Annotated in this window: 102 protein-coding genes and 1 tRNA gene (1 of these 103 only partly in view); 72 read left to right on the top strand and 31 right to left on the bottom strand. The window is 70.0% G+C overall.

Features of this window, described 5'->3' with window-relative positions; translation table 11 throughout:
• Positions 1-89 carry the 5' end (the start) of an ABC transporter permease gene (locus tag CCK91_RS10555; protein WP_086473979.1) on the bottom strand. Its footprint begins 871 nt before the window's first position, so only the first 89 of its 960 coding nucleotides appear in the window; its start codon is at positions 87-89; its stop codon lies beyond the left edge, outside the window.
• Positions 86-1,594 (bottom strand): ABC transporter substrate-binding protein, encoded by a 1,509-nt coding sequence (locus CCK91_RS10550; RefSeq protein WP_086473978.1) that lies wholly within the window; start codon positions 1,592-1,594, stop codon positions 86-88. The genes CCK91_RS10555 and CCK91_RS10550 overlap by 4 nt, the downstream gene beginning before the upstream one ends.
• A 273-nt stretch (positions 1,595-1,867) precedes the next feature.
• Here CCK91_RS10550 and CCK91_RS10545 point away from each other — a divergent pair, with 273 nt between their 5' ends.
• Positions 1,868-2,323 (top strand): SIP domain-containing protein, encoded by a 456-nt coding sequence (locus CCK91_RS10545; protein ID WP_159453431.1) that lies wholly within the window; start codon positions 1,868-1,870, stop codon positions 2,321-2,323.
• Positions 2,324-2,378: 55 nt separating this feature from the next.
• On the opposite strand, the gene CCK91_RS10540 is transcribed toward CCK91_RS10545, so the two are convergent.
• The 5 genes from CCK91_RS10540 to CCK91_RS10520 form a co-directional block, all read right to left on the bottom strand.
• A complete protein-coding gene (locus CCK91_RS10540; protein ID WP_064295281.1) occupies positions 2,379-2,789 on the bottom strand; it encodes a hypothetical protein in 411 nt (136 codons plus the stop codon).
• On the bottom strand, positions 2,786-4,201 hold the full coding sequence (locus CCK91_RS10535) for a dihydrolipoyl dehydrogenase family protein (RefSeq protein ID WP_086473976.1): 1,416 nt from the start codon (positions 4,199-4,201) through the stop codon (positions 2,786-2,788). The genes CCK91_RS10540 and CCK91_RS10535 overlap by 4 nt, the downstream gene beginning before the upstream one ends.
• Entirely contained in the window at positions 4,198-5,058 is an 861-nt protein-coding gene (locus tag CCK91_RS10530; RefSeq protein WP_086473975.1) for an arginase family protein, read from the bottom strand. Before CCK91_RS10530 ends, CCK91_RS10535 begins: the two co-directional genes overlap by 4 nt.
• A gap of 79 nt (positions 5,059-5,137) precedes the next feature.
• Complete coding sequence (locus CCK91_RS10525; protein WP_085513287.1) at positions 5,138-5,911, bottom strand: PspA/IM30 family protein; 774 nt, start codon at positions 5,909-5,911, stop codon at positions 5,138-5,140.
• Between the two features lie 75 nt (positions 5,912-5,986).
• The gene (locus tag CCK91_RS10520) at positions 5,987-8,059 is read right to left on the bottom strand and encodes a TPM domain-containing protein (protein WP_086473974.1); all 2,073 of its coding nucleotides are present in this window, start codon (positions 8,057-8,059) and stop codon (positions 5,987-5,989) included.
• A 277-nt stretch (positions 8,060-8,336) separates the two neighbouring features.
• On the opposite strand from CCK91_RS10520, the gene CCK91_RS10515 reads away from it, so the two are divergent.
• Together CCK91_RS10515 and CCK91_RS10510 are read left to right on the top strand one after the other, a co-directional pair.
• The gene (locus CCK91_RS10515) at positions 8,337-9,083 is read left to right on the top strand and encodes a gamma-glutamyl-gamma-aminobutyrate hydrolase family protein (protein WP_086473973.1); all 747 of its coding nucleotides are present in this window, start codon (positions 8,337-8,339) and stop codon (positions 9,081-9,083) included.
• Between the two features lie 183 nt (positions 9,084-9,266).
• Positions 9,267-10,097, top strand: a complete 831-nt coding sequence (locus CCK91_RS10510; protein ID WP_071262446.1) for a DUF3097 domain-containing protein — start codon at positions 9,267-9,269, stop codon at positions 10,095-10,097.
• Between the two features lie 230 nt (positions 10,098-10,327).
• Here CCK91_RS10510 and CCK91_RS10505 read toward each other — a convergent pair whose 3' ends face one another.
• Complete coding sequence (locus CCK91_RS10505) at positions 10,328-11,671, bottom strand: aminotransferase class III-fold pyridoxal phosphate-dependent enzyme (RefSeq protein ID WP_369821890.1); 1,344 nt, start codon at positions 11,669-11,671, stop codon at positions 10,328-10,330.
• Between the two features lie 159 nt (positions 11,672-11,830).
• On the opposite strand from CCK91_RS10505, the gene CCK91_RS10500 reads away from it, so the two are divergent.
• Entirely contained in the window at positions 11,831-15,835 is a 4,005-nt protein-coding gene (locus tag CCK91_RS10500; RefSeq protein ID WP_086473971.1) for a Pls/PosA family non-ribosomal peptide synthetase, read from the top strand.
• On the top strand, positions 15,835-17,169 hold the full coding sequence (locus CCK91_RS10495; protein ID WP_086473970.1) for a M1 family metallopeptidase: 1,335 nt from the start codon (positions 15,835-15,837) through the stop codon (positions 17,167-17,169). The genes CCK91_RS10500 and CCK91_RS10495 overlap by 1 nt, the downstream gene beginning before the upstream one ends.
• Before the next feature lie 6 nt (positions 17,170-17,175).
• Here CCK91_RS10495 and CCK91_RS10490 read toward each other — a convergent pair whose 3' ends face one another.
• Positions 17,176-17,844, bottom strand: coding sequence for a 4'-phosphopantetheinyl transferase family protein (locus CCK91_RS10490; RefSeq protein WP_086473969.1), 669 nt, complete (start codon positions 17,842-17,844; stop codon positions 17,176-17,178).
• 55 nt (positions 17,845-17,899) lie between these two features.
• Positions 17,900-17,974: transfer RNA gene (locus CCK91_RS10485), tRNA-Arg, on the bottom strand.
• Between the two features lie 90 nt (positions 17,975-18,064).
• Between CCK91_RS10485 and CCK91_RS10480 the strand changes: the two genes are divergently transcribed.
• The 8 genes from CCK91_RS10480 to prfA all read left to right on the top strand — a co-directional run bounded on the left by CCK91_RS10480 (position 18,065) and on the right by prfA (position 29,224).
• Positions 18,065-18,898: a transglutaminase-like domain-containing protein gene (locus tag CCK91_RS10480; protein WP_086473968.1), complete on the top strand. Its 834-nt coding sequence runs from the start codon at positions 18,065-18,067 to the stop codon at positions 18,896-18,898.
• A gap of 61 nt (positions 18,899-18,959) precedes the next feature.
• Positions 18,960-20,630: an arginine--tRNA ligase gene (locus CCK91_RS10475; RefSeq protein ID WP_064295369.1), complete on the top strand. Its 1,671-nt coding sequence runs from the start codon at positions 18,960-18,962 to the stop codon at positions 20,628-20,630.
• Between the two features lie 117 nt (positions 20,631-20,747).
• On the top strand, positions 20,748-21,515 hold the full coding sequence (locus tag CCK91_RS10470) for an LmeA family phospholipid-binding protein (protein WP_086473967.1): 768 nt from the start codon (positions 20,748-20,750) through the stop codon (positions 21,513-21,515).
• 323 nt (positions 21,516-21,838) lie between these two features.
• Entirely contained in the window at positions 21,839-23,245 is a 1,407-nt protein-coding gene (gene lysA / locus CCK91_RS10465) for a diaminopimelate decarboxylase (protein WP_086473966.1), read from the top strand.
• Positions 23,242-24,561, top strand: coding sequence for a homoserine dehydrogenase (locus CCK91_RS10460; protein WP_079002763.1), 1,320 nt, complete (start codon positions 23,242-23,244; stop codon positions 24,559-24,561). Before lysA ends, CCK91_RS10460 begins: the two co-directional genes overlap by 4 nt.
• Before the next feature lie 65 nt (positions 24,562-24,626).
• Positions 24,627-25,583, top strand: a complete 957-nt coding sequence (gene thrB / locus CCK91_RS10455; protein WP_071262436.1) for a homoserine kinase — start codon at positions 24,627-24,629, stop codon at positions 25,581-25,583.
• Positions 25,584-25,815: 232 nt separating this feature from the next.
• Positions 25,816-28,035, top strand: a complete 2,220-nt coding sequence (gene rho / locus CCK91_RS10450; protein ID WP_086473965.1) for a transcription termination factor Rho — start codon at positions 25,816-25,818, stop codon at positions 28,033-28,035.
• 109 nt (positions 28,036-28,144) lie between these two features.
• Positions 28,145-29,224 (top strand): peptide chain release factor 1, encoded by a 1,080-nt coding sequence (gene prfA, locus CCK91_RS10445; RefSeq protein ID WP_071262434.1) that lies wholly within the window; start codon positions 28,145-28,147, stop codon positions 29,222-29,224.
• Positions 29,225-29,289: 65 nt separating this feature from the next.
• Here prfA and CCK91_RS10440 read toward each other — a convergent pair whose 3' ends face one another.
• From CCK91_RS10440 to cysK, 3 genes are all read right to left on the bottom strand, one after another.
• Positions 29,290-30,846 carry an ABC-F family ATP-binding cassette domain-containing protein gene (locus CCK91_RS10440; RefSeq protein ID WP_086473964.1) on the bottom strand — a complete coding sequence of 519 codons (1,557 nt, stop codon included), beginning with the start codon at positions 30,844-30,846 and terminating at the stop codon, positions 29,290-29,292.
• An 88-nt stretch (positions 30,847-30,934) separates the two neighbouring features.
• On the bottom strand, positions 30,935-31,501 hold the full coding sequence (gene epsC, locus CCK91_RS10435; protein ID WP_079707200.1) for a serine O-acetyltransferase EpsC: 567 nt from the start codon (positions 31,499-31,501) through the stop codon (positions 30,935-30,937).
• Positions 31,502-31,510: 9 nt separating this feature from the next.
• Positions 31,511-32,449 carry a cysteine synthase A gene (gene cysK / locus CCK91_RS10430; RefSeq protein ID WP_079707199.1) on the bottom strand — a complete coding sequence of 313 codons (939 nt, stop codon included), beginning with the start codon at positions 32,447-32,449 and terminating at the stop codon, positions 31,511-31,513.
• Between the two features lie 163 nt (positions 32,450-32,612).
• On the opposite strand from cysK, the gene prmC reads away from it, so the two are divergent.
• Entirely contained in the window at positions 32,613-33,518 is a 906-nt protein-coding gene (gene prmC, locus CCK91_RS10425; protein ID WP_242664509.1) for a peptide chain release factor N(5)-glutamine methyltransferase, read from the top strand.
• A 180-nt stretch (positions 33,519-33,698) separates the two neighbouring features.
• On the opposite strand, the gene CCK91_RS10420 is transcribed toward prmC, so the two are convergent.
• Positions 33,699-34,337 (bottom strand): HAD-IA family hydrolase, encoded by a 639-nt coding sequence (locus CCK91_RS10420; RefSeq protein WP_240044036.1) that lies wholly within the window; start codon positions 34,335-34,337, stop codon positions 33,699-33,701.
• A 125-nt stretch (positions 34,338-34,462) separates the two neighbouring features.
• Here CCK91_RS10420 and CCK91_RS10415 point away from each other — a divergent pair, with 125 nt between their 5' ends.
• The 16 genes from CCK91_RS10415 (at position 34,463) to CCK91_RS10340 (ending at position 49,436) form a co-directional block, all read left to right on the top strand.
• Entirely contained in the window at positions 34,463-35,260 is a 798-nt protein-coding gene (locus tag CCK91_RS10415; RefSeq protein ID WP_086473961.1) for a glycosyltransferase family 2 protein, read from the top strand.
• A complete protein-coding gene (locus tag CCK91_RS10410; RefSeq protein ID WP_133059976.1) occupies positions 35,257-36,228 on the top strand; it encodes an NAD-dependent epimerase/dehydratase family protein in 972 nt (323 codons plus the stop codon). Before CCK91_RS10415 ends, CCK91_RS10410 begins: the two co-directional genes overlap by 4 nt.
• 12 nt (positions 36,229-36,240) lie before the next feature.
• Positions 36,241-38,061, top strand: a complete 1,821-nt coding sequence (locus tag CCK91_RS10405) for a polysaccharide biosynthesis protein (RefSeq protein ID WP_086473959.1) — start codon at positions 36,241-36,243, stop codon at positions 38,059-38,061.
• Positions 38,058-39,044, top strand: coding sequence for an MraY family glycosyltransferase (locus CCK91_RS10400; protein WP_086473958.1), 987 nt, complete (start codon positions 38,058-38,060; stop codon positions 39,042-39,044). Before CCK91_RS10405 ends, CCK91_RS10400 begins: the two co-directional genes overlap by 4 nt.
• A gap of 73 nt (positions 39,045-39,117) precedes the next feature.
• Positions 39,118-39,786, top strand: a complete 669-nt coding sequence (locus CCK91_RS10395; protein WP_085513240.1) for an L-threonylcarbamoyladenylate synthase — start codon at positions 39,118-39,120, stop codon at positions 39,784-39,786.
• Entirely contained in the window at positions 39,783-41,048 is a 1,266-nt protein-coding gene (locus CCK91_RS10390; RefSeq protein WP_086473957.1) for an MraY family glycosyltransferase, read from the top strand. The genes CCK91_RS10395 and CCK91_RS10390 overlap by 4 nt, the downstream gene beginning before the upstream one ends.
• A complete protein-coding gene (locus tag CCK91_RS10385; protein ID WP_086473956.1) occupies positions 41,045-41,530 on the top strand; it encodes a hypothetical protein in 486 nt (161 codons plus the stop codon). The genes CCK91_RS10390 and CCK91_RS10385 overlap by 4 nt, the downstream gene beginning before the upstream one ends.
• A 274-nt stretch (positions 41,531-41,804) precedes the next feature.
• A complete protein-coding gene (atpB, locus tag CCK91_RS10380) occupies positions 41,805-42,584 on the top strand; it encodes a F0F1 ATP synthase subunit A (RefSeq protein WP_175117868.1) in 780 nt (259 codons plus the stop codon).
• A 46-nt stretch (positions 42,585-42,630) separates the two neighbouring features.
• Positions 42,631-42,864 carry an ATP synthase F0 subunit C gene (atpE, locus tag CCK91_RS10375; RefSeq protein WP_064295310.1) on the top strand — a complete coding sequence of 78 codons (234 nt, stop codon included), beginning with the start codon at positions 42,631-42,633 and terminating at the stop codon, positions 42,862-42,864.
• A gap of 30 nt (positions 42,865-42,894) precedes the next feature.
• Positions 42,895-43,446 (top strand): F0F1 ATP synthase subunit B, encoded by a 552-nt coding sequence (locus CCK91_RS10370; RefSeq protein ID WP_064295311.1) that lies wholly within the window; start codon positions 42,895-42,897, stop codon positions 43,444-43,446.
• Complete coding sequence (locus tag CCK91_RS10365) at positions 43,446-44,243, top strand: F0F1 ATP synthase subunit delta (RefSeq protein WP_071262369.1); 798 nt, start codon at positions 43,446-43,448, stop codon at positions 44,241-44,243. The genes CCK91_RS10370 and CCK91_RS10365 overlap by 1 nt, the downstream gene beginning before the upstream one ends.
• A 109-nt stretch (positions 44,244-44,352) precedes the next feature.
• Positions 44,353-45,981, top strand: coding sequence for a F0F1 ATP synthase subunit alpha (gene atpA / locus CCK91_RS10360; protein ID WP_086473955.1), 1,629 nt, complete (start codon positions 44,353-44,355; stop codon positions 45,979-45,981).
• Positions 45,982-45,984: 3 nt separating this feature from the next.
• Positions 45,985-46,878, top strand: coding sequence for a F0F1 ATP synthase subunit gamma (locus tag CCK91_RS10355; protein WP_086473954.1), 894 nt, complete (start codon positions 45,985-45,987; stop codon positions 46,876-46,878).
• A gap of 47 nt (positions 46,879-46,925) precedes the next feature.
• A complete protein-coding gene (gene atpD, locus CCK91_RS10350) occupies positions 46,926-48,392 on the top strand; it encodes a F0F1 ATP synthase subunit beta (RefSeq protein WP_079707188.1) in 1,467 nt (488 codons plus the stop codon).
• 2 nt (positions 48,393-48,394) lie between these two features.
• Positions 48,395-48,670 (top strand): F0F1 ATP synthase subunit epsilon, encoded by a 276-nt coding sequence (locus CCK91_RS10345; protein ID WP_064295316.1) that lies wholly within the window; start codon positions 48,395-48,397, stop codon positions 48,668-48,670.
• Positions 48,671-48,674: 4 nt separating this feature from the next.
• The gene (locus CCK91_RS10340) at positions 48,675-49,436 is read left to right on the top strand and encodes a YaaA family protein (protein WP_086473953.1); all 762 of its coding nucleotides are present in this window, start codon (positions 48,675-48,677) and stop codon (positions 49,434-49,436) included.
• A gap of 10 nt (positions 49,437-49,446) precedes the next feature.
• Here the strand turns inward: CCK91_RS10340 and CCK91_RS10335 are convergent, their stop codons facing one another.
• Complete coding sequence (locus CCK91_RS10335) at positions 49,447-50,034, bottom strand: DNA-3-methyladenine glycosylase I (RefSeq protein WP_086473952.1); 588 nt, start codon at positions 50,032-50,034, stop codon at positions 49,447-49,449.
• Entirely contained in the window at positions 50,031-50,579 is a 549-nt protein-coding gene (locus tag CCK91_RS10330; protein ID WP_242664508.1) for a methylated-DNA--[protein]-cysteine S-methyltransferase, read from the bottom strand. Before CCK91_RS10330 ends, CCK91_RS10335 begins: the two co-directional genes overlap by 4 nt.
• Positions 50,580-50,687: 108 nt before the next feature.
• Between CCK91_RS10330 and CCK91_RS10325 the strand changes: the two genes are divergently transcribed.
• Complete coding sequence (locus tag CCK91_RS10325) at positions 50,688-51,656, top strand: aldo/keto reductase (RefSeq protein WP_086473951.1); 969 nt, start codon at positions 50,688-50,690, stop codon at positions 51,654-51,656.
• Positions 51,657-51,665: 9 nt separating this feature from the next.
• On the opposite strand, the gene CCK91_RS10320 is transcribed toward CCK91_RS10325, so the two are convergent.
• Positions 51,666-53,432, bottom strand: coding sequence for a BCCT family transporter (locus tag CCK91_RS10320; protein WP_369821889.1), 1,767 nt, complete (start codon positions 53,430-53,432; stop codon positions 51,666-51,668).
• A 262-nt stretch (positions 53,433-53,694) separates the two neighbouring features.
• On the opposite strand from CCK91_RS10320, the gene CCK91_RS10315 reads away from it, so the two are divergent.
• Together CCK91_RS10315 and CCK91_RS10310 are read left to right on the top strand one after the other, a co-directional pair.
• Entirely contained in the window at positions 53,695-54,756 is a 1,062-nt protein-coding gene (locus CCK91_RS10315; RefSeq protein ID WP_207568211.1) for a glycoside hydrolase family 6 protein, read from the top strand.
• Positions 54,757-54,811: 55 nt separating this feature from the next.
• Positions 54,812-55,765, top strand: coding sequence for a response regulator transcription factor (locus CCK91_RS10310; RefSeq protein WP_369821888.1), 954 nt, complete (start codon positions 54,812-54,814; stop codon positions 55,763-55,765).
• 64 nt (positions 55,766-55,829) lie between these two features.
• Here the strand turns inward: CCK91_RS10310 and CCK91_RS10305 are convergent, their stop codons facing one another.
• Both CCK91_RS10305 and CCK91_RS10300 read right to left on the bottom strand, forming a co-directional pair.
• On the bottom strand, positions 55,830-56,207 hold the full coding sequence (locus tag CCK91_RS10305; protein ID WP_086473949.1) for a hypothetical protein: 378 nt from the start codon (positions 56,205-56,207) through the stop codon (positions 55,830-55,832).
• Positions 56,204-57,700: a glycosyltransferase gene (locus tag CCK91_RS10300; RefSeq protein WP_086473948.1), complete on the bottom strand. Its 1,497-nt coding sequence runs from the start codon at positions 57,698-57,700 to the stop codon at positions 56,204-56,206. The genes CCK91_RS10305 and CCK91_RS10300 overlap by 4 nt, the downstream gene beginning before the upstream one ends.
• Before the next feature lie 199 nt (positions 57,701-57,899).
• Between CCK91_RS10300 and CCK91_RS10295 the strand changes: the two genes are divergently transcribed.
• Positions 57,900-58,538 (top strand): hypothetical protein, encoded by a 639-nt coding sequence (locus CCK91_RS10295; RefSeq protein ID WP_242664507.1) that lies wholly within the window; start codon positions 57,900-57,902, stop codon positions 58,536-58,538.
• Positions 58,539-58,557: 19 nt separating this feature from the next.
• Here CCK91_RS10295 and CCK91_RS10290 read toward each other — a convergent pair whose 3' ends face one another.
• The 3 genes from CCK91_RS10290 to CCK91_RS10280 form a co-directional block, all read right to left on the bottom strand.
• Positions 58,558-59,730, bottom strand: coding sequence for a diguanylate cyclase domain-containing protein (locus tag CCK91_RS10290; RefSeq protein WP_086473947.1), 1,173 nt, complete (start codon positions 59,728-59,730; stop codon positions 58,558-58,560).
• Positions 59,727-61,463 (bottom strand): sensor histidine kinase, encoded by a 1,737-nt coding sequence (locus CCK91_RS10285; RefSeq protein ID WP_086473946.1) that lies wholly within the window; start codon positions 61,461-61,463, stop codon positions 59,727-59,729. Before CCK91_RS10285 ends, CCK91_RS10290 begins: the two co-directional genes overlap by 4 nt.
• Positions 61,464-61,537: 74 nt before the next feature.
• Entirely contained in the window at positions 61,538-62,020 is a 483-nt protein-coding gene (locus tag CCK91_RS10280; RefSeq protein ID WP_064295326.1) for an Lrp/AsnC family transcriptional regulator, read from the bottom strand.
• Between the two features lie 193 nt (positions 62,021-62,213).
• On the opposite strand from CCK91_RS10280, the gene CCK91_RS10275 reads away from it, so the two are divergent.
• Positions 62,214-63,020, top strand: coding sequence for a PP2C family protein-serine/threonine phosphatase (locus tag CCK91_RS10275; protein WP_242664506.1), 807 nt, complete (start codon positions 62,214-62,216; stop codon positions 63,018-63,020).
• A 91-nt stretch (positions 63,021-63,111) separates the two neighbouring features.
• Positions 63,112-66,162: an FtsK/SpoIIIE domain-containing protein gene (locus CCK91_RS10270; RefSeq protein ID WP_086473945.1), complete on the top strand. Its 3,051-nt coding sequence runs from the start codon at positions 63,112-63,114 to the stop codon at positions 66,160-66,162.
• Between the two features lie 31 nt (positions 66,163-66,193).
• Here CCK91_RS10270 and CCK91_RS10265 read toward each other — a convergent pair whose 3' ends face one another.
• Positions 66,194-67,198 (bottom strand): asparaginase, encoded by a 1,005-nt coding sequence (locus tag CCK91_RS10265; RefSeq protein WP_086473944.1) that lies wholly within the window; start codon positions 67,196-67,198, stop codon positions 66,194-66,196.
• Complete coding sequence (gene gabT, locus CCK91_RS10260) at positions 67,195-68,568, bottom strand: 4-aminobutyrate--2-oxoglutarate transaminase (RefSeq protein ID WP_086473943.1); 1,374 nt, start codon at positions 68,566-68,568, stop codon at positions 67,195-67,197. The genes CCK91_RS10265 and gabT overlap by 4 nt, the downstream gene beginning before the upstream one ends.
• Positions 68,569-68,650: 82 nt before the next feature.
• Between gabT and CCK91_RS10255 the strand changes: the two genes are divergently transcribed.
• Positions 68,651-69,133 carry an OsmC family protein gene (locus CCK91_RS10255; protein ID WP_086473942.1) on the top strand — a complete coding sequence of 161 codons (483 nt, stop codon included), beginning with the start codon at positions 68,651-68,653 and terminating at the stop codon, positions 69,131-69,133.
• Positions 69,134-69,154: 21 nt separating this feature from the next.
• On the opposite strand, the gene CCK91_RS10250 is transcribed toward CCK91_RS10255, so the two are convergent.
• The gene (locus tag CCK91_RS10250) at positions 69,155-69,898 is read right to left on the bottom strand and encodes a lysophospholipid acyltransferase family protein (protein ID WP_086474298.1); all 744 of its coding nucleotides are present in this window, start codon (positions 69,896-69,898) and stop codon (positions 69,155-69,157) included.
• Between the two features lie 215 nt (positions 69,899-70,113).
• Between CCK91_RS10250 and CCK91_RS10245 the strand changes: the two genes are divergently transcribed.
• From CCK91_RS10245 to ispG, 7 genes are all read left to right on the top strand, one after another.
• Positions 70,114-71,112 carry an FKBP-type peptidyl-prolyl cis-trans isomerase gene (locus CCK91_RS10245; protein ID WP_086473941.1) on the top strand — a complete coding sequence of 333 codons (999 nt, stop codon included), beginning with the start codon at positions 70,114-70,116 and terminating at the stop codon, positions 71,110-71,112.
• A 35-nt stretch (positions 71,113-71,147) separates the two neighbouring features.
• Positions 71,148-72,227 carry a 1-deoxy-D-xylulose-5-phosphate reductoisomerase gene (locus CCK91_RS10240; RefSeq protein ID WP_086473940.1) on the top strand — a complete coding sequence of 360 codons (1,080 nt, stop codon included), beginning with the start codon at positions 71,148-71,150 and terminating at the stop codon, positions 72,225-72,227.
• Positions 72,228-72,312: 85 nt separating this feature from the next.
• On the top strand, positions 72,313-73,647 hold the full coding sequence (locus CCK91_RS10235) for a M50 family metallopeptidase (protein WP_079707172.1): 1,335 nt from the start codon (positions 72,313-72,315) through the stop codon (positions 73,645-73,647).
• Positions 73,648-73,767: 120 nt separating this feature from the next.
• On the top strand, positions 73,768-74,976 hold the full coding sequence (locus CCK91_RS10230) for a sensor histidine kinase (RefSeq protein WP_086473939.1): 1,209 nt from the start codon (positions 73,768-73,770) through the stop codon (positions 74,974-74,976).
• Positions 74,973-75,632, top strand: coding sequence for a response regulator (locus CCK91_RS10225; RefSeq protein ID WP_086473938.1), 660 nt, complete (start codon positions 74,973-74,975; stop codon positions 75,630-75,632). Before CCK91_RS10230 ends, CCK91_RS10225 begins: the two co-directional genes overlap by 4 nt.
• A 134-nt stretch (positions 75,633-75,766) precedes the next feature.
• Positions 75,767-76,105, top strand: a complete 339-nt coding sequence (locus tag CCK91_RS10220) for an SHOCT domain-containing protein (RefSeq protein WP_086473937.1) — start codon at positions 75,767-75,769, stop codon at positions 76,103-76,105.
• Positions 76,106-76,181: 76 nt separating this feature from the next.
• Positions 76,182-77,342: a flavodoxin-dependent (E)-4-hydroxy-3-methylbut-2-enyl-diphosphate synthase gene (gene ispG, locus CCK91_RS10215; RefSeq protein WP_086473936.1), complete on the top strand. Its 1,161-nt coding sequence runs from the start codon at positions 76,182-76,184 to the stop codon at positions 77,340-77,342.
• Between the two features lie 45 nt (positions 77,343-77,387).
• Here the strand turns inward: ispG and CCK91_RS10210 are convergent, their stop codons facing one another.
• From CCK91_RS10210 to CCK91_RS10200, 3 genes are read right to left on the bottom strand one after another with little or no spacing between them, the layout of a single operon-like run.
• Positions 77,388-78,734, bottom strand: a complete 1,347-nt coding sequence (locus CCK91_RS10210) for a DUF6716 putative glycosyltransferase (RefSeq protein WP_133059975.1) — start codon at positions 78,732-78,734, stop codon at positions 77,388-77,390.
• Positions 78,727-79,656, bottom strand: coding sequence for an N-acetylneuraminate synthase family protein (locus CCK91_RS10205; protein ID WP_086473934.1), 930 nt, complete (start codon positions 79,654-79,656; stop codon positions 78,727-78,729). The genes CCK91_RS10210 and CCK91_RS10205 overlap by 8 nt, the downstream gene beginning before the upstream one ends.
• Positions 79,653-80,921, bottom strand: a complete 1,269-nt coding sequence (locus CCK91_RS10200; protein WP_086473933.1) for an acylneuraminate cytidylyltransferase — start codon at positions 80,919-80,921, stop codon at positions 79,653-79,655. Before CCK91_RS10200 ends, CCK91_RS10205 begins: the two co-directional genes overlap by 4 nt.
• 198 nt (positions 80,922-81,119) lie before the next feature.
• Between CCK91_RS10200 and CCK91_RS10195 the strand changes: the two genes are divergently transcribed.
• The 7 genes from CCK91_RS10195 to CCK91_RS10165 are packed head-to-tail and all read left to right on the top strand — an operon-like array spanning position 81,120 to position 88,386.
• Positions 81,120-82,121, top strand: coding sequence for an AAA family ATPase (locus CCK91_RS10195; protein WP_086473932.1), 1,002 nt, complete (start codon positions 81,120-81,122; stop codon positions 82,119-82,121).
• Positions 82,122-82,125: 4 nt separating this feature from the next.
• Positions 82,126-83,016, top strand: a complete 891-nt coding sequence (locus CCK91_RS10190; protein WP_229939091.1) for a DUF58 domain-containing protein — start codon at positions 82,126-82,128, stop codon at positions 83,014-83,016.
• Complete coding sequence (locus tag CCK91_RS10185) at positions 83,003-83,470, top strand: hypothetical protein (RefSeq protein WP_079002737.1); 468 nt, start codon at positions 83,003-83,005, stop codon at positions 83,468-83,470. The genes CCK91_RS10190 and CCK91_RS10185 overlap by 14 nt, the downstream gene beginning before the upstream one ends.
• Positions 83,461-84,459, top strand: a complete 999-nt coding sequence (locus tag CCK91_RS10180) for a vWA domain-containing protein (RefSeq protein WP_086473931.1) — start codon at positions 83,461-83,463, stop codon at positions 84,457-84,459. Before CCK91_RS10185 ends, CCK91_RS10180 begins: the two co-directional genes overlap by 10 nt.
• Entirely contained in the window at positions 84,456-85,496 is a 1,041-nt protein-coding gene (locus CCK91_RS10175; RefSeq protein WP_086473930.1) for a VWA domain-containing protein, read from the top strand. Before CCK91_RS10180 ends, CCK91_RS10175 begins: the two co-directional genes overlap by 4 nt.
• Positions 85,493-86,587 carry a hypothetical protein gene (locus tag CCK91_RS19810; protein ID WP_207568210.1) on the top strand — a complete coding sequence of 365 codons (1,095 nt, stop codon included), beginning with the start codon at positions 85,493-85,495 and terminating at the stop codon, positions 86,585-86,587. The genes CCK91_RS10175 and CCK91_RS19810 overlap by 4 nt, the downstream gene beginning before the upstream one ends.
• 41 nt (positions 86,588-86,628) lie before the next feature.
• Entirely contained in the window at positions 86,629-88,386 is a 1,758-nt protein-coding gene (locus tag CCK91_RS10165) for a proline--tRNA ligase (RefSeq protein WP_086473929.1), read from the top strand.
• A 47-nt stretch (positions 88,387-88,433) separates the two neighbouring features.
• Here the strand turns inward: CCK91_RS10165 and CCK91_RS10160 are convergent, their stop codons facing one another.
• Both CCK91_RS10160 and CCK91_RS10155 read right to left on the bottom strand, forming a co-directional pair.
• Positions 88,434-89,114 (bottom strand): response regulator transcription factor, encoded by a 681-nt coding sequence (locus CCK91_RS10160; protein ID WP_064295346.1) that lies wholly within the window; start codon positions 89,112-89,114, stop codon positions 88,434-88,436.
• A complete protein-coding gene (locus CCK91_RS10155) occupies positions 89,111-90,820 on the bottom strand; it encodes a sensor histidine kinase (protein WP_086473928.1) in 1,710 nt (569 codons plus the stop codon). Before CCK91_RS10155 ends, CCK91_RS10160 begins: the two co-directional genes overlap by 4 nt.
• 207 nt (positions 90,821-91,027) lie before the next feature.
• On the opposite strand from CCK91_RS10155, the gene nusA reads away from it, so the two are divergent.
• The 4 genes from nusA (at position 91,028) to rbfA (ending at position 95,916) form a co-directional block, all read left to right on the top strand.
• The gene (gene nusA / locus CCK91_RS10150) at positions 91,028-92,029 is read left to right on the top strand and encodes a transcription termination factor NusA (RefSeq protein WP_079707160.1); all 1,002 of its coding nucleotides are present in this window, start codon (positions 91,028-91,030) and stop codon (positions 92,027-92,029) included.
• Between the two features lie 5 nt (positions 92,030-92,034).
• Entirely contained in the window at positions 92,035-92,304 is a 270-nt protein-coding gene (locus CCK91_RS10145) for a YlxR family protein (protein WP_086473927.1), read from the top strand.
• 287 nt (positions 92,305-92,591) lie between these two features.
• Positions 92,592-95,360: a translation initiation factor IF-2 gene (gene infB, locus CCK91_RS10140; RefSeq protein WP_086473926.1), complete on the top strand. Its 2,769-nt coding sequence runs from the start codon at positions 92,592-92,594 to the stop codon at positions 95,358-95,360.
• A gap of 118 nt (positions 95,361-95,478) precedes the next feature.
• Positions 95,479-95,916, top strand: coding sequence for a 30S ribosome-binding factor RbfA (gene rbfA / locus CCK91_RS10135; RefSeq protein WP_079707157.1), 438 nt, complete (start codon positions 95,479-95,481; stop codon positions 95,914-95,916).
• Positions 95,917-96,014: 98 nt separating this feature from the next.
• Here the strand turns inward: rbfA and CCK91_RS10130 are convergent, their stop codons facing one another.
• Complete coding sequence (locus tag CCK91_RS10130; RefSeq protein WP_242664503.1) at positions 96,015-96,899, bottom strand: A/G-specific adenine glycosylase; 885 nt, start codon at positions 96,897-96,899, stop codon at positions 96,015-96,017.
• Positions 96,900-96,937: 38 nt separating this feature from the next.
• On the opposite strand from CCK91_RS10130, the gene CCK91_RS10125 reads away from it, so the two are divergent.
• From CCK91_RS10125 to exaC, 17 genes are all read left to right on the top strand, one after another.
• Positions 96,938-97,612: a uridine kinase gene (locus CCK91_RS10125; RefSeq protein ID WP_086473925.1), complete on the top strand. Its 675-nt coding sequence runs from the start codon at positions 96,938-96,940 to the stop codon at positions 97,610-97,612.
• 65 nt (positions 97,613-97,677) lie between these two features.
• The gene (truB, locus tag CCK91_RS10120; protein WP_086473924.1) at positions 97,678-98,613 is read left to right on the top strand and encodes a tRNA pseudouridine(55) synthase TruB; all 936 of its coding nucleotides are present in this window, start codon (positions 97,678-97,680) and stop codon (positions 98,611-98,613) included.
• Positions 98,610-98,978, top strand: a complete 369-nt coding sequence (locus tag CCK91_RS10115; RefSeq protein WP_086473923.1) for a hypothetical protein — start codon at positions 98,610-98,612, stop codon at positions 98,976-98,978. Before truB ends, CCK91_RS10115 begins: the two co-directional genes overlap by 4 nt.
• Before the next feature lie 102 nt (positions 98,979-99,080).
• Positions 99,081-99,500, top strand: coding sequence for a hypothetical protein (locus CCK91_RS10110; RefSeq protein WP_086473922.1), 420 nt, complete (start codon positions 99,081-99,083; stop codon positions 99,498-99,500).
• Complete coding sequence (locus tag CCK91_RS10105; RefSeq protein ID WP_086473921.1) at positions 99,497-100,429, top strand: bifunctional riboflavin kinase/FAD synthetase; 933 nt, start codon at positions 99,497-99,499, stop codon at positions 100,427-100,429. Before CCK91_RS10110 ends, CCK91_RS10105 begins: the two co-directional genes overlap by 4 nt.
• Before the next feature lie 101 nt (positions 100,430-100,530).
• Positions 100,531-101,238 (top strand): hypothetical protein, encoded by a 708-nt coding sequence (locus tag CCK91_RS10100; protein ID WP_133059974.1) that lies wholly within the window; start codon positions 100,531-100,533, stop codon positions 101,236-101,238.
• Positions 101,235-102,470 carry an MFS transporter gene (locus CCK91_RS10095; protein WP_086473919.1) on the top strand — a complete coding sequence of 412 codons (1,236 nt, stop codon included), beginning with the start codon at positions 101,235-101,237 and terminating at the stop codon, positions 102,468-102,470. The genes CCK91_RS10100 and CCK91_RS10095 overlap by 4 nt, the downstream gene beginning before the upstream one ends.
• 146 nt (positions 102,471-102,616) lie before the next feature.
• Positions 102,617-103,618, top strand: coding sequence for a sugar-binding transcriptional regulator (locus CCK91_RS10090; protein WP_086473918.1), 1,002 nt, complete (start codon positions 102,617-102,619; stop codon positions 103,616-103,618).
• Positions 103,615-104,637 (top strand): deoxyribose-phosphate aldolase, encoded by a 1,023-nt coding sequence (gene deoC / locus CCK91_RS10085; protein ID WP_071262338.1) that lies wholly within the window; start codon positions 103,615-103,617, stop codon positions 104,635-104,637. The genes CCK91_RS10090 and deoC overlap by 4 nt, the downstream gene beginning before the upstream one ends.
• 6 nt (positions 104,638-104,643) lie before the next feature.
• Positions 104,644-106,140 (top strand): aldehyde dehydrogenase family protein, encoded by a 1,497-nt coding sequence (locus CCK91_RS10080; RefSeq protein ID WP_086473917.1) that lies wholly within the window; start codon positions 104,644-104,646, stop codon positions 106,138-106,140.
• Positions 106,137-106,997 (top strand): aldehyde dehydrogenase family protein, encoded by an 861-nt coding sequence (locus CCK91_RS10075; RefSeq protein ID WP_086473916.1) that lies wholly within the window; start codon positions 106,137-106,139, stop codon positions 106,995-106,997. Before CCK91_RS10080 ends, CCK91_RS10075 begins: the two co-directional genes overlap by 4 nt.
• Positions 106,998-107,087: 90 nt before the next feature.
• The gene (locus tag CCK91_RS10070) at positions 107,088-108,686 is read left to right on the top strand and encodes an SDR family oxidoreductase (protein ID WP_086473915.1); all 1,599 of its coding nucleotides are present in this window, start codon (positions 107,088-107,090) and stop codon (positions 108,684-108,686) included.
• A gap of 9 nt (positions 108,687-108,695) precedes the next feature.
• Positions 108,696-109,694 (top strand): malate dehydrogenase, encoded by a 999-nt coding sequence (locus tag CCK91_RS10065; RefSeq protein ID WP_086473914.1) that lies wholly within the window; start codon positions 108,696-108,698, stop codon positions 109,692-109,694.
• A gap of 82 nt (positions 109,695-109,776) precedes the next feature.
• The gene (locus CCK91_RS10060; RefSeq protein WP_086473913.1) at positions 109,777-110,001 is read left to right on the top strand and encodes a heavy-metal-associated domain-containing protein; all 225 of its coding nucleotides are present in this window, start codon (positions 109,777-109,779) and stop codon (positions 109,999-110,001) included.
• Complete coding sequence (locus CCK91_RS10055) at positions 110,001-112,295, top strand: heavy metal translocating P-type ATPase (protein ID WP_086473912.1); 2,295 nt, start codon at positions 110,001-110,003, stop codon at positions 112,293-112,295. Before CCK91_RS10060 ends, CCK91_RS10055 begins: the two co-directional genes overlap by 1 nt.
• Positions 112,296-112,370: 75 nt before the next feature.
• Positions 112,371-113,651 carry a GAF domain-containing protein gene (locus CCK91_RS10050; protein WP_165767018.1) on the top strand — a complete coding sequence of 427 codons (1,281 nt, stop codon included), beginning with the start codon at positions 112,371-112,373 and terminating at the stop codon, positions 113,649-113,651.
• 114 nt (positions 113,652-113,765) lie between these two features.
• Entirely contained in the window at positions 113,766-115,289 is a 1,524-nt protein-coding gene (exaC, locus tag CCK91_RS10045) for an acetaldehyde dehydrogenase ExaC (RefSeq protein WP_085513099.1), read from the top strand.
• Positions 115,290-115,343 lie beyond the last annotated feature (54 nt).

The raw sequence follows: 115,343 nt of genomic DNA, 5'->3' as shown, positions 1-115,343 counted from the left end.
AGCACCCTGATGGTGAAGAAGATCAGGGCGCTCGCGGCGAGGAGCCCGACGAGGAGGAGTACCAGCCTCGTCAGGATGAACCGGGTCACCCGGTCACGGCGACCTTCGCCAGGTTGATGCGCGAGTTGACCGAGTCCACGGGGAAGCCGGTCACGCCGTCGCGCACCACCGTGAGGGTGATCGCGGTGTAGAGCCAGTCGGCGGCGTTGTCCTTCGACACGAGGTACGCCGCCTCCTTGAGCTTCTGGGCTGCGACGGCCGGATCGGTCGCCGCTACGGATTCAGCATAGAGCGACTGGACCTGCGCGTTGTCGTAGCCGAAGTAGTAGTTCGGGTTCGCCCAGTTCTGGAAGTCGCGTGCCTCGACGTGGTTCACGTAGCTGAGGTCGTAGTCCTTGTTGGTGTAGACGTCGTTGAGCCAGGTCGGGAACTCGACGCTCTTGACCGTGAGGGTGACGCCGATGGCCTTGAACTCGGACACCAGGACGTTGGCCACGGAGGTGCCGTAGAAGCTCGGGATCGTGAGTGTCAGGGACAGGTTCTCCTGGCCGGCCTGGGCGAGGAGCGCCTTCGCCTGCTCGGGGTCGTACTTCACGAGCTCGCTGAGGTTCTCGTAGCCCGGGTCGAGCTCGGGGATCGGTCCGTACTGCTCGACCGCGGCGCCGCCGACGGCCTCGACGATCGCGGCGTGGTCGATGGCGGAGCGGAGCGCCTGCCGGACGAGGGGGTCGTTCAGGGGAGCGCGCTGGTTGTTGAACGCGAGGGTGTACTTGTCGGTCGTCTTGCCCTCGGTGATGCTGAAGCCATCGGCGCGGGTGATCTGGTCCTTGAGGTTCGCGTCGAGCGCCGTCTGCACGTCGAGTTCGCCGGCGAGGGTGGCGTTGACGGCGGAGGAGGCGTCGGGGATGTAGCTGAAGACGACCTCCTTGACCTTCGGGGCGTCGCCCCAGTACTTCGCGTTCCGGTCGAAGGTGATGCTGTCGCCCTGTTTCCAGGTCTTCAGGGTGAACGGCCCGGTGCCGTTGGCGGTCGTCGACAGGTCGTTGGTGGCGCCCGACTCCAGCACGAGTCCTGCGCGTCCGGTCAGGGTCCACAACAGGTTGGAGTCGGGCGAGGTGAGCTGCAACTGCACGGTCGAGTCGTCGACGGCCGTGATCGAGGCGACCTTCTGGAGCGCCACGTTGTCGACGAAGGTCGGGTCCTGCTGCACCTGGGTGATGGAGTCGACGACGTCGGCCGCGGTCAGGGCGGCGCCGTCGTGGAAGGTCACGCCGTCGCGGAGGACGAAGGTGTAGGTGAGGCCGTCGGCGCTGATGTCGTGGCTCTTCGCGAGCGTGTCGACGATCTGGTTGTCCTCGGTGCGGGATACGAGGCCCTGATAGACGTTGTCGATGAGGATCTGATCGAGCGCGGCGCCCGAGGTGGTGCGGATGTTGAGGTCGGAGGGCTCCAGGACGAGACCGACCCGCAGGGTCGCGTCGGCGTCGGGCGTCGGCGTCGCGGCCGGGCCTGCGCAGCCGGTGAGGACGAGGGCGGCGCCGGTGACCGCGATCGCGGCGGTGAGGAGCTGACGACGCAGCTGACGATGACGCATGGAGGTCCTTTCGGGGATGCTGGAGTGGCCGGCATCTGGAGACGCACAACCGGTTCCGGGCAGCGGGCATTCCCGCCTGGGCCGCGTGAATACTGGACCGCGTCCGGAAAGCCGCATCGCTGGGGCTCCAGCGAGCGTACCCAGTCGACGTGTGTGGTGCCAGCCACGGTGTCAGGGGGCGTCACAGAGTGATCGGATCGTGATGTGCTCCGCCGCCTTGGAAGACCCTGCGCAGGGGATCGAAGTGAGCTTAGGCTCGCCTATACTGATCGCGTGAGCTATTTCGAGGATCCGGCGGAGTTCGCCGTCGCGGACGCACGCCACGTGCTGCTCGCGGGCGACGAGTCGTCGGTCGGCGAGCTGGCTGAGGTCCTCGCGCTGCTCCCCATCTGCGCCCGCGGTCAGGTGTTCGTCGAGGTCGACGACGCCGCGTCGATCACCACCCTCGACTCGCCGGGACGCGTCGTCGTGACGTGGCTCGTCCGCGCAGCGCGTTCGGGGGAACCCGGAACGGGCAGCCGGTGCGCACGCGGTCAGGCCGTCGCGCGAGCGACCCGGGCCTGGGCGAGCGAGATGCTCGACGTCGACGGACACGATGCGGCCGACTACCACGTGTGGATCGGCGGCGAGACGGAGCACCTCACGGGTCTCCGGAACGACCTCAGGATGACCCTGGCGAGCATCGGCGCACGTCAGCGCTCGAGCTCGGTCGAGCGCGCATCACACTGACACGACCTCGCACCGGGCCGCACCGCACGGCACCGCACGGACGCCGCGACGCTCGTCAGCGGCGCTTCGGCAGGTAGCCTCCCGCTTCGAGACCGGCTTCGATCTCGAACCGGTTCCGGAGCGGATCACGACCGGCGATCGCATACATGAGCGGGAAGAGCATGCCGTAGCGCTGCCACTGCCGCTTGTGCACCGCCTCGTGTTCGAGCACTCGGGTCGACACGTTGCGGTCGGTGAGGTACACCCCGCCGACGCATGAGCCACCTCGGCCGAACGTCCACGACGGCATCCCTCGGAAGACGATCATCCCGCCCCGCCGCTCGACCGGACCGGTGCTCCAGAGTGCGCCCCAGACGAGACCGGTGAGCGTGGCGTACCAGTACCCGATCCGGCTCAGGGGTGAGTCGAGCCACGGACCGCCGGAACGACGGCTCCGCGGCTCATCGACGTCGCCGGGACGGGTCACGCACCGCTCCGGTAGGTCTCGAGGAGTCGCAGCCAGATCTCGCTCATCGTCGGGTAGGACGGCACCGCGTGCCAGAGGCGGTGCAGCGGCACCTCGCCCACGACGGCGATCGTCGCGGCGTGGACGAGTTCGGCGACGTCCTGACCCACGAAGGTCATCCCGATGATCACGCCGCGCTCCTCGTCGACGACCATCCTCGCCTGCCCGGTGTAGCCGTCGGCGTGGAGGCTCGAGCCCGCGATGCCACCGAGGTCGTAGTCGACCACCCGGTGGTCGATCCCCGCCGCCTCGGCCTGCGCGGCCGTGAGTCCGACGGCTGCGACCTCGGGCTCGGAGAAGACGACCTGCGGCACGGCACGGTGGTCGGCGGTCGCCGCGTGGTCGCTCCACGGGCTAGTGTCGACGTCCTCGCCGTTCGCCCGTGCCGCGATGACCGCACCCGCGGCACGTGCCTGGTACTTGCCCTGGTGCGTCAGGAGTGCCCGGTGGTTGACGTCGCCGACGGCGTACAGCCAGTCGCTGCCGTGAGCGAGGAGCTGATCGTCGACCTCGATCCAAGCACCGGGTTCCAGGCCGACGGTCTCGAGCCCGAGGTCGTCCGTCCGTGGCGTCCGGCCGGTGGCCACGACGAGTTCCGCCGTCGTCACCGCGTCCCGATCGTCGAACTCGAGCGTGACGGCACCGTCGGCGGCCCGGGAGACGGCGGTGGGGGAGGCGTGCACGATCGTCACGCCGAGCTCACGCAGGGAGGACTCGACGAGTTCGCCGGCGAACGGTTCGGTGTTGCCGAGCAGGCCACTGCGGGCGACGAGCGTGACATCGACCCCGAGTGAGCGGTAGGCCGTCGCGAGCTCGACGGCGACGACGCCGCCACCGAGGAAGGCGACGGACGCCGGCAGGGTCTGGACGCTCGTGGCCTCGCGGCTCGTCCATGGCTCCACAGACGTGAGCCCCGCGATGTCGGGCAGGAGCGCGGCGGATCCGGTGCAGACCGCGACGGCGTGCGTCGCCGTGAGCACGGTCGTCGAGCCGTCGGCGGCCGTCACGGTGACCTCGCGCTCGCCGGTCAGCCGACCGTGCCCACGCACCAGCTCGATGCCGGCGCCCTCGAGCCACTCGACCTGGCCGTCGTCCGACCAGTCACTCGTGAACGAGTCCCGTCGCGCGAGGACCTTGAGCGGGTCGAGCGCGGTGTCCTCGGGGATGGCTCCACCCATGCGCTTGGCGGCACGCAGGGCGGCGCCCGAGCGGATGAGGGCCTTGGACGGCATGCAGGCCCAGTAGGAACACTCACCGCCGACCAGTTCGCTCTCGACGATGACGACGCTCAGACCGCTCTGGTGGGCGTAGTCGGCGACGTTCTCGCCGACGGGTCCGGCTCCGATGACGACGAGATCGACGGTACGGCTCATGGGGTGACTCCTGTCGGGTTGGTGCTGTCGGGTTTCGGTTCGCGACTGATCGCGCCGATGATGCGGAGGATGGTGCCGAGGTCGTCGGCTGCGGCGTCGGGGGAACCGGGGGAGAAGCCCGTGACCCCGGCCCCGGCGAAGCCGAACCGGGCGCGGAGGGCGGTGATGCAGTCGAGCAGGGTGCCGAGTTCGAGACCGAAGGGGACGGCCGAGCTGACGCCTGCGATGACGGCGGGGTCGAGGACGTCGACGTCCACGTGCAGGTAGACGCGGTCGGCGCCTGTCGCCTCGACGGCCGCGATCACCTCGGCGGCGCTCGTCATCACCGAGGAGACCATGGGGATGCCGCGCTCCTCGATGTGGGCGAGTTCACCGTCGTCGAGGTCGCGCACCCCCACGAGGACGAGCCGGGCGGGATCGAGTGGGGCCTCGGGCAGCAGCATCGCGGCGCCTTCGCCGGTCAGTGCCCGGGCGACCATGCCGCTGAACGACCCGGACGGCGAGCTGAGCGGGGTGTTGAGGTCGCCGTGGGCGTCGAACCAGACGACGGCGATGCCGGGGTCGCGTCGGAGGGCCTCACCGACCGACGCGAGTTCGACGCCGCAGTCCCCACCGATGGTGATGACGGGCTCGTCGATCCCGACGAGCGCCTGACGTTGGAGTTCCGCGGTCGTCACGAGGGAACTGGCGCGCCGGATGTCGGTGTCGAGTGCCTCGCCGGCCTCGGTCGGCACGTGGACGAGTGTCGTGGCCGCCATCGGCAGGTCGCCACGGATCGCCTCGGCTCCATCGATCAACTGCATGGCCCTGGACGAGCCGGAGCCCTGCCACTGGGGGACGACGACGAACTTCGTCATGCGGTGCCTTCCTGGAGATGGTGCGAGGGGGCGAGGGTGACGGGCCCTCGGGAGGTCCCGAGGGTCCGTCGGATCGGCACTACTGGCCGGCGTTCGGCGTGTACTCGGGGCCGGAGGACTCGATCGCGGGTGACGTGGAACCGCCGCCCTTCAGCGCGGCGAGGCGGGCCTCGACCTCGGTCAGCTCGCCGAGGTCCTCGAGGTCGTTGAACTGCGCGTCGAGACTCGATGCGGCGAGCTCCTGCTGGCCGAGCACCTTCGCCTCCTCGCGACGGATCTTGTCCTCGTAGCGGCTGAGGTCGCTCGTCGGATCCATGATGTCGATGCTGCCGACCGCGTCCGCGACCTTGCGCTGGGCCTCGGCGGTCTTGGCCCGGGCGACGAGCTCGCTGCGCTTCGTCTTCAGCTGCTCGAGCTTCGTCTTCATGCCGTTGAGGCCGTTCTTCAGCTGCTCGACGACCTTCGTCTGCGACGCCAGCTGCGGCTCGGCCTGCTTGGCCTCGTTCTCGGCGCCGATCTGGCGCTGGAGCGCGATCTTCGCGAGGTTGTCGAACTTGTCGGCGTCCGCGGCGTTGCCAGCCTGGCGGTATTCGTCGGCCTTGCGACTCGCGGCCAGCGCCTTGGTGCCCCACTCGGAGGCCGCCTCCACGTCCTGCTGGTGGTCCTGCTCGAGGAGCCGGAGGTTGCCGATCGTCTCGGCGATCGCGCTCTCGGCGTCGGCGATCGAGTTCGTGTAGTCCCGGACCATCTGGTCGAGCATCTTCTGCGGGTCCTCGGCGGAGTCGAGCAGCGCGTTGATGTTGGCCTTGGTCAGCTGGGCGATGCGTCCGAAGATGGACTGCTTCTCTGCCATGGTGTGGTTCCTCTCTCGTGTCCTGCTGGGTCGTGTCGGTCGGTGTCTCGTGAGGATGTGGGCCGGTGTCGCGGGTCAGAAGCGGCCGCCGCCGCGTCGGGAACGGGTGCCGCCGCCGCCGAAGCTGCCGGCGCTGCGTGAGCGACCGGAGCCGCCGCCGAACATGCCGCCGCTCGATCCTCCGCCGCCGAACATGCCGCCACCGGAACGAGACCCGCCGCCGCCGAGGACGGAGTTGATCAGGATGCCGCCGAGGACGGCACCGAGCATCCCGTTGCCACCCTGCTGACCCTGGCCGCCACCGAACATGCCGTCGAGTCCGCCCGCCGACCGGCTCTGGAACTGCCCGAGGTCGGCCTGGGCGAGCTGCACCGCCTGACTCGCGAGCGAGTTCGCACGCTGGGCGAGGGAGAGCGCCTGCGTCGGGTCGGTGGCAGCGAGGCCCTGGGCCTGCACGAGGGTGCGGCCGGCCTCGGCGAGGCGCGTCCGGGCCTCCGGGCCGACGGCTCCGCGCCGCGAGACGATGAAGTCCTCTGCAGCCGACACCTGCGCGCCCGCCGTCTGCAGGGTCTGCCCGAGGGCGGCTGCGGCGCGTTGTCGCTGCTCCGCCGCGGTGCGCACCCCTTGGAGCGCGCCGTCGATCTGCGTGTTCGCCGCGTCCAAGCGGGCGAGGAGGGCGATCGGGTTGTTCGGTGCGCCGAGCGCGCCGCGCACCTGGGAGACCGTCGCGGTGGTGCTCGCGACCGCCGCGGCGAGGGTGCCGGTCGGGTCCGGTTGGCCGCCAGCCGCGGCGACGTCTCCGTCCAACTCGGCCAGACGGGCGGCGAGGTGCTGCTCGGCGGTCGTCAGGTCGGCCTGCAGCCGCTTCACGGCCCCGGTGAGCTGAGTGGCCTGGTCGAGCGCTTCCTCAGCGGCTCGGATGCCGACGGCAGCCTCGCCCGAGTCTCCGGCGGTGAGCCGTGCAGCTGCGTCGGAGATCGCCGCGGTGGCGAAGGCGAGTCGCTCGGTCGCTTGCGCCGGGTTGTCGATCACGGTGATGAGCGCGTCGGGGCTGTAGCGCGTCTGCAGGGCGTGCACCGCGTCTTGCGCGGCCGCCACCGTCGGTCCGGCCGCAGCCGCCCTGGCTCGCAGCTCCTCGACCGCGGCGGGTGCGTTCTTCTCGAGCGCGCGGAGCTCGTCGAATGAGGCGGCCTGTTCGTCGAGCACGTGGTTCGCGTGCTCGCAGAGCCGGATGATCTGGAGGTTCCAGTCGCGTTGTTGCTGCTCCGTGTCCGGCTCGGCGTCGTCGAGCCGCTGCTTGAGTGCGAAGGCCTGCGAGAGGTCGTCCTTCGCTCCGGCGAGCGCGGCGGTGAACGCCGCCGTGGCCGGTTCGCCGTAGGAGGCGGTCGCGAAGCCGAGCTCCTCCTCGCTCGTCCGGACGGCGTCGTCGGTCTGGACGAGCGCACTGCCGGCGAGTCGTTCGAGCTCGGGGATCGGGGCGGTGGTCAGCGGGTCGACCGGGGCCCCCTGCCGGCCCACGGTCACCGCGCCGTCGCCGTTCGCAGCGCGGCGTCGACGGAGGAAGACGACCAGGAGGACGACGGCCACGACGGCCACGACCACGATCAGCAGGATGGTCAGCCACCCGGCCGAGCCCCCTGAGCCGCCACCGGTGCCTCCGATCGACCCGCCGCCGACGGCGGCACCCAGGCCTTCGGCGGCAGCGACGCCCGCCCCGGCCCAGTTCTCGTCACGCAGCTGCGGCAGGACGCGCTGCTGCTCGATCTCGGTCAGCTGATCGCCGCTCACCGGTCCGCTGGAGTCGCCGGAGAGGTAGTAGGCGCGGTCCTCGGTCGCCACGGCCAGCAGGTACTGGTTCGGTCCGAGGTTGTTGTCCTTCGCGGTCTGGTTCGCCCAGGACTCGGCGTCACCCGGGTCGGTGAAGGTCGGCACGTAGACCACCCAGAGGTCGACGCCGTGATCCGCGGCCAGATCGTCGACGGCCGTCGTGACCTCGGTGACCTCGCCGCTGCTGAGGACGCCCGCGCTGTCGGAGACGCGGCCGGCCCCGAGCTGCACCGGGCTCTCCGCCCAGGCGGCGGTGGCTCCTGCTCCGAGGAGCACGGCCACGCAGAACGCCCAGATCGATACCGCCCAGCGAACCCGCATCGGCCACCTCGTCACTCGTTCGGACCTTGGAGCCCCACCCCGCGGCTCGGTTCCGAGTCTAGGTCCGGGCCCTCGACATCTCTACAGCGGGCTCTCAGCGACTGCACCGAACCGGAGCTGTGCTATACGACGGTGGCGGGGCTTCGCCGACACCGACCGTGACGCTGTCACCGACCGTGACGCACTCTGTTACCGACCGTGACGTGGCCGCTCGCGCGAGGGCATCCGCCCGGCGAGACTGGTGGAGTCACGTCACGGAACCCCTGGAAGGAGCATCATGCAAGGACACGTCTCACCCATGCTGGCGCTCGTCGAGGTCACCCGGTTCCGTGAGGACGACCAGGCGTACCACGAGTACGTGCAGATCCTCGTCGGACGGACCATCGCCGCCGCCGAACGGGCCGGCTGGCGCGTGACCCGGTTGGCCGCGCACGACCTCGGCACCGATGCGCTCCTCGCCTCGACCGACGGGGCCTCCGCCGTCGTCATCATGGGCGGAGCCGACATCGATCCCGCCCAGTACGGCGGCACCACCGGCTACCGTGCCGAAGGCCAGCACTTCCCCGGGGCCGACCGCGCCCAGCTCGCGGTCGCCCGCCGCGCCGCCGAGCGGGGCACACCGCTGCTCGGGATCTGCCGCGGTCACCAGATCATCAACGTCGCCCTCGGTGGGACGCTCGTGCAGGACCTCGGTGAGCACAGCGCCCACCGTAACGAGGGTGTCCCGGTCGATGAGAGCATGACCCCGCACGAGGTCGAGCTCGACCCCTCGAGTGCCCTCGCGTTCCGACTCGGCGCCCGTCACCTCCAGGTGCAGAGCGCCCACCACCAGTCGGTCGGTGAACTCGGCGAAGGCCTCCGCGCCGTCGCCTGGGCCTCCGACGGCACCGTCGAGGCGATCGAGCACCGCACCCTGCCGATCACCGGCGTGCAGTGGCACCCGGAGGACCCGGGCACCGTGGACGACCAGCTCGGGCTCCTGCTCGGCGGTCTCGCCCGTGAGGCCGAGCGCGCCGCAGCCTAGTCGGGGCGTGTCTCCGCACCGGGCGGCCTCCCCTGCCTGGAGACCCTCCCGCTGCAGCGACCACCGCTCGACCTGTCCCCGACTCAGGACGGCGTCGGCGTGTCGAGCCCGGATTGCGGCGTGTCGGCCGCGCCACGCCGAGGCCGTCCTGAGAAAGGTCGGAGGGTTGGTTAGCGTTGACGGGTGTTCGAAGACAGGTACGGTCAGGACGTCCTCGCGGGGGACTGGCGGAAGAAGAACCGCGTGGTGGCCCGCGAAGTCGAGGCGGTGACCGACCTCGTGGTCGAGGAACTGGGCGGCTTCTGCGGCGCGATCACGCGCGTCGAGGCGAAGACGGTCGAGCTCGAGGACTACCGCGGCAAGCGGCGCGTGTTCCCCATGGGGGCTGGGTTCCTCCTCGAGGGTGAGCCCGTCGTCCTCGTCGTGCCGAAGCGCGCACCGACCGGGCGGGCGCGCACCGCCTCCGGCTCCTTCGCGGTGGAGACGACCGCTCGGGTGGCTCGCGCGAGCCGGATCTTCGTCGAGGGCCGCCACGACGCGGAACTCGTCGAGCGGGTCTGGGGCGACGACCTCCGCGTGGAGGGCGTCGTCGTCGAATACCTCGCGGGCGTCGACCACCTCGACGCCGCGCTCGCCGAGTTCCGGCCGGGCCCCGACCGTCGTGTCGGCGTCCTCGTCGACCATCTGGTCCCCGGCTCGAAGGAGCAGCGCATCGCCGACGCCGTCATGGCCGGACCGAACGGCCGGAACGTCCTCATCGTCGGGCACCCGTACGTCGACGTCTGGCAGGCCGTGAAGCCCGCCAGGGTCGGCTTGCGCGAGTGGCCGACCATCCCTCGATCCATCGAGTGGAAGAAGGGCATCTGCCAGGCGTTCGGCTGGCCGCACGACTCGCAGGCCGACATCGCCCGTGCCTGGAAGCGCATCCTCGGTCAGGTCCGGACCTTCAACGACCTCGAGCCGGAGCTCCTCGGTCGCGTCGAGCAGCTCATCGACTTCGTCACCGTCGACTGAGCCGTTCTTCGGTTGCGCCAGCGCGGTGCGCTGACGTCACCGCGGGGCACAGCCGCGAGCGCGCCCCTCTGGAGACCCGCGCTCACGCGCGCGGGCCGCGCCCGCGCCGATTCGGGCGGGTTCGCGTGAGCGCACCGCGTTGGCGGAAGGCCCCAGCGCGCAGAGACCCGCGCTCGCGTCAGCGCACCGCGCTGGCCGAAGGGTTCCGTGCGCAGAGACCCGCGCTCGCGTCAGCGCACCGCGCTGGCGACCTGACCCAGGGCCTCCTCGAGGACGGACACCGCGTCGCGGAGGAGCTCGTCGGACATGACCGCGCTCGGGAGGAGTCGCAGCACCGAGTCCCAGGAGCCGGCGTCGAGCACGAGCACGCCCTGGGCGATCGCCGCGTCGATGACGGTCTGCAGTGCCGTGGGGTGCGGCTGCTTCGTGCCGGGGACGACCAACTCGACGCCGGCCATCGCACCGATGATCCGGACCTCGCCGACGATGTCGAAGCGCTCGGCCCAGTCACCCATGAGCGATCGCAGGGTCGCCTCCACCCGACGGGCCTCGCCCAGCAGGTCCTCCCGCTCGATGACCTCGAACGTCGCGAGCGCGGCCGCCGTGGACACCGGGTTGCCGCCGAAGGTGCCGCCGATCCCACCGGGCTGGACGGCGTCCATGATCTCGGCACGCCCGGTCACGGCCGACAGCGGGAAGCCCCCGGCGATGCCCTTGGCGCTCGTGATGAGATCGGGCACGACACCGTGGTGCTCGATCGAGTACCAGGCACCCGTGCGTCCGATGCCGGCCTGGATCTCGTCGGCGACGAACACGATCCCGTTCTCGGTGCACCACTCGCTGATTCGGGCGAAGTAGCCGGGCGCGGGGATGACGATGCCGCCGTCGCCGAGGACCGGTTCGGCGAAGAACGCGGCGACCTCGCTGGCTCCGATGTGCCGCTCGATGTAGTCGATCGTCACCTCGGCCGCCTCCGGTCCGTCGAGTCCGTCGCGGAAGGGGTAGGAGAGCGGGACGCTGTAGATCTCACCCGGGAACGGGCCGAACCCGAGGCGCTCGGGCGACGGCCGGTAGGTCATCGCCATCGTCAGGTTCGTGCGTCCGTGGAAGGCGTGGTCGAGGGCGACGATCGCGCGACGGCCGGTGTACTTCTTCGCGATCTTCACCGCGTTCTCGACGGCCTCGGCACCGGAGTTCAGGAGGATCGAGCGCTTCTCGAAATCGCCCGGTGTGATCTCGGACAGCTTCTCCGCGACCCGCAGGTAGTTCTCGTACGGCGTCACCGTGAAGAGCGTGTGTGTGAGCTTCGTCGCCTGCTCGGCCGCTGCTGCGGCGACATCGGGGTTGGCGTGCCCGATGGTCGTCACGCCGATGCCCGTTCCGAGGTCGATGATGTGGTTGCCGTCGACGTCCACGAGGATGCCGCCGGAGCCGTGGTCCATCCACACCGGCGCGAGGTTGCCGGCACCGCGCGACACCGCCCGGCGGCGCCGTTCCGTGAGGGCGAGCGATCGGGGGCCGGGGATGGCGGTCACGAGCTGGCGTTCCTGGGGCACGGAGTAGTCGATGGTCATGCAGGCCATGGTAGGCGCGCGTCCTCCGAGGATGCCGGGGGCCGACGGAGCGTCGCCGACGGTTCCACGACATCTGGCGGTTGACTGGTGTTCACCAACCGTCCATGCGCGCTGCCTACCGTTGGCGGCGCTGAACAGCCGGACGACAGGGGATCGCGTATGGACGCCGACACCAGCACCGCCCTCCTCATCGAGCGGCAGCCCGCGCTGCTCGGCGGCGTGCGCGCACCGGCCGAACGCACCCTTCTCGAGGTCCTCCGTGACGTCGCCGCGTCGCACCCCGAGGCCTCGGCGATCGAGGATGCGGAGGGGGCGCTCAGCTACCGCGAGCTCGTCCTCAGTGCCGAGCGGGTCGCGGCCGGGCTGTTCGCCGCCGGGGTCCGCCGCGGTGACCGGGTCGGTGTCCGGATCGCCTCGGGCACCCGCGACCTCTACCTCGGGATCCTCGGGATCCTGTTCACCGGAGCGGCCTACGTCCCCGTCGACGCCGACGACCCGGAGGAGCGGGCACGACTCGTGTTCGGCGAGGCGGCCGTCGTCGGCGTCCTGGTCGACGGCGGTGTCTTCGAGCGCGCGCGCCGCGGAACGGAGGACCCGGCCGATGACGGTGCAGACCCCGAGCGGGTGCAGCTCGCGACGGGCGCGGCGCCCCACCCGGGCACCCGGGCGATCCCGGTCCTCGAACCACCGCGACTCGACGACGACTCCTGGATCATCTTCACCTCCGGCTCGACGGGCACGCCCAAGGGCGTCGCCGTCTCGCACCGCTCCGCCGCCGCGTTCGTCGACGCCGAGGCGAGGATCTTCCTCCAGGCGGAACCCCTCGGCCCCGGTGATCGTGTGCTGGCCGGCCTGTCCGTCGCCTTCGACGCGTCCTGCGAGGAGATGTGGCTCGCCTGGGGACACGGCGCGTGCCTGGTCCCGGCGCCGCGCTCGCTCGTCCGCAGCGGCATGGACCTCGGCCCCTGGCTCACCGCGAAGGGCATCACCGTGGTCTCGACGGTGCCCACGCTGGCGGCGATGTGGCCCGCCGAATCCCTCGAGAACATCCGCATGCTCATCTTCGGCGGCGAGGCCTGCCCGCCGGAGCTCGCCGCCCGGCTGGCCGTGGACGGCCGCGAGGTCTGGAACACCTACGGACCCACCGAGGCCACCGTCGTCGCCTGCGCCGCGCTGTTGACCGGCGAGCAGCCCGTGCGCATCGGACTGCCGCTCGACGGCTGGGACCTCGCCGTGGTCGACGCCGAGGGCGTCCCGGTCGAGGAGGGCGGCGTCGGCGAGCTCATCATCGGCGGCGTCGGACTCGCCCGGTATCTCGACCCCACCAAGGACGCCGAACGGTATGCGCCCATGCCGAGCATCGGGTGGTCGCGGGCGTATCGGAGCGGCGACCTCGTCCGCTACGAGGCCGCAGGACTCGTGTTCCAGGGGCGCGCGGACGACCAGGTGAAGATCGGCGGTCGGCGCGTGGAACTCGGGGAGATCGAGGCCGCCTTGCAGGCGCTGCCGGGCGTCTCGGGTGCGGCAGCAGCCGTCCAGCGCACCGCCGCCGGGAACGCCGTCCTCGTGGGGTACCTCGCGGTGCCCGACCGCGACGGGTTCTCCGTCGAGCGGGCGCTCGGCACCCTCCGTGAGCAGCTCCCGGCACCGCTCGTCCCGCTCCTCGCGGTCGTCGGAGAGCTGCCCACCCGCACCTCCGGCAAGGTCGACCGGGCCGCGCTGCCGTGGCCGCTCGACGCCGCCGACGGGGAGGACGCCTCGACCCTGTCGGGCACCGCCGCGTGGCTCGCCGAGCAGTGGACCGCCGTCCTCGGTGTCCGGGTCACGGCCGAGAGTGACAACTTCTTCAGCCTCGGCGGCGGGAGCCTGGCGGCCGCGCAGCTCGTCTCGCTCATCCGCACCCGAGACGCCGAGTTCACGGTCGCTGACATCTACGGCCACCCCCGACTCGGCGCGATGGCCGCCGAACTCGACGGCCGACGCCCCGAGCGCCGCAGCCGGGCGGCCGTCGCGGACCCCGTGCTCCCGACGCCGCTCGCGACCCAGTGGGCGCAGACCCTCCTGGGTGTCCCGCTCCTCATCCTCGTCGGACTCCGGTGGCTCGTGTACCTGCTCGCCGGCAGCCGGGTCCTCGGTCTCGTCGCGGACGTCCCGTACCTCCCCATGGTCTCCTGGTGGTGGATCGCCCTCGGGTTCCTCGTGGTCATCACCCCGATCGGACGCATGGCGATCTCCGTGATCGCGGCGAAGCTCCTCCTCGTCGGCGTCCGCCCGGGCGACTACCCGCGTGGTGGCTCGGTCCATGTGCGACTCTGGCTCGCCGAACGCGTCGCCGACACGGTCGGCGCGGTGAGTCTCGCCGGAGCCCCCTGGATCTCGAGCTACGCCAGGGCGCTCGGCGCGAAGATCGGTGCCGACGCAGACCTCCACAGCGTGCCGCCGGTCACCGGGTTCCTCACCGTCGGGGCGCGTGCGTCGATCGAGCCCGAGGTCGACCTCCGCGGCTACTGGGTCGACGGCGACACGCTCCGGCTCGGCCACGTCCACATCGGCGCGGAGAGCACGGTCGGCGCTCGCAGCACCCTGCTCGCCGGCACCCGGATCGGGAAGCGCGCGGAGATCGCTCCAGGATCGTCCGTCTTCGGCCGCGTCCCCTCCGGACACCTGTGGTCGGGGTCGCCTGCCGTCCGCGTCGGCAAGGCGAAACCGGTCTGGCCGACCGAACGACCCCCGCGGCGTCGACGCTGGCTGCTCGCGTACGGCGCGGGATCGGCACTGCTGTCGGTGCTGCCGTTCCTCGCCTTCGTGCTGGCGGCGGCGGTCGTGGCGGCCGGTGCCTCGGGTGCGACCAGCCTGCTCGAGTTCTCCTGGCGCGCGCTCCTCTGGGTGCCCGTCGCCACCCTCGTATGGTTCGTCGTCCTGGCGATCAGCACGATCGGCCTGGTCCGGCTGCTCGGACTCGGTCTCAGCGAGGGCTACTTCCCGGTGCGCAGTCGGGTCGGTTGGCAGGTCTGGGCCACGGAACGGCTCCTGGACGCCGCGCGCACCCTCCTCTTCCCGCTCTACGCGAGCCTCTTCACGCCCGTCTGGCTCCGCCTGCTCGGGGCGAAGGTCGGGCGCAACGTGGAGGCGTCGACGGTCCTCCTCCTCCCGCGGATGACGACCGTCGGCGACGGCGCCTTCCTCGCGGACGACACGATGGTGGCCTCCTACGAGCTCGGCGGCGGGTGGATGCGGATCGCCGGCGCGTCCGTCGGCAAGCGCGCCTTCCTCGGCAACTCGGGCATGGCGGGCCCCGGCATGCACGTTCCGAAGAACGGGCTCGTCGCCGTGCTGTCGGCCGCGCCGCGGAAGGCCAAGTCCGGCTCGTCCTGGCTCGGGAGCCCGCCGATGCGACTCCGGCGGCAGGTGTCCGACGCCGATCTCGACCGCACCTACGACCCGCCGCTCCGGCTCCGGATCGCCCGTGCGCTGTGGGAGCTCTGCCGCATCGTCCCCGTCATGGTCACGTCCGGCATCGCGCTCCTGGTGCTCCTCACGCTCGCCTGGTTCGCCGACACCTGGGGTCTCGGCGTCGCGATCGCCGTCAGCGGTGCCGTGCTCCTGGCCGCCGGCGCGGTCGCGGCGGGGATCACGACCGTCGCCAAGTGGGTCATCGTCGGCCCGATCCGCACGGGGGAGCACCCGCTCTGGTCCTCGTTCATCTGGCGCAACGAGGTGTCCGACACCTTCGTCGAGATGGTCGCGGCGCCCTGGTTCGCGGCACCCGCCACCGGCACCCCCGCCCTCACCTGGTGGTTGCGCTCGCTCGGTGCCCGGATCGGTCGTGGGGTCTGGTGCGAGAGCTATTGGCTGCCGGAGGCCGACCTCGTCCGACTCGGCGACGGCGCGACGGTCAACCGGGGCTGCGTTGTGCAAACGCACCTGTTCCATGATCGAATCATGAGTATGGATCAGGTCGAACTCGCATCGGGCGCCACGCTCGGGCCGCACAGCGTCATCCTCCCCGGAGCGCGGATCGACGACGACGCGACGGTCGGACCGGCCTCGCTCGTCATGCGCGGAGAACGCGTCCCGGCGGGCACCCGGTGGAGCGGCAACCCGATCGGCCCGTGGCGCGAGGTGACGACGGCGGAGTACCGGGAGCCCCAGGTCGCGTCCTGATGGGGGAGGCTCTCGCCCGTCTGCGGAGCGCAGGCGACTCCTACACGCCCTCCAGCGGGAATCGTGGCTACCGCGTCGTCCGGTATGAGCTGGAGCTCGACTACGACGTCGACCGCAACGCCCTGTCCGGGACGGCTCGACTCACCGCCGTCGCGACGGAGGAGCTCACGCGGTTCTCGCTCGACCTCGCGGCGTTGCGCGTCACCCGTGTCCAGGTCGACGGGGTCGAGGCGAAGCGGACGCACGGCTCGGGCAAGCTCACACTGACGCCCCGGAACACCATCGCAGACGGCGCCGAGTTCTCCGTGCTCGTCCGGTACTCGGGTGCGCCCCGTCCCGTGCGCAGCCCCTGGGGCGAGATCGGCTGGGAGGAACTCGAGGACGGCGTCATCGTGGCGTCCCAGCCGTGCGGCGCTTCCAGTTGGTTCCCCTGCAACGACCACCCCTCGGACAAGTCCTCCTATCGGATCAGTGTCACGGCGTCGTCGGCGTACACGGTCGTCGCCCCCGGGGAATTGGTGTCGCGGGTCGCGCGCGCGAGCCGGACCACGTGGGTCTACGAGCAGCCTGAACCGATGGCCGCCTACCTCGCGACGGTGCAGATCGGCCGCTACCAGCGGCTCGCCGTCAGCGCTCGGGTCGCGACGACCACGGTGCCGGTCGTCGCGCACCTGCCGCGCGACCTCACCGCGCGGTTCCGACACGACTTCGCCGACCAGGTCGACATGCTGGCGTGCTTCGAGCGCGCCTTCGGCCCCTACCCCTTCGGCAGCTACGGCGTCGTCGTCACCGACGACGTGCTGGAGATCCCCCTCGAGGCGCAGGGGATGAGCGTGTTCGGCCGCAACCACGTCGACGGCGTCAGTGGTTCGGAGCGGTTGATCGCGCACGAGCTCGCCCACCAGTGGTTCGGGAACAGCCTGACGATCGCCGCCTGGCGCGACATCTGGTTGCACGAGGGCTTCGCCTGCTACGCCGAGTGGCTGTGGTCGGAGGAATCGGGGGCCGAGACCGCCGACGCCTGTGCCCGGGCACACTACGCGGCGCTCCGACGGGCGCCGCAGGACCTCGTCGTCGGCGACCCGGGCCCCGCGGACATGTTCGACGACCAGGTCTACAAGCGGGGCGCGATCGCCCTGCACGCCGTGCGCCGACTGCTCGGCGACGAGGCGTTCTTCGACCTCCTGCGTGACTGGGTGGCGTCCTTCCGGCACTCGAGCGTGTCGACGGACGACTTCATCCGGACGGCCGATCGACATGCACCGGCACCGGTCGAGCCGCTCCTCGACGCGTGGCTCTTCCAGGAGGCGCTCCCGCCGTTCCCCGTGGGCTGAACCGGGTCAGGGGAGGAGGAGGGCCGTCGTGACGACGAATCCCGGCGCGGGCTCCGGGTGGTCGATGACGAAGCGGTGGCCCGCGGTCTCGGTGACGTGTGGTGCGGCATCCTGCCCGAGGTCGATCGTCGCGGGATCGGTCGTGAGGCCTGTACCGAGAGCCTTCGTCACGGCCTCCTTCGCCGTCCAGCGCTCGGCGAGCGCCCGGAGGCGTCGTCGGTCCGGCAGTCGCTGCCACCGCTCCCGTTCCGCGGGGGTGAGGGCGACGTCCTCGACGCCGGCGAACCGGGCCGCGTCGAGCCGTTCGACGTCGACACCGACGGGGTGCTCGATCGACACCGCCACAGCGGAGGCGTCGGCGGTGTGGGAGAGGCTCACGTGGATGGTCCGGCCACCCGTGCGCACCCGTGGTCGTCCGTGCGCCAGCCCGCAGTCGGGGCAGACCGCCGTGACCTCGATCCGCTCGGGGTCGGTGCCGATCGTCTCCGCGACGGTGCGCACGAGCAGTGCGCGACCGAACAGGAACCGGCGGGCCGCCGATTCTGGCGAGGCGTCGAGGCGTTGACGGGCTGGTGCGTCCAGCCGGGCCGCCGTGCCGACGAGGTCGAGCTCAGCGGCACTGGCCCAGCGCAGGAAGCGGACCGTCGGCTGCGGGAGGCGATCGGCTCGGTGCATGGCCCCCGCGTCCCGGAGTCGGAGCGATGCGAAGTAGGACCTCGCGAGATGGTGATGGTGCCCTCGACTGGATTCGAACCAGCGACTTCTTCCTCCGGAGGGAAGCGCTCTTCCGCTGAGCTACGAAGGCGGAACGTCTCCAAGCTACCAGAGTCGGGACCCACGCCGGTACCGGAGGCGTGCGGGATCCGCGTCGTTCATCACATGGAACAATGAGGGCATGCAGCGCACCCTGACCGCGTCGCTCGATCTGCGGGTGCACGATCGAGCCGACCTCATCTTCTCCATCGCTGCAGCCGGCGGCACCCCGCTGGCGAGCGAGCGACTGCAGGTGCACTCCTCGGACGGCCCGTGCGCCGTCACCGAGATCGTGGGTCCGGACGACACGCGACTCCACCGCGTCATCGCCGAGCCAGGCCGGTTGCAGGTCGACTACGAGGCGGTGGTGGTCGGGCAGGCCGTGCCGCGTCCCGTGGACGCCTTGGAGACCGTGACCTATCTCCGTCCCAGCCGGTACTGCGAGTCGGACGCGCTGTTCTCGCTCGCGCGTTCCGAGCTCGGCTACCTGCTCGAGCACCGTCGCCTGCACGAGGACGGCACGGTGTCCGGCGGTCTGCAGGTGCTGCCATGGGTGGCCGCCTGGGTCGGACGACACCTCTCCTACGTCTCCGGCTCCACGACCGTGTCGGACAGTGCGGTGTCGACCCTGGCCGCGGGCCGTGGCGTGTGCCGGGACTTCGCGCACCTGACCATCGCGATGCTGCGGGCGCTCGACATCCCGGCCCGGTACGCTGCGGTCTACGCCCCGGGTCTCGTCCCCATGGACTTCCACGCGGTGGCCGAGGGCTTCGTCGACGGCGCCTGGCACGTGGTCGACGCGACGGGCCTGGCACCGCGCCAGTCGCTCGTCCGCATCGCCACCGGACGCGACGCCGCGGACGTGGCCTGGTTGAGCAACCACCACGGCAACGTGACCGTCGAGGACATGCGGATCGACGCCCTGATCGACGTCCTGCCCGCCGACGACCCTGCGCAGGCGGTCGTGCTCGCCTGACGGTCGCCCCCGAGGACCCACCGTGTCGCCGGCGCGACGCGCCCGGGTAGAATCGCTCCTCGTGACTCCTGAAGACCTCGCCTCCGCCCTGCACGCCATCGTCGTTCCGATCGTCGAACGACGACGCGAGGCGGCGGGTATCACCGACGAGGTCGCGGTGTCGGTGGACGACGTGGTGCTGGAGCGCCCGAAGAACCGCGATCACGGTGACTGGGCGTGCAACATCGCGATGAAGCTCGCGAAGCGGGTGGGCGCGAACCCACGCGAGCTCGCGCAGGAGTTCGCCGACGCGCTCGTGCAGGTCGACGGCGTCGCCTCGGTCGAGGTCGCCGGACCCGGGTTCATCAACGTGCGCCTCGACGCCGCTGCCGCGGGTGCGCTCGCGAAGGTGATCGTCGACGCCGGCGACGCGTTCGGTCGCAACGACAGCCTCGCCGGTCAGACCATCAACATCGAGTTCGTCTCGGCCAACCCGACCGGCCCGCTCCACATCGGCCACACGCGCTGGGCCGCGCTCGGCGACTCCCTGGCTCGCGTCCTCAGCGCGTCCGGCGCGACGCTCGTCAGCGAGTACTACATCAACGACGCCGGCAACCAGATGGACACCTTCGCGGACTCGATCCTCGCCGCGGCCAAGGGGGAGCCGACGCCTGAGGGCGGCTATCCCGGGGCGTACATCGGCGACCTCGCGAAGACCGTGCTGGCCGAGATCCCCGACCTCCTCGAGCGTCCGGACGCCCGCGAGGTTGCGCGGGAGCGCGCCTACGCCCTGCAGCTCGGCGAGATCCGTGCGTCGCTCGAGCGCTTCAACGTCCATTTCGACGTCTGGTTCAGCGAGCGCACGCTGCACGCGACGGGCGAGGACGGCACGAGCCTCATCGACCAGGCCGTGGACCGGCTGCGCGAGCAGGGGCACGTGTTCGACGAGGAGGGCGCCGTCTGGGTGCGCACGACGGACTTCGGCGACGACAAGAACCGCGTCATCCGTCGCTCCAACGGCGTCTACACCTACTTCGCCGCCGACGCGGCGTACTACCTGAACAAGGGCGACCGCGGCTTCCAGCACAAGATCTACCTGCTCGGCGCCGACCACCACGGGTACGTCCACCGGCTGAAGGCCCTCGCGGGCGCGGCCGGAGACGACCCGGACCGCGACATCGAGGTGCTCATCGGGCAGCTCGTGAGCGTGAACGGCGCCCGACTCTCCAAGCGGGCCGGCAACATCATCGAGCTGGACGACCTGCAGGCCTGGATCGGGACCGACGCCCTGCGGTACTCGCTCGGTCGCTACCCGGCCGATTCGCCGTTGGCCCTCGACCCGGAGCAGCTCCGCAGCCGGACGAACGACAACCCCGTCTTCTACGTCCAGTACGCACACGCCCGCACGAACTCGGTGGCGCGGAACGCCGCATCCGCCGGGGTCGACCGTAGCGCCTTCGCACCGGAGCTGCTCGTCCACGAGACGGAGTCGGCGCTCCTCGGCGTCCTCCAGGAGTTCCCGCGGATCGTCGCGCAGGCCGCACAGCTGCGCGAGCCGCACCGTGTGGCCCGACACCTGGAGGAGACCGCGAGCCTGTACCACAAGTGGTACGACAGCTGCCGGGTCGTCCCGATGGGGGAGGAGCCGGTCACCGACCTGCACCGCACGCGCCTCTGGCTGAACGACGCGACCGGCACCGTCATCCGCAACGGGCTGGCGCTCCTCGGCGTCTCCGCGCCGGAGCGCATGTAGCTTCCCCGCAGCAGGAGATCCGCGCGAGCGCAGGACGGTTCCTCGGGAACGGTCCTGCGCTCGCGCCGTCCTCCCGCCGGCGCGTCCACGGAGACGGTGGTTCGCTACCCTCGGAACATGAGTGAGCAGCAACCGTCGGGCAAGCGCAGGCGTCCGTGGCTTCCGATCGTCATCGTCGTCGGGGTGCTCGTCGTCCTGGTCGGCGCCTTCCTGATCGCCGACACGATCGTGCGCGGCGTCGCCGAGGAGCGCGTCGCGACGCAGATCGAGCAGAGCCTGCCCGACAACGTCGACGCGGACGTAGCCGTGTCGATCGGCGGTGCCTCGGTCATCGCCCAGTACCTCACCGGAACGTTCGAGCACGTCGACCTGCGTGCACCGGACGCGAGCGTCGACGGCATCCCGCTGGACCTCCGCGTCAGTGCCGACCGGGTCCCCCTCGACCCGGAGCAGACCATCGGTCGGGTGGTGGCGACCATCAGGATCGATGCTGCCGGAGCGGCGGACCTCGCAAAGACGGCCGGGCTCCCGGGAACGCTCACCCTCGGCGACGACGAGATCGGGTACGCGGGTGAGGCGACCGTCCTCGGGTTCACGATCCCGTACGACTTCTCCGTGGCGCCGACCACCACGGCCGACCGCGTGAACCTCATGCCGACGTCCGTGAACGTCGACACCGGCCTCCTCGGTGTGATCGACCTTCGGGCGCTCGTGACCGGGTTCCTGCAGGGCGACCCGCCGAGCATCTGCGTCGCCCAGTACCTGCCGGAGGGGGTCGACCTCGACGGACTCGCGGTGACGCCGGAGGCGGCGACCGCCACCCTGACGTCGACGACGCTCCGCCTCGACGAGGCGTCGCTGCAGACGCTCGGCAGCTGCGACTGACGCTCCTCCCTCCACCCGGCGGCGGAGGGGCGCGGGCCACCCGACGTCACGATGCTGCACGGGCACGCGCGTCTCGCTAGACTTTCCACACACCCACTGCTCCGACCGGGCGGTGAGGTGTGCCGTCGGGCCCTCGGGCCCGTGTTCCACCTCAGTCGTTCCAACCGAGCGACGATGGATGCGGACGACCGGGATCACCAACCACCGGGCCGTACGCATCCACCTTCTTCGGTGCTCTACAAATCGGTGCTTCAGGGGCCAAACCGGGTCCGCTCGCCCAACGAGAACCTCCTTTTCCGCTCAACAGGACTCAGGACACCCCCGTGGCCAGAAACCCCCTCGCCCCCGACTGGCTCGCCGAGCCCGTCGATCCGAACGCGCTCGATCCGGCCGTGTGGCCGGCCTCGGCCGCCCGCGACGCCGACGGCCGCCTGCAGCTCGGCGGCGTCGACGTCCGCACGCTCCAGGAGCGCTTCGGCACGCCGCTCTACGTCGTCGACGAGGACGATGCGCGTGCCCGCGCCCGCACGCTGAGGGAGGCATTCGAGCGCGAGGCGGCCGCCCGCGGCACGAGTGTCGCCGTCTACTACGCGGGGAAGGCGTTCCTCTCGGTCGAGGTCGCGCGGTGGATGACGGCGGAGGGCCTCCGCATCGACATCTGCAGCGGCGGAGAGCTCGCCGTCGCACTCGCCGCCGGAACCGATCCGGCCCAGCTGGGCTTCCACGGCAACAACAAGTCGGTCGCGGAGATCGAGCGAGCCGTGGGCGTCGGGATCGGTGCCATCGTGCTCGACAGCCTCACCGAGATCGACCGCGTCGCCGCAGCGGCCGAGCGCGCCGGCCGGGTCCAGTCGGTGCGCCTGCGCGTGAACAGCGGCGTCCACGCCCACACGCACGAGTACCTCGCGACCGCCCACGAGGACCAGAAGTTCGGCCTGCCGCTCGAGGACGCCGCCGACGCCGTCGCGCGCATCCGGTCGCACGCCTCGCTCGACTTCCTCGGACTCCACTGTCACATCGGCTCGCAGATCTTCGGGTCCGACGGGTTCGCCGAATCCGCCGCCCGCCTGCTCGCCGTGCACGCGCGCCTGCTCGAGGGCGGCCCCGTGCCCGAGCTCAACCTCGGTGGCGGCTTCGGCATCGCCTACACCAGCGCCGACGACCCGACGCCGATCGAGCGGCTCGCGGCGGACATCCTCGCCGGTGTCCAGGCTGCGGCAGACCTCCACGGCGTCCGGATCCCGAAGCTCGCCTTCGAACCGGGACGCGCGATCATCGGCGGCGCCGGCATCACGCTCTACGAGGTCGGCACGATCAAGGACGTCGTGGTCGCCTGGAACGACGAGGGTGAGACGGCCGTCCGACGCTACGTCAGCGTCGACGGTGGAATGAGCGACAACGCCCGGCCGTCGCTGTACGGCGCGGACTACACGGTCCGGATCGCCGATCGCGTGAGCGACGCGTCCCCCGCGCTCGTCCGGATCGCCGGCAAGCACTGCGAGTCGGGCGACATCGTCGTGAACGCCGACTACCTGCCGGCGGACGTCCGCGACGGCGACCTCCTGGTCGTCCCCGCGACCGGGGCCTACTGCTGGTCCCTCGCGAGCAACTACAACTACCTCGGTCGCCCGGCCGTCGTCGCCGTGTCGGGTGGCGCGGCCCGCGTCATCGTGCGGGGCGAGACCGAGCACGACCTCCTCAGCCGCGATGCGGGATTGGACACGGAATGATCGAATACCGCGGACTGAAGGTCGCCCTGCTGGGCGCCGGATCGGTGGGCTCGCAGGTGGCGCGTCTGCTGCTCGAGCACGCCGACGAACTGGCGTCCCGCGCCGGAGCGAGCCTCGAGCTCATCGGCATCGCCGTGCGCGACGTCGACGCACCTCGCGACGTCGACCTGCCGAAGGAGCTGTACACGACCGATGCCGAGCAGCTCATCCTGAGCGCCGACATCGTGATCGAACTCATCGGCGGCATCGAGCCGGCGCGCAGCCACATCCTGCAGGCCATCAACGCCGGTGCCGACATCGTCACCGCCAACAAGGCGCTGCTCGCGACGCACGGCCCTGAACTGTTCGACGCCGCTGAGCAGGTCGGCGCCCAGCTGTACTACGAGGCGGCCGTCGCCGCGGCGATCCCGATCATCCGGCCCCTGCGGGAGAGCCTCGCAGGCGACCGCATCAACCGGGTGCTCGGCATCGTCAACGGCAGCACGAACTACATGCTCGACCGGATGGACCGCTTCGGCGACACGATGGAGGACGCGGCAGCCGTCGCGAGCGAGCTCGGGTACCTCGAGGCCGACCCGACCCTCGACGTCGAGGGGTACGACGCGGCGCAGAAGGCGACCATCCTGGCGAGTCTCGCCTTCCACACCACCGTCCCCGTCGAGGCCGTCCACCGTGAGGGCATCACCGGGATCACGAAGGCGCAGGTCGACCTCGCACGCAGCGAGGGCTATGTCATCAAGCTGCTCGCGATCGCGGAGCGGATCGTCGACGAGACCACCGGCGAGGAGGGCCTGTCCGCCCGCGTCTACCCGGCGCTCATCGGTCGGGAGCACCCGCTGGCCGCGGTGCACGGCGGGAACAACGCCGTCTTCGTGGAGGCCGAGAACGCCGGTTCCCTGATGTTCTACGGCGCCGGCGCCGGCGGCAAGGAGACCGCCTCAGCGGTGCTCGGCGACCTCGTCTCAGCCGCCCGTCGTCACGTCGCCGGTGGCCCCGGTGTCGGTGAGTCCACGCACGCCGACCTGCCGGTCCTCGAGATCGGCCGCGTCACGACGCGGTACCAGGTCACCCTCGAGGTCGCCGACGAACCCGGCGTGCTCGCCGCGGTCGCGGGGATCCTCAGCGACGGCGGCGTCTCGGTCGAGACCTTCCAGCAGTCCGTGGCATCCTCGGACGGGACGCTGTCGACCGCTACCCTGGTCATCGGCACCCACCGGGCGCTCGAATCGGCCCTCGCGGCCACCGTCGAGCAGCTCGCCTCGAACGCCCACGTCGAGCGGGTCGTGTCCGTGCTCCGGGTCGAAGGAGCCGAGTAGGTGCCGAACCGCACGACCACCGACCGCGTCACTCGACGACCTCTCACCAGATTGCAGGCATCCCTATGAGTCACACCGAACCGCTTGCGATCGGACGCACCGTCACCGTGAAGGTGCCGGCGACCACCGCCAACCTCGGCCCCGGCTTCGACACGCTCGGTCTGGCGCTCGCCCTGTACGACGAGCTGACCGTCACGGTCCGCGAGGAGCCGGGCGTGTTCGTGGAGGTCATCGGTGTCGGCGCCGGCGAGGTGCCGACCGACGCGTCCAACCTCGTGATCACCGCGATCGCACACGCCCTGCGTGCCTACGGCCACGACCTCCCCGGTCTCGACGTCGTCGCGCGGAACGTCATCCCGCACGGCCGCGGCCTCGGTTCCTCGGGCGCCGCGATCGTCTCCGGCATCATGGCGGCGAAGGGGCTCCTCGAGGGTCGGGTCGAGCTCGGTCCGGACGACCTCCTCCGGCTCGCGACGGAGATGGAAGGTCACCCCGACAACGTCGCTCCGGCGCTGTTCGGCGGCCTGACGATCGCGTGGACGACGGACGACGGCCCGCAGCACAAGAAGCTCATCGTGCACCGCGGGGTCTCGCCGCTCGTGCTCGTCCCCGAGCACACGATGTCCACGGAACTCGCCCGCAGCCTCCAGCCCGCCAACGTGCCGCACGCCGACGCGGCGTTCAACGTGTCCCGTTCGGCGCTCCTCGTCGCCGCCCTCACGCAGAGCCCCGAGCTCCTGCTCGCAGCCACCGAGGACCGCCTCCACCAGAGCTACCGCGCCGCCGCGATGCCCGAGACGAACACCCTCATCACGCTGTTGCGTGAGCACGGCTTCGCCGCCGTCGTGTCCGGCGCCGGCCCGTCGATCCTCGTCCTCGCGGACGATCCCGGACGACGCCTCGAAGCCACCGCGCTGGTCGCCGAGCACGCCACCACCCCGTGGCAGTCGCTCATGCTCGCGGTCGACTTCAAGGGTGCTACAGTGGGAGGGCACCCGGCCCACCCCGCCTCTTCGGCGTAACCGGCTTCCGGGGCAATTCCGCACAATCATCGCTTTCGCACCAATTGATCGCGTCTGTTCGGGTCCCACCGTGTTTCCATCCTGCTGAGCTGCGCTCCGCCGGGTCGTCGCACCGGGCTATCCGCACAGGCTCTGCGTCGTGTGAACATCACCCACCCGCCGCACAGGATTCCGGTGCGATCGCCGCCTGCGCGAGACAGCTCTGTCTCGACGCAAGGGAAGGAAGACACACGTGACAGACGTCAACGAAGGCGCCTCAGGCGTCTCGCTGGATGCCGACCCGAAGACGCTCAAGGTCGCCGACCTGCAGCGTCTCGCCGCTGCTCTCGGAGTGGCCGGAGCCTCCAAGCTCCGCAAGGGCGAGCTGGTCGAAGCCATCCAGAACATCCAGAACAGCACCGACACCGACACCGACGCCGCGGCCACCGAGACCGCCGACGTGATCGAGTCGGTCTCCGCGCTCGAAGTCGCGCCGGAGGCACCGGTGCAGTCCAAGCTGCCCGAGCTCGACCTCGCTCTCGACCAGGCCTTCGGTGCCGAGAAGGCGGCTCCGCCGGCGCGACGCAAGTCCCGCCGGGCCACGACGGCCACCGTCGCCCCGAACGCGACCCCGATCGTCGGCGCCCCCGTCGTCGAGGCTCCGGCTGCGCCGGCTGCCGCACCCGCCGCGGTCGAGGCCGAGGCACCGTCCGCTCCCGTCGAAGCGGCTCCCGCCGAGCAGTCCGATGACGCCGCCGCGACCGCTGCATCGCAGAGCGCCGACGAGACGACCCCCGAGCAGACGCCGAGGCGTTCGCGCGGCAACCGCCGTGGTCGCGGACGCGATCGCGACCGCAACGCCGACGACGCCGAGCAGAACACGGCTGAGCAGGGTACCGGCGAGCAGGCCGGCGGCGAGCAGAACCGCGCCGCACAGAACGCCTCCGAGCAGGACTCGAACGACGACGCCGCCAACACGGACGCCGATGACACCCAGGACGGCGAGCAGCAGGACGGCCAGTCGTCCGGCGGACGTCGCGGTCGTGGCCGAGGCCGCAACCAGAACAACGGTGGCCAGAACAACGGCAACCAGAACAACGGTGGCCAGAACGCCGACGCCGGCCAGAAGGCCGACGCCAAGCAGGAGCAGCAGGGGCAGAACCGCGGCAACCAGGGCGGTCAGGGCAACCAGGGCGCACCGGGCGACGAGTCCGAGGGTCGTGGCGGCCGCAGCCGCTACCGCGACCGCAAGCGTCGCGGATCCGTGCAGAACGACGACGTCGAGCCCGAGATCGCCGAGGACGACGTCCTCATCCCGGTCGCCGGCATCCTCGACGTCCTCGACAACTACGCCTTCGTGCGCACCTCCGGCTACCTCCCGGGCACCAACGACGTCTACGTCTCGCTCGGCCAGGTGAAGAAGTACCACCTGCGCAAGGGCGACGCCGTCGTCGGAGCCATCCGTCAGCCGCGCGACAACGACAGCAGCAGCCGCCAGAAGTACAACGCGATCGTCAAGGTCGACTCCGTCAACGGCCTGTCCGTCGACGAGGCCGGCGCCCGCGTCGAGTTCGGCAAGCTGACCCCGCTGTACCCGCAGGAGCGCCTCCGGCTCGAGACGGAGCAGACGAAGCTCACGCAGCGCATCATCGACCTCGTCGCACCGATCGGCAAGGGCCAGCGCGGCCTGATCGTCGCCCCGCCGAAGGCCGGGAAGACCATCGTCCTGCAGCAGATCGCCAACGCGATCTCGATCAACAACCCTGAGGTCCACCTCATGGTCGTGCTGGTCGACGAGCGTCCCGAAGAGGTCACCGACATGCAGCGCACGGTGAAGGGTGAGGTCATCGCCTCCACCTTCGACCGTCCGGCCGAGGACCACACGACGGTCGCCGAACTCGCGATCGAGCGCGCCAAGCGTCTCGTCGAGCTCGGCCACGACGTCGTCGTGCTGCTCGACTCGATCACGCGTCTCGGTCGCGCCTACAACCTGGCCGCACCCGCCTCGGGTCGGATCCTCTCCGGTGGTGTCGACGCCGCGGCGCTGTACCCGCCGAAGCGCTTCTTCGGTGCCGCTCGCAACATCGAGAACGGCGGATCCCTCACCATCCTCGCGACCGCGCTCGTCGAGACCGGTTCCAAGATGGACGAGGTCATCTTCGAGGAGTTCAAGGGCACCGGCAACTCGGAGCTCCGGCTCTCGCGCCAGCTCGCCGACAAGCGGATCTTCCCGGCCGTGGACGTCAATGCGTCCTCGACCCGCCGCGAGGAGATGCTGCTCGCCCCCGACGAGGTCAAGGTCACCTGGAAGCTGCGTCGTGCCCTCGCCGGCCTCGACCAGCAGCAGGCCCTTGAGGTCGTCCTCGGCAAGCTGAAGGAGACCACGTCCAACGTGGAGTTCCTCGTCCAGATGCAGAAGTCGATGCCCGCACCGACCTCGCACAGCCACGGACACGAGAACAACCACCGCTAGCGGTCCCGACCGACCCCATCCGTACCCGCGCCGCACCGGCGTCGGGAACGGGTGGGGTCGGTCCCGTTTCGCCCCCGGTGCCGCATGATGGTGATGAAGGAAGAGAACGATGTTCGAATCAGTTGAGACGCTCGTCGCCGAGCACAAGGATCTCCAGGATCAGCTCGCCGACCCGGCGGTCCACGCCGACCCCGCGCGGTCGAAGAAGATCAACCGCCGCTACGCCGAGTTGTCGAAGATCATCGCGGCCTACCACACCTGGCAGGCGACGCAGGAGGACCTCGACGCCGCTCGGGAACTCGCCAAGGAGGACGAGGCGTTCGCCGAGGAGGTGCCGGTGCTCGAGGAGCTGCTGGTGACCAACCAGGAGAAGCTCCGCCGTCTGCTCATCCCGCGCGACCCCGACGACGGCCGCGACGTCATCATGGAGATCAAGGGTGGCGAGGGCGGCGCCGAGAGCGCGCTCTTCGCCGCCGACCTGCTCCGGATGTACCTGCACTACGCGGAGTCCAAGGGGTGGAAGACCGAGCTCCTCGAACGCACCGAGAGCGACCTCGGCGGCTACAAGGACGTCCAGGTGGCGATCAAGTCGAACGCGACCGACCCGTCGCAGGGGGTCTGGGCGCACCTCAAGTACGAGGGCGGCGTGCACCGCGTGCAGCGTGTGCCGGCCACCGAGTCCCAGGGCCGCATCCACACCTCCACCACGGGTGTCCTCGTCTTCCCCGAGGTCGATGAGCCGGAGGAGGTCGAGATCAGTCAGAACGACCTGAAGATCGACGTCTACCGGTCGAGCGGCCCCGGCGGTCAGTCGGTCAACACCACGGACTCCGCGGTGCGGATCACCCACCTGCCGACCGGCATCGTGGTGTCGATGCAGAACGAGAAGAGCCAGCTGCAGAACCGTGAGGCCGGCATGCGCGTGCTCCGTGCCCGCATCCTCGCGCGTCAGCAGGAGGAGCAGGCGGCGCTCGACAGCGCGGCACGCAAGACGCAGATCCGCACGATGGACCGCTCCGAGCGCATTCGAACCTACAACTTCCCCGAGAACCGCATCGCCGACCACCGGACCGGATACAAGGCGTACAACCTCGACGGCGTCATGAACGGCGCGCTCGGGCCGATCATCGAATCGGCGATCACCGCCGACGAGGAAGCGCGCCTGGCCGACATCGGCGACCAGGACTAGCACTCGAGAGCGCAGTCGTGGTCGTCATCCCGCTCGGATGACGACCACGACTGCGCTTTCGTCGTTCAGCCGATGCGCAGTCGCTTCGTCGCGACCTTGTCGGCGAAGAACCGGTCGTGACTGACCACGACGATGGCGCCGGGGAAGTGCACGAGTGCGCGCTCCATCACCTGCGTGCTCGCGAGGTCCAGGTGGTTCGTCGGTTCGTCGAGGAGGAGCACCGACGCTCCGGAGAGCAGGCACTGGGCCATGGCGACGCGGGCGCGCTGCCCACCCGAGAGCATCCCGATCTTCTGCTTGAGCTCGGCGTCGGAGAACTGGAACATGCCGAGGAAGCGGTTCACCGACTTCTTCGTCGCCGCGAAGGCGAGGCTGTCGGGCATGGCGCCGACGGCGTGTGCCACCGTGTCGGTGAGGTCCAGCTCGTCGACCATCTGGTTGTAGGACGCGTATCGGACCCCACCGGTCCACGTGACGTGACCGGCGTCGGGGCGTTCGTCGCCCTCGAGGATCCGGAGGAACGTGGACTTGCCCGCGCCGTTCGGCCCGTGGACAACGATGCGTTCCCGGCGGCCGATCTCGAGGTCGAGTCCATCGAACAGCGTGTGGTCGCCGTAGGCCTTCGTGAGCCCCTGGATCCGGCAGAGCGTGTCCTTGATGTGCAGGCCGCCGTAGATGTCGGTGATGATGTCGTCGACCGGGCGCGGCGGTCTGGCCTTCTTGATCTTCGCCAGCTGCGAGGAGAGGTCCTTCTTCCCGGCGGCCTTGGCCGCCTCGCGACGGTCCGAGATGCCCTCGGCCTCGAAAGCGAGCAGCTCGGACTCATGGACGAACTGCGCCTCGAGGCTCTTGAGTCGGAACTGCTTCTGGACGACGTACTCGTCGAAGCTGCCGGGGTACTCGTGGAGGTGGAAGTTCTCGACCTCGACGATGCGCGTGACCACGGCGTCCAGGAAGGTCCGGTCGTGCGAGACGACGACCGCCGCGCCGCGGAACGAGCCGAACCAGGATTCGAGCCACTCGACCCCGGCGACGTCGAGGAAGTTCGTCGGCTCGTCGAGGAGCAGGACGTCCGGGCGCTCGAGGAGGATCTTCGCGAGCGCCGCCCGGTTGCGCCAACCACCGGAGAGCGAGTCGATGGGGAGCACACGGCGCGCGGTGTCGAAGCCGAGCGTGGTGAGGGCGGTGTCGATGTGGCGCTGGTAGTCCCAGCCGTCCTGGCGCTCCATCTCCTCGAAGAGCTCGGCCTGCCGTTCGATGAGCTTCGTCATCCCGTCGAGGTCGTTCGGGTCGGCGGCGATCGCGGCGTCGATGGATGCGAGTTCCGCCTCGATGGCGTGGATGTGACCGAAGAGTCCTTCGAGGACCTCGGTGATGGTGGCGCTGCCGTCGAGCTCCGAGAACTGGGAGAAGTACCCGATCCGGGTCCCGTCCTCGATGGTCACCGTGCCCGAGTCCGGCTGGAGCTGGTCGAGCGCGAGCTTCAGGAGGGTGGACTTGCCGGAGCCGTTCCGGCCGATGAGCCCGACCCGGTCGCCTGGCTCCAGCCGGAAGAAGACGTCGCGGAGCACCGGGCGCTCCTCGAACCGGACGGTGACGTCGTGCAGGCGGATGAGACTCATGGGGACCTCTCGAGTGGGATGCGGGTGGGATGCGTGAGATCGTCGTCCGGGGGAGGCGTGGGCGACGACTCGCCTCACCTCGCGCGGATCAGATGTGGTACTCGGGATCGAGCAACGCGAGGCCGTGGGCGCCGCTCCCGCGCGGGCGCTCGACCGCCGGGACGCCGAGCAGCAGGCTGCGGGGTGGGCAGGCCTTGGTGACGACGGCGTTCGCGCCGACGATGGTGCCCGCCCCGATCAGGATGGGCCCGAGGATCTTCGCGCCGGCCCCGACGGCGACGCCGTCACCGATGGTCGGGTGGCGCTTGCCGACGCCGCGGCTCTTCCCGCCGAGGGTCACGCCGTGGAAGATCATGACGTCGTCGCCCACCTCGGCCGTCTCGCCGATGACGACGCCCATGCCGTGGTCGATGAAGAACCGCCTGCCGATCCGGGCGCCCGGGTGGATCTCGATCCCGGTCAGGAACCGGGTGAACTGGGAGCCGAACCGGGCGAGCGTACGGAAGCCGCGCCGCCACAGGCGATGGTGCAGCCGGTACGCCCAGACGGCGTGCAGGCCGGAGTAGCTGAGTGCGATCTCGATGGTGCCGCGGGCCGCCGGATCGTGTGCGCGTGCGGCACCGATGTCCTCGCGGACCCGCGACAGCATTCCCATGCGTCGAGCCTAGTCGCGCAGGTCGTCGTACATCGTCGTCGACAGGTAGCGCTCGCCCGCGTCGGGGATGATGACGACGATGGTCTTGCCGGCCATCTCCGGACGGCGTCCGACCTCGAGGGCTGCCCACACCGCGGCGCCGGAGGACATGCCGCCGATGATGCCGTCGTCGGTCGCGAGGCGTCGTGCGGTCGCGTAGGCCGTGTCGGTCTCGACCGGGATGATCTCGCTGAACAACGAGGTGTCGAGGATGTCGGGCACGAAGTTCGGTCCGATGCCCTGGATCTTGTGTCCACCGGCGCGACCCTCGCTGAGCAGCGGGGAGTCCGCGGGTTCCACGGCGATGATCTGCACGTCGGGGTTGTGCTCGCGGAGCCAGCCACCGACGCCGGTGATCGTCCCGCCCGTCCCGATGCCCGCGACGAACGCGTCGACCGTGCCGGCGGTGTCCTCCCAGATCTCGGGTGCGGTCGTCCGCCGGTGGATGGCTGGGTTCGCCTCGTTCTCGAACTGCCTGACCCAGACGGCGCCGGGGTGCTCGGCGACGATGCGCTGCGCCTCCTGCACGGCGTTCGCCATGCCCTTGGTCGGATCGGTGAGGACGAGCTCGGCACCGTAGGCGCGGAGGAGGGTCCGGCGTTCCTTGCTCATCGAGGCCGGCATCGTGAGGATGACCCGGTAGCCGCGCGCGGCTCCCACGAGGGCGAGCGCGATGCCGGTGTTCCCGCTCGTCGACTCGACGATGGTCCCTCCGGGCTGCAGCTGGCCCGAGGCCTCCGCCGCATCGACGAGTGCGATGCCCAGGCGGTCCTTGACACTCGATCCGGGGTTGTAGAACTCCAGCTTCGCCAGGACGGTCGCGCCGACGCCCTCGGCGATGCGGTTCAGGCGGACGAGCGGGGTGCGGCCGTAGGCCTGGGTGATGTCGGTGTAGACGGTGCCGGTCACGGTGTTCCTCTTCCTCGAACGGGGCTCGGTTCAGCCTACGACCTGGTCGATCGGCGGTGTCCCGTGTGACGACGAGGGTTGCCGGCCCGAGGCCGCACCGAGGCGGTGGGGTAGGCTCGGTGCGGCCCACCCGACCAGGCCGCCCCAGATGATGACCTCGCTCATGCCCAGCACCCCTTCCGCCGCCGCCGACAATCCGTCCGCCGGCCATCCCGCGACCGTCGAACTCGCGCGCCAACACGCCGTCGAGATCCTCACCCGCGCAGCCGTGCCGTCGCCCGACGTCGACGCGGAGCTCCTCCTCGGACACGTGCTCGGCCTCGGTCGTGGTGCCGTGCAGGCCGCGGCGATCACCGGTCGCGTGCTCGACGCCGAGGAGCGCACCGTGTTCGCCGAACTGGTCGAGCGTCGGGCCGCGCGCGAACCGCTGCAGCACATCACGGGTCGCGCCGCGTTCCGTTCGATGGAACTCGCGGTCGGACCAGGCGTCTTCGTGCCGCGCCCCGAGACCGAGTCGGTCGTGCAGTTCGCGATCGACGCGCTCCGAGCCGTTCCGATCCCTCGGCCCATCGGCGTCGACCTCGGCACCGGCAGTGGAGCGATCGCCCTGGCGATGGCGACCGAGGTCCCGAACGCGGCGATCTACGCGACCGAGAACTCGGTCGAGGCGTTCATCTGGGCGCGACGGAACTTCGCCGAGTCCGGTGCCGACAACGCCACCGTCGTCTTCGAACACCTCGCCGACGCCTTCCACGAGCTCGACGGCGCGGTGGACGTCGTGATCTCGAACCCCCCGTACGTCCCGGACGACGCGATCCCGCGCGATCCCGAAGTGCGTCTCCACGACCCCTCGGCCGCGCTGTACGGCGGACCGGACGGCCTCGACGTGGTGCGCCAGGTGTCCGCCACCGCGCAGCGCCTGCTCCACCGGGGCGGCACGCTCATCATCGAGCACGGTGAACTCCAGGGGCAGGCCATCCGCGAGCTGCTCACGGCCGACGGCTGGCACGCGGCCGCGACCCACCGCGACCTCACCACCCGCGACCGCACGACCATCGCGATCCGCTGACCCGTCGCGAGCCCGCGCTTCTCCGCTTCGTGGGCCCCTCTTCCGGTCCCTGAGCCTGTCGAAGGGCGAGTCCGAGCCGTGGATCCGCCGCCCTTCGACAAGCTCAGGGACCGATGGGTCGGCTCAGGGACCGATGGTTCGGTTCAGGGACCGGTGGGACGCATCGCCCGGTGGGCCGAGTCAGGGTGTGGCCGCCACGAAGGCGTCGACCGCGGCGTCGAGTCCCGCGACGTCGAAGGCGCCTGAGGCGTCCTTCGTCAGCTGGAACGCGTGCATCCCCACGGCCTCGGCGCCCGCGCAGTTCGCCGCGGAGTCGTCGATGAGCATGGTGCGGCCGGGTGCGACGCCGTAGCGGCTGAGCGCCCGCGTGTAGACACGGGGCTCGGGCTTCTCCGCTCCGAGGACGGCGGACACGAGGTCGTTCTCGCCGAGGAGGGCTGCGGCCTCGGGAGCCAGCTGCGCGAAGGAGTCCCGGAACGGGATCGGATTGTTCGACAGCAGGGAGACCGTGCCGAGGGTCGCGGCACGGGCGAGGGTGGCCAGGACGCCGGGAACCGGGGTCATCGCCGCCGCGCGGGCCTCGCGCCACTCCTCGAGGGACAGCGGGTACCCGGTGACCTCGGCGAACACCGCCAGATAGTCGTCGCTCGTCGGGTACTCGCCGATGTTGGCCGCGGCCTCGTGGCCACCGACCCACCACTGCTTCGCGAGCCGGTACTGGCTCACGCCCGTCAACCGCGAGAGCGCCGGGAGGCGTTTCCGGAAGTCGTAGTCGTACAGGGTCTTGTCGCAGTCGAAGAAGAACACACGCTCTGGCACCACTCCAGTATGCGGCCCCGGACTCCCAGGACCGGACGCGGGCAGCACGTAGACTGACCAGGCGCGTCGGGCCCACGTCCGTCGTGCCTCGGCGGTGCCGTCCCCGCCGCCGGAGAGGGTGAACCGTGGACCGTCCTGTGACCGCCTGCATCGTCATGTACCGGAACGATCGCGACAAGCTGCGTGCGGCCATCGACTCGACCCTCGGCAGCCCGCTCGTCGAGACGCTCTACCTCGTCGACAACTCGCCGACGGACGAGCTCCGCGACCTCGCGGACGACCCGCGGGTCGAATACCTGCACAACCCCTCGAACCCAGGCTTCGGCGCCGCCCACAACCTCGCCATCGCGAAGGTCCTCGGGCGTTCGAAGTTCCACATGGTGGTCAACCCGGACGTGTACTTCGAGCCGGAGGCGATCGAGGAGCTCCACGAGTTCATGCTCGAGCACCCCGAGGTCGGGCACGTCATGCCGAAGGTGCTGTACCCCGACGGCTCCCTCCAGTACCTGGTGAAGCGGAACCCCTCCGTCTTCGACCTCTTCGCCCGCCGGTTCCTGCCCGGTCCGCTGAAGCCGCTCGTCGCGAAGCGCATGGCCCGCTACGAGTACCGCGACATCGACGAGAACCCGGCGCACGATTACAGCAAGACGATGTTCGACGTGCCCTACCTGTCGGGCTGCTTCATGTTCCTGCGGACCTCGACCCTGCACCGCGTCGGCTACTTCGACGAGCGGATCTTCATGTACATCGAGGACGCCGACCTCACCCGACGCTTCCTCCAGGTGTCCCGGACCGCCTATTACCCGGGGGCGACGATCCACCACCACTTCGCGAAGGGCTCGCATCACAACCGGAAGCTGATGTGGTACTCGATCCAGGGGGCGTTCGTGTACTTCCGCACGTGGGGGTGGCTCGGCCGATGAGCCGCGTGCTCGTGACCGGTGCGACCGGCTTCATCGGGACGAACCTCGTCCCCGTCCTCGAGGCGGCCGGCCACGAGGTCGTGCCGTTCTCGTTGCGCGGGTGGACGGGGGAGCCCCTCCCGGCGGACGTCGACGTCGTGGTGAACCTCGCCGGGAAGGCGCACGACCTCGACGGCACCGCCTCTCCCGAGGTGTACCGCCGGATCAACACCGACCTCGCCGAACGCGCGTACGTCGCCTTCCTGGCGTCGGACGCCACCACCTTCATCCAGCTGAGCAGCGTCGCCGCGGTGAACGAGGCGACGGTCGAGGGCGTGCTGGACGAGTCCGCCGAGCCCCACCCGGTGACCCCGTACGGGAAGTCGAAGCTCGCGGCCGAGCGGCTCCTGCTCGCCGTCGAACCGCCCGCCGGTCGCCGGACGATCGTCCTCCGCCCGACGATGGTGCACGGGCCGGGGGACAAGGGCAACCTGCGCCTCCTGTTCGGTCTGCTGTCCCGCGGCATCCCGTACCCGCTCGACGCCTTCCGGAACGAGCGCAGCTTCGTGTCGATCCAGAACCTCACGTGGGCGATCGAGACCATCATCGACACGCCCGCCGTCACGACGGGTGTCTACCTCGTCGCCGACGACGAGCCCGTGTCGACGGGGCACCTCGTCACCCTCATCGCCGAGGTCACCGGTCGCCGGGTCCGTCGTCTGGCCCTGCCGCCGGCACTCGTCCGGCTGGCGGCAGCCGTCGGCGATCGCGTCCCCGCCGTGCCGCTCAACTCCGGGCGTCTCGCGAAGCTCACCGAGGACTACCGCGTCTCCGGTGCCCGACTGCTCGGCGCACTCGGGCACGAGCGCATGCCGACGGCGACGGACGACGGTCTCCGGTCCTCGATCGCGGCCCTCGCCGCGGAGCGCGGTGCGCCCGGCCCCGACGCGCAGTCCGTGCGCAGCCAACGCGAAGCCGGCGATCGGTAGGATCGACACGTTATGACCTCCACGCTCCCCGACGCCCCCCGTAGATGGACGCAGGCGCCAGGCCCTCGTTTCGCCGCGAAGACCGCCCTCGACGCACTGTGCTGGGTGCTCGCCATCGTGGTCGCCCAGCTCGTCCGGTTCGAGCTCGAGTACGAGCGCGTGGCCCTCGTGGGGACGGTCCTCCTGTGCGTCATCGCCGTGGTCGCCCAGTTCATCGTGGCGTACCTGTGGAGCTACTACCACGGGCTGCACAGCTTCGGCAGTTTCTACGAGGCGAAACAGCTCATCGTCGTCGCCCTGATCGTCACCGCGATCCTCATCGCGGTCAACGCGGTCTTCGGCGTCGCGTGGGGGGTGCCACGGTCCACCACGGTGATCGCGTTCCCGTTCGCCATCGTCTTCATGGGCATCACGCGCTACGTCAAGCGACTCTTCGTCGACAGCCGCAGCCGGCCCATCGAGGCGCAGCGCGTCCTCGTCTACGGAGCCGGTGCGCTCGGCATGTCGATCATCCCTCGGCTCATGCGCGACCCGCAGTCCCCCTACCTCCCGGTGGGCGTCATCGACGACGACCCCTCGAAGCGCAACTTCCGCATCGCCTCCGTCGCCGTGGTCGGCACCGGAGCCGACCTGGTGGCGGCCGTCAAGCGAACCGGTGCGCAGGCACTCATCATCAGCATCGCCGACGTCGACAACGACTTCATCCGCCAGGTCAGCGAGCGAGCCGACGAGGCGAAGCTCCGCGTGCTCGTCGTCCCGCCCATCGACACGATGCTGGCTCCCGGCACGGGGGAGAGCGCGCCCAGCCTGCGCGATCTCAACGTCGAGGACTTCATCGGCCGCAACACCGTCGACCTCCAGGTCGAGAGCATCGCGGGGTACCTCACCGGCAAGCGCGTGCTCGTCACCGGTGCCGGCGGATCCATCGGCTCCGAGATCGCCCGCCAGGTCAACCAGTTCGGCCCGGCGGAGCTCGTCCTACTCGACCGCGACGAGACGGGGCTCCACACCACGCAGCTCTCGATCTCGGGCCACGGCCTGCTCGACACCAAGGAGGTCGTGCTCGCCGACATCCGCGACCTCCCCTCGCTCATGGAGATCTTCGAGGACCGCCGTCCCGACGTCGTCTTCCACGCGGCAGCGCTGAAGCACGCTCCGATGCTCGAGCAGTACCCCGACGAGGCCTGGAAGAACAACGTCCTCGGCACCTTGAACGTCCTCAACGCGGCGCGGGCCGTCGGCGTCGGCACCTTCGTCAACATCTCGACCGACAAGGCCGCGAACCCGACGACCGTCCTCGGTTACAGCAAGCGCATCGCCGAGAAGCTCACCGCGTGGATGAGCGCCCAGGAGACCGACGCACGGTACCTCTCGGTCCGGTTCGGCAACGTCATCGGCAGCCGTGGCTCGGCCATCCCGGCGTTCACCGCCCAGATCGAGGCCGGCGGTCCGGTCACGGTCACGCACCCCGACGTCACCCGTTTCTTCATGACGATCCCCGAAGCGTCGAAGCTCGTCATCCAGGCCGGCGCGATCGGCGACCCGGGCGAGGTCCTCATCCTCGACATGGGCCGTCCGGTCCGCATCCTCGACGTCGCCAAGCGCATGATCGCCGCTTCAGGTAAGGACGTCGAGATCGTGTACACCGGTCTCCGGCACGGCGAGAAGCTGCACGAGGTCCTCATCGACACCGACGAGATCGCCGACCGCTCGAAGCACCCGAAGGTCTCGCACACGCGGATCCAGCCGCTCGACCCGGCACTGCTCGACATCGACGTCTGGCGGGAGACGATCGCCGACGAGGGCGCCGGCACCCACCACCTGGTGCAATGACGGTTGCCATCCTGGCGGGGGTGCTCGCCCTCGTCGTGAGCCTGTTGTCCCAGCTCGCCATCCGCCCGATCCTCATCCGTCGGGCGGTCCTCGACACCCCGAATCACCGGTCCATGCACGTCACGCCGACGATCCGCGGGGGAGGGATCGGCGTCGCGCTCGCGGTCGCCGTCGGTCTCGGCACGGCCGCGGTCCTGCTCCACAGCCTCCCGCTCTGGATCGTCGCCGCCGTGTCGGTCGTGAACGCTGCCATCGGGGCCGTGGAGGACGTCCGCGGACTCCCCGTCCGGGTGCGCTTCGGGTTGCAGGTCCTGCTCGGACTCGTGGCGACCTGGGTGCTCGTCGTCTCGATGGCCGCGAGTTTCTGGTGGATCCCACTCGGGATCCTGGCACTCGTCGCCTACACGAACATCGCGAACTTCATGGACGGCGTCAACGGCATCTCCTCGATGCACGGCACGGTCGTGGGCGGGTTCTACGCCGGTCTCGGTGCCGTGGCCGGACTCCCGGGCGTCACCGCAGCCGGCCTCGTCGTGGCGGCCGCGTTCCTCGGGTTCCTGCCGTGGAACCTCGCTCGGCGCCGGATGTTCCTCGGCGACGTCGGCAGCTACCTCCTCGGCGGCTCCCTGGTCGCGGTCGCCATCTACGCGGCCTTCAGCGGAATCTCCTTCGTCGCACTGATCGGCCCGGTCCTCGTGTACGTCGCCGACACCGGCACGACGATCATCGCGCGCTGGCGGCGGGGGGAGCCGCTGCACGAGGCACATCGCAGCCACGTGTACCAGCGTCTCGCCGCCGGTGGTCTCGGTCATCTCGGGTCCACCGCCGTCGTCAGCGTCGCGACCCTCGCCACCGGGCTCCTCGGGGTGGTCGTCGCGACGGGCGCCTGGCCCGTCAAGGTCCTCGCCGTGCTCGGCATCCTGCTCGTCCTCGCCGTCTACCTGTGCCTGCCCAGACTGCTCGGAAGACGCCCGAGGCTATGATTGAGCGTCGTCACCCCGATCATCCGGCCGACTGATCACCGATCGGCGGCCCCGTTCAGCCAGGACCCACCACATGCCGCAGACCTTCGATTGCCAGGATCACGCGCAGTTGCTCGCCGGGATGCGCCTGGCGCGGACGGCCCTGGCCCGGGGTGAGCTGGTCGTGCTCCCGACCGACACGGTGTACGGAGTGGCTGCCGACGCGTTCTCGCCGGCCGCGGTGCAGCGCCTCCTCGACGCGAAGGGCCGGACCCGGCAGTCACCGCCGCCCGTCCTCGTCTCGGGTGTGAACACGCTCGAGGCCTTGGCGGCGTCCGTCCCCGATGCCGTGCACAGGCTCGTCGAGGCATTCTGGCCCGGCGGCCTGACCATCGTGCTCGAAGCCCAGCCGTCGCTCGCCTGGGACCTCGGCGAGACCGCGGGCACGGTCGCGCTCCGGATGCCGTCGAACCCGGTGACCCTCGAACTCCTGCAGGACACCGGCCCGCTCGCGGTCTCCTCGGCGAACCTCACCGGCCGACCGGCCGCCACGTCCGCCGCTGCCGCGCTCGAGATGCTCGGCGACTCGGTCTCGGTCTACCTCGACGGCGGCGAGAGCGGCGAGCAGTCGTCGACGATCATCGACGCGACCCGACTCGGCACGGCAGACGAACGGATCGTCGTCCTGCGCGACGGAGCCGTCTCCCGCGAGGCGATCCGCGACGTGGTGGGCGATCTCCTCCCCGAGCCTCGCGAGCCATGAACCAGTTCTCCGGGTACCTCATCGTGCTCGTCGTGAGCGCGGGCATCACCTTCGGCTTCGCCCACCTCGCGCGGCGGGTCGGGGTGAAGTACGGTCTCCACCCACCGATCCGCGAACGGGACGTCCATCAGACGCCGACGCCGCGCCTCGGCGGGGTCGCGATGTTCATCGGCATCCTCGTCGCCTTCGGCGTGGCCTGGCAGCTGCCGTTCTTCGACCTCGTGTTCGCCGATCCGGAGCCGGTGCTGGCGATCCTCGGGGCGGCCCTGTTCATCGTCGGGATCGGCGTCGCCGACGACCTCTGGGACCTCGACTGGATGATCAAGCTCGCCGCGCAGTTCATGGCGGCAGGGCTCGTCGCCTGGCTCGGTGTGCAGATCTACTCCTTGCCCATCGGTGGCCTGACGGTCGGCTCGTCGTGGGTGTCCTTCTCGATGACGGTCTTCGCCATCGTGCTCGTGATGAACGCGATCAACTTCGTCGACGGGCTCGACGGGCTCGTCGCCGGTGTCGCCGTCATCGCGAACACCGTGTTCTTCGTCTACACCCAGCTGCTCGTGACCTCCACCGGGGCGAGCGACTACTTCAACCTCGCCTCGTTGATCGCCGCGATCCTCGTCGGTGCGTGCCTCGGCTTCCTCCCGCTCAACTGGCACCCCGCCAGGCTGTTCATGGGCGACGCCGGTGCCCTGCTCGTCGGTCTCCTCATGGCGACCTCCGCGGCCGCCGTGACCGGACAGGTCGACCCGGCCGCCCTCGGCCGCACGCAGCTGTTGCCCGCGTTCATCCCGATCCTGCTGCCGTTCGCCATCCTCGTCGTGCCGCTCGCCGACTTCGTCCTGGCCGTCCTCCGTCGTCTCCGTGCCGGCAAGTCGCCGTTCAGCGCCGACCGGATGCACCTCCACCACCGGCTGCTCGACCTCGGTCACAGCCAGGTGCACGCCGTCCTCATCTTCTACGGCTGGACGGTCGTCATCTCCGTCGGATGCCTGGCGTTCTTCGCGGCCCCGACCTGGCTTGCCGTGCTCTTCGTCTCCGTGGGCGTCGTCACCTGCACCGCGTTCACCCTCCTGCCGATCGGTCGCCGCAGGCGCGCAGACCGGCTCGCGCAGCGCGTGGCCGCCGGCACGGAGGGGGCTCCCGGGTCGGCGCTGTACGATCGGCTCGACGAGGCCTCCGGGCAGCGCGACCCCGAGGCGCCCGTGAGCGGCGACACCCTCGACACCCTCGACTCTCTCGCCAAGAAGGACCAGCACCCATGACTCCTCCCGCCCAGGCCGGCTCGCACGCGAGCGCCAATCGGGTCTTCCGCACGGCACTCCGGTACAGCGCGCTCCTCGCGCTCGTGATCGCCGTCGTCGGGGGAGTGGTCGGCTGGAGCGTCGACGGTTCCCGTGGGCTGACGAGCGCGCTCATCGGCACCGCGATGGCGCTCGTGTTCCTCGGCATCACCTCGGTGAGCATCCTCTTCGCCAACCGCTGGTCCGGCCAGGAGTTCTTCGTCGGGATCCTGTTCGGGGTGGTGATGGGCAGCTGGCTCGTGAAGTTCGTCATCTTCCTCGTCCTGGGCTTCATCCTGAAGGACCAGCCCTGGGTCAACGCACCGATCCTGTTCGGCAGCGTCATCGTCGGCGTCGTCGGTTCGCTCGTGATCGACGCCGTCGTGGCGGCGAAGGTGCGGGTGCCCTACGTCTCGGACGACATCCTCCCGAAAGCGTCGCCGCAGGACTCCGACCCGAGCTGACGCCGCGGACGCATCCTGTCGCGTGGGAGCATGCCGGAACCGGTATCCAGGGCGCGGCCGGGGTCGCGGCTCGGAATATAGCCGTGGAATACCACCCCTGGGTTCGTCGGGGCCCGGTTTCCTTGCTAGACTCGTCAACGAATCCTCCCACTAGCACCGCTTCGGCGTGCGGCGAGGAGACATCCCCCCTGTTCGTCGCCGCGAGAGCTCTGCTCCACGCCCCCGAAACTGGAGATACGTGCTGTTCGCTAACGCCGTGCACCTGATCGCACCGATGGCCGCCGAAGATGGCGAGTTCCACGGTCCGTCGATCGACGAGTTCTTCCCCGACATCATCCTCTTCGAGGGCACGCCCTTCGCGATCAACCGGGTCATCCTGATCCGGTTCATCGCGGTGATCGCGCTCCTCCTGTTCTTCTGGCTGTCGACGCGCAAGATGCGCCTCGTCCCCGGCCGCGCACAGAGCCTCGCCGAGATGGGGCTCGGCTTCGTCCGAGTCAACATCGCGGAAGACCTGCTCGGCAAGAAGGACGGCCTCCGGTTCCTGCCGATCCTGACGACCATCTTCTTCATGGTCCTCGCGATGAACCTGACGGGCATCATCCCCGGGCTGAACCTGGCCGGTACCTCGGTCATCGGTGTCCCGCTCGTGCTCGCGCTGGTGTCCTACGTCACCTTCATCTACGCCGGTATCAAGAAGAGTCCGGGCAAGTTCTTCAAGAACTCCCTCTTCCCCTCCGGGGTGCCGTGGCCGGTGTACATCATCGTCACGCCGATCGAGCTCATCTCGACCTTCGTCATCCGCCCGCTCACGCTGACGCTCCGACTCCTCATGAACATGATCGTCGGGCACCTGCTCCTCGTCCTGTTCTTCGCGGCGACCCAGTTCTTCATCGTGAACCTCGGCGGATGGTTCGCCCTCATGGGCGTCGGGACGCTGGCCTTCGGCCTCGTCTTCACCCTCTTCGAGCTCCTGGTCGCAGTCCTCCAGGCCTACGTCTTCACCCTCCTCACCGCGGTCTACATCCAGCTCGCGGTCGCAGAAGAGCACTAATCGAGCCCGGCACCCGCCAGGTCTCACCCAACGGAAGGAAACAAACGTGGACGCAACTACCGTTCTCGCCGCCCTTGAAGGAAACATCGCGACGGTCGGTTACGGTCTCGCAGCCATCGGCCCCGCCATCGGTGTGGGTATCGTCGTCGGCAAGACGATCGAAGGCACCGCGCGTCAGCCCGAGCTGGGTGGTCGTCTCCAGGTCCTCATGTGGATCGGTATCGCCTTCACCGAGGCGCTCGCCTTCATCGGCATCGCGACCTACTTCATCTTCGTCTAAGCCCCCTTTCACATCTCCGAAGGAGGCAAGATGTTTGATGCAGTGATCATCGCTGCTGAAGAGGGCGCTCCAACGAACCCTCTCATCCCAGCGGTCTACGACATCGTCTGGTCTGCCGTCGTCTTCATCATCATCCTCGGCTTCTTCTGGAAGCTGGTCCTGCCCAAGGTGCAGAAGCTCCTCGACGACCGCGCAGCGGCCATCGAGGGCAACATCGCCAAGGCCGATGAAGCGCAGAAGCAGGCCGAAGCGGCGCTCGAGCAGTACAACGCTCAGCTCGCCGAAGCCCGTCAGGAAGCCGGCCGCATCCGCGAGCAGGCTCGTGTCGAGGGTCAGACGATCCTCGCCGAGCTCAAGGAGCAGGCCACGGTCGAAGCCGCTCGCGTCACCGCGAGCGCTCAGGCACAGATCGAAGCCGAGCGTCAGGCGGCCGTCGTGTCGCTGCGTGCCGAGGTCGGCACGCTCGCACTCGACCTCGCCAGTGGCGTCATCGGCGAGACGCTGAACGACGACGCGAAGGCCACGGCGGTCGTCGACCGGTTCCTCGCGGACCTCGAAGCGTCGGAGAAGGCAGCCAAGTAATGGGAAGCGCGACCAGAGAAGCACTCGCCTCGTCGAAGGAGGCCCTCGCCGCCCTCGGCGCCGGGGCCGATCTGGCCACCGCGGACGGACTGTTCGCAGCGGGCCGGGCCATCGGCGGCTCGAGCCACCTGAGCGCAGCGCTCAGCGACCCCGCAGCCGACGCCGGTGCCAAGCGCACCGTCGTCGAGCGGATCTTCGGCACCCAGCTGAGCGCTCAGGCGCTCGGCCTGCTGCAGACCGTCGTCTCCGGCCGCTGGTCCAGCGAGGCCGACCTGCTCGCAGGCATCGAGGAGCTCGGCCTCCGGGCCGCCTCGATCTCCGCCGGCGCTCAGGGCGACATCGAGGCCGAGTTGTTCGAGTTCGGGAAGCTCGTGTCGAGCAACCACGAGCTCGAACTCGCCCTCAGCAGCAAGCTCGGCTCGTCCGCTGCGAAGGGCGCCCTCGCGGCGTCGCTCCTCGCGGGCAAGGCGAGCCCGCAGACCGTCAGCATCGTCGGTCAGCTCGTGCAGCAGCCCCGCGACCGTCGGATCGGAGAACTGCTCCGGTACGCATCAGGCATCGTCGCCGACCAGCAGGGCCTCGCGGTCGCCACGGTCACGGCAGCCGCACCGATCGAGGCGTCGCAGCTCCAGCGCCTCGAGCGCCACCTCGCCACGGCCTACGGCCGTCAGGTGAAGATCAACCAGGTGATCGACCCCGCCGTCGTCGGTGGACTGCGCGTGCAGCTCGGGGACGACGTCATCGACGGCAGCCTCGCTGCCCGACTGAACGACCTCCGTCTGCAACTGGCCGGCTAACGGCCCGTGCAGCGCGGGGACCGGCCCGACGGTCTCCACAACTCAAGACGTTGATCCTGACGGATCGCACCTCTCGGAACCCCCGGGTTCCACAACCAAAAGGAACATGATGGCAGAACTCACGATCAGCCCAGACGAGATCCGGGATGCTCTCAAGGACTTCGTCAAGGCCTACGAGCCCGGCACCACCGCGGCCACCGAGGTCGGACGCGTGATCGATGCCGCTGACGGCATCGCCCACGTCGAGGGCCTCCCGGGCGCCATGGCGAACGAGCTCCTCCGCTTCGCGAACGGCACCCTGGGCCTCGCGCTCAACCTCGACGAGCACGAGATCGGCGTCGTCGTCCTCGGTGAGTTCGACGAGATCGTCGAAGGCATGGACGTCACCCGCACGGGCGAGGTCCTCTCGGTCCCCGTCGGCGACGGCTACCTCGGCCGTGTCGTCGACACGCTCGGCAACCCGATCGACGGCCTCGGCGAGATCGCCAGCACCGGCCGCCGCGCGCTGGAGCTCCAGGCTCCCGGCGTCATGCAGCGCAAGTCGGTGCACGAGCCGCTCCAGACCGGCATCAAGGCGATCGACGCCATGATCCCCGTCGGCCGCGGCCAGCGTCAGCTGATCATCGGCGACCGCCAGACCGGCAAGACCGCGATCGCGATCGACACCATCATCAACCAGAAGGCCAACTGGGACTCGGGCGACGTCAACAAGCAGGTCCGCTGCATCTACGTCGCCATCGGCCAGAAGGGCTCGACCATCGCATCCGTCAAGGGTGCGCTGGAAGAGGCCGGCGCGCTCGAGTACACGACGATCGTCGCCTCGCCTGCGTCCGACCCGGCCGGCTTCAAGTACCTCGCCCCCTACACCGGTTCGGCCATCGGCCAGCACTGGATGTATGAGGGCAAGCACGTCCTGATCATCTTCGACGACCTGTCGAAGCAGGCCGAGGCCTACCGTGCCGTCTCCCTCCTCCTCCGTCGTCCGCCGGGACGCGAGGCCTACCCGGGTGACGTCTTCTACCTGCACTCCCGTCTGCTGGAGCGTTGCGCGAAGCTGTCCGACGAGCTCGGCGCCGGTTCGATGACGGGTCTGCCCATCATCGAGACCAAGGCGAACGACGTCTCGGCGTACATCCCCACCAACGTGATCTCGATCACCGACGGCCAGATCTTCCTGCAGTCCGACCTCTTCAACTCCAACCAGCGCCCCGCGGTCGATGTCGGTATCTCCGTCTCGCGCGTCGGTGGCGACGCTCAGGTGAAGAGCATCAAGAAGGTCTCCGGAACGCTGAAGCTCGAGCTCGCGCAGTACCGTTCGCTCGAAGCGTTCGCGATGTTCGCATCCGACCTCGACGCGGCCAGCCGCCGTCAGCTCGCCCGTGGCGCCCGCCTCACCGAGCTGCTCAAGCAGCCGCAGTACTCGCCGTACCCCGTCGAGGAGCAGGTCGTGTCGATCTGGGCCGGAACCAAGGGCAAGCTGGACGACGTCCCGGTCGAGGACGTCCTCCGCTTCGAGCGCGAGCTGCTCGACTACCTGGGTCGGAACACCGAGGTCCTCACCACGCTGCGCGACACGAACGTGCTCGACGACGACACCGTCTCGAAGCTCGATGCCGCTGTCGACCAGTTCAAGCTCGAGTTCCAGACGGGCGAGGGCGCTGCCCTCGGTTCGGAGCAGGTCGAGGAGCTCCCGGTTGAAGACGTCAACCAGGAGAAGATCGTGAAGGGTCGCCGCTAGTCCATGGGCGCTCAACTCCGGGTCTACACGCAGAAGATCAAGTCTGCGCAGACGACCAAGAAGATCACGAAGGCGATGGAGCTCATCGCCGCGTCGCGCATCCAGAAGGCGCAGGCGCGGGTGGCGGCATCCGGACCCTATTCTCGTGCGATCACTCGTGCCGTGTCCGCCGTCGCGACGTACTCCAACGTCGACCACGTGCTCACGACCGAGCCGGAGAAGGTTGAGCGGGCTGCGGTCGTCGTGTTCGCATCCGACCGAGGCCTCGCCGGCGCCTTCAACTCGCAGGTCCTCCGTGAGGCCGCCGAGCTGACCGAGCTCCTGCGCAGCCAGGGCAAGGACGTCACGCACTACCTCGTGGGCCGCAAGGCCGTCGCCTACTTCACGTTCCGACGGATGCAGGCTGCAGGGCAGTGGGTCGGCAACACGGAGAACCCCGACTTCGCCACGGCGCAGGAGATCAGCGAGTCCATCCTCAAGGCGTTCCTCACGGACGCCTCCGAGGGCGGCGTCGACGAGATCCACATCGTCTACAACCGCCTCGTGAGCATGATGACGCAGACCCCCGAGGTCGTCCGTCTCCTGCCGCTCGAGGTCGTCGAAGGCGTCGAAGAGCCCACCGACACCGCTGTGCTGCCGCTGTACGAGTTCGAGCCGGATGCGGAGAGCGTGCTCGATGCACTGCTTCCGAACTACATCGAGAGCCGGATCTTCAACGCGCTGTTGCAGTCCTCCGCCGCGAAGCACGCCGCGACGCAGAAGGCGATGAAGTCGGCCAGCGACAACGCCGACAAGCTCATCACCGACTACACCCGCCTCCGCAACAACGCGAGGCAGGCCGAGATCACCCAGCAGATTTCCGAAATCGTTGGCGGCGCAGACGCGCTCTCGTCCTAGTCATCGCAACACGCACACGTATCTGTAGAGACAGAGAAGAGAAGAACATGACTCCCACCGCAACTGCCGAGCAGGGCGCTGCAGAGGTGAAGGCCGGCGCCGTCGGTCGCATCTCCCGCGTCACCGGCCCGGTCGTCGACATCGAGTTCCCGCACGACGCGATCCCGGGCATCTACAACGCCCTGAAGACCAGCGTCGTGATCGGCGAGCAGACGATGGTCCTCACGCTCGAGGTCGCACAGCACCTCGGTGACGACCTCGTCCGCGCCATCGCCCTGAACCCCACGGACGGCCTCGTCCGCGGCCAGGAGGTCACCGACACGGGTTCGCCCATCTCGGTGCCCGTCGGCGACGTCACCAAGGGCAAGGTCTTCAACGTCATCGGCGAGGTGCTCAACGCCGAGCCCGGCGAGCAGATCGAGATCACCGAGCGCTGGCCGATCCACCGTCAGCCGCCGCCCTTCGACCAGCTCGAGTCGAAGACGCAGCTGTTCGAGACCGGCATCAAGGTCATCGACCTCCTGACGCCGTACGTCCTCGGTGGCAAGATCGGTCTCTTCGGTGGTGCCGGTGTCGGCAAGACCGTCCTCATCCAGGAGATGATCCAGCGCGTCGCGCAGGACCACGGTGGTGTGTCGGTGTTCGCCGGTGTCGGCGAGCGCACCCGTGAGGGTAACGACCTCATCCACGAGATGGAAGAGGCGGGTGTCTTCGAGAAGACGGCCCTCGTGTTCGGCCAGATGGACGAGCCGCCGGGAACGCGTCTGCGCGTCGCCCTCTCCGCGCTGACGATGGCGGAGTACTTCCGCGACGTCCAGAAGCAGGACGTGCTGCTCTTCATCGACAACATCTTCCGCTTCACCCAGGCCGGTTCCGAGGTGTCGACCCTGCTCGGTCGCATGCCGTCGGCCGTGGGCTACCAGCCGAACCTCGCCGACGAGATGGGCCTCCTCCAGGAGCGCATCACCTCGACGCGCGGTCACTCGATCACCTCGCTGCAGGCGATCTACGTCCCCGCCGACGACTACACCGACCCGGCCCCGGCGACGACCTTCGCGCACCTCGACGCGACGACCGAGCTCTCCCGTGAGATCGCGTCGAAGGGTCTGTACCCGGCCGTCGACCCGCTGACGTCGACGAGCCGTATCCTCGACCCCCGCTACCTGGGTGCCGACCACTACCGCGTCGCCACCACGGTCAAGCAGATCCTCCAGAAGAACAAGGAACTGCAGGAGATCATCGCCATCCTCGGTGTCGACGAGCTCTCCGAGGAAGACAAGATCACGGTGTCGCGTGCGCGCCGGATCCAGCAGTTCCTCTCGCAGAACACCTACATGGCGAAGAAGTTCACGGGTGTCGAGGGCTCGACCGTCCCCCTGAAGGACACCATCGAGTCGTTCGACGCCATCGCCAAGGGTGAGTTCGACCACGTCGCCGAGCAGGCCTTCTTCAACGTCGGTTCCATCACCGACGTCGAGGAGAAGTGGGCGCAGATCCAGAAGGACAACGGCTAAGCATGGCTTCCGCTCCTCTCACCGTGAGCGTTGTCGCGGCCGACCACGAAGTGTGGTCCGGCCCGGCACGCCAGCTGATCGCGAAGACCGTCGACGGCGAGATCGGTATCCTGCCCGGCCACGAGCCGATGCTGGCCATCCTCGCCGCCGGTGAGGTCCGTGTCACGCTCGAAGACGGTTCGAAGATCGTCGCGAACGCTGAAGACGGCTTCCTGTCGGTCGAGAACAACACCGTCACCGTCGTGGCCGGCAACGCCACGCTCGTGACCAGCTCCTGATTCGGTGCTGATCCTCCTTCCCCCTTCGGAGACGAAGCGGGACGGCGGCGACGGACGAGCCCTGGACACCGCCCTGCTGCGGTTTCCAGGGCTCTCCTCGTCCCGGAACGATTGCCTCGAGGCCCTGGTGTCGCTCGCTGCCGATGAGGCCGCGACAGTGAAGGCCCTGAAGCTCGGCCCCAAGCAGCTCGGCGAGGTCCAGCGCAATCGCGCGGCAGCGACGTCGCCGACGATGCCGGCGATCGACCGGTACACGGGGGTGCTGTATGACGCGCTCGATGCGGCCACGCTCCCACAGGAAGCGCGCCGCTTCGCCGCTGAGCACCTGGCCGTGCACTCGGCTCTGCTCGGCCCGGTCGGCGCGCTCGATCCCATTCCGGCGTATCGGCTCTCCCACGACTCCAGGCTTCCCGGGTTCGTCCTGAAACGTCACTGGGCTGGGCAGGTCGCCCGCGAGCTGAACGCAGTACCGGGTGTGCTGTTGGACCTGCGCTCGGAAGGCTACGCGGCGCTCGGACCGCTGCCGGACCGCGTCGGTGCCGTCTATCTGCGTGTGCTCACGGTCGGCGACGACGGCAGACGCCGGGCGCTCAACCACTTCAACAAGCAGGGCAAGGGCCGATTCACCCGCGCGCTGCTGGAAGCCGGTGTCGACCACCCTGATGTCGAATCGTTGCTCGACTGGGCACGATCGACCGGGTGGGTGCTCGACGTCCACGCCCGTGCCGACGACGGTCGGGTGGCCGAGCTCGCCCTCGTCGTCTGACCGCTCCGGATCAGGGAGCGCTCTCGGAGCGCCAGCAGCCGACGAGGTGGTCGTCGACGAGGCCTCCGGACTGCATGAGGGCGTACATCGTCGTCGGGCCGACGAACCGGTAGCCGCGCTTCCGCAGGTGTGCGCTGAGCGCGGTGGACTCAGGGGTAACCGCGGGGACCTCGGTCCACTGGGCCAACCGTGCGGGCCGCGGCGGGGGAGCGAAGCTCCAGAGGAGTTCGTCCAGGTCGTCGCCCAGCTCGAGAGCGGTGCGGGCATTGCCGATGACCGCGTTGATCTTCCCGCGGTGCCGGATGATCCGGGCGTCGTCGAGGAGGCTCTCGACATCCGCCTCCGTCATGGCTGCGACGGCGTCGAGGTCGAAGCCGTGGAACCGTTCTCGGAAGGCCGGCCGCTTCCGGAGGATCGTGATCCAGGAGAGTCCGGCCTGGAACCCCTCGAGACTGATCTTCTCGAAGACCTGACGCTGTCCGTGGAGCGGTACGCCCCACTCCTCGTCGTGATAGCGCTGGTACTCCGCGTCCGTCCCTGCCCAGGCGCAGCGGGTCAGACCGTCGGTGCCGACGATGGTCGGGGAGGTTGGACTCATCGGCGGTACGGGATCCCTTCGTGGTCGAGGAGCCAGCGTTTGGTGGCCGGCCCGTCTCCGCCAGAATAGCCCGTCACGATCCGCCCGGTTCCGAGGACGCGATGACAGGGGATGAGGAGCGCGATGGCGTTCGCTCGGACCGCCTGGCCGGCTGCGCGGCCGCCCTGCGGGGCACCGGCTGCGGCCGCAAGGGCGCCGTACCCGATGGAGTCACCGAACGGCACCTCGCCGAGCGCCGACCAGACCGCCTGCTGGAACGGCGTGCCGGTCGTGACGAGCGGGAGGTCGAACACGGTGCGTCGTCCGCGGAAGTACTCGTCGATCTGCTCCGCGGCGTCGAGGAGGACCGCGGTGGGACGTTCGTCCACTCCGTCGAGGGGGAGTCGCCCGTGGCGCTCGAAGCGTGCGGCTGAGACCGCGTCGTCGACGGAGCGGAGCTCGATCCGCCCCACCGGCGTCGGCATCCGGAGGAAGCCCTCGGCGTCCGGGTCGGTGGTGGCGGAGCAGGGGAGTACAGGATCGGTGACGGTGAGGTGTGTGGTCATGCACCGAGCGTAGGAAGCCCGTGATCGGCGTGATGCGTCACGTGGGCGTGGCCGCGACGCCGGGGCCCGACGGGTGCCTGTGGAGGACGGTCGGGCTAGCCTGGATGCATGTCTGATCTCAGCTATCGCCCCCTCGGCCGCAGCGGCCTCCTCGTCTCAGCGGTCGGCATCGGCTGCAACAACTTCGGACGCGAGGGCACGGTCACCGAGAGCCTGGACGGCACGCGCGCCGTCGTCGATGCGGCGATCGACGCCGGGGTCACCCTCTTCGACACCGCCGACATCTACGGCCGGGAGTACGGGTTGAGCGAGCAACTCCTCGGGCAGGCCATCGCCGGACGGCGGGATGAGATCGTCCTCGCGACCAAGTTCGGACATGTGGATTACGCGAGCCCGATCCCGAACTGGGGTGCCAAGGGCTCCCGTCGCTACGTCCGGCTCGCGGTCGAAGGTTCGCTCCGCCGCCTGGGCACCGACTGGATCGACCTGTACCAGCTGCACACCCCCGACCCGTTCACGCCCATCGAGGAGACGATCGCGGCCCTGGACGAGCTCGTCCACGAGGGGAAGATCCGCTACGCCGGCCACTCGAACTTCGCCGGTTGGCAGCTGACCGAGGCGGACTGGGCGGCTCGCACCGCGGGCCACCCCGCCTTCGTCTCGGCCCAGAACGAGTACAGCCTGCTCGTCCGGGGCGCGGAGCGCGAGCTGTTCCCGGCCATGCGCGCCGCCGGCGTGGGCTTCCTCCCGTACTTCCCGCTCTACAACGGCCTGTTCACGGGGAAGTTCTCCCGCGACGGCGGGCCGGCCGACAGCCGCATCATGCGCCAGCGCAAGCACCTCCTCGACACGGCGCCCTGGGACGCGATCGAGGCGTACCAAGCCTTCTGCGACGAGCGCGGCATCTCGATGCTCGAGGCTACCTTCGGCTGGTTGCTCGCCCAGGACGGGCTCACGAGTGTCATCGCCGGTGCGACCACTCCGGACCAGATCCGTGCGAACGCCGCGGCCGGTTCGGCGTGGTCGCCGACCGCCGAGGAAGCGGCCTGGATCTCGGACCGCTTCCCCGTCGGTTGAGCCGCCCGGTCAGTCCTTCGAGCGGCGCTGCTCCGGGTCCTGCTGCTGCGGTTCTGAGGATGCGGCCGGTGATCCCGGGGCGTCCGGGGACGCGAGCTGTCGGAGGTCGAGCTGGGCGGTCATCGTGCCGAAGTGCTCCGTGACCTGCTCGGAGACCTGATCCGACAGCTGTTCGCTCACGTCGGCTGAGACGCTCTCGGTGAGCTCTGCGGCGAACAGGCGACGCTTCGCCCGCTGCTCCCGTCGCACCTCGATGCCGAAGGCCTTGAACGACGAGATGCACATGAGGATGATCACGACGCTGAAGGGCAGCGCGGTGATGATGGCCGCCGTCTGCATGGACGCGAGACCGCCCGCGATGAGCAGCGAGATGGCCAGGAGGCTCGTCACGAGTGCCCAGGCGATCCGGACCCGGTTCCGCGGCTCCGTACCGCCGGTGGTGAGCATGCCCATCACGAGTGATCCCGAGTCGGCCGAGGTCACGAAGAACAGCAGGATGAGCAGGAGGGCGCCGACGGTCGCGATCGATCCGCCGGGGAGGCCGGCGAGCATGTTGAACAGGGCGGTGTTGAGGTCGACGGGACCATCCGCACTGCTGAAGTCACGGCCCTCCATCGACTGCATGATGGCGGTGCCGCCGAGCACGGCGAACCAGAGGAAGGTCACGAGGGTCGGGACGAGCAGGACGCCGAGCACGAACTGCCGCACGGTGCGGCCCTTCGAGATGCGGGCGATGAAGACACCCACGAAGGGAGCCCACGACATCCACCAGCCCCAGTAGAAGGTCGTCCACGAGGACTGCCAGGCCTCGCCGGCAGCACCCTGGTACGCAGAGACGTTGAAGGTCAGTCCGACCACGTTCTGGAGGTACGCGCCCATCGACTGCACCCACTCGCGCAGGAGGAACAGGGTCGGGCCGGCGAACAGGACGAAGAACAGGAGGAGCCCGGCGAGGATGAGGTTGGTGTTCGAGAGCCACTTCATGCCCTTGTGCACGCCGGAGACGAGGGAGAAGATCGTGACGCCGGTGATCACGAGGATGAGGATGACCTGGGTGAGGATGTTCGGCTCGGCGATGCCCGTGTAGCCGAGTCCAGCGGAGATCTGCAGCACACCGAGCCCGAGTGAGGTCGCGACGCCGAAGACGGTGCCGATGACGGCGATGGTGTCGATCGCGTTGCCCCAGCCGCCCTGCACGCGCTTGCCGAGCAGCGGTTCGATCGCCCAGCGGATCGACATCGGCCGTCCCTTGCGGTGCACGGCGTAGGCCAGGGCCACGCCGACGACCGCATAGATCGACCAGGCGTGGAGTCCCCAGTGGAGATAGGTCTGACTCATCGCTTGCTGGGCGAGGGACTGCTGGGAACCCGTGACGCCGGGGCGTGGCTCGAGGAAGTGCGTCAACGGTTCGCCGACGCCGTAGAAGACGAGCCCGATGCCCATGCCGGCGGCGAAGAGCATGGAGAACCAGGACAGGAGCGAGAACTCCGGTTCGTCGTCGTCCTTGCCGAGCTTGATGTCGCCGAACTTCGACACGGCGAAGACGATCGCCACGATGACGAAGGCCGCGACGAGGAGGACGTAGTACCACCCGAGGCCACCGATGATGCCGGACTGGATGGCGTTGAAGACGGATTCGGCCTGCTTCGGGAGCAGGATCGAGAACAGCGCGACGCCGAGGATGACGACGAGGGATGGCCCGAGCACCCAGGGGATGACCTTCGCCGGCGCACCGCCGGCGGCCGCGTCGGAGGTGGGGATGGTCTTCGTGCTCACGTGTGTGCTCCTCGGGCCGTGGGGCGACCCTGCGTCGCTCCGATCATCAAGGGTAGGGAGCCGCGGCGATCCGGACAACGTTGCGCAGCGGGCCCTGGTGTGCAGTCCGGCGTGCGCGCTCGTGGAGCGGCCGAGCGGCCCCGGACGTGTCGGTGCCTCCCGGCCACGGCATCCACCCCCACTCGGGGCACGGATTCGAGCGAATCGGCACCGTGGCGAGGCTTTGTCGGGCACAATTGCGGGTGACCATGCAGGAGGATCCGTGCCGAGAACGCCCCGCGACCGACGACGTACCCGGACGGCCGTCGCCCTCGGCGTCGTCGCCGTCCTCCTCGCCGGCGGTGCGCTCGCGGTGTCGCTCGTGAGCCGCGTCCCGAGCGCCGCCGCCGGCCCGTTCGACGGAGCGCAGTTGTACGTCGATCCGTCCTCACTTGCCGCCCGCGCCGCCGCGGCTGATCCGGCGGCCACGACCGAGCAACCGTCGAGTTCCGCCACGGCAGGGACGAGCGGCGGTTCGAACGGCGACCCGACCGACGTCGCCCAGCAGCTCGCAGCGGCGGAGCGGCTCGCGGCGGAGCCGACCGCGATCTGGCTCGTGCCGGAGCGCTACCCGATCGGAACCGTCCGGGACACCGTCTCCGAGGTCGTCCGGTCCGCCGAGCGCTCCGGTTCCATGCCGGTCTTCACGGTCTACGGCATCCCGGAGCGGGATTGCGGCAACCAGTCCGCAGGTGGGTTGTCGAGTGACGAGTACCAGGACTGGGTCGCCGAGATCGTCGCCGCGGTCGCGGATCACCGCGTCGCGGTCATCCTCGAACCGGACGCCGTCGCGCTTGCACCGGACTGCGGTGACCGCACTGCGCGGATGCGGCAACTGGCAGCCGCGACCGAGCAGTTCGCGGACGCATCCGTCCCCGTGTACCTCGACGGCGGGCACTCCGACTGGCGGCCACCCGCCGAGATGGCCGAGCTCCTCCGGGAGGCCGGTGTCGCCGACGCCACGGGTTTCGCCACCAACGTCTCCAACTACAACACGACCGAGGACGAGATCGCCTATGCGGAGGAACTGAGCGGCCTCCTCGAGGGCGCCCACTACGTGATCGACACCTCTCGGAACGGCAGCGGCTCGAACGGCGAATGGTGCAACCCGTCCGGCCGGACGGTCGGGCAGCAGCCCCTCACCGCGCGGGCCGAACACCTCGACGCGAACCTCTGGGTGAAAGCCCCCGGCGAGAGCGACGGAGCGTGCAACGGTGGCCCCCTTGCTGGGGTATGGTGGCCGGAGCAGGCCGTGCAACTGGCCAAGGGATTCAGCGCGTGGTGAGTCGGGAACGGCCACATCCGGCACGTCGCTGACGGGTGGAACGGGTAGGGGCATCGTGACCGAAGAGCTGAGCGAACGTCGGACCGCGGTCGTCATCGAAGACGACGCGGACATCCGCCAACTGCTCGAGACCGTCCTCGAGCAGGCCGGCTTCGAGACGGTGTCCGCAGCGAACGGCCTCGACGGTGTGGAGGCGGTCCGAACGCACAACCCCCTCGTCACGACCCTCGACGTCAGCATGCCGGGAATCGACGGGTTCGAAGCGGCCAAGCGCATCCGCGCCATCAGCTCCACCTACATCGTCATGCTGACCGCCCGGGGCGACGAGATCGACACCCTGCAAGGCCTCGACTCCGGTGCCGACGACTACATGACCAAGCCGTTCCGTCCGCGCGAGCTCCGTGCCCGCATCGAGGCGATGCTCCGTCGGCCTCGCGCGAACGGTGATGCTCCCGCCGTCGCGGCGGCGGCACCGGCACAATCGGCTCCGACCGCGGTCGCGCCGGCTCACGTCACCCAGGTCGCACCGGCCCAGGTCGCCGCGCCGCCCTTGCAGCAGCAGGTGTCGTCGCCCGACCCCACGATCGTCCACGAGACCGTCGCGCGTCATGCCGCTCCCGTCGGTCAGTCGGTCGTCCCGATCATCATGCAACCGGCCGCCCCAGCATCCGACGACGGCGAGGGGTGGCTCGTCCACCGCGGTCTGAAGCTCAGCTCGGCGACCCGCATCGTCGAGGTCGACGGCACCGAGGTGGACCTCACGCGGAGCGAGTTCGACCTGTTGCAGGCACTGATGGAGTCCCGTCGTCGGGTGCGCAGCAAGGCGGACCTCGCGCTCATGCTCCGTGGCGAGAGTTACATCACGGCCTACTACGTCAGCGAAGCCGACAAGCGTGCGATCGAGGTGCATCTCGCCAACCTGCGACGGAAGCTCGCGGACAGCACGGTGGCGCCGCGGTTCATCGAGACGGTGCGCGGCGTCGGCTACCGCATGACCTCCGACGACTGAGACCGCCGCGGTCCCGACCGCGACGGAGCCTCGCCGGCGACGAACGACGCCCGGTGGCCAGGGCTCAGGATTCAGCCGCGTCCGCCGCGTCGAGTTCGAGCAGTCGTTCGCAGCTGCGACGGCCGACCTCATGGAGGGCGGTGCGGATCTCGCGCACGCGATCGAGTCGCCCCAACTCGATCGCCCGGAGCCCGGCACTCGCGAGTCCGGCCACCCCGATCACGCCGAGCATGACGCTGGAGGAGCGCATACTCAGGAGGACGACCTTGGACTCATCGGTGTCGTGCGCGTCGAGCGCCGCTCCCAGACGTGCCAGACGGGTGGGCCACATCTCGACGTACGTCCGGACGAACCGACGACGACTGCGCAGGTCGCCCGAGAGTTCTCGGAGCAACCTGCGCAGTTCGTCGGCGTCGACCGTGCCCGGGTCGGGGGTGGTCACACCCGGTAGCCGCGCTGACGACGGATGAGCTTGCCGAACATGCTGAGTGTCTGCAGCACGGTGATGACGCCGAGGACCGGCCAGCCCGCCCAGAGGATCGTGGACTGGACGACGGGGGAGAGCTGGGTCCAGGCGGCGACGATCGCGATGATGGCGGCGAGGACGAACAGCAGTGGCGCGAGGTGCGCGTTGCCCGAGCCTCGTTCGGCCTTCGCCTGCTCGGCCCAGTTGTCGACCTTCTTGTTCGAGGCGAACTTCGACCAGGCTCGGATGAAGTGCCCCATGCGGATCCACATGTAGAACTCGGCCGGGAAGATGAGGACCGCGAAGAGGATGTCGCGCACATTCCGCTTCTTCATCGACAGCGCGATGCGCAGGTTGAGGAAGATGGCGATCAGCGGTGGGATGAGCCACACCGGGCTGAACACGAACGCGTGGATCGACAGCGAGCCGGCGAGCAGCACGACGAAGAGGATGCGCGTGACCATGTTGAGGAGCATCTCCGCGTTCTCGAGCCACCGCAGTCGGAGGTTCGGGTGGAGCGGCTGCCCCTTGGTGTCGCCGCGTTGGCCGGGCCACATGAGCTCGATCGCGCCGTAGTTCCACTTGACCTGCTGGGCGTCGAGCGACCGGACGGTCGTCATCCCGCCGACGTCGGCACGGGCCCGTGCGCTGATCTTCGTGAGGTAGCCGGCGCTCTTGATCTGCAGCGACAGGAGCGAGTCCTCCACCTCGGAGTCCTTGACCCACGGGGTGGACTGGTGGTTCTGCTCCATGGCGTCGCGCAGGGCCTGGACGGAGAAGATCGAGTACTGTCCGCCGAGCACGGCCATGTTGCGGCCTCGGAGCATGTTCTGCATGTTGAACGCGGCGAACTGCGTGCGCTGGCCGGCGATGAGGAACGCCGGGACGAGCTGCTTCTTGAACGGCTCGTCGTCGATCGAGAAGATCGCGGAGATGCCGCCGATGCGACTGTCCGAGACGATCTCGGCTTCGAGGGACTCGATCGCGGTCGGGTCGGCGACCGTGTCGCCGTCGACTCCGAGCAGGTAGTCGTAGCCCTCGACGAGCGTGAAGCCGTAGTTGAGCGCGCCCACCTTCTTGTCGGGGTTCTTCCCGATGTCGTGGATGAACACCTCGGTGAACTGCTCGTAGCCGTCCTCGTCGACCCGGGAGTGCGGGCCGGCGTAGGGCGCGGCGACGTCGACCGACCGGTCCGTGGTGTTGTTGATGACCACGTGGATCACGTCGGGCATCCGCGTCTGCTCGAGGAGGGACGCGAGCACTGCCGGCAGCGACTCCTCCTCGTTGTAGGCGGGGATGATGCACCCGATCGTCGCGCGGTACTCGGGGAGCGAGTTGACCGAGTCGATGAATTCGTTGGCGTACGCTTCAAGTTCGGGCGCGAGAAGCGGCTGCGTCTGAATGTACCGAGAGTCAGGCTGCTGGGCGTTGGGCCGAGAGCTGTCCGGTCGCGCTTCGAGTTCTGACATCAGGGGTCCTGTTCCGAGTGGGTCGAGTGCAGCGGGTCGCGCTGCAGTTGCAACTCTGCCGCGTTGGGCGCGGCTTTCGCGCGTGAATGCGATAGCGTCGGCTCAGGATTTCCTCAAGATTCGCGCTGGCCCCAGTTCGTGGGTCACGCGGACCCTCGAGGGTCACTCGATCATCCCTCCGACACCCGCCAGGAGCCTCATGTCGAACCACCCAAGCCCGGTCCGGAACCGGCACGTCAGGCACGCCCTCCAGGCCGCGACCGCCGCCGCGCTCGTCCTCGGGCTGAGCGCCTGCGGCACGCCTCCGTGGGAGGAGCCGGGCGCGCAGCCGACCAGCTCGCCGCGCGTGTCGAAGACGCCGAGGCCGACGGTGAGTGCGATCACCAACGAACTCGCGAGCGGGAGTGCCAAGCACACGCTCACGGCGGGCTCCGCCACCCTCACGGTCGACTACTGGTCCACACTGTCGATGGACGCGTGGACCGCGGACGTCAACAAGCCGGTGAGCTTCTCGCTCAGCGGCGTGCTCAACCCCGACGACCTGCAGGCGCTCTACCTGTCGCGGGTGACGCTCACCACGACGGTCCACGGGCCGAAGGGTCAGTTGGAGTCGCCTGCGCCGTTCACCGACCAGTCGACGGTGGCACCGGGGTACCTCATCAAGGCGCCGTACAGCTACAGCCAGACGTTCGTCCTCCCCGAGGTGGACAGCGCCGCGACCGGCGTCACGTTGACGATCACCTACGAGCTGCTGGTGCAGGCGACGCCGACGTCCGCCGAGTATGCGAAGCAGACTGCGGTGGACACCCTCACGATCGCGATCGCCCCGCAGGCCTGACCGAGCTCGGTCCGAGCCGTCAGCGGCCCGTGGCCGTCGACGAGGCGAGGACCGTGCGGTTCCCGCCGGCTGCAGCGGCACGCAGGCTGGCGTCGCTTGCTGCACGCGTGAGGACGCCGACGTCGTACCCGAGGTAGTCGGTCAGAGCGATCCCGATGCTCGCCGTCGGGCGCAGGCGCGGCGTGGTTTCGACGGGGTGGTCGAGCAGGCCGTCCTGGATGCCCTTGGCCGCCTGGAGCGCGACGTCGGCGTCCACCGCTGGGGTCGCGATCAGGAGACATCCGGCGCCGTCCTCGCCGATGTCGGAGAGCGTCGGACCGTATCGACGGACCGAGGAGATGAACCCCTCGGCGACCTCACTACTGAACGCCGCTCCGAACGCCGTCTTCATCTCATCGAGGTCGTCGAGCCGGATGTGGAGGATCGCGAGCTGCTCGTCGTGGAAGTTGGCCCGTTCCAGCCAGTCGTCGACGATCCGGATGAAGGACTCCTGGAGGAGGACGTCGTCACCCGTGTACGCGACGATGCTCCCGTGTCGTCGGCTCGCGGGTGCGGCGCGCTCAGCCCGCAGGACGGACAGCACCACGGTCGCGACGATGAGCAGCGCGATGAGCAGCAGCGAGGCGGCCACGGTCCCGAAAAGCGTCGTGAACAAGGAACCGTCCGGCCCCTCCACGAGGAGTGCGATCAGCCGAGCCGCGAAGAACAGGGACGCGATGCCGAGCACGATGGTGAAGCCGCGGGTGGTCGGGTTGTCCCGCATCGCGCCCACGAGCGTCTCAGCGGTGCCGAGGCCCGCGAAGAGGGCGATGCAGAGGAACGTCGCGGGCGCGCCCGCCCAGGGGCCTCCCGAGGGCCCGGCGGCGAGCGCGGCGACGATCGTGACCGCGGTCCCGATGAGTGAGACCCAGAGCAGACTCGATTTGCCGTTGAAGAGCCGTGCGCCGGACCACAGGGCGGCGATGCTCAGGACGTATCCACCGTTCCCGGCGGCGATCGCCCACCAGGCCTCCTGGCTGAGCGCGCTGACGACGTAGGAGAAGCTGGTGAACATCCCGGCCATGTAGGACACGGACCACACCCGCCCGCTCGCGTCGTCCTTCCGCATGAAGGTGTTGACGATGAACGTGGCGCCGCAGACGAAGATCACGAGCGCGTTGATCACCGCGACGGTCTGGCTGTCGAAGGTCATTCGGTCCCGCCTCTCGGAATGCGGACGACCGCGGTCGTGCCCTCGCCGAGCACACTGTGGAGGGTGAGGTCGCCGCCGTGCAAGCGGACGATGTCCCGACTGATCGCGAGGCCGAGGCCGCTGCCGTGCACCGTGGAGTTGCGGACGAGGTCGGAGCGGAAGAACCGCTCGAAGAGCTTCGGTTGGTCCTCCTCGGAGATGCCGATGCCGGTGTCGCGCACGATGACCCAGGCGGTGTCGCCCTCCGCGGTGACGCCGACGCTCAGCTCGCCGCCATCCCGGTTGTACTTGATGCCGTTCGAGAGCAGATTGTCGACGACCTGCCGGAGGCGGAACGGGTCGGCGAAGAGCGGTACCGCCTCCTCGTCGTGGCGCACGATGGTGATGCTCCGTTCGGCGGCCACGTGCGCCAACGACTCGACCGAGCGGTCGACGATCTCCCGGAGCTCGCACTCGGAGCGTTCGAGCACCATGGTCCGGTTCACGTCGCGGGAGGCGGCGAGGATGTCCGCGATGAGTTCGAGGAGTCGATCGCCGTTCGTCTGGGCGATCGTGAGCTGCTTCGCGACCCGCGGTGGGAGCCCCGGGTCGTCGAGCGCGAGGTCGAGATAGCCGAGGATCGACGTCAGCGGCGTCCGGAGCTCGTGCGAGACGGAGGCCACGAGGTCGTCCCTGGCGCGGATCGCATTGATCTCGCTCGTGACGTTGCGTGAGACGAGCACCGTGCCGTCGTAGCCGCCCTCATGGTCGTAGAGGCGGCGGGAGGTGAGGGCGAGGGCGATCCGCTCGGTACCGGGAGCGCCGAGCCACACGGTGAGGTTCTCGAACTCCTCACCACGGCGTGCACGGATGTACGGCTTGTCCTGCGGCTGGAGGAGGGTCAGCCCGTCCTCGGCCCACACCGGGAGGGCGGGATTGACGTCGGACAGCTCGCCGACCTCGTCCTGCAGCCGCGTCTGGAACCGGTTGACCATCGCCCGGGCTCCGATCCGGTCGAAGCGGACGACGCCGAAGTTCACGGCGTTGAGGATCTCCGCGAGGCGGCTCTCCTGGTCCTGGGCGCGCCCCAGGGCGGTCTCGAGCTGGCCGGCCTGCTTGTTCAGCAGCACGCGCTGCGCCTCCGTCCGCTTCGCCGTCATCGCGGTGGAGACGGCGACGAACGCGAGGACCGTCGGAAGGATGACGAGCGCCGGCAGGTTGGCGATGGTGATGTCCCCCGGGGTCATGGCCAGGGAGGACCAGCTCGACGTGCAGACGAGCACGATGGCGGTGACGGCCCCGGCGAGGCCGAAGGCCGTCGCCATCCAGATGGTCGGGAAGACCCAGAGGAGTCCCGCGCCGATCAGCGGCTCGCCCTGTCGGATGAGCGCGATGGCGATGATGTCGAGGATCGGGAGCACGATGAGCAGGCGCGGCGCTTGGTGCCAGGGAACGATCGGCGCGAGCGCTGTAGCGATGAACGCCAGGATCACCCCGACGTAGAACAGGACGGAGTTGTCGTCGACGCCCTGGAACAGGAGCGTGGCGAAGAGGATGGCGACGACCGCCAGGCCGAAGAGCAGCTGGGGGAAGGCGCTGTAGCCGGTCATCCGGCCGACGCGTCGTGGGACCTCGACCGCGTGCGGGCCCGTTCTCGTAGGGCCGGTGTCCGCGAGACCGGGTGCCGAGGCGGTGTCACCCGACGTCGACGGGCCGGACGGGGGAGTCCGTTCTCCGGTCGGCTTCGCGGGCATGGGTTGAGCGTACCTCTGTCGGGGGTGGCGGAGCGTGATACGAGGGACGGCTTGCGCCGGCGCGGGAATCCCCTCTAGCGGGTGCCCCAGTCGTAGAGCTGCTTGTGCAGGCGCAGGTAGACGAAGGTCTCCGTTCCGGAGACACCGTCGACGGTGCGGATCTCGTCGTTCAGCAGCGCGATCAGTTCCTCGTCGTCCTCGCAGACCACTTCGACCAGCAGGTCGAAGGAGCCGGCGGTCAGGACGACGTAGTCGACCGCCGACAGCGCGGACAGGCGGTCCGCGACCACGCGGGTGTCACCGGTCACCCGGACACCGATCATCGCCTGCCGGGTGAAACCGAGCTGCATCGGGTCGGTCACCGCGACGATCTGGATGACGCCGGACTCCGTGAGCTTCTGCACCCGCTGCCGCACGGCGGCCTCGCTGAGCCCGACGGCCTTCCCGATCTCGGCGTAGGAGCGACGGCCATCGGTCTGGAGCTGCTCGATGATCGCCTTCGAGGTGTCGTCGGGCGGCGCCGCCTTCGCGGGTGCATCGGAGCTCGCTCGTGTCATGCGTCGATCATGACAGCGCAGACGGGTCGCGGCAAGCGGATCCGCAGGACCGACCGACCCCGGCGTCCGGATCCGTCGTCGCCGATCCGCGGACGGAATCCGCCGAGCCGGGTGAGGCGGTCCTGTGGCCGGCCGGTACCGTACTATCGTCGAGGGTGCATCAGCCACCGCCAGCCGTATTAGAGGAGCAGACGTGACCGAGCACGGGCAACGGATCGTCACGCTGCCCGGCGGGCGTCGAGTCTCACTCGCGTGGGCGGGCATGACCGATGTCGGCAAGCGGCGCGAGTTGAACGAGGACGCCTTCGTGGCGCTCCCTCCCGTGTTCGCCGTGGCCGACGGCATGGGTGGGCACTCCGCCGGCGAGGTCGCGAGTGCCGCGGTCGCGCACCGCCTGACCAAGGCCACCGAGGGAGCCGAGATCCTCACCGTCGACGGCCTCGTCGACGCGCTGCGCATGGCCGTCGCGGACATGATCGACACCGCGGAGGAGGGCGAACTCGGCATGGGCACCACCGTCACCGGTGTCGTGCTGACGGCAGACGAGGGCGAGGGTCGCGTCGCGGTCTTCAACATCGGCGACTCCCGGGTGTACCGGTTGCAGGAGGGCGAGCTGGTCCAGGTCACCGAAGACCACTCGATCGTCCAGGAGTTGATCCGCGCCGGAGCGATCAGCCCGGAGGAGGCGGAGTTCCACCCGAACAGCAACATGATCACCCGGGCCGTCGGACCGTCGGACGACCCCGTACCGGATGTCGAGCTCTTCCCCATCGAGACCGGTGCCCGATGGCTCGTCTGCTCGGACGGGCTCACGAAGGAACTCACCGACCACGGGATCTGGTACTTCCTGACGGAGGGGGCCACGCCGGTCGACGCGGCCGAACTCCTCCTGCGTGCCGCCCTCGACAACGGCGGACGCGACAACGTCTCGGTCATCGTGCTCGACATCGCGGCGGTCGACGAGGCTGCGGACGAGGGCGTCGAGCAGCCCGCCTCCTGAGCCCGCTCCACAGCCGCCGCTCGCGCGGGCTTCGCGCCCGGTCTGGAGGTCCGGCCAGCAGGTCAAGGCCAATCGGTGCTCCACTGGAGCCATGAGCTCTTCGGACGTGTCGCCCTCCGCGACCACCTCGCACCGGACCGCGACGACGCCGATCCGCCTCCGTGCCCCCAGCCCGCCGGCAGAGCCGCCCACCGGGTCGCTCCCGATCCTCGCGAGCCTCGCCCCGGTCATCGGGTCGGTCGCCCTGTTCGCGATCACCGGCTCACCCGTGACCCTCGTCTTCGCCGCGCTCGGGCCCCTCATCGCCGTCGCCGGGTTCATCGACGCACGTTGGACCAGACGGCGGCGCGGACGGCGGGCGCGCGTGGCGTACGACGCTGCGGCGCAGGAGCTGGAACAGGACATCGCGCGCGCACATGCCGCGGAACGCGAGGAACTGGGCGCGCTCCATCCAGCTGGTCGGCTGCTCGACGTCCTCGACGGACCGGATCGCGCCAGATGGCGGGTACCGGAGGCCCGCCGCACGCTCGTCTGCGTCGGGCGAGGGGAGACGAGGAGCGCCGTCCGGGTCGACGTGGGGGCCGACGACGAGCGGTGGGCGTGGGCGGGACGGCTTCCCGAGGCTCCCGTCGTGGTCGACGCGGTCGAGGGGATCGGCATCGTCGGTGGCAAGGTGTTCGCGCGCGCGGTGGCCCGCAGCGTCCTCCTGCAGCTCGCCCGGCAACTCCCGCCGCAGGCAGCGCAGTTCTCCGGGGAGCCTGCGGCTCTCGACGACCGCGCCTGGGCGTTCCTCGAAGACCTCCCGCACCGTGCGGTCTCGGACCCGGTCGAACCGGCGCGCGGCGGGCGAGCAGCTGAGCCGACCCTCGTCTCGGTCGTCGAACGCTGGGAGGAGGCCGGGTCCGCAGCGGGCCGCTCGGGAGGACGCCCGCCCACCGGAGGTGTGCTCGTCGCACTGTCCGACACCGTGGAGCTCATCCCCACCCGCTGCAGACACCTGCTCGTCCTCGGTGCCGACGGGCAGACCGTCCTCGCCGACGGTACCGGCGCCTCTTCGTCCGTGTCGGTTTCGCCCACCCTCCTCGCGGAAGCCGAGGCGGAGCACGTCGTCGGGGCGCTCGCCGCCGCCGCACTCACGACGGGGGAGTCCCCGACCCTCTCGAGTCTGCCGACCGACGTCGCCTTCGCGCAGGTGCATCCGGTGCGGGGCCGACGGCCACCGACAGGAGCCGACTGGCGGCCCGATGCGCTCCGGGTCGCCGTCGGGACCGGCGTCGAGGGCGTGCAGTCGCTGGACCTCGGGGCGGACGGACCCCATGCGCTGGTCGGCGGCACGACCGGGAGTGGCAAGAGCGAGCTGCTCATCACCTGGATCACGGCTCTCGCCGCGCAGTGCTCGCCGCAGGAGCTCTCCCTGCTCCTCGTCGACTGCAAGGGCGGCGCCTCCTTCCAAGCGGTAGAGACCCTGCCGCACGTGGTCGGCATGGTGACCGACCTCGAGCCGGGAGCGGCGGACCGCGTCGTGTCGAGTCTGCGAGCCGAGCTCCGCCACCGCGAGCGCGTGCTCGCCGGACACGGGGCGCGGCACTTGCTCGATCCAGTGCTCCTGCCGGAACACCGACCGGCACGGCTCGTCGTCGTCGTCGACGAGTTCCAGGCGCTGCTCGACGCGAGCCCGCACCTCCATCAGGTGTTCGCCGACCTCGCGGCCCGCGGGCGATCACTCGGCCTGCACCTGATCCTCTGCAGCCAGCGTCCGGCGGCGGTCGCGGCCGATGCCATCCTCGCGAACTGTACGCTCCGTCTCTCACTCCGGGTCACCTCGCGCCCCGACAGCGCCGCGATCCTCGGTGTACCCGATGCGGCTGCGATCCCGGCCGGCACCCCGGGCCGCTGCATCGTCTGGAACGGCGACCGACGGCTCGTGTTCCAATCAGCGGTCACCACCTGCGACGACATCCTCGCGGTGCGTGAGCGCTGGCGCGACGCGCCCGCACCTCGGCGGCCATGGCTCGACCCCCTGCCGGCACGCCTGGCCTTGACCGCCGTCTCGGCGATCGAGGCGGGACGTGCCGGAGGCTCGGAGAGGACCGGTGACGGCTGTCCTCCCGGCGAGGGCGTCGTGTTCGGCCTTGCGGACCTCCCCGAGGAGCAGGCACAACGCCCCGCAGTGTGGTGTCCGGAGCACGACGGCTCACTGTTGGTGCTCGGCGCCGGACGTTCCGGTCGAACGACCCTGCTGGACACGCTCGAGGTCGGCGCGCGCGACCGCTTCCGCGTGGAGCGGGTCGGTCAGGATGCCGAGCAGGCCTGGGACACCGTCATGGCGCTGTCGGATCCGCTCCGCCCGACCGAGCGCACCCTCCTCCTCGTCGACGACGTGGAGTCGCTCCTCGCCACCGCCGGGGACGAGCACGGCGCCGCCCTCCGCGACGCACTGCTCGGCCTGCTTCGAGACGGGGGACGCCGCGGCATCAGCGTCGTCCTCGTCGCCTCCCGGCTCGGCGGTGTGGTCCACCGGTTCTCGGCTCAGCTGGGCAGCACGCTCGTCCTCCGCCTCGCCGATCGGCAGGATCATCTCGTCGCCGGCGCACCCGCCTCCTGCTTCGATCCACGCCGACCCGCCGGCCGCGCGCACTGGCAGGACTCGGAGGTGCAGATCGCGCTCGCTCCACCGTCGCCGGCGTCACCGTCCTCTGCGCCAGGGGTCCACCGCTGGCGGCCGAGCCCGGAACGCGCGACCGTCATCGTCACGCGCGCGACCGGAGCGGTCAGGGCGATGCTGCAGCGGCCGAACGGGACGGAGCGGCGCGTGCGGCTCATCGAACCGGCGGCGCACCTGTTCCCGTCCGCACCGCTCGCGGGCGTCGCCTGCATCGAGAGCGACGTCCGGGAGGACGACGCCGCGATCGTCGTCCTCGTCGACCCCGAGACCTGGCTGTCGGGCCGGTTGGTCGTCGGGCGAGACCTTCCGCCGAGCACCGCCGGTGCCGACCTGGTGGTCCACGGCTGCTCCGCGGCCGACTTCCGGCAGGTGACCAGGAGCCGCGAACTCCCACCACTCCTCGGCTATGCGAGCGGCCGTGCCTGGTGGTGGCGGGCCGGACAGGAGGCGATGCGTGTGGACCTGCTCGGCTCCTGACCCGAAGCCGCTGAGGCTGTCGGCCGGGCGGTCAGACCGCGGTGACGGTGATCCGCCCGACGACGGCGGCTCCACCGTGGATGGCCAGGTCGAGTTCCGGTTCGAGGGCGTCGACGGCGGCCGCATCGAGCGCTCCGACCGAGACGAGCAGCCGGAGGGCGATGATCGTCGAGGCCCGGAGCGAGCCGTCGAGGACCTTGAGCGCGACGGTCGCGCCGCCGGGTGCCGACATGACCATCACGCCTTCCGCCCCGAGCTTCGCGAACAGGCCGAGGCGCTCGATGACGAGCGTGTTCGCCCGGCCGGGTCCGTCGAGCGCCCAGCCGTTCGCGAGGACCGCCGCCGTCAGCAGCCCGGCATTCCGGTACAGGGCGAACGGCGAGGTGGGGGAGGAGTTGACGACGCGTCCGATGCCACGCGCGAGTCCGGTCAGGGAGATCGCGTACACCGGTGCCCCGCAGCCGTCGACCCCGCTGGCGGCGGGCTTCTCGCCGGTGAAGCGCTCGACGGTGTCGCGGACGGCGAGCTGCAACGGATGGTCGGGCTCGAGATACGTCGCCTGGTCCCAACCGTTCTGCGCGCAGGCGAGCAGCATGGCCGCGTGCTTGCCGGAGCAGTTCATGTACAGGGGGCTCGTGCCGAGCCCGTCCCGGACCAGCTCGTCGCGCGACGCGCGATCACCGGGCCAATCGGCCGGGCACTGCAACGCCGAGTCCTCGATCCGAGCCCGACCGAGCATGCTGCGCACGACCTGGACGTGCTTCCGGGTCCCCGCGTGGCTCGCGGTCGCGAGCACAGCCTGAGCGCCCTCGAGGGACACCCCCGCGTTCATGATCGTGATCGCCTGGAAGGGCTTGAGGCACGAGCGAGGGAAGACCGGTGCGTCCGGTGCTCCGAGGCTCGCGAGGACCTCCCCCTCCGGCCCGAGGACGATCGCCGATCCGGCGTGCCGTGACTCGATGAAGCCGCTGCGCTCGACGACGGCCAACTCCACCGCGTCCGCGACACCGAAGGTCTGGGGGACCGCCGTGCTCACAGTGCTGCGAGCGCCTGATCGATGACCGTCATCGCGTCTGCGATGAGCTCGTCGGAGACGGCGAGGCTCGGGAGGAAGCGGAGGACGTTGCCGTAGGTGCCGGCGGTGAGGACGAGCACGCCCTGCTGGGCGGCGGCTGCTGCGATGGCGCTGACGGCGGCCGCGTTGGGCTCCTTCGTCGTCGAGGCGGTACCCGGCTGCACCAGTTCCATCGCGATCATCGCGCCGATGCCGCGGACGTCGCCGATGATGTCGTACTTGCCCTGCAGTTCGAGCAGCGCCGACGTCAGGGTGGCACCGATGCGATCCGCTTCGGCCAGCAGACCACGGGACTCGATCGACTCGAAGACCGCGACCGACGCCGCACACGCGACGGGGTTACCGCCGAAGGTGCCGCCGAGGCCGCCGGGCTGGCTGGCGTCCATGATCTCGGCGCGACCCGTGACCGCTGCGAGCGGCAGGCCGCCGGCGATGCCCTTCGCGCTGAGCACGAGGTCGGGGACGAGTCCGAAGTGCGAGCTCGCGAAGTACTCGCCGGTGCGTGCCATGCCGCTCTGGATCTCGTCGGCGATGAACACGACGCCGTTGGCCGTGCACCACTCCTGGAGCGCCGGGAGGTAGCCCTCCGCGGGGACGACGAAGCCGCCCTCGCCCTGGATCGGCTCGACCACGAGGCAGGCGAGGTCGGTGGCGCCGATGCGCTTCTCGAGGTACGCGATGGTGCGGGCCGCGGCCGCAGCTCCGGACAGGCCGTCGTGGTAGGGGTAGGAGTTGGGGGCGTGGTAGACGTCGCCGGCGAACGGGCCGTAGCCGGTCGCGTACGGGGCGGCCTTGTAGTTCATCGCCATGGTGAGGTTGGTGCGACCGTGGTAGCCGTGGTCGAGCACCGCGACCGCCCGTCGACCGGTGTACTTGCGAGCGATCTTCACACCGTTCTCGACCGCTTCGGCGCCCGAGTTCACGAGCACCGACTTCTTCGCGAAGTCGCCCGGGGTGTGCTCGGCGAGCAGCTCCGCGACGCGCACGTACTCCTCGTAGGGGGTGATCGTGAACAGGGTGTGCAGGACGTCGGCCGCCTGGTCCTGGACGGCGCCGACCACGGAGGACTCCGTGTGGCCGATGGTGGTGACGCCGATGCCGGCACCGAGGTCGATGAACTGGTTGCCGTCGACGTCGACGACGATCGCGCCGTGCGCGCGCTCGATGTACACCGGGAGGACGCTCGACACACCATCGGACACGACCGCGGTGCGGCGGGCGTGCAGCGCCTGCGAGCGCGGGCCCGGGACGGCCGTCACGATGCGACGCTCCTGGGTCACGCTGGGGGCGGAGGCGGTCGTCTGGTCCGTGGTGTCGAGCGTGTCAGTCATAGTCCTCCAGCGTAGCGCGACCTCCCGACAGCGGGGCCGCGAACGCGGGCCGCGGCGGAGAGGCCAGTGGGATACTGGTGGCATGATCACGGGCCACCACGACTACACCATCGGCGTCCGCTGGGACGGAGACCTCGGGACGGGCACGAGCGGGTACCGGGACTACTCCCGGGAGCTCACCGTGACGGCCGCCGGGAAGCACGACCTCGAGGGCTCGGCCGACAAACCGTTCCGCGGCGACCCGGGCCGATGGAACCCCGAGGAGCTGCTCCTGGCGGCCCTCGCGCAGTGTCATCTCCTGTCCTATCTCCACGTCGCCGTGACCCTCGGTGTCGTGGTGACGGCCTACACGGACGACGCCGTCGGGACCATGGTCGAGGACGGTGCCGGCAGCGGTGCGTTCACGGAGGTCGTCCTGCGTCCGCAGGTCACGGTCGCCGATGCGTCGATGGTCGAGGCGGCGCGAGCCGGGCACGCCCGCGCGAACGAGCTGTGCTTCATCGCCAACTCGGTGAACTTCCCGGTCCGCCATGAGCCGACGATCGTGGTCGCGACGACCACCTGAGGAGTGGACCGGCGCCGCGGCTCAGAGCCGTTCCGGGCGGAAGGCGCGCTTGATGCGCTCGACGGTGTCGGCGGGCGGCGACTCGTTGTAGGCGTTCGCGAGTTCCTGGCCAGTGAGGGCGTGGATCGCCGCCATGATCTCGTCCGTCGCCTTGCGTCTGGCGCGTCCTGAGGTCGCCGGGCCATGGTGGCTCACGTCGATGGGTTCACCGAAGATCACCGTGACCGGTTTGAACTTCGGGATCGTGGTGCCCACCGGCATGAGGTCGTCGGTGCCGATGAGGCCCACCGGGACGACCGTCGCGCCCGTGGTGAGTGCCAGCCAGGCGACACCGGTCCTGCCGCGGTACAACCGTCCGTCGAGCGACCGGGTGCCCTCGGGGTAGATGGCGAAGGCCTCACCGCTCTCGAGGATCCGGCGTCCCTGGTCGAGCGCCTCCTGCGCCGCCTGCCCGACGCCACGTTCGACCCCGACCGCGCCGATCGAGGTGAAGAACGTGCGCGAGACCCAGCCCTTCAGACCGCGTCCGGTGAAGTAGTCGGACTTCGCGAGGAACTGCACCCGGCGTGGGGCGCTGATCGGGATCGCGATGCTGTCGATGAAGGAGAGGTGGTTGCTCGCCAGGATGACCGGCCCGCGCTTCGGGACGTTCTTGCGGCCGATGATCTTGGGGCGGTAGAGCAGCTTGGCCGTCGTGTTCAGGACGGCTCGTCCGAAGTAGTAGACGACACCGGGTTTCGACGGCGTGGCCACCGTGTCGACCATCGACGGTTCGACCGTGGTCTGGTCGGAGGGTTCCTGGGCGCGTCGCTGCGTCTGCTCCTCATCGGCCATGCGCACGACTGTACCCGCCGACGCATGCGCGACTCGGCATACTGGCGTGGGCTGATGCACCGAGGATGTTCGGCGCGCTGTCAGCCAGCATGGAGCCTGGTGGGTGAAACTGGACCGACCCCTCAGCAACGACCGAAAGTTCCCCTGTGCGCAAGAGCCTCTGCCTTCTGGCCGTCATCGCGTCCCTCGTGTCGCTGACCGCGTGCAGTTCGGCGACGTCGCAGTCGCAAGCGCTGGCCAGCCCGGGGGAGTGCGCCGACACGAGTGCCGGCAAGGCCTCCAAGGCGATCAGCGTGAGTGGCGACTTCGGCTCGATCCCCAAGGTCACCTTCGCCAAGGGCACCCTCGCTGCAGACACCACCGAGCGCACGATCGTGGCGAAGGGCGACGGAGAGCGGGTCGATCCCGGCGACACGACGTTCGTCGAGATGTCGATCTACAACGCCGTCACCGGTTCGATCGTCGCGCAGACCGCCTATGGCGCCAGCCCGGCCACAGCGATCGTCGTCAACGACCAGAAGTACCTGAAGGGCCTCGTCCGAGCCGTCGAGTGCACGACCGTCGGATCCCGCGTCGCGGCGTTCGTCACGGCAGGCGACGGTTTCGGCTCCGCAGGGTCGAGCGACGGCACGGTCCAGGCCGACCAGCCGCTGGTCGTCGTGGCCGACGTCCTCAGCACGGTGCACAGCGACGCCAAGGCGGACGGCGTCCCGCAGGAGCCCGTCGCCGGGATGCCCGCGGTCGAGCTCGACACCGCCGGACGACCCACGGTCACCATCCCCGAGGAGCCCGCTCCGGCCGATCTCCAGGTCGCGGTCCTCAAGCAGGGCGACGGAGCGGTGGTGCAGTCCGACGCCGAGGTCATCATCAACTATCAGGGTGTGAACTGGCGGACCGGCGAGGTCTTCGACGAGAGCTGGGGCAACGGACCGACCAACTTCCAGCTGTCCGCCGTGGTGAAGGGCTTCTCGAGCGCCATCGCCGGCCAACACATCGGATCGCAGGTCATCGCCGTCATCCCACCCGAACTCGGGTATGGACCGAGCGGCGGCAACAGCCAGGCGGGGATCGAGGCCGACGACACCATCGTGTTCGTCATCGACATCCTCGACGCGAGCAGCACCACGGCTCCCGCCGCGGGCTGAGCGGCCCGCACCGCCGCCGACGTAGACTGACCGCCGTGAGACGCGTCATCATCCTCGGATCAACCGGCTCGATCGGCACGCAGGCACTCGACGTCATCCGGGGTGATCGCGACCGCTTCGAGGTCGTCGGCCTGACGGCCGGCTCGAACGCCGAGCTCCTCGCCGAGCAGGCCGCCGCCTTCCACGTCGACGACACGGCCCTGGGTGCGGCCGACGCCGAGCGGCTCATCCGCAGCGTCGACGCCGACGTGGTGCTGAACGGCATCACGGGCTCCATCGGGCTCGGCCCGACCCTCGCGGCCCTCGAGACGGGCCGGACGCTCGCGCTCGCGAACAAGGAGTCGCTCATCGTCGGTGGCGACCTCGTGCGGCGGATCGCGGCACCCGGCCAGATCGTGCCCGTGGACTCCGAGCATTCCGCGATCGCCCAGGCCCTCCGATCCGGCACCGCCACCGAGGTGCGACGGCTCGTCCTGACCGCCTCGGGAGGGCCGTTCCGCGGACGCGACCGCGCGTCGCTCGCCGGCGTCACGCCAGCCGAGGCGCTCGCCCACCCCACCTGGGACATGGGTCTCGTCGTCACGACGAACTCGGCGACCCTCGTCAACAAGGGTCTCGAGGTGATCGAGGCGCACCTGCTGTTCGACGTCCCGTACGACCGCATCGAGGTGACGGTCCACCCGCAGTCGATCGTCCACTCGATGGTCGAGTTCATCGACGGTTCCACCATCGCCCAGGCTTCGCCGCCCGACATGCGGCTCCCCATCTCCCTCGGGCTCGACTGGCCGGGCCGGGTCCCAGGCGTTGGCGTCCCGCTCGATTGGACCTCACCCCAGCAGTGGACGTTCGAGCCCCTCGACCATGAGGCCTTCCCGGCGGTGCGACTGGCCAAGCTCGTGGGCGGGCAGGGTCGCACCTATCCGGCCGTGTTCAACGCGGCGAACGAGGAGGCCGTTGCGGCCTTCCATGCGGGTCGGCTGGGCTACCTCGGCATCCTCGACACCGTCCGCGCGGTCGTCGACGACCACGAGGCGCCCGAGGGCGAGCTCACCCGGGAGGCGCTCGCGGAGGCGGAGCGCTGGGCGAGGGCTCGCGCGCAGCAGCGCATCGGCTGACCTGCCCGTTCATCGTCGGAAGCTTCCGAGCGGCCGTACAGCCAGCGTGCAGCCGGTGACCCGACCGCGCGAGTAGGGTTACGCCGTGGAATCCGTCCTCCTCTACCTCCTCGGCATCGTGATCGTGCTCGTGGGCCTCATCGTGTCCATCGGGCTGCACGAGGTCGGTCACCTCGTGCCCGCGAAGCTGTTCGGCGTGCGGGTCACCCAGTACATGATCGGCTTCGGTCGCACCATCTGGTCGCGCCGCAAGGGCGAGACCGAGTACGGGGTCAAGATGATCCCGCTCGGCGGCTACATCTCGATGATCGGCATGTTCCCGCCCAAGCAGCCCGGCGGTGCCGCCCGGAACGCCAGCACCGGCTTCTTCGACACGCTGGTCCAGGACGCGCGGGAGGCGAGTGCCGACACGATCGGCGCCGGCGACGAGGAGCGCACCTTTTACCGGTTGCCCGTCTGGAAGCGGATCGTCGTCATGCTCGGCGGGCCGTTCATGAACCTCGTCCTCGCCGTCCTCTTCATCGGTATCGCCGTGTCGGGGTTCGGCGTCCCCCAGCAGAGCAGCACCCTCACGTCGGTGTACGAGTGCGTGTTGCCGTCGACGAGCGACCGCCAGAGCTGTGCAGCGGGGGATCCGCAGGGGCCGGCCGCCGCCGCGGGCTTGAAGCCGGGCGACACGATCCTCTCGATCGACGGCACCCCGATCTCCACCTTCGCCGAGATCTCCGCGGCCGTGCAGGATTCGCCGGGCAAGCCGTTGGCCCTCGAGGTCGCGCGCGGTGAGCAGCGACTCGACCTCACCCTGACGCCGTTGCTGCTCGAGCGGGACGTCGTCGATGCCGAGACCGGCAAGATCGTGACGAACGCCGACGGCTCGGCGAAGACCCATGAGGTCGGCTTCGTCGGCATCACCCCACAGCAGCAGATGGTGGCGCAGCCCGTCACCACGATCCTGCCGACCGTCGGCGACACGATCGCCCGGACCGCCAACATCATCCTGAACCTGCCCCAGCGACTCATCGACGTCGGGCAGGCAGCGTTCGGATCCGGCGAGCGCGACCCCAACGGGCCGATGAGCGTCGTGGGCGTCGGACGGGTCGTGGGCGAGGTGGTCAGCCTCGACGAGATCCCCGTCGCGTCGAAGGCCGCGACCGTGTTCGGCATCCTCGGGTCGCTCAACGTCGCGCTCTTCGTCTTCAACCTCATCCCTTTGCTGCCCCTCGACGGCGGGCACGTCGCAGCAGCGCTCTGGGAGGCGATCCGCCGCCGCTTCGCGAAGGTCTTCCGACGTCGCGACCCGGGACCGGTGGACGCGGCGAAACTCATCCCGCTCACCTTCGGCGTCGTGATCGTCCTTGGTGGCATGAGCGCGCTCCTCGTGTACGCCGACATCGTGAAGCCCGTCAACCTCTTCGGCTAGGCCGAGGCGAACGGAGCCCGCGGGACCGTCCCATCTCGGCACGGTCGTGCTCCCCGGGGAGTACGGCGGAGCCTCCGTGCGGGCGACGCGGCCGCTGCGACCCGCGAGTACCATGCAGGGATGGCATCGGTCGAGACGGGTTCGGCGCCCTGGATGACGCCGGGCGATCGCCGACCCGGACGCCCCGTCTGGCGCCTCTGGGCGCCGGTGGTCGTGTCCTTCCTCGTCCAGGTGCCAGCGACCGCCGTGCTCGCCCTCCACGGTTCGTTCGGCCCGGGTGCCGGTGCCTCGGGGTGGTCCCGTTCCTCAGCCGTCCTCCTGGCACTCGCAGGCGTGCTCTGCCTGCTCGCTGCCAGGCGGTCGCCCGGGCCGACGGTCGCGGCGGTCTCCGTGCTGTCGACCGCCTCGATGCTGACGGGGCCCACCTGGGGCCCTCCCGCCGTGGCGCTGGCGTTCGCCGCGGGGTCCGGCATCGTCCGTGGTGCGCGCGGCTGGACCTATCCGTCGCTGGGACTCGGGTGGGCGCTCGCCCTGACCGTCGCGCTCGCCGTCGGTTGGAAGGTGTCGGGCTTCCGCGTCGGGGCCACGACCGCCCTCGTCATCGTCGCCGTCCTCCTCGCCGAGGGACTCCGCACCCGACGCGAACAGCTCGACGCGGATCGCCGACGTCGGGGCGAACGTCGCGCGTCCGCCGCCCAGGAGGAGCGCGTGCGCATTGCCCGCGAGCTGCACGATGTGGTCGCACACTCACTCGCACAGATCACCGTCCAGGCCGGTATGGGGCTGCACCTCATGGACACCCAGCCAGAACGTGCCAGGGAGGCTCTGACGAACATCAAGGGGTCGAGCAAGGCGTCGCTCGACGAGGTCCGTGGCCTCCTCGACGTCCTCCGCGGTGCCGATGCGGGCCAGGACCCGGCGACCGGCGCGCCGAGGCGACCGGGGCCGGATCTCGAGGCACTACCAGTCCTCGTCCAGTCGCTCCGAGACCAGGGCGTCGACGCGGTGCTCGAGGTGAGGCTCGTCTCCACGCCCGGTGCGGCCGTGCAGCAGGCGCTGTACCGGATCGCGCAGGAGAGCGTCACGAACGTCCTCCGGCACGCGCAGGCCGGACGGGTCTCCGTCGAGCTCGTCGAAGTCGACGGCACCTACCGCCTGCTCGTGGAGGACGACGGAGTCGGTGCCCCACCCGGACCCGCCGAGCACGGCAACGGCCTCCTCGGCATGACCGAGCGCGCCGAGCTCCTCGGCGGCACCCTCGAGACCGGGCGGAGTCCGCTCGGCGGCTTCCGTGTCACGGCCCGGGTGCCGGTCCGAGGCGCCGCATGATCCGCGTGGTCGTCGCCGACGACCAGGCACTCATCCGCGGCGGGTTCCGCGCGCTCCTCGACGCGGAGCCCGACATCGCGGTCGTCGGTGAGGCGGCCGGTGGGGACGAGGCACTCGTCGTCGTCCGCCGGGAACGGCCGGACGTGGTCCTCATGGACATCAGGATGCCCGGAGGGGACGGCCTGGCCGCCACCGAAGCCGTCGTCGCGGATCCGGCGCTCCAGGACACCCGCATCATCGTCGTCACCACCTTCGAACTCGACGAGTACGTCGCGCAGGCGATCCGAGCAGGCGCGAGCGGCTTCCTCGTGAAGGACACCGAGCCGGCCGAGCTCATCCGGGCCGTCCGCGTGGTCGCGTCGGGTGACGCCCTGCTGTCGCCCGGGGTCACGAGGCGGCTGCTCACCCAGGTCGCCGGAGCGATCGCCGCGCCGCTCGACGACGCCGTGATCGCCGGGCTCACGGAGCGCGAACGCGAGGTGCTGGGTCTCGTCGGACGCGGACTCACCAACGAGGAGATCGGAGGGGCGCTGTTCCTCAGCCCGCTCACGGCGAAGACCCACGTGTCGCGCATCATGTCGAAGCTCGCCGCGCGCGACCGGGTCCGGCTCGTCGTCATCGCCTACGAGACCGGGCTCGTCAGTCCCGGCGTCTGAGCACCGGGTGGCCGTACTCCCGGGGGAGTGCGGTGATCCGTCCCGTCGTCGGATGCCCTCGGCCACCATCCGGAGGAGGCTCGGGGTCGTGATGCGGACGACGGTCGTCGTCCGCCCGACGAACGGAGTCCTCCATGTCCACCTCCCTGATCGTGCTCGCCGCGACCGCCATGCATCCCGGCGGTCCCGGGCCGGGCTTCCACCTCCTCTGGCTGCTGCTCATCCCCGCGTTCTGGATCGCCGTGATCGTCCTCATCGTCGCGCTCGTCGGTCGGCGGTGGCGTCGCCGAGCCTGGTCCGGGACGTCCCCGGACGGCCACCAGGGCCCGCCGTGGGCCTGGCGTCAGGACGGGTCCCGGAGCGCCGAGCAGATGCTCGCCGAGCGCTTCGCCCAGGGCGACATCGACGAGGTCGAGTACCGGGAACGGCTCGGCGTCCTGCGTGCGAATCGCGAGGCGCCGCCCGCGCGCTGACCGCGGATCGCGACGTCCCAGCAGGCATTCAGCTCACGGGGAGCCTGCGGGGCGTCGCGCGCGTAAGCTGAGGCTCGTGGTAGCTATCAATCTGGGTCTTCCGTCGGTTCCCGAGACGCTCAGCCCGCGACGCACGTCGCGACAGATCAAGGTCGGTAAGGTGCTCGTCGGCGGTGATGCCCCGGTGAGCGTCCAGTCGATGACGACGACCCAGACGACGAACATCAACGCGACCCTCCAGCAGATCGCCGAGCTCACCGCCTCGGGCTGCGACATCGTCCGCGTGGCCGTCCCGACCCGCGACGACGCCGAGGTCCTGCCGATCATCGCGAAGAAGAGTCAGATCCCGGTGATCGCCGACATCCACTTCCAGCCCGCCTACGTCTACGCCGCGATCGACGCGGGGTGTGCGGCCGTCCGGGTCAATCCCGGCAACATCCGGAAGTTCGACGACCAGGTCGGCGAGATCGCCCGGCGCGCGAAGGCCGCCGGCGTCTCCCTCCGCATCGGTGTCAACGCGGGGTCCCTCGATCCGCGGTTGCTGCAGAAGTACGGCAAGGCGACCCCAGAAGCGCTCGTCGAGAGCGCCGTCTGGGAGGCGAGCCTCTTCGAGGAGCACGACTTCCACGACTTCAAGATCTCCGTCAAGCACAACGACCCGGTCGTCATGGTGAAGGCCTACCGGCTGCTCGCCGAGCGCGGTGACTGGCCGCTGCACCTCGGCGTGACGGAGGCCGGTCCCTCCTTCCAGGGCACGATCAAGAGCGCGACCGCCTTCGGCATCCTGCTCTCCGAGGGCATCGGCGACACCATCCGTGTCTCGCTCTCCGCGCCGCCGGCGGAGGAGATCAAGGTCGGGCTGCAGATCCTGCAGTCGCTGAACCTCCGCGAGCGCAAGCTCGAGATCGTCTCCTGCCCGAGCTGCGGGCGCGCGCAGGTCGACGTCTACAAGCTCGCGAACGACGTGACCGACGGCCTCGAGGGGATGAGCGTCCCGCTGCGCGTCGCCGTCATGGGCTGCGTCGTGAACGGCCCCGGAGAAGCTCGTGAAGCCGACCTCGGCGTCGCGAGCGGCAACGGCAAGGGCCAGATCTTCGTCAAGGGCGAGGTCATCAAGACGGTGCCGGAGTCGGAGATCGTCGCGACGCTCATCCAGGAGGCCAACCGTCTCGCCGCCGAGATGCCCGCCGACGACACCTCCACGGGCGCTCCGGTGGTGACGGTCGGCTCCAACTGAGCCTGGAGCGCCGCCCGACCGGTCTCCGGCCGAGCGGCGTTCCCGTCAGCGGGCCGTGCGGTGACGAGCCCCGTGCGGAGCGCGCACCGGCGTCTCCGTCTCGATCGGCGCGAGCCGACGGGAGGGGATCGGTCGGCGCTCGGCCGGCTGGACGCCACGAGCGCGACGGACCAGACGGCGTGCGATCTGCAGTGGCCGCCCGATGACGAAGGCGACCGTGCCCAGCGCGCTCGTGTCGGCCCGCCCGAACGCCCGACGACGCTCCCAACCGGTGCGGAGCATGCCGCCGCGACTCTGTCGTGCCCGAGGGCGGATCGGCAGGGTCCCGAGGTCGCGCGCGGCGAACGCCTCCTCCGACCGCTGGATCCAGTCGTCCTCGTCGACGGGGTGGAAGTAGTTCTGCTGCAGCCAGTCCGGGTTCGGGTGCCGGAACCGGGCGGCCATGAGGTCCTCTTTGGAGGCCAACAGCCCGCTGCCTTCGAAGACGGTGTTGATGAGCGCCGGGTCCACACCGAAGTCGTCGAGCAGGATGACCGGCACCCCGGCGGCGATGGCTTCGATCGCGGCGGTGGAACTCACGGTGACGAGTCCGGCCGCGTGGCCGAGATGGACCGCCATCGACCCGGTGGCGACCCGCAGGTTGCCGGGTGTCGGACCGGTCAGGAGGGTGTCGAAGGGGTAGTGCTCGTGATGGGTCTGCGGGTCACCGGCGAGGCCGCGCACCTTGATCACGACGTCGAGGTCGCGATGCCGGTTCGCGAGGGTGCGCAGCCAGGAGAGGATCCGGAGCCGGTCGCCGCGATCGGCCGGGACCGTGGCCTGGGCGGCGAAGACGACCCGGGTGCGCGGGGCGGGCTCGGCCGATGACTCGATCGACGCGTCCGTCAGGAACGGCAGGGTCGCGAGCGCGAACGCCGGTTCGACCCCGTGCGTCAGCGCGAGTTCACGGTAGGCGGCGACCTCGCGATGGCTGTGCAGGACGAAGACGTCCGCCTGCGCGCGGAGGAAGATCCCCTTCCACTTCGCCGGGATGGAGATGCCCGGGAGGCCGGTGAGCAGCACCGGGCGGGTGGCGCGCCCGAGCGCGAGGAGTTCCGAGATGACGACCTCGGCGACCGGTCCACGCGTGGAGACGAACACGCCGTCCGGCTGCTCGGTCCGGATGAGGTCGACGAGCCGTCGAAGCGACAGACGACGAACGGTTCGTCCCTCGAACGCCGTGTGGAGCAGCGCGATGTCCACCTGACGGTCCGTGGCGGACACGTCGCTCTCGACGAGGACGAGGTCGACGTCCCAGCCGGTCGCGCGGGAGAGGGTGGCGGCGCCCCACTTCACGAAGGAGTCGGAGTCCACCACCCCGATCACGCGACGGCGGGGCCCGTGATCAGGCATCGACCCTGCGCAGCTTCGCGAGCGGAGCGAGTTCGCCGGGGAAGATGCGCTTGACGCCGTCACCCATGGCGGTCTCGATGACCCGGATGTCGCGGACGAGGTTCGAGAAGCCGTGCGGTTCGAGCGACGCGGCGTGGTCCGAGCCCCACATGGCACGGTCGAGCGTGATGTGGCGTTCCACCATCGTGGCTCCGAGGGCGACCGCGGCGAGGGAGATCTGCAGACCGGTCTCGTGGCCGGAGTACCCGATGGGCACACCGGGGTACCGGGCGGCGAGGCTGTCGATCATCCGGAGGTTCGCCTCTTCGGCGGGCAAGGGGTAGGTGGAGGTCGCGTGCAGGATGACCAGCGGCGAGCCCCGGAGGATCTCGACGGCGCGGTCGATCTGCTCGAGCGTCGACATGCCGGTCGAGAGGATGATCGGCTTCCCGGTCGCGGCGAGACGGGTCAGGAGGCCCGAGTCGGTCACCGAGGCGGACGCGACCTTGTGCGCGGTCACGCCCAGGTCCTCGAGGAAGTCGACGGACGGTTCGTCCCAGGGGGAGGCGAACCAGCTGAGGCCGCGCAGGGTGGCGTGGTCGCCGATCTCGATGTACTGCTCACGGTCGAACTCGACCCGGTAGCGGTAGTCGAGGTAGCTCATCTCACCCCACGGCGTCTGCCGCGGGACGTCGCGCATGTGCGCCGGCGTCGAGATCTCCGGCGTGCGCTTCTGGAACTTGACGGCCTGTGCGCCGGCGTCGGCGGCCACGTCGATGAGTCGCTTCGCGAGCTCCACGTCGCCGTTGTGGTTGAGACCGATCTCCCCGATGACGTACGCGGGGGCGCCTCCGCCGACGGGGATGCCGTCGATGCGCACGGGGGACGGCTGCGTCCGGCCGTCGAGGTCGGTGGTGTCGTTCGCGTCCTGGTGGATGCTCATGGTCGTGCTCCGTTCGATTGCAGCGTGGACAGCTTCAGGGGGTCGAGGGCCGCGCGTGCGGCGAGGACGAGGTCGGCGAGTTCGCGGACGGCGCCGTCGCCACCTCGGCGTTCCAGGACGAGCCGGGAGACGGCTCGGGCCTCCGGATGGGCATCGGCGACGACGACCGGCCAGCCGACGATCTCGAGGGCCGGGATGTCGTTGACGTCGTTGCCGAGGTACGCGATGCGGTCGAGTGGGACACCCTTCGCCGTGGCCCAGTCGCGGAGCGCGGTCGCCTTGTCGGCGGAGCCGTACACGACGTCGACGCCGAGTTTGGCCGCGCGTGCGGCGACGATCGGGACCCGCTCGGTCGACAGGATCAGGAACGGCAGCCCGGCCTCGCGCAGCTGACGGACGCCGAGGCCGTCACCGCGATGGACGCTCACCCGTTCGACCCCGTCGGCGTCGATGCTGGCGCGGTCGTCGGTGTGGACCCCGTCGAAGTCGGTGACGACGGCGTCGACGTCGAGGTGGTGCTCCGAACGCTCCGAGCCCGACGGGATCCCCAGCTGGCGTTCGGCGAGTCCGGCGATCGCCTCGGCGACGAGCAGATCCTCCGGCTCGTCGATGTCGAGCGCGGCGAAGGACCTGGTGACGGCCGGTGCGATCCGGCCGAAGAAGCGGTGCCCGGCCTCGAGGAAGCCGTCCGTGTCGAAGACGTAGAACGAGCCGGTCTCGCGATATTGCGGGGCGCGGTCCTGTCGCCGGGGACGCTCGCGGTGGTCGTGGCCGATCCCTCGGGCACCCTTCGTCTTCTCCGTCCAGAGGAAACCGTGGTCGAGTACCGCGGCGAAGACGGAGTCCGCCTGCCCGGAGGCGACGAGCGCGACGGCGTCGTCGAGTGCTTCCACGTCGAGGAAGGGCGACGTCGCCTGCGCGAACACCGTCACGGGGGTCAGCTCACCGCGCCCCGCGAGGACACCGAGCGCGTGGAGGAGCGCGGCCTCGGAGGAAGTGCTGTCCTCGGCGAGTTCGGCGGGCCGGTCGATGACGTCAGCGCCGGCGGCGACGGCAGCGGCGGCGAGGTCCGGGTGATCGGTCGTGACGACCACACGAGAGACACCACCCGACCGCAGCAGACCTTCGACCGACCGCGCGATGAGGGTGCTCCCACGGACCGTCCTGAGGTTCTTGCGGTGGATCCCCTTCGAACCGCCCCTGACCGGGACGATCGCCGTCGCGCCGTCGATCTCCGGGTGCCTCCCGTGCGCTGCAGATGTCATCGATCCACGGTAGGAAGCGGCGGTGGACGCGAGGGGGACGGTGGGCGAACGGCGGCCGACGCCCTGGTGGCCATCCGGTGGCCGAGGCGTCCGAGCTCGGGATCTTCACACGTAGACTGTTCGGACCGCCGGGTTCCACCAGGCGGATCCGCGTTCGACGATCAACCGTCCGGACCGCCAGCCTCGCCAGGGAGACCAGTGACCGTGACGCCGAGCACCCCCATCGCGCCAGCCGAGCTGCAGCGGGCCCGCAGCATCCTCTCCGAGATCGTCGGAGCCTACGACGCGAAGGTGGTCGGCCAGCAGGGCCTGCGCACCACCCTGCTCGCGGCACTCGTCTCGGGCGGACACGTCCTGCTCGAGAGTGTCCCAGGACTCGCGAAGACGACCGCGGCGGAATCGATCGCCCAAGCGGTGAACGCGTCGTTCAAACGCATCCAGTGCACCCCCGACCTGTTGCCGAGCGACATCATCGGCACCCAGATCTACGACGCCCGCACCGGTGCGTTCCAGACCCAGCTCGGGCCCGTACACGCGAACTTCGTCCTCCTCGACGAGGTCAACCGGTCGAGCGCGAAGACCCAGAGCGCGATGCTCGAGGCGATGCAGGAACGCCAGACCTCCATCGGCGGTACGCACTATCCGCTGCCGAAGCCGTTCTTCGTCCTCGCCACGCAGAACCCCATCGAGCAGGAGGGCACGTACCACCTGCCCGAGGCGCAGCTCGACCGCTTCCTCCTCAAGGAGGTGCTCGACTACCCGACGATCGGCGAGGAGGCCGAGATCGTCCGTCGGGTGAACTCCGGGCTCTACGAGACCGACGAGGAACGCCCGGGGGTCAGCCTCGAGGACGTCCTGTTCCTGCAGTCCCTCGCCAAGCGGGTCTACCTCGACGCGTCGATCCTCAACTACATCGTCCAGACGGTCTACGTCACCCGCCATGCGAGCGATTACCTGCCGCCGAAGCTCGCGAGCTACATCGAGTACGGGGCGAGCCCGCGTGCCAGCATCGCGTTCAGCACCGTCGCGCGGGCGCTCGCGGTCCTCGCCGGGCGTGACCACGTCATCCCGGAGGACGTCAAGGGCTACCGCCACCAGGTGCTGCGGCACCGCATCATCCTGAACTTCGAAGCCGCGGCCGACGACGTCTCGCCCGAGACGATCATCGACGCCGTCTTCGGAGCGGTCCAGGCACCGTAGGCCCGTGTCAGCCCCGCTGCTCCACCGGGTGAAGTCCAAACTCTTCATCCACGCCCACCGCCGCGTGCGGGGGATGCTCGACGGCGAGTACCGTTCGGTGTTCCAAGGGAGGAGCCTCGACTTCGACGACCTCCGCGAGTACACCCCGGGCGACGAGATCAAGGACATCGACTGGAAGGCGACGGCCAGACACGGCGCTCCACTCGTGAAGCGCTTCATCGCCACGCGGAAGCACCAGGTGCTGTTCGTCGTCGACACGGGTCGTGATCTCGCGGCGCTCGCCGAGGGTGGGAGCACCAAACGCGAGGTCGCCATCCTCGCGGTCGGCATCCTGGGGTACCTCGCGATCCGGCACGGCGACCTCGTCGGTCTCGTCGCCGGCGACGCCGCCGCACCGGAACTCGTCCGACCAGCCGGCACCGAATCGGCACTCGAACGCCTGCTGCAGCACATCGACCGGCGTGCGTCGCTCGCGGCACCCCAGAGTGATCTCGACGAACTGCTCGGCTACGCGGCACGGTCGGTCAAGCAGCGCTGTCTGCTGGTGATCGTCTCCGACGACGAGGAGATCACGCCGAAGCGGTCGGAGATCCTCCGTCGCCTGCACGTCCAACACGAGGTGCTCTGGATCTCGGTCGGGGACGCCGACCTCATGCGAGCCGAGTACACCGGTCGGGCGATGGTCGACGTCGCCGACGAGCGGTCCCTGCCGGCCTTCATCCGGTCGGACGACGCGCTCCGACGCGAGTTCACCGAGGCCGTCACCAGCGCGACCGCCCGACACCTCGACCAGCTCGAGGAACTCGGCATCAGCGGTCAACGCGTGACCGGGGCCGACGACGTCGTCCCCGTCCTCTTCCACCTCCTCGAGGCCCACCGACATGCCCGGCGATAACGGCTACTACGCACCGGTCCAGTACACGCTGCTCTGGCCGGTGCTCGGACTCGTGCTCATCGCGCTCGTGATCGGGTGGTACGTCTGGATGCTCGCCCACGTGCGCCGTCGCGCGCGCGGGAGCGCTCCGCGCCCGGCGCCGCAGCCGTCGCCGACCGTCCTGCGCGACCGCTACCTCGCGCTCATCGGCGAGATCGAGCGCGAGCACGGGGACGGCGCCCTGAGTACGCGGCGCGCCCACCAACGGCTCGGCGCGATCCTCCGGATGTACGCGCACGAGTCCAGTGGTGTCCGCGCCCAGGTCATGACCCTCGCAGACCTCGACCGCGCCGGACTCGCGCCACTCAGTCGTGCCGTGTCGGCCTACTACCCGGTCGAATTCCGCGAGGCCGAGACGGGCAGCGTCGCCGAGGCCGCCACGCTCGCCCGCCAGGTGGTGACGACATGGAGCTGATCTACTGGTGGATGCCGCTCGTCTGGCTCCTCGCCGTGGCCGCGGTGGTCGCCGCCGTCGTCCTCGTGGCCCGTGCCGGGCGGCGCCGGAAGGCGAACGCCGAGCCCCTGTGGGTCGCGCACTCCGAACGGCTCACCGCGCTCCCCGGATACCGTCGCGCGTTGTCGCGGTACCGGCGCCTCATCATCGCGACGATCGCCGCGCTCGGGGTGCTGCTGCTCGCCGGCACGGCCCTCGGGTCCCGCGTGGTGAGCACGACGGTGTTCCAGCCCGAACTGCGCAACCGCGACATCGTGCTGTGCCTCGACGTGTCTGGGTCGATGACGGAGTACGACGCCGCGCTGGTCGGGGTGTTCGAGAAACTCGTGCAGCGGTTCGACGGTGAGCGGATCGCGCTCGTCCTGTTCAACGCGTCCGCGACCACGTACTTCCCGCTGACGAGCGACTACGACTACGTGGCCGCGCAGCTCGACCACCTCGTCGAGGACCTCACCTCGCCGGAGAGCGACTACGAGTACTGGAACGGCACCGATCTCGGGAACGGTTCGTCCCTCATCGGCGACGGTCTCGGGTCCTGCGTCATGCGGTTCGACCAGGTCGGCGAGGAACGGTCGCGCTCGATCGTGCTCGCGACCGACAACTACGTCGCCGGTGAGCCGATCCTCACGCTCAAGGAGGCCGGCGCGTACGCGAAGGCGCAGGACGTGACCGTGTACGGGATCAACCCCGGCGACGTCTCCAGCAAGGACTACCTCGACGACCTCGCCGCCGAGATGGACGAGGTCGTGACGTCCACCGGCGGGGACTACTACGCGCTCGCCGACCCCGGCGCGGTCGGCGGCATCGTCCAGCAGATCACGGCCGAGCAGACGAAGACGCTGAAGGGCGCCAAACAGCTCGTGCAGGTCGACGAGCCGTTCGTCTTCGTGCTGGCGGCGTTCGGCGGCCTCGCGGCGCTCATGCTGCTCGCCTGGAGGTTGCGCCGATGACCATCAACCCCGTTCTGCCGATCTGGGCCGTCGCCGTGCTCGGCACCGTCCTCGCGGCCTTCGCCGTCTGGCAGTTCCTCGCCGGGGTGCGGCGGCCAGGAGCCTGGCATTGGATCGCCCGACTGGCCATGGTCGTCGTGCTCGTGATCATCGCCCTCCGACCGACCATCCCCGGCAACCATCGCCCACCGTCCGCGATGGGCGACCTCGACGTCTACTTCGTCGTGGACACGACGAGCTCGATGGCTGCCGAGGACTGGCCGGACGAGACCGCGTCGGGGACGGACGAGAACGGCGCCCCGAAGCCGCCGACCCGACTCGACGGTGCGAAGGCCGACATCACCGGTATCGCCGACCGGCTGGCCGGTGCCCGATACGCCCTCGTGACGTTCGACGCCGTGGCCGTCCAGCGCATGCCCCTCACGACGGACGCGACGGCGCTCCGGTCGGCTGCGGAGGCGATGACGCAGGAGATCACCACCTACTCCCGCGGCAGCAGCATCGACGCGCCGGTGGAGTTCATGACCACGCTGCTGACCCAGGCCGAGGAGCAGGAGCCGGGTCGGAACCGGATCATGTTCTACCTCGGCGACGGCGAGCAGACGAGTGGAGCGGCCCCCGGGTCGTTCGAGAGCATCGCACCGCTCATCGGCGGCGGTGGCGTGCTCGGCTATGGGACCGAGGCCGGTGGGACCATGCGCGAGTTCTCCGGGTACCAGGACGGCAGCGTCCGCTACATCCAGGACTACTCGACCGGTGAGCCCGCCGTGTCCCGGCTGGATCCGGGCGCACTCGAGACGATCGCGTCGCAGCTCGGCGTCGAGTCGGAGATCAGGACACCGGGTGCGTCGCTCGAAGACGCACTCGACGGCCTCGCCGTCGGCGGCGTCACCGTCGAGGACGAGGTGGACATCCGGCGCACCGATGAGCTGTACTGGGTGTTCGCGCTCGGGTTCGGTGTGCTGCTCCTCACCGAGCTCCCCGGCCTGGTCGGCGCGCTGGGCGAGCTCCGACGGACGAAGGGTGGGCAGGCATGACCCTCTTCGACGATCGGACCCGCACCGACCGGCCCGACGATGCGCCGCGCAGCCCTGAGCCACGGCCACGACTCGAGGAACCGCGGCGTCCGCCGCTGGCGCCGGCCGAGGTCGCCCGGTTGCGCCGTCGGCTGTTCTGGTGGTCCCTTCCGCTGGTCCTCGTCGCCCTCGTCGTCGGGGTCAAGTTCGTGAGTCTGCCGGTCGTCGCGCAGTCGGCGATCGCCGAGTACCGCGCCGAGGACTACTCCGGGGCGCAGTTGAGCGCGGGCCACCTCTTCACGGCGAACGTCGTCGAGCCGTGGATCGCCTGGTTCGACCGGGGCACCGCAGCCGCGGCCGGACAGGACTGGGTGCAGGGGACCGACGACCTCGGCAAGGCGCTCGAGCTCGCGCCGACGGAGGAGACCGCCTGCATCGTCCGGGTCAACCTGGCGCGCGCGTACGAGACCCAGGCAGACGAGTACGTGAAGGGCCAGTTCTTCCAGGGCGCCATCAACCTCTACGACACCGCGAAGCGCATCGTCGACGAGGGCGAGGGCTGCTTCGAGGGGGAGTCCCAGGATCAGAACGAGGACCCGCAAGACCCGCAGGACCCGCAGGACCCGCAGGACCCGCAGGACCCCCAGGACCCGCAGGACCCCCAGGACCCGCAGGACCCGCAGGACCCGCAGGACCAGGGTGATCAAGGTGGTCAAGGAGGTCAGGACGACCAGGGCGGTCAAGGTGACCAGGGTGACCAGGGCGATCAGGGGGACCAGGGCGGAACCGGGCAGCAGCCCGACGTGATCGATCCGAAGGGTACGCCCGGTGAGAACCTGCAGGACACCGGCGATCGCATCGACCGCAAACGTCAGGATGCGACCGACCAGCGCGACCGGTCCGGCGGGCAGGGCCAGCAGGATCCTTCGAACGGGGGACAGGGCGACGGCGACTCGAGCGGCTCGAGCGGTACCGGTGACAGCGAGGTCGACGGGAAGGTCGACAAGTTGAAGGACGCCGGCCAGGACGCCCAGCAGGACAAGTCGACCGAGGACGCCAAGAACCGCGGTCGCAACAACGACAACGGGAACTTCGCCGATCGCCCCTGGTAGCGGTTCCGGGCTGCCTGCGTGTGACGGACTAGCATGGACAGGTGGTTACGCGCCTTTCGAATTACTTCCTCCGTACGCTCCGTGAAGACCCTTCCGACGCGGAGGTGACGAGTCACCGCCTGCTGGTGCGGGCGGGGTACATCCGACGCCAGGCGCCGGGCGTCTTCGCCTGGTTGCCGCTCGGGTTGCGGGTGAAGAACAAGATCGAGGCCATCGTCCGCGAGGAGATGGCGAACGCCGGCGCGTTCGAGGTGCACTTCCCCGCGCTCCTGCCGCGCGAGCCCTACGAGGTCACCGGCCGGTGGGAGGAGTACGGCGACGCCCTCTTCCGCCTGCACGACCGCAAGGGTGCCGACTACCTGCTGGCCCCGACGCACGAGGAGGTCTTCACCCTGCTCGTGAAGGACCTCTACTCCTCCTACAAGGACCTGCCCCTGTCGATCTACCAGATCCAGGACAAGTACCGCGATGAGGCGCGTCCCCGGGCAGGCCTCCTGCGCGGTCGTGAGTTCACCATGAAGGACGCCTACTCGTTCGACGTGTCCGACGCCGGGCTCGACGCGAGCTACCAGGCGCAGCGCGACGCCTACGAGCGCATCTTCACGCGGCTCGGCCTCGAGTACGAGATCGTGCAGGCTGACGCCGGCGCGATGGGCGGTTCGCGGAGCGAGGAGTTCCTACACCCCACCGCGGTCGGTGAGGACACCTTCGTGCGTTCGGCCGGCGGGTACGCCGCCAACGTCGAGGCCTACACCACCGAGGTCCCGGAGGCCCGCCCCATCGAGGGTCTGGCACCCGCGACGGTCTTCGATTCGCCGAACACCCCGACGATCTCGACGCTCGTCGACCTCGCCAACGAGCGACACCCGCGCGACGACGGACGGGCGTGGACGGCGGCCGACACCCTCAAGAACGTCGTGCTGGCGCTGCGTCACCTCGACGGCACGCGCGAGCTGGTCGTCATCGGCCTGCCGGGCGACCGCGACGTCGACCTCAAGCGCGTCGAGGTGGCCTTCAGCCCCGCGGAGGTGGAGGCCGCGACCGAAGCGGACTTCGCCGCGAACGCCGGGCTCGTCAAGGGCTACATCGGGCCGTGGTCCCCGCAGGGGCCCGTCCTCGGCGAGGAGTCGGCGACGGAGATCCGGTACTTCCTCGACCCCAGGGTCGTCGACGGCACCGAGTGGATCACCGGCGCGAACGTCGATCAGCAGCACGTCTCCGGCCTCGTCGCCGGGCGCGACTTCACCGCCGACGGCTTCGTCGAGGCGGCTGAGGTCCGCGCCGGCGACCCCGCACCCGACGGCTCCGGACCGGTCGAGCTCGCTCGCGGCATGGAGATCGGGCACGTCTTCCAGCTCGGGCGCAAGTACGCCGAGGCGCTCGGCCTCAAGGTGCTCGACGAGAACGGCAAGCTCGTCACGGTGACCATGGGCTCCTACGGCATCGGGATCACGCGCATCCTCGCGATCATCGCCGAGGGCAACAACGACGAGCGCGGTCTCATCTGGCCGAAGGCCGTCGCCCCGTTCGACGTCCACGTGGTCGCAGCAGGACGCGACGCGGCGATCTTCGAGGTGGCCGAGGAACTCGTGGCCTCCCTCGAGGCGAGCGGGAAGGACGTCCTCTACGACGACCGCACCGGCAAGGTGTCCCCGGGCGTCAAGTTCGGCGACGCCGAGCTGATCGGCGTGCCCGTCGTGGTGGTCGTCGGTCGCGAGGCCACCGAGGGCTTCGTCGAGCTCTGGGACCGGGCCGCCGGCACGAAGGACCGGGTCGCGATCGCCGACCTCGCCCTCTGAGCCACGAGAGCGCAGTAACGGTCGTCATCCGCGGGGAATGACCACCGCTACTGCGCTCTCGTGCTGAGGCGGTAGCCGGCTCCGCGGACCGTCGCGATGGCGTCCTTGCCGATCTTGTTCCGGAGATACCGCACGTAGACGTCGACGACGTTCGAACCGGGATCGAAGTCGTAGCCCCAGACCCGGCTGAGGAGCTCCTCACGGCTGAGGATCTGGTCCGGGTGACGGAAGAACTCCTCGGCGAGGGCGAACTCACGGGTGGACAGCTCGACCGGCACACCGTCGACGAGGACGCGCCGTTCGCGCAGCTCGAGCTCCAGATGACCGACCGAGAGGCGTTCCTGGACGGCGGTGGTCGACGCCGGTGCCCGCTCTGCCAGGCGTCGGCGGATCCTGGCCAGGAGCTCCTCGAACCGGAAGGGCTTCGACATGTAGTCGTTCGCCCCGCCGTCGAGGCCCGCCACGAGGTCTCGCGCGGAATCGCGGGCGGTCAGGATGATGACGGGGAGTTCGCTGCCGTCGTCGCGCAGCCGCCTGAGGACCTCGAAGCCGTCGACGCCGGGCAGGCCGATGTCGAGGACGAGGAGGTCGAAGTCGCCGCTCTCCGCCAGCTCGACGACCTGTGACCCGTCGACCGTCACGTCCGCCGTGTGCCCGGCGGCGCGCAGGCCCTTGCTCACGAACGCGGAGATCCGCGTCTCGTCCTCGGCGACCAGGATCCGGCTCATGCGTGGTCCTCCGGCGCACTCCGCCGAGCCGAGGTGTCGACGAGGTCCGGGAAGTCGTCCTCGGGGGACGGGGCAGGCGAGAGCGGTGGTGCATCGATCGCGGGGCCTGCGTCGCCGGGTGTCGGTCCGGACTGCATGGTCGCGGTCGTCTGCGTCGCAGCGGCTTCCTGAGCCGCCTGTGCCTCTCGCAGCGCGATCGCCTGGGCCATCGCGTTGCGGGGGATCGCCGCGGTCTCGTCCGGGTCGAGGTCGAGGTCCGCGTCGGACCCCTCGTCGTCGTCGGCCACCGCGAGTGGCAGTCGGATGCTGAAGAGGGAGCCGGCCTGCTGCGTGTCCTCGACCTCGGCCCACCCGCCGTGTGCCGCGGCGATCGCTTGCACGATCGACAGGCCGAGGCCGGAGCCGGCGACGCCCCGTCCACCGCTCACCCGGGTGAACCGGTCGAAGATGCGTTCGCGGAGTGCCTCCGGCACCCCGGGCCCGTCGTCGGTGACGGAGAGCACGAGCGCCGGGTCGTCCGACTCGTCGAACCGGCTCGAGATCACGATCGTCGACCCGGCCGGGGAGTACTTCGCGGCGTTGTCCGCGAGCTGCAGCCACGCCTGGGCCAAGCGACCGGCGTCGACGTCCGCGGTGAGCGCGGCCTGTTCGCCCAGGGTCCACTCGTGCTCGGTCGAGATCGCCGTCGCCTTCTCGTGGACCGAGGCGGTGAACGTTTCGATGTCCACGGGCTCCCGGTCGAGGGTCGACGCGAGGCCGGCCGTCGAGAGTTCCGTGATGTCGGCGACGAGGGAACTCATCCGGTCGAGTTCGTCGAGGGCGAGGTCCCGGGTGGCGGCCACCTCCGCGGGGTCGGACGGATCGAGGAGCTCGAGGTGTCCGCGCACGATGGTCAGCGGCGTCTTCAGCTCGTGGCCGACGTCGTCGAGCAGTTGGCGTTGACTGGTGAAGGCCTCGTCGAGCCGGTCCAGCATGCCGTTCACGGTCGTGGTGAGCTCCGAGACGTCATCGCGACCGACGACCGGGATCCGTTCGTCGAGGTCCGACTCGGTGATGCGGGCGGCGGCGTCCCGCAGCAGCCGGATGGGGTGGAGCAGTCCGCCAGCGAGCTGCCAGCCGACGAGGCCGAGCAGGAGCAGGCACACCACGGCGACCACGATCTCGACGGCGAGGATGCCTCGGGACTCCGCGAGTGCGGCGTGCACGTCGGTGGCGATGACGACGTGGGCCACACTCGGGTCGCCGACGACCTGCACCGGGATGATCGCGTACCGCACGGTGCGGTCACCGGTGGCCTCGCCCGTGACGACGCCGCGGGACGACCGGGTCGTGATGGTGTCGAGCAGCTGCGGGTCGTCGTCCAGGCGGAAGGCGGACGGGGCGCTGGGTGCGACCGTCGAGCCGTCGGCGCGCACCCCGATGGCGGTCTCGTCCTCGGCGAAGATCCAGCGTCGCATCACCGCGTCGACGGCCGCGTCGCTCGTCGCCGGGGCGTCGGCGGAGTCGCCCGAACCGACCACCATGAAGGCGATGAGCTCGGCGCTGTGCTCCAGGCGGGCGTCGATGGTCGCGAGGGTCTGCTGCCGGCCGAGCGTGTAGGTGGAGACGCCCACGAGCGTCATCGCGAGCGTCGTCGCGAGCAGGATCGCGACGAGGATCCTCACCCTCGTGCTCCGCATGACGTTCCGCAGCTCGCCCAAGACCATTGGCCAATCATGTCACCCGCCCCGAGACGCGGTCGAGCCAGGGGCGGGACCCTCGAGGACGCGCGGGGGCTTCCCAGCTGGGTGGATGACGTACCCCTCGGCATCCGGTACCGTAGACAGACGGGTTCGGCAGCACGGCAGCAGCATGCCCGTCGTGCCGCTGCACGTCTTGCCGCGGCACCACCAGTTGAATAGAGGAGGCCATCGATGGACATCGATCTCGGTTTGTTGAAGTCGATCGAACGCGAGAAGGAGATCCCGTTCGAGGAGCTCGTCGTGATCATCGAGCAGGCCATCCTGAGTGCGTACCTGAAGAGCACCGAGGGGACCGACACCACCGCGCGCGGCGACGTCCCGGCCGCCCGGGTCCAGCTCGACCGCAAGACCGGCCACGTCGGGGTGTTCGTGCCCGAGTTCGACGACGAGGGTGTCCTGATCGGCGAGGCCGAGAGCACGCCGGACGACTTCGGTCGCATCGCCGCCTTCGCCGCGAAACAGGTCATCTTCCAGCGACTCCGCGACATCCAGGACGACGCCGTCCTCGGTGAGTTCAAGGGCCGCGAGGGCGACATCATCGCGGGCGTCATCCAGCAGGGCCCGAACCCGCGCATGATCCACGTCGACCTCGGCACCATCGAGGCGATCCTGCCGCCCGAGGAGCAGGTGGCCGGCGAGGAGTACCCGCACGGCGCACGCATCCGCGTGTACGTGACGAGCGTGACGAAGGGCCTCAAGGGTCCGCAGATCACCGTGTCGCGCACCCACCCCGGACTCGTGCGCAAGCTGTTCGCGTTGGAGGTCCCGGAGATCGCATCCGGCATCGTCGAGATCGTCTCACTCGCGCGCGAGGCCGGACACCGGACCAAGATCGCGGTGAAGGCGAACGACCCGAGCATCAACGCCAAGGGCGCCTGCATCGGTGAGCTCGGGCGTCGCGTCCGCGCGGTCACCGACGAGCTGGGGGCCGAGAAGATCGACATCGTCGACTACTCGCCCGACCTGCCGACGTTCGTCGCGAACGCGCTCTCGCCGGCCAAGGTCACGAGCTCGTACGTCATCGACCAGTCGCTCAAGGCCGTCCGGGCGCTCGTGCCGGACTACCAGCTGTCGCTCGCGATCGGCAAGGAGGGGCAGAACGCCCGTCTCGCCGCCAAGCTCACCGGCGCCAAGATCGACATCCAGCCGGACTCGATCCTCGAATCGGACTGAGCCGGATGGAACCGGTGCGGACCTGCGTCGGCTGCCGCCGTCGCGAGCCGCGCTCGGCACTGCTGCGCGTCGTCGCGGTCGAGGGGGCGCTCATCCCAGACGCCGCGGCGCGCCTGCCGGGTCGCGGATCCTGGGTGCACCCGACGTCGGCGTGCGTCGACCAGGCGGTGCAGCGTCGGGCGTTCACGAGGGCGCTCAGATTGAGTGCGGGACCCGACGCGTCGGCGGTCCAGGCCTTCGTGTCGACGGAACCGGCCGCGCCGACGGCTGAATGACGTCGTCGGGCTGGAACGACCCGCTCACGATCCGGTGGTGAGCCCGCACCCAGGGTCGGGGTGTACGATGGTGAGTGCACGCGAGAGCGCTCCGGCGCACACCGTGCTTCCCACCGCAGGTATCAGGCCCGGATCCCGGGCCTCCATCCTGCTGCCGCCCCACCCGGGTGCGGCATTCCGAGAGAACAGGCTGAACGGCTAATGGACAACTCATGAGCGGCTCGAAATGAGCACCGTCCACCACTAACGCTTGCCCCTGCCTGGGTGCAAGCTCAGACAGGAGAATTGTGGCTGCAAAACCACGTGTACACGAGATCGCATCCGAACTCGGAGTAGACAGCAAGATCGCCATGGCGAAGCTCAAGGAATTGGGCGAGTTCGTCAAGGGACCGTCTTCCAGTATCGAACCACCGGTGGCCCGCAAGCTGCGCGCCGCCCTCGAGGCCGAGGGCGCGAAGGCGCCAGCTGCCCCCGCCGCCCCGGCGAAGCGACCGGCCACGCCCGGCGCTCCGACCCCGGGTCCCGCCGCACCCAAGGCTCCGGCCCCCGCGGCACCCGCCCCCAAGGCTGAGGCGCCCGCTGCGCCTGCGCCGAAGCAGGCCGCCCCAGGCCCGAAGGCTCCCGCCGCCCCCGCCCCTGCGGCGGAGGCACCCGCGGCTGCTGCTCCGGCGGCACCGTCCGCGCCCGCGGCTCCGGCCGCCGGCGACTCGCCCTCCGGCGACGCCGCGAAGCCGGGCGGCCCCCGTCCCGGTGCTCCGCGTCCGGGGAACAACCCGTTCGCGTCCTCGCAGGGCATGGGCCAGCGCCCGACCGGCACGCCGCGTCCGGGGAACAACCCGTTCGCAGCGGCTCAGGGCATGGGTCAGCGTCCGAACCCCAGCAACATCCCGCGCCCGCAGGCTCCGCGCCCCGGCTCGCCCCGTCCGGGCGTCGGCCAGGGTCAGCGTCCCGGTGGCCCCGGTCGTCCGGGTGGCGCAGGTCGTCCCGCGGGTGGCGGCGGCTTCCGTCCCGGTGGCGCCGGTGGCGGCTTCCGTCCCGGTGGTGCCCCGGGTGGTGCACCCGCCGGTGGATTCGCCGGTCGCCCTGGTGGCGGCGGCGGTCGTGGTCGCGGACCCGGCGGTGGTACCGCAGGTGCCTTCGGTCGCGGTGGCGGCAAGAGCAAGGCACGCAAGTCGAAGCGGACGAAGAGGGCCGAATTCGAGCTGCGGGAAGCCCCGTCGCTCGGCGGCGTGAGCGTCCCCCGCGGCGACGGCAACACCATCATCCGTCTGCGTCGTGGCGCGTCCATCTCGGACTTCGCCGACAAGATCGACGCCAGCCCCGGCAACCTCGTCACCGTGCTGTTCCACCTCGGTGAGATGGCGACGGCGACGGAGTCGCTCGACGAGGCGACCTTCGACGTGCTCGGTTCCGAGCTCGGCTACAAGATCCAGATGGTCTCGCCCGAGGACGAGGACCGGGAGCTCCTCGAGGGCTTCGACATCGACCTCGACCAGGAGCTGGAGGACGAGTCCGACGAGGACCTCGCCATCCGTCCTCCCGTCGTCACCGTCATGGGTCACGTCGACCACGGTAAGACGCGCCTCCTCGACGCCATCCGCAACGCGAACGTCGTCGCCGGCGAGGCCGGTGGCATCACGCAGCACATCGGTGCGTACCAGGTCGTCGCAGAGCACGAGGGCATCGAGCGTCCGATCACCTTCATCGACACCCCGGGTCACGAGGCGTTCACCGCCATGCGTGCTCGTGGTGCGCAGGTCACCGACATCGCGATCCTCGTGGTCGCGGCCGACGACGGCATCATGCCGCAGACGGTGGAGGCCTTGAACCACGCGCAGGCGGCCAACGTGCCGATCGTCGTCGCGGTCAACAAGGTGGACAAGCCCGACGCCAACCCGGCCAAGGTGCGCCAGCAGCTGACCGAATACGGCCTCGTCGCCGAGGAGTACGGCGGAGACGTCATGTTCGTCGACGTCTCGGCTCGTGCCGGCACCGGCATCAAGGACCTCCTCGACGCCGTGCTGCTCACCGCGGACGCCGGTCTCGACCTGCGCGCCAACCCGAACAAGGATGCACGCGGTGTGGCCATCGAGGCCAAGCTCGACAAGGGCCGCGGTTCGGTCGCGACCGTCCTCATCCAGTCGGGTACGCTCCGCGTCGGTGACGCGATCGTCGCCGGTACGGCCTACGGCCGCGTCCGTGCGATGGTCGACGAGAACGGCGACACCGTCGCCGAGGCGGGTCCCTCGCGTCCCGTCCAGGTGCAGGGCCTCTCGAGTGTTCCTCGGGCCGGCGACACCTTCCTCGTCACCGAGGAGGACCGCACCGCGCGTCAGATCGCCGAGAAGCGTGAGGCCGCGGAGCGCAACGCCGCTCTGGCCAAGGCTCGCAAGCGCATCTCGCTCGAGGACTTCACCCGTGCACTCGAAGAGGGCAAGGTCGAGTCGCTCAACCTCATCATCAAGGGTGACGTCTCCGGTGCCGTCGAGGCACTCGAGGAGTCGCTGCTCAAGATCGACGTCGACGACAGCGTCCAGCTGCGGATCATCCACCGCGGTGTCGGTGCGGTCACCGAGTCCGACGTCAACCTCGCCACGATCGACAACGCGATCATCATCGGGTTCAACGTGCGCCCCGACCCGAAGGCCCGCGAGCGTGCGGCCCGTGAAGGTGTGGACGTCCGGTTCTACTCGGTCATCTACAACGCACTCGAGGACGTCGAGCAGAGCCTCACCGGCATGCTCAAGCCCGAGTACGAAGAGGTCCAGTCCGGTGTCGCCGAGATCCGCGAGGTGTTCCGTTCCTCCAAGTTCGGCAACATCGCGGGTGTCATCGTCCGCTCGGGCACGATCACGAGGAACGCCAAGGCGCGGGTCATCCGCGACGGCGTCGTGGTCGGCGACAGCCTGGCGATCGAATCGCTGCGTCGGTTCAAGGACGACGTCACCGAGGTGCGTACGGACTTCGAGGCCGGTATCGGTCTCGGCAAGTTCAACGACATCCAGATCGGCGACGAGATCGAGACGATCGAAATGAAGGAGAAGCCGCGCGGCTAGTCCGCTCGGCCGGTCCCCGTCGTCCTCCTCCGGGAGGGCGGCGGGGATTCCTGCTTGTATTGTGTGTGCAGCATCCGTCGGACGGCCCTCCGCCCGACGGTCATCAGAGGAGGACGAGATGGCAGAGAACCCCAGGGCCCGCAAGTTGGCGGACCGCATCAAGGAAGTCATCGCCAAACGGCTCGACAAGGGCATCCGCGACCCGCGGCTCGGCTTCGTGACGATCACCGACGTACAGGTGACCGGCGACCTCCAGCACGCGAACGTGTTCTACACGGTGTACGGCTCCGACGAGGAACGCGCCGACACGTCGGCCGCGCTCGAGTCCGCCAAGGGCCTGTTGCGTGCCGAGATCGGCCGCAACATCAACACCCGGCTGACGCCGAGCCTCGACTTCTTCCTGGACGCGATCCCGGAGAACGCGCAGCACATCGAAGACCTGCTGCGCGAGGCGAAGAACCGCGACACCGAGGTGGCCGGGCTTGCCGCCGGTGCCGCCTACGCCGGCGACGAGGACCCCTACGTCAAGCCGCGCGACGTGGACGCCGAGGACTAGACACCTCGCACCACCCTTCGACAGGCTCAGGGACCGGGAGTACTTCATCCGGTCTCTGAGCCTGTCGACGTGGGGGGGGGGGGGGGCTCAGCGAGCGGTCAGTCGTGGGGGAGCGCGTATCCGCCGTCGACGCGCACCGCGAGGCGGTCGGCGACCAGTCCGGCGAGTGCGCGGTCGAACTGCTCGCCGTCGGGCCAGAGCGCCCGGAGCTCCGCGTCCGTCAGCGAGCGGTGGGTCGAGCGGAGCTCGGCCATGATGATGCCCCGGACCTGTCGGTCGCTGCCCGCGAACTGCTTCTGCTTCGTCTTGACCGGTCCGTCGTAGGCCGGGTATCCCGCTGCGCGCCAAGCGCACACCTCGCGGAGCGGACACTCCTCGCACCGCGGTGCTCGAGCTGTGCAGACCACCGCGCCGATCTCCATCAGCCCTGCGTTGAAGACGGCTGCCTCCGAGCGGGACGCCGGCAGGAGCGCCTCCATGGCGGGGAGGTCCGCCTTGGCGTTCGGTGGCCCGGGCTCGCCTTGGCCGCGGACGGCTCGGGCGATGACCCGTCGGGTGTTCGTGTCCACCACCGGGTGCCGGTCCCCGTAGGCGAAGACGGCGACGGCGCGAGCGGTGTAGTCGCCGATGCCGGTGAGCGCCAGGAGCTGGTCCACGTCCGACGGGACGATGCCGTCGTGCCGTTCGGCGATCTGGGTGGCCGCCGCATGGAGCCAGAGCGCTCGGCGCGGATAGCCGAGTCGGCCCCAGGCGCGGACGGCTTCGGCCGGTGGTTCGGCCGCCAGGTCGGCGGGCGTCGGCCAGCGCCCGAGCCACTCCTCGAGCCGCGGGATCACCCGGCTGACCTGCGTCTGCTGGAGCATGAACTCCGACACGAGTGTGCCCCAGGCGGGGAACCCCGGGCGTCGCCACGGGAGGTCGCGCGCATTGGTGCGGAACCATCCCGTCACGAGCGGGGCGAGGTCGGAGGGTTCGGGCGGCACCGCACCAGCCTACGATCCGCGCGGGTAGGCTCGGCGCCATGAAGCTCGTCACGACACCACGGATCGAGTTGCTCCGGCAGCTGCGAGACCAGTTCCAGCGGGACTACCCACGAGGCCGTACCCTCATCGCGGTGGACGGCGTCAGCGGCTCCGGCACGGCGGCGTTCGCCGACGGACTGGCCGAGGTGTTCGACGAGGCCGGACGCGCGGTGTTCCGCGCGTCGATCGACGACTTCCACCGTCCTCGCGAGGAACGGTACGCGCGGGGGCGGGACTCTGCCGAGGGTTACTGGCTCGACTCGTTCGACTATTCGCTGTTCCGCCGGGTACTCGTCGAGCCCTTCCGCCTGGCTGGCAGCGCCGGTTTCCAACTCGTCGGGTTCGACGAGCAGCGCGACGTCGGCGCTCCCTTGCGTTGGACGACCGGCCCGCAGGACGCCGTCCTCATCGTCGACGGCGTCTTCCTGAACCGTCCCGAGCTCCGCGGCCTCTGGCATGCGTCGGTCTGGCTCGACGTCCCGATGGCGACGGCCTACGAGCGGCTGCACGAGCGCCTCGGCGTCGACGCCGACCCGACGGCGCCGTCCAACGCGCGCTACGTGGGCGGGCAGGCGCTCTACCGCAAGGACGACGACCCGACCGCGCGGGCGACCGCCCTCGTGGACAACACGGACGAGCGGCACCCACAGCGGATCTTCGCCGATTTCTGCTGAGCGCCGCCGTCCAGGGGGTGCTCCGGCCGCCCGGCGGTGCCGACGGCCGCTGGTACCGTTGCAGGGTGGTCGAGAACAGCACAGCAGCACCCGGGTCGGCGTCCGCCCGTCCCGGTATCCTCCTCATCGACAAGCCGCAGGGGCACACCTCCCACGACGCGGTCGCCCGGGTGCGACGGCTCGCGGGCACGCGCAAGGTGGGGCATGCGGGGACGCTCGACCCCATGGCCACTGGGCTGCTCGTGTTGGGCACGCGCTCATCGACCCGACTGCTGACGTTCATCGTCGGTCTCGACAAGGAGTACACGGCGACCATCCGCCTCGGCGAGGCGACCTCCACCGACGACGCCGAAGGTGAGGTCACCGAGCGCGCCGACCAGGCCGCGGTGGCAGCGGTGGACGACGACGCGATCATCGCCGCGATCCGTCCGCTGACGGGCGACATCGAGCAGGTGCCGAGCACGGTGAGCGCCATCAAGGTGGGCGGGAAGCGCGCCTACGCCCTGGCCCGCGAGGGGATCGAGGTGGAGCTGAAGTCCCGAGCGGTCACCGTCAGTGCGTTCGACGTGCTGACCATCCGTCGGGATGGCGCGGCCGTCGACGTCGACGTCCGGGTCGTCTGCTCGTCCGGCACCTACATCCGCGCCCTCGCCCGCGACCTGGGGGCATCCCTCGGCGTCGGCGGCCATCTCACCGCGCTTCGCCGGACCCGCATCGGACCCTTCGACGTCACGGACGCGTCGACGATCGACGACCTCGACGTGGAGACGGCACTGTTGCACCCGGCCGACGTCGCGAAGCGCCTGTTCGGTGCCCTCGATCTCACGGAGCAGGAGGCGGTCGACCTCGGCCATGGGAAGCGGCTCGAACGCGACCTGCCGGCCGGCCACACCGGTCCGATCGCCGCCATCGCTCCGGACGGCCGACTGGTGGGGCTCGTGGAGCGCCGTGGCGGCTCGCTCAAGTCGGTCGTGAACTTCCCGGCGGAGGAACCGGCATGATCGAGTGGTTCACCCTCGCGCAGATCGCGGTCGCGGTCGTGGCCGGGCTCCTCTGCATCGTGCTCGGATTCGCCGGGCGCGCGCCGAACGACCTGACGATGGGGGCGACAGCACTCGTCGAGGTCCTCCTCATCGTGCAGCTGGTGGTGGCGATCGCCGCACCCGCGTTCGGGAACACCGCCACGGGGAGTGTGCCCGAGTTCTACACCTACCTCGTCTCCGCGATGATCCTGCCGATCGCCGGCGGGTTCTGGGCGCTCGTCGACCGCACCCGATGGTCGACGGTCGTCCTCGGCGTCGTCTGTCTCGCGATCGCGGTGATGCTCTACCGCATGGAGCAGATCTGGACCGTCCAGCTCGGCTGACCGTCGGCGCATCGACGACGGTGGAGGGCGAGGGCGCCGCAGCCCGCGTGACCGTCGCGAAGTGCCTGGGCGAGGGCCTGCGTCGCATAGAATCGTCGGGTCATGCCTCTCCCCACCACCGCTCCAGCCCGTCCACGCGTCCGTGGTGTCGGGGTCGTGCTCGTCGCCGTCTACGGCATCCTGGCGCTCGCCGCCACCGGCCGGTCCGTGGTGCAGATCACGACCAAGTTCGACCAGGCGCCCCTGGCTTACGTGCTCTCGGCCGTCGCCGCGGTGGTGTACATCCTGGCGACCGTCTCGCTCGTCGCTCCAGGCGCCGTCTGGCGGCGGATCGCATGGGCCACGATCTCCTTCGAGCTCGCCGGGGTCCTGATCGTCGGCTTGCTGAGCCTGCTCGATCCCGAGCTCTTCCCCCACGACACGGTCTGGTCCGTCTTCGGTCGCGGGTACGTCTTCATCCCGCTCGTCCTCCCGGTCCTCGGACTGTGGTGGTTGGCCGGACATCGGCGTACCGGCAAATGATCACGTTCACCGAGCTCGACCAGGTCCCCGACGCCTTCGGACCGTCGGCCGTCACCATCGGCAAGTTCGACGGCGTCCACACGGGTCACCGCGCCGTCGTCGCCGCGCTCCTCGAGGAGGCTTCGGCCGCCGGCCTCAGCTCCGTCGCCGTCACCTTCGACCGCAATCCGCTGAGTCTCATCAACCCCGACCGCTGCCCGGCGTCGCTCGTGAGCAACGAGCAGAAGCTCGGTCTCCTGGCGGCCGCCGGGGTCGACGCCGCCTTGCTGCTGCGCTTCGACCAGACACTGGCCCAGCTCACGCCCGAGGAGTTCGTCACCTCGATCCTCGTCGGAGCATTGCACGCCAGGACGGTGCTCGTCGGCGAGGACTTCCGCTTCGGCCATCGCGGCCTCGGCACGGTCGCCACGCTGGAGTCGTTCGGTGAGGTCTACGGGTTCTCCGTGCGCGTCGTCGACGACGTCCGTCCCGGCGGCGGGCGGCGGGTGTCGTCCACCTGGATCCGCGAACTCCTCGAGGAGGGTGACGTCCGCGAGGCGTCGCGACTCCTCGGTCGTCCGCCCGGCGTGCGGGGAGTCGTCGTCCACGGTGCCAAGCGTGGCCGGGAACTCGGCTTCCCGACCGCCAACCTGTCTCCGGATTCGCAGGGTCTCATCCCCGCGGACGGTGTGTACGCGGGTTGGTTGTTCTGGCGAGGACGTCGGTATCCGGCGGCGATCTCGGTCGGGAACAACCCGACCTTCGACGGCGTCCCGCAGAAGCAGGTCGAGGCCTACGTCCTCGACGAGACCGATCTCGACCTCTACGACGACGAGGTCGAGGTGCAGTTCGTCGAGCGCATCCGCGGCATGGTCGCGTTCACCGGGATCGAGCCGCTCATCGTGCAGATGACCGACGACGTCGAACGCGCGCGTCGGATGCTGTCCTAGCCGACGCGCCGCGTCTCGGGGTGTCTCCGACGCGCATGAACGTGCCGATCGATAGGCTGGTGAACGCCCGTTCGGGCCACATCACCCGGGGGAATCCAACCATGCACTCACGTCTTCGTGTCCTGCCTGCGCTCGTCGCGGGTCTCCTGCTCCTCGTCGGCTGTGCGCCGCAAGCGGCTGCGCCGAGTGCCAGCCCGACGACGACCGCAACGTCGTCCACACCCACGGCGGCACCCGCGCCTGTGGCCTCGCGCGTCGTCATCGGCGCGGAGAAGGTGGAGGTCGTCGCGGAAGACGACACGCTGATCACCTCGGTGCGCTACTTCGACCCCACCGCATCGCTCGTTGCAGCCCTCACGGCCGCGTTCGGCGCAGACCCCGTCGTCTCAGCCGATCCCGGTGGGAATGAGACTCCACCCGGCACCCGCTACACCTGGGGTGGTGTGGCCGTCGTCGAGCGCGAGGTCGAGCAGAGCGAGCCGTACAACCCTGCGACGGTCGTGTTCGTCGAGTCCGCCGAGGAGTCGGGTGTCCGGATCGAGGTGGTCGGTGGCTACGCGGTGGGCGACGACACCGAAGCCATGGCTGCGGAGGTCTCGGGTGCCGAGGGAGCCGCACCGGAGGATGTCCAGCGCTACACCATGCCTGACGGTACGCCACAGGTGTTCATCCGAGCCGACGTCACACCCATCCCGCCGGCGGTCGACGAGCCGGGAGTCGAATCCCGGTCCTGGGCGGTCGGCGTCATCGGTTCGGACGCCGCACCGATCGAGCGTGTGGTGGCGCCGTCCCCGAACTGGGGCGCGTGACTCCCGAAACCCCGCCCCTGTGGAGGGGGAGGGCCCTCGCGCTCGTCGGTATCGTGCTGGTCGCGGCGAACCTCCGCACGGCCGTCACCTCGCTGTCGCCGATCTTCGCCGAGATCGACGGCGACATCGGCGTGGGGTCGGTCGGGCTGGGACTCCTCGGGATGCTGCCGCCACTGTGCTTCGCCCTCTTCGGCGTCTTCACCCCGCGACTCGTGCGTCGGCTGCACCTCGAGCCGGTACTGCTCATCGCACTCGGGTCGATCGTCGCCGGACACCTCATGCGCTCGCTCGCCCCCGACTTCGCCGTCCTCGCGATCGGGAGTGCGCTCTGCTTCGCCGGGATCGGCATCGGCAACGTCGTGCTCCCGCCGCTGGTGAAGAAGTACTTCCCCGACCGCGTCGGCCTCGTCACCTCCCTCTATGCGACGGTCCTGTCGGTCAGCACGTTCATCCCGCCGCTGATCGCCGTACCGGTCGCCGATGCCGCGGGGTGGCAGGTGTCGCTCGGGGTGTGGTCCATCGTCGCCATGCTCGCCGTGCTGCCCTGGATCACGCTCATCGTCCGGGAGCGTCGGGATGCCCGGGCCGCCGCCGCGACGGATCCCGAGATCGAGGAGGTGCCCCGCGCCGGGCGCGTCCTCGTCCACCGCTCGCCGATCGCGTGGGCCATCGCGGCGGTGTTCGCCACCTCCTCGCTGAACGCCTACGCGATGTTCACCTGGCTTCCCACCATCGTCGGTGACGTCGCCGGCGTCACCCCGGCCCAGGGCGGCCTGCTGCTCTCGCTCTTCTCTGCGATGGGTGTCCCGGCGAGCCTGATCGTCCCGATGCTCGTCGCGAGACTGCGGAACGTCGCCGTCCTCGTCTACGTCGCGAGCGCGTGCTTCGTGTTCGGCTATCTCGGGCTGCTCCTGTGGCCGGCGACGCTCACGTGGCTGTGGGTGCTGCTGGCCGGGCTCGGCCCGCTGCTGTTCCCGCTCGCCCTCGTGCTCATCAACCTGCGGACGGCGACCCACGAGGGCGCGGTCGCCCTGAGCGGCTTCGTGCAGAGCGTCGGCTACACCCTCGGCGCACTCGGCCCCCTGGTCGTGAGCCTGCTGCACGCCGTGACCGGATCGTGGACCGTCCCGTTGCTGCTCCTGCTGGCCACGGGCGCGCTGTGCGCGATCGCCGGCGGCATCACCGGCCGACCGACGACGATCGAGGCGGACCTCGCAGCACGCGGTCGCTGACCGGTCTGTTTCAGACCTCCGGACGGATCCACAGTGGCGATGCGCATCCGCGCAGCGGGCGCTGCTCATCTGAGCATGAGCACCAACAGGCGTTGTCCGGGTGGTGGTGGCGACCTAGGCTGGAGACGATCCGGAGGAGGCCCGAGGTGATCGAAAGCGACGAGCTGCTCGCGGTGCGCGCCGCGGAGCTCTACTACGACGAGACGAAGACCCAGGACGAGATCGGCGCGCTGCTCGGCATCACGCGGTGGAAGGTCGGTCGGCTCCTCGCCCAGGCTCGGGAACTCGGCTACATCCGCATCGAGATCGTGCACCCGCGCGCACGCCGCCTCCCGCTCGAACGGGCGCTCCGCGAGCGCTTCGGACTCTCGGACGCGGTCGTCGTGCCGAGCCCGAGCGACAGTGCCGACCTCCACGAACGCGTCGCTCGCGCGGCGGCCGACTACCTCGGCGCCATGCGACCGGTGCCGCGGACGCTCGGCGTGAGCTGGGGGAGGACGCTGCGCGACATCGCCGACCATCTGTCCGACGGCTGGGCCACGGGGCTCTCCGTCGTGCAGATCAACGGCGGCGTGAGCCTCAACCAGCGCGTCGGCACCGCGGCCGCCACGGCTGCACGGATCGCCGAGAAGGGCCGTGGCGACGTCACCCTGCTCCCGAGCCCGGCGATCTTCGAACGCCTGGAGACGAAGCTGAGCATCGAGTCGGACCGCACGGTCGCGGAGGTGCTCCGCACGGCCGCAGCGGCCGACACCTACCTGTACGGTGCGGGCGTGGCCGGGCCGGACTCCGCCCTCGTCCACAGCGGATACCTCACGGCCGCGGACGTCGACGTCCTGGTCGCACGCGGTGCCGTCGGCGATGTCGTCGGGCGCTACATCGACGCCGAGGGCATGATCGTCGACCCCACACTCGACGAGCGCACGGTCGGGCTCGGACTCGAAGCGCTCCGGCGTGCCGCTCGCAGCATCGCGGTCATCGCCGGAGCCCAGAAGCACGCCGTCGCGAGAGCCGTCGTCAGCAGCGGCCTCTGCACCGTGCTCGTCACCGACGAGGCGACCGCGACGGCACTCCTCGCCGACCACGAACCATCATCCGCCAAGCAGCACACCCCGGAGCAGGAACTGCTCGGAAGGAACGCACCATGACCACTCCACCAGGCGACCTCGTGGCGAAGCCGACGGCGCTCGAACTCGTCGACGGCCCCGTCACCGACGCCAGCCTCAGACGCTACCTCGACGGCCTCGCGGGCGTCGACGCCGTCGGGCTCGAACAGCGCGCAGCGGACCTCGGAACGCGCTCGATCAAGACGACGTCGAAGGCCTGGGCCCTCGACCGCATCATCGAACTCATCGACCTCACCACGCTCGAGGGCGCCGACACCCCCGGCAAGGTGCGCTCCCTCGTGGCCAAGGCCATCACCCCGGACGCCGGGGATCCCTCCACACCGCGCGTCGCCGCGGTCTGCGTCTACGGCGACATGGTGCCGTACGCCGTCGAGGCCCTCGGCGCGGCGCACACGCAGCCCGGTGCGGCACACGACGCCGGCGGCATCAACGTCGCGGCGGTCGCGACGGCCTTCCCGAGCGGACGCGCCTCCCTCGCGGTCAAGCTGGCGGACACGGCCGACGCCGTCGACGCCGGAGCGGACGAGATCGACATGGTCATCGACCGGGGTGCGTTCCTCTCCGGTCGGTACGGTCAGGTCTTCGACGAGATCGTCGCGGTCAAGGAGGCCTGCCGTCGGAGCGACGGCACCTCGGCGCACCTCAAGGTCATCCTCGAGACCGGCGAGCTGAACACCTACGACAACGTGAAGCGCGCCTCCTGGCTCGCCATCCTCGCGGGCGGCGACTTCATCAAGACGTCCACCGGCAAGGTCGCGCCCGCGGCGACCCTCCCGGTCACCCTCCTCATGCTCGAGGTCGTCCGGGACTGGCACCGCCTCACCGGTGAGCAGATCGGTGTGAAGCCCGCCGGCGGCATCCGTTCCTCGAAGGACGCGATCAAGTACCTCGTGACCGTCGCGGAGACGGTCGGCGAGGAGTGGCTCCAGCCGCACCTGTTCCGCTTCGGTGCCTCGAGCCTCCTCAACGACGTGCTCCTGCAGCGTCAGAAACTCACCACCGGCCACTACTCCGGCCCCGACTACGTCACCATCGACTAGGACATCATGAGCTTCCTCGAATACGCACCAGCCCCGGAGTCCACCTCCGTCCTCCACCTCCGTTCCGAGTACGGTCTCTTCATCGACGGGGAGTTCACCGAGGGGACGGGTGGGACCTTCCAGACGATCTCACCGAGCACCGAGCAGTCGATCGCGACGATCTCCGCGGCGAGTGACGCCGACGTCGATCGCGCCGTCGCCGCCGCGCGGCGTGCCTACGACCGCGTGTGGTCGAAGCTGTCGGGCGCCGACCGCGGCAAGTACCTCTTCCGGATCGCGCGCCTCGTCCAGGAGCGCGCCCGCGAGCTCGCCGTGGCGGAGAGCCTCGACAACGGCAAGCCGATCAAGGAGTCCCGCGACGTCGACGTCCCGCTCGTCGCCGCCTGGTTCTTCTACTACGCCGGTTGGGCCGACAAGCTCGACTACGCGGGCCTCGGCGCGAACCCCCGTGCCCTCGGCGTGGCCGGGCAGGTCATCCCGTGGAACTTCCCGCTCCTCATGCTCGCGTGGAAGGTCGCACCGGCGCTCGCCGCCGGCAACACGGTCGTCATCAAGCCGGCCGAGACCACGCCGCTCACGGCACTCATCTTCGCCGAGATCCTCCAGCAGGCCGAGCTGCCGGCCGGTGTCGTGAACATCGTCACGGGTGCCGGAGCGACCGGGGCGGCGATCGTGCGCCACCCCGACGTCAACAAGGTCGCCTTCACCGGGTCGACCGCCGTCGGGCGCGAGATCGCGAAGACCATCGCCGGCAGCGACAAGCGCCTGACGCTCGAACTCGGTGGCAAGGCCGCGAACATCGTGTTCGACGACGCCCCCATCGATCAGGCCATCGAAGGCATCGTCAACGGCATCTTCTTCAACCAGGGTCACGTCTGCTGCGCCGGATCCCGGCTCCTCGTCCAGGAGAGCATCCACGACGAGGTCGTCGACCGCTTGAAGAGCCGTCTGCAGACGCTGCGCGTCGGCGACCCGCTCGACAAGAACACGGACGTCGGCGCGATCAACTCGGCCGAGCAGTTGGCCCGCATCCGCGAGCTCTCGGACATCGGCGAGCTCGAAGGCGCCGAACGGTGGAGCCCGGACTGCGAGCTGCCTCAGAACGGGTTCTGGTTCGCGCCGACGATCTTCACGAACGTGTCCACCAGCCACCGGATCGCCCGCGAGGAGATCTTCGGGCCGGTCCTCTCGGTCATGTCCTTCCGGACGCCCGCGGAGGCCATCGCGAAGGCGAACAACACCCCGTACGGACTGTCGGCCGGGATCTGGAGCGACAAGGGCAGCCGGATCCTCGCGGTCGCGGACAAGCTCCGCGCCGGCGTCATCTGGGCGAACACCTTCAACCGGTTCGATCCCGCCAGCCCGTTCGGCGGGTACCAGGAGTCCGGATACGGCCGCGAGGGTGGTCGCCACGGGCTCGGTGCCTACCTCGCGCCGGCCGGTTCCGCACTGTCCGCCCCCACCGCGGCTCCCAAGGCTGCCAAGAAGGGAGCCCAGCGATGAGCCGGCTCACCATCCCGAAGACCTACAAGCTCGCCATCGGCGGCAAGTTCCCACGCAGCGAATCCGGAAGGACGTACGAGGTGACGAACGCCAAGGGGGAGTTCCTCGCGAACGCATCGCTCGCCTCGCGGAAGGACGCCCGCGACGCGGTGGTCGCCGCACGATCGGCGCTGGCCGGTTGGTCGGGTGCCACCGCCTACAACCGCGGGCAGGTGCTCTACCGCATCGCCGAGCTGCTCGAGGGTCGGCGGGCGCAGTTCATCGAGGAGATCGTCCAGGCCGAAGGTGTCTCGCAGGCGAAGGCCGCAGCACAGGTCGACGAGGCCATCGACCTCTGGGTCTGGTACGCGGGCTGGGCGGACAAGTACGTCCAGGTGGTCGGTGGAGCGAACCCCGTCTCCGGTCCGTACTTCAACCTCTCGGTTCCGGAGCCGACGGGCGTCGTCGCGCTCATCGCGCCGCAGGACTCGTCGCTCCTCGGATTCGTGAGCGTCGTCGCTCCGGCGCTGGTCGCGGGGAACACGGTCGTCGTGATCGCGAGCGAGCGCCTGCCGCTCTCGTCGATCAGCCTCGCCGAGGTGCTCGCCACGAGTGACGTCCCCGGCGGCGTCGTGAACGTGCTGACCGGATCGCCCGCTGAGATGGCTCCGTGGCTCGCATCGCACGCCGACGTCAACGCGATCGACCTCGCCGGCGCCGGTGAGCTCGACTGGATCGAGCTCGAGGTCCTCGCGGCCGAGACGCTCAAACGGGTGGTCCGCCCGAACGGTTCCCGGGGCTCGGTCCCCGCGAGTCTCGACCGGATCACCGCGTTCACCGAGGTGAAGACCGTCTGGCACACGAAGGCGCTCCTGTAGCGACTCGTGGCACCCGCGTGGTGCTTGCACAGCGGCGCCCGGCTGTACAGCCGGGCGCCGCTGTCGTCGACGGGTCGTAACGTTGCACCCATGACCGAATCATCGACTCCGAAGCGCGTGCTCGTCACGGGTGCCACCGGCTACATCGGCGGGCGGCTCGTGCCGCGGTTGCTGGAGGCCGGGTACACGGTCCGGGTGCTCGTGCGCTCGCCGCAGAAGCTCACGGACGTGCCCTGGCGCGATCAGGTGGAGGTCGTCGAGGGTGATCTCGGTGACGCGGCTCAGGTCGCATCGGCCTGCGTGGACGTCGACGTCGTCTACTACCTCGTGCACTCCATGGGCGGCAAGGGCGACTTCGAGCAGACGGAGCTCGACGCCGCCGAGCACGTCGCCGCCGGCGCCGCAGCGGCGGGTGTGTCGCGCATCGTCTACCTCGGTGGCCTGCACCCCGAGGGCGTCGAGCTGTCGAAGCACCTGCGGTCCCGCACCGAGGTCGGGCGGATCCTGCTCGCTTCAGGTGTTCCGACGATCGTCCTGCAGGCCGGCGTGGTCATCGGTTCGGGATCGACCTCCTTCGAGATGATCCGCCATCTGACGGACATCCTGCCGTACATGCCGGCGCCGCGCTGGGTCCGGAACTTCATCCAGCCGATCGCGGTCCGCGACGTCCTGCACTACCTGCTGGCGAGCGCCGAGGTCGACCGCGACGTGAACCGGGCCTTCGACATCGGCGGCCCCGACGTCCTCCGGTACGGACAGATGATGAACGGCTATGCCGTCGAGGCCGGCCTCCCGCAGCGCCCGATCGCGCCGCTTCCGGTCCTCACCCCGTGGTTGGCCTCGCAGTGGGTGAACCTCGTGACGCCGATCCCGCGCCGGCTCGCGTCGCCGATCATCGAGTCGCTGCTCGTCGACTGCGTCATGGGCGACCACGACATCGACGCGGTCATCCCGCCGCCGGAGGGCGGCCTGACGGGCTACCGACGTGCGGTGCGCCTCGCGCTGCAGCGCATGCGCGACGGTGAGGTCGAGACCTCCTGGCGGAACGCGACCGTGGACGGCGCGCCGAGCGACCCGCTGCCGAGCGACCCCGACTGGGCCGGACACACCGTCTACATCGATCTCAAGGAACGGAAGACCTCCGCGAGCGCCGACCGTCTCTTCTCGGTGATCGAGTCCATCGGCGGCGAGAACGGGTGGTACTCCTTCCCGCTGGCGTGGGCGATCCGTGGCTGGATGGACAAGCTCGTCGGTGGTGTCGGGTTGCGACGTGGTCGCGACGATCCGCAGCACCTGAGCGTGGGGGACGCCCTCGACTTCTGGCGCGTGGAGTACCTCGAACGCGGTCGGATGCTGCGCCTGCGCGCCGAGATGCGCGTGCCCGGTCTGGCGTGGCTGGAGATGAGCGCTACCCCGGTCGGCGACGGCTCGGTCTACCGGCAGCGCGCCGTCTTCTTCCCGAAGGGGCTCGGCGGACGCCTCTACTGGTTCGCGATCCTGCCGTTCCACGGGATCATCTTCAACGGGATGGCGAACCGCATCACGGAGGCGGCGGTCGCGCTGCCGTCCGAGACCTCGGCCCAGCGGAAGAGCCGGGTGGGCCCGGTGTCTCCCGAGGAGCACGACGCAGTGGACTCCGCAGAGGCGGACATGCAGGCCTCACGACCCACCCCGGAGGCCGCGGAGTAGCGTGGGCGTATGAGCGAACCCACCGTCGTCACCGTCACCGGAGCCGGAGGCCAGATCGGCTACTCCCTGCTCTTCCGTATCGCGTCAGGTCAGCTGCTGGGACCGGACCGGCCCGTCGTCCTGCGCCTGCTCGAGATCCCGCAGGGTCTCGGAGCGGCCGAGGGGACGGCATTGGAACTGCAGGACTGCGCGTTCCCCCTCCTGGCCCGGGTGGAGGCGACGACCGAGATGTCGCGCGCCTTCGACGGGGTGGACGTCGCCCTGCTCGTCGGTGCCCGTCCACGTGGTCCGGGCATGGAGCGAGCCGACCTCCTCGCGGCCAACGGCGGGATCTTCGCACCGCAGGGCGCGGCGATCGGAGCCGGTGCGGCCGACGACGTGCGCGTCCTGGTGGTCGGCAACCCGGCCAACACGAACGCACTCATCGCGCAGTCGGCGGCAGCCGGGGTGCCGGCCGAACGGTTCACCGCCCTGACCCGACTCGACCACAACCGTGCCGTCGCGCAGTTGGCAGCCAAGACCGGCGCACCCGTGTCCGAGATCGACGGCGTCGTGATCTGGGGCAATCACTCGGCGACCCAGGTGCCGGATCTCTCCCACGCGACGGTCGGTGGTCGCCCTGCCCTCGAACTCGTCGACGAGGAGTGGATCGCCGACGAGTTCATCCCACGGGTGGCGAAGCGCGGTGCGGAGATCATCGCGGTCCGGGGCTCGTCGTCCGCGGGGTCGGCCGCTGCCGCCGCCATCGACCACGTGCATGACTGGGTGAACGGCACGGCGACCCCGGGCCGGCCGGAGCGCTGGACGTCCGTGGCGCTCCCCTCAGAGGGCTGGTACGGCGTGCCGGAGGGGCTCGTGAGTTCGTTCCCGGCGCGCTCGGTCGACGGGCGCTGGGAGGTGGTCGAGGGGCTCGACATCGCGCCCGTCTGGCAGCGCCGCATCGACGCCTCCGTGGCGGAACTCGAGGAGGAGCGTGCGGCGGTGCGGGCGCTCGGCCTGCTCGGCTGACCCGGCGATCGCGTCCCGCGGACGGTTGCAAGGGGTACCCCCTGGGGGTATAGTGAGGGCTCCGATCCACTGAGGAGGACGCATGTCCGAAACCACCGCAACCACCACCTACCGGGTCGACGGCATGACCTGCGCGCACTGCGTCTCCGCCGTCACGACCGAGCTCGCCGCGATGCCCGGCGTCGACGGGGTCGCCGTGGATCTCGACGCGGGGACGGTCACGGTCTCGGGCGCCTCGTCGGCCGACGAGGCGGCCATCGGTGCCGGCGTCCAGGAGGCCGGCTACACCCTCGTGGGTCGTCGCTGATGAGCACACCACTCATCCAGCTCGACCTCGACATCGAGGGCATGACCTGCGCGAGCTGCGTGGCACGCGTCGAGAAGCGGCTGACCGCGCTCGACGGTGTCGAGGCGCAGGTCAATCTCGCGACCGAACGGGCGACGGTGACCGCGCCCTCCACCGTCACCGCGGACGAGCTGGTCGCGGCCGTCGCGAAGGCCGGCTACACGGCGACGGTGCGTCCGCCCGCTGACGAACGCGCCGCGGCGAACCGGGAGGAGGCTCCGACGTCGGGAACGACGTCCGACCCCTCGGCGACCGTGACGACGCTCCGCACCCGCCTCGTCGTCAGTGCGGTGCTGGCGCTGCCCGTCGTGCTGCTCGCGATGATCCCCTCCTGGCAGTTCGACCACTGGCAGTGGCTCTCGCTGACCCTCGCGACGCCGGTCGTCTTCTGGGGTGGGTACCCGTTCCACCGGGCGACGTTCGCGACGCTGCGGCACGGCTCGGTGACGATGGACACCCTCATCACGCTCGGGACGGGGGCCGCGTACCTGTGGTCCGTCTGGGCGCTCTTCTTCGGCATGGCCGGGATGACGGGCATGCGGCACGAGTTCACCTTCTTCGCACCCGACGCCGACCCGTCGAGCGCGTTGTACCTCGAGGTGGCCGCCGGCGTGACCGTCTTCCTGCTCGCCGGCCGGCTCATCGAGCAGCGGTCGAAGCGTGCGGCAGGCGAGGCACTCCGCGACCTCATGACGCTGGGCGCCTCCGAGGTCTCCGTGCTCCGGGACCGTGCGCCGGACCCCACCGACCTCATGGCGCCCACCCGCACCGAGGAACGGATCCCGATCGAGCAGCTGCTCGTCGGAGACCATTTCCTCGTGCGTCCCGGCGAGTCCGTCGCCACCGATGGAATCGTCGTCGAGGGGGCGGCGAGTGTCGACGAGAGTCTTGTCACGGGGGAGTCCGTCCCGGTCGAGCTCACGGCAGGCTCGCGGGTCATCGGTGGCACGATCGCACGCGGCGGCAGTCTCGTCGTCCGGGCGACGGCCGTCGGCGCCGAGACGCAGCTGGCGCGCATGGCTCAGGCGGTCGAGGCGGCGCAGCTCGGGAAGAGCCGGGTCCAACGGCTCGCCGACCGCGTCTCGAGCGTGTTCGTCCCGGTCGTCCTGGTGATCGCCCTCGGCACCGCCATCGTGTGGGCGCTCACCGGCTCGACCATGGAGGCGGCGTTCACCGCCGCGGTCGCCGTCCTCATCATCGCCTGCCCGTGTGCGCTGGGGCTCGCGACACCGGTGGCCCTCCTCGTCGGGACGGGGCGTGGCGCGCAGCTCGGCATCCTCATCGCCGGACCGGAGGCGCTCGAGCGGGCGAGCGGCATCGACCGCATCCTGCTCGACAAGACGGGGACCGTCACGTCCGGGCGGATGAGTGTCAGGGAGGTCTGGGCGGCCGGTGCGACGGACGAGGTGCTCGCGCTCGGCGCAGCGCTCGAAGCGGCCTCCGAGCACCCCATCGCCGAGGCGATCGTCGCGGAAGCGACCCGCCGCGATGCAACTCGTCCGGTGGTCTCGGACTTCGCGAGCCTCGAGGGTCTCGGCGTCACCGGCACGATCAACGGAGGAACCGTGCTGGCCGGACGTCCCGCCTTCGCGGAGGACCAGGGCTTCCGCATCGGGCCGGACGCGGCGAGCGCCCTGGCTGCAGCCGCGGAGCGTGCGAGCACCGTGGTGGTCGTCGCCTGGGACGGCGAGGTCCGCGGCGTCGTCGAGGTCGCCGACACCGTGAAGCCGGAGGCCCACGCCGCCATCGGACGCGCCGTGTCCCTGGGGATGACACCGGTGCTCCTCACCGGCGACAACGCGGCCGTCGCAGCGCGGGTCGCGGCCGAAGTCGGGATCACCGAGGTGATCGCCGACGCGAGCCCCTCCGACAAGGTCGCCGCCGTCGAACGGCTCCAGGCGGCCGGTCACCGCGTCGCCATGATCGGCGACGGGGTGAACGACGCAGCGGCGATCGCCACGGCGGATCTCGGGATCGCCATGGGGACGGGTACGGATGCGGCCAAGGGCGCAGCCGACCTCAGTATCGTCTCCGGTTCCCTCGCCACGGCGATCGACGCCGTCCGACTCTCCCGGCGGACGCTCGGGATCATCCGTGGCAACCTGTTCTGGGCGTTCGCGTACAACGTGGCGGCGATCCCGCTCGCCGCGCTCGGGCTCCTCAACCCGATGATCGCGGGTGCGGCGATGGCGTTCTCCAGCGTGTTCGTCGTGCTCAACAGCCTGCGCCTCCGCCGGTTCCGTCCGGCCGCCTGAGGTTACCCGTCGACCGGCGGGCTGCGGCGGATACACTGTCCGCAGAACCGGTCGACGTGGATGGGTGGTGGTGAGGTGTCCAGTCCGTGGCTGGCGGCCCCGGCGCGTGCCGAAGCGCAGCGCGGACTCGTCCGACGGCTCGTCCGCGAGTCGTGGGAACGGTCGATGGGCCGTCACCTCGACCCGGACAACCTCATGCCGGAGCTCGCCTTCGACGAGGACGAGTTGCGCGACCACCGGCTCGGACACCCGCTCGCCGGCGTCCTCCCGGTCATCACCAAGCTGCTGGTCAACGACGCGGACGACGACTCCGGCATGCTCGTCGCGGTGGGCGACGCCATGGGCAGACTGCTCTGGGTGGACGGCGACCGCCATCTGCGGCGACGGGCGGAGGGCATGCTCTTCGTCGAGGGTGCCGGGTGGTCGGAGCGGGAGGTGGGGACGAGCGCCCCGGGTACCGCGCTCGAGCTCGACCACGGCATCCAGATCCACGCGGCCGAGCACTTCAACCGCCTCGTGCACCCGTGGAGCTGCACGGCGGTCCCGGTGCACGATCCCGAGACCCGGCAGATCATCGGCGTGATCGACATCACCGGTGGCCCGCAGGCGGTCGCCTCACATGCGCTGCCGCTCATGGAGGCGACCGCGGCCGCCGTCGAGTCCGAGATCATGGTGCAGCGGCTGCGCGCGGTCGCCGACCGCCGGTTCGCCGGTCGCCCACGCACGGACACAGCCCGCCGGACGACCACGGTGCGGCCCGGCCTGCAGGTGCTCGGTCGTGACACCGGCCTGCTGGTCGGACACGGGGCGAGTCGCCCGACCGAGCTCAGCCGACGGCACGCCGAGATCCTGACCCTGCTGGCCTGGCACCACCAGGGCCTGAGCGCCGACGCGCTCGCCGGGCTGCTCTACGACGCGGACGAGGCGGCGGTCACCCTCCGGGCGGAGCTCGTCCGGCTGCGGAAGGTGCTCGGCGGGACCGCACCGACACTCGTGCCGGCCTCGCGGCCGTACCGGCTCACCACCCCGCTCCAGCTCGACGCCCACCAGGTGCTGTCCCTCCTCGACCGCGGCGCCCACCGCGCAGCGCTCGCCGCGTACCCGGGTCCGCTCCTGCCGGACTCCACCGCCCCCGGTGTCGTCGACCTCCGCGACCGGGTCGCGACGCGCCTCCGCGAGGCGATGCTGACCGACGCCTCGGCGGACCTGCTGCACGACTACATCCGGACCGCGGCCGCGCCCGACGACGTCGAGGTCCTGCACGCGTGCCTCCGACTGCTGCCGCCGCGGTCACCGAAGCGCGCTGGCCTCGTCGCCCGCATCGAGGCGATCGACGCCGAGCTCTCGGCGTCCTGACGGCCGATCCGGTCCGCGGTCCTCGACGCAACCTCCTGCAACCTCCGGCCGACTAGCGTCGACGGCACGCACCTGAGCGGTGCGCCACCGACAACGTCGTCGACAAGGAGTGACATGACCGTCTACGCCAACCCGGGTACCGAAGGTGCCGTGTTCAGCTACGCCCCCCGCTACGACCACTTCATCGGGGGCGAGTACGTCCCGCCCGCGAACGGGCAGTACTTCGAGAACCAGACCCCGGTCACCGGAGCCGTGTTCACCGAGATCGCCCGAGGCACCGCGGCCGACGTGGACCGAGCGGTCGAGGCGGGATGGAAGGCGTTCCCCGCCTGGTCGAAGACGAGCGTCGCCGAGCGCGCGGTGATCCTCAACCGCATCGCCGACCGCATGGAGGAGCACCTCGAGGAGATCGCCGTCGCCGAGAGCTGGGAGAACGGCAAGCCGGTCCGCGAGACCCTGGCCGCCGACATCCCCTTGGCGATCGACCACTTCCGCTACTTCGCGGGGGCGATACGCGCCCAGGAGGGCGGCATCTCGGAACTCGACCACGACACGGTCGCCTACCACTTCCACGAACCGCTCGGTGTCGTCGGACAGATCATCCCCTGGAACTTCCCGATCCTCATGGCCGTGTGGAAGCTCGCGCCGGCGCTCGCCGCAGGCAACTGCGTCGTGCTGAAGCCGGCCGAGCAGACCCCGGCGTCGATCCACCTCATCGTCGACCTCGTGAAGGACCTGCTGCCGGCCGGCGTACTCAACGTCGTCAACGGCTTCGGCATCGAGGCCGGCGCCCCGCTGGCCTCCCACCCGCGGATCCGGAAGATCGCGTTCACCGGTGAGACCACGACCGGTCGCCTGATCATGCAGTACGCCAGCGAGAACCTCATCCCGGTGACGCTGGAGCTCGGCGGCAAGAGCCCGAACGTGTTCTTCGAGGACGTGGCGCGCGAGCACGACCAGTACTACGAGAAGGCGCAGGAGGGCTTCAGCATGTTCGCCCTGAACCAGGGCGAGGTCTGCACCTGCCCGAGTCGGGCGCTCGTCCAGCGCTCCATCTACGACGGCTTCGTGGGCGACGCACTGACCCGCATCGGCAAGATCAAGCAGGGCAACCCGCTCGACACGGACACGATGATCGGTGCCCAGGCGTCGAACGACCAGCTCGAGAAGATCCTCTCCTACATGGACATCGGCAAGCAGGGCGGCGCGAAGCTGCTCATCGGCGGCGAGCGAGCCGACCTCGGCGGTGAGTTGAGCGGCGGGTTCTACGTCCAGCCGACCGTCTTCGAGGGGACGAACGACATGCGGATCTTCCAGGAGGAGATCTTCGGGCCCGTGCTCGCACTCACGAGCTTCGCGGACTACGACGAGGCGATCTCCATCGCGAACGACACCCTCTACGGCCTCGGCGCCGGCGTGTGGAGCCGCGAGGCGACGACGCTGTACCGGGCCGGGCGGGCGATCGAGGCGGGACGCGTCTGGTCGAACACCTACCACCAGTACCCGGCGCACGCGGCGTTCGGCGGGTACAAGCAGTCGGGCATCGGCCGGGAGAACCACAAGATGATGCTCGACCACTACCAGCAGACGAAGAACCTGCTCGTGAGCTACGCGGAGGGGCCGATGGGCTTCTTCTGATCGACATCCCCGGTCCCTAAGCCCCATCCGGTCCCTGAGTCCCCATCCGGTCCC

The sequence above is a fragment of the Plantibacter elymi (nom. nud.) genome, from assembly GCF_900177795.1.
Taxonomy (GTDB): Bacteria; Actinomycetota; Actinomycetes; order Actinomycetales; family Microbacteriaceae; genus Plantibacter; species Plantibacter elymi.
The sequence above is the reverse complement of the archived record's forward strand: the minus strand, read 5'-3'. Positions and strand labels throughout refer to the sequence as shown.

What these genes read in the sequence shown, in the direction of transcription:
- CCK91_RS10145 (WP_086473927.1), top strand. Translation starts at nt 92,035, where the DNA reads ATGGAACCGGTGCGGACCTGCGTCGGCTGCCGCCGTCGCGAGCCGCGC.
- CCK91_RS10105 (WP_086473921.1), top strand. Translation starts at nt 99,497, where the DNA reads ATGATCACGTTCACCGAGCTCGACCAGGTCCCCGACGCCTTCGGACCG.
- CCK91_RS10385 (WP_086473956.1), top strand. Translation starts at nt 41,045, where the DNA reads ATGACTCCTCCCGCCCAGGCCGGCTCGCACGCGAGCGCCAATCGGGTC.
- CCK91_RS10390 (WP_086473957.1), top strand. Translation starts at nt 39,783, where the DNA reads ATGAACCAGTTCTCCGGGTACCTCATCGTGCTCGTCGTGAGCGCGGGC.
- CCK91_RS10325 (WP_086473951.1), top strand. Translation starts at nt 50,688, where the DNA reads ATGTCTGATCTCAGCTATCGCCCCCTCGGCCGCAGCGGCCTCCTCGTC.
- CCK91_RS10505 (WP_369821890.1), bottom strand. Translation starts at nt 11,671, where the DNA reads ATGACCATCGACTACTCCGTGCCCCAGGAACGCCAGCTCGTGACCGCC.
- CCK91_RS10490 (WP_086473969.1), bottom strand. Translation starts at nt 17,844, where the DNA reads ATGCACCGAGCCGATCGCCTCCCGCAGCCGACGGTCCGCTTCCTGCGC.
- CCK91_RS10290 (WP_086473947.1), bottom strand. Translation starts at nt 59,730, where the DNA reads ATGACCTTCGACAGCCAGACCGTCGCGGTGATCAACGCGCTCGTGATC.
- exaC (WP_085513099.1), top strand. Translation starts at nt 113,766, where the DNA reads ATGACCGTCTACGCCAACCCGGGTACCGAAGGTGCCGTGTTCAGCTAC.
- CCK91_RS10100 (WP_133059974.1), top strand. Translation starts at nt 100,531, where the DNA reads ATGCACTCACGTCTTCGTGTCCTGCCTGCGCTCGTCGCGGGTCTCCTG.
- CCK91_RS10125 (WP_086473925.1), top strand. Translation starts at nt 96,938, where the DNA reads ATGAAGCTCGTCACGACACCACGGATCGAGTTGCTCCGGCAGCTGCGA.
- CCK91_RS10255 (WP_086473942.1), top strand. Translation starts at nt 68,651, where the DNA reads ATGATCACGGGCCACCACGACTACACCATCGGCGTCCGCTGGGACGGA.
- CCK91_RS10480 (WP_086473968.1), top strand. Translation starts at nt 18,065, where the DNA reads ATGCAGCGCACCCTGACCGCGTCGCTCGATCTGCGGGTGCACGATCGA.
- atpA (WP_086473955.1), top strand. Translation starts at nt 44,353, where the DNA reads ATGGCAGAACTCACGATCAGCCCAGACGAGATCCGGGATGCTCTCAAG.
- CCK91_RS10395 (WP_085513240.1), top strand. Translation starts at nt 39,118, where the DNA reads ATGCCGCAGACCTTCGATTGCCAGGATCACGCGCAGTTGCTCGCCGGG.
- prfA (WP_071262434.1), top strand. Translation starts at nt 28,145, where the DNA reads ATGTTCGAATCAGTTGAGACGCTCGTCGCCGAGCACAAGGATCTCCAG.
- CCK91_RS10060 (WP_086473913.1), top strand. Translation starts at nt 109,777, where the DNA reads ATGTCCGAAACCACCGCAACCACCACCTACCGGGTCGACGGCATGACC.
- CCK91_RS10180 (WP_086473931.1), top strand. Translation starts at nt 83,461, where the DNA reads ATGGAGCTGATCTACTGGTGGATGCCGCTCGTCTGGCTCCTCGCCGTG.
- CCK91_RS19810 (WP_207568210.1), top strand. Translation starts at nt 85,493, where the DNA reads ATGACCCTCTTCGACGATCGGACCCGCACCGACCGGCCCGACGATGCG.
- CCK91_RS10055 (WP_086473912.1), top strand. Translation starts at nt 110,001, where the DNA reads ATGAGCACACCACTCATCCAGCTCGACCTCGACATCGAGGGCATGACC.
- CCK91_RS10280 (WP_064295326.1), bottom strand. Translation starts at nt 62,020, where the DNA reads ATGACACGAGCGAGCTCCGATGCACCCGCGAAGGCGGCGCCGCCCGAC.
- CCK91_RS10525 (WP_085513287.1), bottom strand. Translation starts at nt 5,911, where the DNA reads ATGGCAGAGAAGCAGTCCATCTTCGGACGCATCGCCCAGCTGACCAAG.
- CCK91_RS10440 (WP_086473964.1), bottom strand. Translation starts at nt 30,846, where the DNA reads ATGAGTCTCATCCGCCTGCACGACGTCACCGTCCGGTTCGAGGAGCGC.
- CCK91_RS10410 (WP_133059976.1), top strand. Translation starts at nt 35,257, where the DNA reads ATGAGCCGCGTGCTCGTGACCGGTGCGACCGGCTTCATCGGGACGAAC.
- CCK91_RS10115 (WP_086473923.1), top strand. Translation starts at nt 98,610, where the DNA reads ATGATCGAGTGGTTCACCCTCGCGCAGATCGCGGTCGCGGTCGTGGCC.
- CCK91_RS10530 (WP_086473975.1), bottom strand. Translation starts at nt 5,058, where the DNA reads ATGACGAAGTTCGTCGTCGTCCCCCAGTGGCAGGGCTCCGGCTCGTCC.
- epsC (WP_079707200.1), bottom strand. Translation starts at nt 31,501, where the DNA reads ATGGGAATGCTGTCGCGGGTCCGCGAGGACATCGGTGCCGCACGCGCA.
- CCK91_RS10175 (WP_086473930.1), top strand. Translation starts at nt 84,456, where the DNA reads ATGACCATCAACCCCGTTCTGCCGATCTGGGCCGTCGCCGTGCTCGGC.
- CCK91_RS10070 (WP_086473915.1), top strand. Translation starts at nt 107,088, where the DNA reads ATGACCGAATCATCGACTCCGAAGCGCGTGCTCGTCACGGGTGCCACC.
- CCK91_RS10210 (WP_133059975.1), bottom strand. Translation starts at nt 78,734, where the DNA reads ATGCCTGATCACGGGCCCCGCCGTCGCGTGATCGGGGTGGTGGACTCC.
- CCK91_RS10520 (WP_086473974.1), bottom strand. Translation starts at nt 8,059, where the DNA reads ATGCGGGTTCGCTGGGCGGTATCGATCTGGGCGTTCTGCGTGGCCGTG.
- CCK91_RS10460 (WP_079002763.1), top strand. Translation starts at nt 23,242, where the DNA reads ATGATCGAATACCGCGGACTGAAGGTCGCCCTGCTGGGCGCCGGATCG.
- CCK91_RS10065 (WP_086473914.1), top strand. Translation starts at nt 108,696, where the DNA reads ATGAGCGAACCCACCGTCGTCACCGTCACCGGAGCCGGAGGCCAGATC.
- CCK91_RS10155 (WP_086473928.1), bottom strand. Translation starts at nt 90,820, where the DNA reads ATGGTCTTGGGCGAGCTGCGGAACGTCATGCGGAGCACGAGGGTGAGG.
- gabT (WP_086473943.1), bottom strand. Translation starts at nt 68,568, where the DNA reads ATGACTGACACGCTCGACACCACGGACCAGACGACCGCCTCCGCCCCC.
- CCK91_RS10270 (WP_086473945.1), top strand. Translation starts at nt 63,112, where the DNA reads ATGAGCTCTTCGGACGTGTCGCCCTCCGCGACCACCTCGCACCGGACC.
- CCK91_RS10185 (WP_079002737.1), top strand. Translation starts at nt 83,003, where the DNA reads ATGCCCGGCGATAACGGCTACTACGCACCGGTCCAGTACACGCTGCTC.
- CCK91_RS10230 (WP_086473939.1), top strand. Translation starts at nt 73,768, where the DNA reads ATGGCATCGGTCGAGACGGGTTCGGCGCCCTGGATGACGCCGGGCGAT.
- atpB (WP_175117868.1), top strand. Translation starts at nt 41,805, where the DNA reads ATGGCCGCCGAAGATGGCGAGTTCCACGGTCCGTCGATCGACGAGTTC.
- nusA (WP_079707160.1), top strand. Translation starts at nt 91,028, where the DNA reads ATGGACATCGATCTCGGTTTGTTGAAGTCGATCGAACGCGAGAAGGAG.
- CCK91_RS10080 (WP_086473917.1), top strand. Translation starts at nt 104,644, where the DNA reads ATGAGCTTCCTCGAATACGCACCAGCCCCGGAGTCCACCTCCGTCCTC.
- CCK91_RS10400 (WP_086473958.1), top strand. Translation starts at nt 38,058, where the DNA reads ATGACGGTTGCCATCCTGGCGGGGGTGCTCGCCCTCGTCGTGAGCCTG.
- CCK91_RS10285 (WP_086473946.1), bottom strand. Translation starts at nt 61,463, where the DNA reads ATGCCCGCGAAGCCGACCGGAGAACGGACTCCCCCGTCCGGCCCGTCG.
- CCK91_RS10345 (WP_064295316.1), top strand. Translation starts at nt 48,395, where the DNA reads ATGGCTTCCGCTCCTCTCACCGTGAGCGTTGTCGCGGCCGACCACGAA.
- CCK91_RS10370 (WP_064295311.1), top strand. Translation starts at nt 42,895, where the DNA reads ATGTTTGATGCAGTGATCATCGCTGCTGAAGAGGGCGCTCCAACGAAC.
- CCK91_RS10405 (WP_086473959.1), top strand. Translation starts at nt 36,241, where the DNA reads ATGACCTCCACGCTCCCCGACGCCCCCCGTAGATGGACGCAGGCGCCA.
- CCK91_RS10355 (WP_086473954.1), top strand. Translation starts at nt 45,985, where the DNA reads ATGGGCGCTCAACTCCGGGTCTACACGCAGAAGATCAAGTCTGCGCAG.
- CCK91_RS10500 (WP_086473971.1), top strand. Translation starts at nt 11,831, where the DNA reads ATGGACGCCGACACCAGCACCGCCCTCCTCATCGAGCGGCAGCCCGCG.
- CCK91_RS10250 (WP_086474298.1), bottom strand. Translation starts at nt 69,898, where the DNA reads ATGGTCGACACGGTGGCCACGCCGTCGAAACCCGGTGTCGTCTACTAC.
- thrB (WP_071262436.1), top strand. Translation starts at nt 24,627, where the DNA reads ATGAGTCACACCGAACCGCTTGCGATCGGACGCACCGTCACCGTGAAG.
- CCK91_RS10550 (WP_086473978.1), bottom strand. Translation starts at nt 1,594, where the DNA reads ATGCGTCATCGTCAGCTGCGTCGTCAGCTCCTCACCGCCGCGATCGCG.
- CCK91_RS10330 (WP_242664508.1), bottom strand. Translation starts at nt 50,579, where the DNA reads ATGACCACACACCTCACCGTCACCGATCCTGTACTCCCCTGCTCCGCC.
- CCK91_RS10075 (WP_086473916.1), top strand. Translation starts at nt 106,137, where the DNA reads ATGAGCCGGCTCACCATCCCGAAGACCTACAAGCTCGCCATCGGCGGC.
- CCK91_RS10300 (WP_086473948.1), bottom strand. Translation starts at nt 57,700, where the DNA reads ATGTCAGAACTCGAAGCGCGACCGGACAGCTCTCGGCCCAACGCCCAG.
- CCK91_RS10335 (WP_086473952.1), bottom strand. Translation starts at nt 50,034, where the DNA reads ATGAGTCCAACCTCCCCGACCATCGTCGGCACCGACGGTCTGACCCGC.
- CCK91_RS10160 (WP_064295346.1), bottom strand. Translation starts at nt 89,114, where the DNA reads ATGAGCCGGATCCTGGTCGCCGAGGACGAGACGCGGATCTCCGCGTTC.
- prmC (WP_242664509.1), top strand. Translation starts at nt 32,613, where the DNA reads ATGCCCAGCACCCCTTCCGCCGCCGCCGACAATCCGTCCGCCGGCCAT.
- CCK91_RS10225 (WP_086473938.1), top strand. Translation starts at nt 74,973, where the DNA reads ATGATCCGCGTGGTCGTCGCCGACGACCAGGCACTCATCCGCGGCGGG.
- CCK91_RS10515 (WP_086473973.1), top strand. Translation starts at nt 8,337, where the DNA reads ATGCAAGGACACGTCTCACCCATGCTGGCGCTCGTCGAGGTCACCCGG.
- atpD (WP_079707188.1), top strand. Translation starts at nt 46,926, where the DNA reads ATGACTCCCACCGCAACTGCCGAGCAGGGCGCTGCAGAGGTGAAGGCC.
- CCK91_RS10205 (WP_086473934.1), bottom strand. Translation starts at nt 79,656, where the DNA reads ATGAGCATCCACCAGGACGCGAACGACACCACCGACCTCGACGGCCGG.
- CCK91_RS10365 (WP_071262369.1), top strand. Translation starts at nt 43,446, where the DNA reads ATGGGAAGCGCGACCAGAGAAGCACTCGCCTCGTCGAAGGAGGCCCTC.
- CCK91_RS10110 (WP_086473922.1), top strand. Translation starts at nt 99,081, where the DNA reads ATGCCTCTCCCCACCACCGCTCCAGCCCGTCCACGCGTCCGTGGTGTC.
- deoC (WP_071262338.1), top strand. Translation starts at nt 103,615, where the DNA reads ATGACCACTCCACCAGGCGACCTCGTGGCGAAGCCGACGGCGCTCGAA.
- CCK91_RS10535 (WP_086473976.1), bottom strand. Translation starts at nt 4,201, where the DNA reads ATGAGCCGTACCGTCGATCTCGTCGTCATCGGAGCCGGACCCGTCGGC.
- CCK91_RS10470 (WP_086473967.1), top strand. Translation starts at nt 20,748, where the DNA reads ATGAGTGAGCAGCAACCGTCGGGCAAGCGCAGGCGTCCGTGGCTTCCG.
- rbfA (WP_079707157.1), top strand. Translation starts at nt 95,479, where the DNA reads ATGGCAGAGAACCCCAGGGCCCGCAAGTTGGCGGACCGCATCAAGGAA.
- CCK91_RS10495 (WP_086473970.1), top strand. Translation starts at nt 15,835, where the DNA reads ATGGGGGAGGCTCTCGCCCGTCTGCGGAGCGCAGGCGACTCCTACACG.
- CCK91_RS10200 (WP_086473933.1), bottom strand. Translation starts at nt 80,921, where the DNA reads ATGACATCTGCAGCGCACGGGAGGCACCCGGAGATCGACGGCGCGACG.
- CCK91_RS10220 (WP_086473937.1), top strand. Translation starts at nt 75,767, where the DNA reads ATGTCCACCTCCCTGATCGTGCTCGCCGCGACCGCCATGCATCCCGGC.
- CCK91_RS10295 (WP_242664507.1), top strand. Translation starts at nt 57,900, where the DNA reads ATGTCGAACCACCCAAGCCCGGTCCGGAACCGGCACGTCAGGCACGCC.